We start from the raw sequence: 108,678 nt of genomic DNA on the forward strand, positions 1-108,678 counted from the left end.
TGACGGTGACCTCGGGCTTCACCAGCTTTGTGTCGCATGCCGGCGGGCCGCCGCTGAGCGCCTATGTGATCCCCATGCGCCTCTCCCCGGTGAAGTTCACCGCCACCATGGCGGCCTTCTTTTTTGTCATCAACCTCTCCAAGTGGATTCCTTACGCCTGGCTGGGCCTGCTGGACCTGCGCAATATGGCGACCTCGCTGGCCCTGCTGCCGCTGGCGCCCCTGGGCGTGTGGATGGGTGTGCGCATGGCGCGCAGCATCAGCCCGGTGCTGTTTTACCGTTTGCTCTATCTGGGCATGCTGCTCACGGGGTGCAAGCTGCTCTGGGACGGCTTCCACTGAGCACTCGCCCCTAGCGCGATTCGCCACTCGCGTCCAGAACGGCCCCTGGCCTGCGTGGGGTTTTGGGCGGGCACCCGGAGTTTTACCGGCCTGCGTTTCGCGAATTTCTGTGAGAATCACGGTGATGAGAACAATATGCTTACATTGCGTTTGACCTCCCCTACATGACCACTGTTGTTTTTGCCGATCTTGTGGGCAGCACCAGCATGTTTGAACGGCTGGGCGATGAGACCGCGTCGCGCTTCGTGACGCAGCTCATAGGCGTGCTCAGCCAGGTCTTCGAGCAGCACCAGGGCCGGGTCGTCAAGCTGCTGGGCGACGGCCTGTTCGTGGTCTTTCCCAACGAGGGCGACGCGCTCTCGGCCTGCATCAGCATCCAGAAGCGCCTGCAGGAAAAACCCATCAAGCCCGGCGGCAGCGGCGCGCCGGTGCAGATGCAGATGGGCATCGAATCGGGCGAAGTGGTCGAGATCGACGGCGACTGCTTCGGCGACACCGTGAATTCCGCCGCCCGCCTGGCCGACCTGGCCGGCGCCGCGCAAATCCTCACCACCGAAAACGTCTGGACCGCGCTGTTGCCGGTGCAAAGGTCGGCGCTGCGCAGCATGGGGCCCATGTACCTGCGCGGCCGGGCCGAAGCCAGCCACGTCTACCGCGTCGAATGGATGGCCGGGCGCGACGAGGACGCCACCATGGCGGGCCGCTCCATGTTCGCCTCGCCCAGCCAGGCTTTCCTCGAGCTGAGTTTTGCCGGGCAGACCCTGAGGCTGGACGCCAAAAGCAGCAAGCTGGCGCTGGGCCGGGGCGCCGATGCCGCGCTGAACCTGAACGACCCGCGGGTCTCGCGCATGCATGCCACGCTGGAGTGGCGCGGCGGGCAATTCGTGCTGACCGACGCTTCCAGCTACGGCACCTGGGTCTACCTGGGCAACCAGAGCGAAGCCGTGGTGCTGCGCCGCACCGAGTGCTACCTGGTGGGCAGCGGCCACATCGTGCCGGGCTGCGACCGCACGGACGACAACGCGCCGCTGGTCGCGTTTGCCATCCGTACCTGAGTTACCTGATGTGTGCGGGCCGCAACAGGCGCGGCGCATCGGGAAAAGTTACGCTTTCCAGAGGCTTGTCCGCCCGGCGTTGCAGGCTAGAATCGATTTTTGTTTCAAGACGTAGCCGGGCCGCTGGGTAGCCCGCAGGCCATCCCGCCTTTTTTGCCTCTTCAGCCCATCTCGCCCAATTCCACCTCCTCATGAGTCTCAAGAAGCTTGGCCGATACGATCTGATCAACGTCCTCGGCAAGGGTGCGATGGGGCTGGTGTACGAGGGGCGCGACCCCAACCTGGACCGGCGCGTCGCCATCAAGACCATCAAGGTGGAAAACCTCTCCGAGGAGGCCGCCGCCGAATACGAGGTGCGCTTTCGCACCGAGGCCCGCTCCGCCGCGCGCCTGCAGCACCCGCACATCGTGAGCGTCTACGACTCCGACCGCGACGGCGACATCGCCTTCCTGGTCATGGAATTCGTCGACGGCGACGACCTCAAGCACCACCTGGACAAGGGCAACCTCTACACGCTGGAGCAGACCCTGGGCATCATGGGCGACCTGCTGTCGGCGCTGGAGTACGCGCACCGGCAAAGCATCGTGCACCGAGACATCAAGCCGGCCAACCTGCTGATGGAGACCAGCGGGCGGGTCAAGCTGACCGACTTCGGCGTGGCGCGCATCCAGGATTCGGGCGAGGCCACGCGCACCCAGGGCTCCATGGTGGGCACGCTCAAATACATGTCGCCCGAGCAGGTGCAGGGCCGCCCGATTGACGCCCGCGCCGACCTGTTCGCCGCCGGCATCGTGCTGTACCAGCTGCTCACGGGCAAGCGGCCTTTTGACGGCGACACCGATTTCGCGACCATCCAGCAGATCGTGGGCCACACGCCTGCGCCGCCCAGCAGCTTTAACCCCAAGCTGCCCGCCGCGATCGACGCGGTGGTGGCCAAGGCCCTGGCCAAGTCGCGCGACCAGCGTTACGCCAGCGCGCAGGACTTCCTTTTGGCGCTGCAGGCCGCGGCCCGCGAAGCGGCCGACACCACGGTGCAGCCGCCGGCCATACCGGTGGGGCCGGGCAGCAACTCGACCTGGACCTCCACGCTGCTGGCCGGTGAAGCCCTGGTCGGCCTGCAGTCAGGCACCAGCGCCGACATCCCCATGGTGACGCAGGAGCTGGAGCTGGTTTACTGGAAAGAGATCAAGGAGTCCATGGACGTCGAGGACATCCAGGGCTTTCTCGCCAGGTTCCCGTCCGGCATCTATGCCGACCTGGCCCGCCGCCGCCTCAAGAAGATGGGTGTGCCGGGCGGGGAGGATTCCGACATCGGCAGGCGCCTGGGCACCGGCACCCTGATCGTTCCGCGCCCGGCCGGGCAAGACGCGGCCGCCGGTGCGACCCATCCGGGGGCGACCAACCCCGGCGTGACCAACCCCGGGATTACCAATCCAGGCGTGGCCAGTTCTGGGGTGACCAGTCCCGGGGCGACCAATCCTGGGGTGACCCATCCCGGCACGGCGACCGACCTGGCCTGGAAGGCGCTCGAGGAAGCCGCGGCGCAGGCGCCGGTGGTGCCTCCACCCTTGCCGGCCGTACCCGCAGCCGACGACCCGGATGCCACGCGCCTGGGTGCGCCAGTCATGGCCGTGCCATCGGCACCAGTACCAGCACCGGCCGCACCGCAGCCGCAGAGCGAGCCCTCTGAATGGCCGGAGACGGTGTTCAGCGATGCCGGCCCGGTGACGGTCCAGTTCGAGGCCGCCGAGGCAAAAGCCAAGGCCGAAGCCGCGCCTGCCGCCGCCGCAAGCGCCGCGGCCGTTGCGCCCGAGGCCAAGCCGGAGTCCTCCTCGCGCAAGCGCCGCAGCGCCGAGCCGGGCGCGCCCGCGAAGGCGTCCGCAGCCTCTCCTCCTCCTTACCTGGTGTGGGGCGGGATCGCCCTGGTGGCTTTGGTCGTCCTGGGCGTAGGTGTCAGGCAACTCTCGAAACCGAAGGCGCCGGCACTGGCGGCCGCCCAGCCGGCCGCCGTGGCGGCGGACAATGCCGGCCCGGCGCGGCCCGCGGCGCCGGCCGCTCCCCAGCCGGCGGTGCAAGCCGCCCAGGCCCAGCCCGCGGCGGCCGCGGCACCCGTGCCGGCTGCGGCGGCATCGACGGCGGCCGCGCCGCTGTCTCCAGCCTCCAAGGCCGCGGCGGCGCAGGCCATTGTGGCCAAAAAAGCCGCCCAGGAGAAAGAGCGTCTGGCCAAGCAGCAGGCGGCGCAAGCCAAATCGGGCGGCAGCACCAGCGCGCCCGCGGCCGCGGCTGCCGAGCATGCCCCGGCACCGGCGCCATCCGCGAATGCCGGCAATCCGCGCCAGGCCTGTGAGGACCGCGTGCTGATCGGCTTCCAGATCTGCATGAGTGAGCAGTGCGCCAAGCCGGCCTTCACCAACCACCCGGTCTGTGTGGAGCGCCGCGCGATGGAGCAGCGCCGGCGCGAGGCCGAGCAGCTCAGGCGCTGAGCCGCGGCGACGGCCCGCCAAGGGCAGGCGCGCTCCGGTTTACTGTTCGTCCGGCGACTGCTGCTGGCCGTACCAGCCGGCGGGCCGGCGCTGCGCCTGCTGCTGGCGTTCCTGGGCCAGTTGCTCCTCCAGCTGCAGCCGGCCCTGCGTGGCCACGGCGATGACCTTGGTGCGGTCCTTGCGGTGCGGGTACATGCGCTCGAACAGCTCGAGGTTGTGCCGGCGAAAACGCATGGCGGCCTGGCGCGCTTCGTGCGGCGGCTGGCCCAGCAGTTCCAGCACGCTGCGCGCGCTGCGCAGGCTGGACTCGAAGACCTCGCGTTCGACCAGCATCACGCCGCGGTCGCGCAGCGCGTTCCAGTGCGTGACGTCGCGCGCGCGGGCCACGATTTGCATCTGCGGGAAGTTCTCGCGCGCGATGTCGACGATCTTGAGCGACTGCTCCATGTCGTCCACCGACAGCACCAGGATCTTGGCGGTGGCCGCGCCGGCGGTGCGCAGCAGGTCCAGGCGCGTCGCGTCGCCGTAGAAGACGCGGTAACCGAAGGCGCGCACGGTTTCTATCATCTCGGCGTCGTGGTCCAGCACCGTGGCCTGCACGCCCTGAGCCAGCAGCATGCGGCCCACGATCTGGCCGTAGCGGCCGAAGCCGGCGATGATGATGGGCGCTTCCTGCTGCTCGGAGATTTCCTCGAGCTGCGGCAGGTTGCAGTTGGCGTAGCGCGGCACCCAGAGCTTGTCCACGGCCACCAGCAGCAGCGGGCTCAGCAGCATGGACAGCGCCACAGCGCCTATCAGCAGCGAGGCCGTTTCGGCGGAAAACACCTGGGCCCCGGCGGCCGCCTGGAACACCACAAAGGCGAATTCGCCGCCCTGCGCCAGCAGCACCGCGAACACCGGCCGCTCCTGGTAGGGCAGCTTCATGAGCTTGGCCAGGCCGTAGATCACGCCCAGCTTCAGGCCCAGAAAACCCACCAGGATGACGGCCATCAGGCCGGGCGAGCGCCACAGCACGCCGAAATCGATGCTCATGCCCACGGCGATGAAAAACAGGCCCAGCAGCAGGCCCTTGAAGGGCTCGATGTCGGTCTCCAGTTCGCGCCGGTATTCGCTTTCCGCCAGCAGCACGCCGGCGAGGAAGGCGCCCAGCGCCATGGACAGGCCCACAAACTGCATCAGCGCGGCGATGCTGACCACCAGCAGCAGCGAAGCCGCGGTGAAGATCTCGGGTGTGCCGCTGTTGGCGATCCAGCGCAGCAGCGGGCGCAGCAGCAGGCGGCCGCCCAGGATGATGGCGGCGATCGCGCCGACGATCTTGAGCGCTTCAAACGCCCGGCCGCTGTGGCTGGCGGCCTCGCTGTCGCCGGCCATGGCGCCCAACAGCGGCAGCAGCGCCAGGATGGGAATGGCCGCCACGTCCTGGAACAGCAGGATGGAAAAGCCCGCCTGCCCGCTCGACGTCGGCAGCAGGTGGCGCTCGCCCATGGCCTGCAGCGCGATCGCGGTGGACGACAGCGCCAGGCCCAGGCCGGCGACCAGCGCCGTCTGCCAGCCCACGCCGAAGGCCATGGCCACGCCGGTCAGCAGGGCGGCGCAGCCCAGCACCTGCGCGCTGCCCCAGCCGAAGATCGGCCGGCGCAGATTCCACAGGCGCTTGGGTTCGAGCTCCAGGCCGATCAGGAACAGCATCAGCACCACGCCGAACTCGGCGAAATGCAGGATGTCCTGCACATTGGTGACCAGGCCCAGGCCCCAGGGGCCTATGGCGATGCCGGCGGCCAGGTAGCCGATGATGGAACCCAGGCCGAGTTTTTTGGCCAGGGGCACCGAGATGACGGCAGCCGCTAAATAGATAAAGCTGTTGACCAGCCAGGTGGGTGCATGTTCCATCAGGCAGCTCCCCCGGCATTGGCCGCGGCTGCATGTTCGACCAGCCGGTCTCTCATGGGCACGACGCAGGCGGCGCATTGTTCCAGGTCTTCGAGCTCGGGCCAGTCAGGGTAGCTTTGCAGGCGCTGGCTGAAGGTGGCGACGTGCTCGGCCACGGCCTGCCGGCCTACGCTGTGGGCGCCGTGCAGCACCAGCGGCGGCAAAAAGCGCATGCCGCACAGGGCCGCGCTCTGTTCATAGGGCGGCAGGAAGGCATCGAAAAAATACCGGTTGTAGCCTTGCGGGTGGTAGGAGTCCTCGGGGCCGCCCGTGGTGGCGACCAGCCACAAGTCCTTGCCCTGCAGCGCCCGGCCCCGGCCGCCTTCATCGCCAGCCTCGCCTTCGCCGTAAGCCCAGCCGTAGCTGAACACCTCGTCAAGCCAGAGCTTTTGCAGCGGGGGCATGGAATACCACTGGATGGGGTGCAGCAGCACCACCAGTTGCGCGCGTTCCAGGGCTGCCTGCTCCTTGGGAACATCGATGGCGTAGTCGGGATAACTTGAGTAAAGGTCTTGCACCTGCACACGCGGCAGGGCCTGCGCGGCCTCCATCAAGGGGCGGTTGACCCGCGATTCGCGCCAGGCCGGATGGGCTGCAATGACATAAATGTCAGTGTTGGCCGCGCCGCCCGTGGGTTTGTCAGTGGTTGTGATAAGACTGTCCATGCCGTTACCATAGCGGAAAAGCAAGCTTCCATAACGAGGAGATTCGCATGCCCGTGGTTGTGATCGCCAATCCGAAGGGGGGCGTCGGCAAAACGACGCTGGCCACCAACGTTGCCGGATTTTTCGCCAGCCAGGGCCATACGGTCATGCTGGGGGACGCCGACCGGCAGCAGTCTTCACGGCTGTGGCTGGGCCTGCGCCCGCCGGCCGCCCGGCAGATCGCCACCTGGGACGTCAACGCCGACCTGATCGTCAAGCCGCCCAAGGGCACGACGCATGTGGTGCTGGACACCCCCGGCGGCTTGCACGGCTGGCGCTTCAACGACGTGCTCAAGCTGGCCGACAAGGTCATCGTGCCGCTGCAGCCCAGCGTCTTCGACATCTTCGCCACACGCACTTTCCTGGACCAGCTCGCCGAACACAAGCATGCCGGCAAGATGCAGGTGGGCATTGTCGGTATGCGCGTGGATGCGCGCACCATCGCCGCCGACAAGCTGCGCGGCTTCGTCGAAGGCCTGGGGCTGCCGGTGCTGGGCTATTTGCGCGACACGCAGAACTACATCCACCTGGCGGCCCGCGGCCTGACCCTGTTCGACGTGGCGCCCAGCCGGGTCGAAAAAGACATGGAGCAGTGGAAGGGCATCTGCGAGTGGCTGGAACGTTGACTTGTCGCTGAGCCGACAAGAGGCTTGCCGCCATGCCGCTACAGTGGCGGCATGAAAATCTTCGCAACACTGGCCGAGCTGGCCGCCTGCACCGGCCAGGAAGTCGCCGTCAGCGACTGGATCACCATCACCCAGCAGCAGGTCAACCTGTTTGCCGAAGCCACGGGCGACCACCAGTGGATACATGTCGATGTCGAAAAAGCCGCGGCCGGGCCCTTTGGCGGGCCGATCGCGCATGGCTTTTTGACCTTGTCGCTGCTGCCGCGCTTTTTTGAGTCCTCCTTTGACATCACCGGCTCGCGCATGGGCGTGAACTACGGCCTTAACAAGGTGCGCTTCACCGCACCGGTGCCGGTGGGCAGCCGCCTGCGGGCGCGCATGAAGCTGCTGGCGGCCGAGGCGATTGACAACGCCGGCATGCAGATGACCTGGGAAGTGACGGTGGAGCGTGAGGGCTCGGCCAAACCGGTGTGCGTGGCCGAGTCGCTGGTGCGGCGCTACCCTTAAGCCGCGGGAAACACGGGAAACGCTGCGGGGCTAGATGCGCAGCAGTTGGCCGGCCGGCAGCCAGCCTTCAAACACCTCGATCAGGCTGTTGATGCGTTCGGCCGCCTCGCTCTGGCTGTGCGTCTGGGCGATGCACTGGTGCAGGTCGCTGCGCAGCAGCCACAGATCGGCCGGCGTCTTGGCGACATTCACTTTGTAGATAAGCCGCTGGGTGCGCATGTCGCGGCAGTCGTGCAACAAGGCCAGCAGGCTTTCGCGGATCTGTTCCACCGGCACGCGGTTGACCGGCCGTCCCGAGTCGGAAAAAGCGGGCGCCGCAAAGCCCAGGATACGCTGGATAACCGTGTTCACTGAAGACTCCTGCCAGTCTTGTGAACTGGGCGATGGGGAAGGGGTAAGGCTGGGATGGCCGGGTATCGGCATCCGCTCGCTTAAGTTTGAGGGACGAATAATAGGGTTTTTACCTAGTCTCTGGCAAGGAATTTGGGCCGGTAGCGGACGGGCGGTCGCCGGACCGTCAGCCGGTCGTCAGCTTTGCGCCGCGCCGCCAAAACCGTTTTGCCGCCAGGCTTCGAACACCGTGACGGCCACGCTGTTGGACAGGTTCAGGCTGCGCTGGCCGGGCCGCATGGGCAGTTTCAGGCGCTGGGCAGGCGGGAAGGATTCCCGCAGTTCGGGCGCCAGGCCGCGGGTTTCCGCGCCAAACACCAGCCAGTCTCCGGGCTGGAAGCGTGTCTCATACAGGCTGGCCGAACCCCGGGTGGTCATGGCGAACAGGCGGTCTGCGGGTGGTTGCTCACTTTCGAGCAGCGCCTGCCAGCTGGCATGGCGCAGCAACTGCGCGTACTCGTGGTAGTCCAGCCCGGCGCGGCGCATGTGTTTGTCGTCCATCGAAAAGCCCAGCGGCTCCACCAGGTGCAGCCGGCAGCCGGTGTTGGCCGCCAGCCGGATCACATTGCCGGTGTTGGGCGGGATTTCGGGTTCGACCAAAACGATATTGAACATGCGGGAGAGCGGTAAGGCGGAGCCGGGATTCTAGGCGGGGGCCGTTCTGGCAAACACCGCGGCGGTGATATGCGCGGCGCCCGCATCGCGCAGAGCCTGCGCGGCGGTGTAGAGCGAGGCGCCGCTGGTCATCACGTCGTCGACCAGCAGCACGCGCCGGCCCCGCAGCTCCGCGGCGCGCAGCGGGTCGACCTGGAAGGCGCCACTGACGTTGGCCAGCCGCTGCTGGCGCTTGAGCTGACTTTGCGGGCGGGTGTGCCGCACGCGCAGCAGCAACCGGGCGTCGGGGTGGGCGGCGGTCCGCGTCTGCCGGGCCAGCGCCGCGCACAGCTCCCAGGCCTGGTTGAAACCGCGCTCCCGCAGGCGCTGGGCCGACAGCGGTATCGGCAGCAGCCAGTCCTCAGGCCCCAGTTCGGCCAACACCTGCGCCAGGCTGGGCGACTGCAGCAGCAGGCCCGCAAAAAAACCGGCCCAGCCGTGCCGCTCGCCGAATTTGTAGCCGGCGACCAGCGTGGACCAGGGGTAGGCGTAATCAACGCCGGCGAAGGCGCGGTCCAGCGGCGGCGGCTCGACGGCGCAGGCGCCGCACAAGGGCGGGCCTGTTCGCAAGCCCATGGAAAGGTCGGCCGGCAAGGCCAGCGCACAGCGGGTGCAGCGTGCCTTTGCTTGCGCGAAGCGGGCCACGCAGGGCTCGCACACCTGGCGCGCGGGCCAGCCGCGGCAGACCGCGCACTGGCCGGCGATTCCCGCCTTGATGCCGCAGGCAAAGCCGCTCCAGCGGGGCAGGAATGCGGAGGGCGCAAGCAGGCGTGTGAACACCGTGCCAATATACTCGCCTACCTTTTGAGCGAGACGCCTTGCCTTCTTCCATGACCCCCACCGAGCGCCCGCCCACGCTGGATCCGATCGCCGTCAGCCGCTGGGAGCGCAGCGCCCCCCTGGCCTCGCCCTGGCTGCACGAGGAAGTGGCGCGCCGCATGATGGACCGCCTGCAGTGGATCAAGCTGCAGCCCCAAAGCTGGGTGCACTGGGGCGCGCTGCGCGGCGGGCTGCAGGCCCATGCGCAGCTGGCCAAGACCTACCCGGGGGCCACGGCCTTTGTGTTGGAGAACCATCCGCATCGCGCGCGTGAGGCGATGAAAGGCATCGTGCAGCCGTGGTGGACGCCGCGGCGATGGACGGCCGCCCCGGTGCGTTTTGAAGCGCCACCGCCCGCCAGCGCCGACATGCTGTGGGCCAATATGGCGCTGCATGAATCGGCCGACCCGCAGGCCTTGCTGGCGCAATGGCGCGAGGCGCTCAAGGTCAACGGCTTCCTGATGTTTTCATGCCTGGGCCCGGACACCGCGAAGGAGCTGCGCGAGGTCTACGCGCAACTGGGCTGGCCGCCCGCGGGCCACGAACTGACCGACATGCACGACTGGGGCGACATGCTGGTGCAGACCGGTTTTGCCGAGCCGGTGATGGACATGGAGCGCATCACGCTGACCTATGCAACGCCCGCGCGGCTGCTGCAGGACCTGGCCGAGCTGGGCCGCAATTTCCACTCCGCGCGTTTTCCCGCGTTGCGCGGCCGGGCCTGGAAGGCCAGGCTGGAGGAGGCGCTGGGCCGACATCTCGTCAAGGGCGAGGATGGCCGCCTGTCGCTGACCTTCGAGGTCATTTACGGCCACGCATTGAAGGCGCCGCCCAAGGTCAAGGTCAGCGCGCTCAGCGCGGTGTCGGTGGCCGACATGCGCAGCATGCTGCAGGGCGGGCGGCCCGGCGCCTGAGCGTCGGCCTTGGGTGCCGGGGCTGTTGCGTGGGCGCCTATCCGGCCCGCCGCGAGCGCTGGTTTGGGGGCTTTTCCAGGGGAGCGGCGGGGCAAACCGGCTACAATTCAGTACAGATTTTGGGGATGTTCCCAAGCCTCGCGCGGCCCGTGCCCGGCATGGACCGCTGTTTTTTTGGGGGGTTGCCGCATGCTGCAGCCAACGCCAGCGTTTCGTTTTGCCACCTCACCCGCGCAGGGTACCCACAGCCACGATGCTGTGTTGTGGCTTCTCAAGCGTCACTGTTCACTCACCCCGGCCCAGCTCGGGTGGCTTTACGTGTCGCTGTGCGGCGTTTCGCTGGGGATTGCGGCATTCTTCTGGGCCCAGGGCGCCACCATGGTGATGCCTTTTGCCTGGGCTGAATTGCTGGCGGTGGGCGCGGCCTTTGTGGTGTATGCCCGCCATGCGGGGGACGGTGAAAAAATCGTCCTCGAAGGCGGGCAGCTGGTGGTGGAGCTTGAAACGGCGGGGCGCACCGAGCGCGCGGAGTTCAACCGTGAGTGGGTGCGTATCGAGCCCAAGGATGGGGATGGCTCGCTGATTGAAGTGTCCGGGCAGGGGCGGTCGGTGCAAGTGGGGCGGCATGTGCGGCCTGAGCTGCGCCCAGCGTTGGCCCGTGAGATTCGGATGGCGTTGCGGGGCGGTTGAAGAGGCGCTGAAAGTCTCGCGTCAGTTGAGGTGCGGCGGGGGGACCCGCCGCTAACTTTATAATCAGCCGGTTAATTTGGTCGGTAATTGAAGCAGAAAAAGTGATCACGATGAACGTAAGCAACACCATGAGCAAAATGACACGGCTTGGCATGCAGCATGCAGGCGCAATTCTGGTATCTGCGGCCGCCTGGGTCAGCACCGCCGCTTACGCCGTCAACGACCTGAAGGGCGGCCCCGCCGTCAACCAGCTGAACCTGCACCCGGCCGTGACCAAGATCGCCGAAGAACAGCAGTGGCTGCACTGGTTCATGATGGCCATCTGCCTCGTGATCTTCGTGGCGGTGTTCGGCGTGATGTTTTATTCCATCCTGAAGCACCGCAAGTCGGTGGGCCACAAATCGGCCAACTTCCACGAGTCCACCGCCGTGGAAATCGCCTGGACCGTCGTTCCATTCCTCATCGTGATCGCCATGGCGCTGCCCGCCACCAAGGTGCTGGTCGCCCAGAAAGACACCACCGGCGCCGACCTGACCATCAAGGCCACTGGCATCCAGTGGAAATGGGGCTATGACTACATCAAGGGCGAAGGCGAAGGCATAGGCTTTGTCTCCACGCTCGACAACACCCACCGCGAAATGTCCGACAACGGCGGCCCCAAGGCCGGCGAAGCGCCCGACAACTACCTGCTCAAGGTCGACAACCCGCTGGTTGTTCCCGTCAACAAGAAAATCCGCATCATCACCACCGCCAGCGACGTGATCCACGCCTTCGCGGTGCCGGCCTTCGGCATCAAGCAGGATGCGATTCCCGGTTTTGTGCGCGACACCTGGTTCCGCGCCGAACAAGTGGGCGACTTCTACGGCCAGTGCCAGGAACTCTGCGGCAAGGAACACGCCTACATGCCCATCCACGTGAAGGTCGTCTCCGCCGCCGACTACAGCGCCTGGGTCGCCGTCAAGGCCAAGGAAGCCGCCGCCAAGGCCGATGATCCTTCCAAGGTCTGGACCCTGGTCGACCTGAAAGCCCGCGGCGAAAAGGTTTACGCCGCCAACTGCGCAGCTTGCCACCAGCCCAACGGCAAGGGTGCCGGCCCGATCAAGCCGCTGGACGGCTCGGCCATCGTGCTCGACGCCGACCACAAGAAGCAGATTGCCACCGTGCTCAATGGCGCCGCCGGCGGCGCCATGCCATCGTGGAAGGCTTTGAGCGACACCGACCTCGCGGCTGTCGTCAGCTACACCAAGAACAATTGGTCCAACCAGACCGGCCAGATCGTCCAGCCCGCCGAAGTGCAGGCCGCCCGCAAGTAAGCCGATCCGCCCCACGACCAGAATTCGCCGGCGCCTTGCGCGCTGGCCGCCAAGATAAAGCTACAGGCCAAAGCCACCAAAGGAAGCCAAGATGAGTGCAGTTCTAGACCATCACGACCACGCGCACGACGACCACCACGACCATGCCCCGGCGGGCTGGCGCCGTTGGGTCTTCGCGACCAACCATAAAGACATCGGAACGCTCTACCTGCTGTTCAGTTTCTTCATGTTGATGTTCGGCGGCGTGCTGGCCTTGCTGATCCGCGCCGAGCTGTTCCAGCCCGGCCTGCAACTGGTCAACCCCGAATTGTTCAACCAGCTCACTACCATGCACGGCCTGATCATGGTGTTCGGCGCCATCATGCCGGCCTTCGTGGGCTTCGCGAACTGGATGATTCCGCTGCAGATCGGCGCGGCCGACATGGCTTTCGCCCGCATGAACAACTTCAGCTTCTGGCTGATGATCCCCGCCGGCATCATGCTGGCCGGCTCCTTCTTCATGCCCGGCGGCGCGCCCGCCGCGGGCTGGACGCTTTACGCGCCGCTCACGCTGCAGATGGGCCCGTCCATGGACGCCGGTATTTTCGCGATGCACATCCTGGGCGCCTCGTCCATCATGGGCTCGATCAACATCATCGTGACCATCCTGAACATGCGCGCTCCCGGCATGACGCTGATGAAGATGCCGATGTTCTGCTGGACCTGGCTGATCACCGCCTACCTGCTGATCGCCGTGATGCCCGTGCTGGCCGGCGCCATCACCATGACGCTGACCGACCGCCACTTCGGCACCAGCTTCTTCAACCCCGCCGGCGGCGGCGACCCGGTGATGTACCAGCACATCTTCTGGTTCTTCGGCCACCCCGAGGTCTACATCATGATCTTGCCGGCTTTCGGCATCATCAGCCAGATCATTCCGGCCTTCTCGCGCAAGCGCCTGTTCGGCTACGCCTCCATGGTGTACGCGACCGGCTCCATCGCCATCCTGAGCTTTGTCGTGTGGGCGCACCACATGTTCACCACCGGCATGCCAGTCACGGGCCAGCTGTTCTTCATGTACTCCACCATGCTGATCGCCGTGCCCACGGGCGTGAAGGTGTTCAACTGGATCGCCACCATGTGGCGCGGCTCCATGACCTTTGAAACCCCCATGCTGTTCGCGGTGGGCTTCATCTTCGTGTTCACCATCGGCGGCCTGACGGGCGTGATTCTGTCGGTCGCGCCGATCGACATCCAGCTGCAGGACACTTACTACGTGGTGGCCCACTTCCACTACGTGCTGGTGGCCGGCTCGCTCTACGCCCTGTTTGCCGGCTACTACTACTGGTCGCCCAAATGGACCGGCGTCATGTACAACGAAACCCGCGGCAAGATCCACTTCTGGTGGTCGCTGATTTCCTTCAACGTGACCTTCTTCCCGATGCACTTCCTGGGCCTGGCCGGCATGCCGCGCCGTTATGCCGACTACCCCATGCAGTTCGCCGACTTCAATGCCGTGGCCAGTGTGGGTGCCTTCTTCTTCGGTTTCGCGCAGCTTTATTTCTTCCTGTTCATCGTGGTGCCCACGATGCGCGGCAAGGGCGCACCGGCCAAGCAGAACCCCTGGGTCGACGAAGGCGGCAAGGGCGCTGAAGGCCTGGAATGGGAAGTCCCATCCCCCGCGCCTTTCCACACCTATGAAACCCCGCCCAAGCTGGATGCCTCGGCAACCCGCGTGATCGGCTGATTCAAACTCCATCGGTCAACCGCCATGACGACACCTGAACAAAAGAAAAGCAACCTGAGGCTGGCCCTGATACTGGCCTCGGTCGCGCTGGTCTTTTTTCTGGGCTTCATGGCCAAGATGATTTTCCTGGCGCACTGAACCGGTCCGTCCGGCCCCAGGCTCAAACCGATACCACTGTGATGCGGCTCAAGCGCGAAAACTTCAAGATGATGGGCAAGCTGGGCGTGATCGTGCTCGGCATGTTCGCCTTCGGTTATGCGCTGGTGCCGCTTTACAAGGCGATTTGCGAGATGACCGGCATCAACGTGCTGGCCCTGTCCGACCGGCAGATTCCCGGGGCGACCTCCAGCCTGCCGGCCAACACCCAGGTGGACTTCAGCCGCACCATCACCGTCGAGTTCGACGCGAATTCGCGCGGCCCCTGGCAGTTCAAGCCCGCGACAAACACGCTGCAGGTGCATCCGGGCGAGTTGACCACGGTGATGTACGAATTCCAGAACGTGCAGAACCGGACCATGTCGGCCCAGGCCATTCCCAGCTACGCGCCTGCGCAGGCCGGCGCGCACTTCAACAAGCTGGAATGTTTCTGCTTCAGCCAGTACACCCTGGCGCCCGGTGAGAAAAAGCAGTGGCCGGTGGCTTTTGTCATCGACCCGAAGCTGTCGAAAGACGTGAGCACCATCACGCTGTCCTATACCTTTTTTGAAGTCGGCGGCAAGACGCCGGCCGCACCGGCCACGCCCAAAGCGACGACGGCCGGTGTTGCTGCTGAAAAACAGGCAGGCGCATGAGCAGCATGGCCGCCGCACCCGCCAAAAAACCTTCCTTCTGGCGCACGGTCAAGGCCGTGGCCTGGTCCTTCGTGGGGCTGCGCGCGCGCGGCGATTACGAGGAAGACGTGAAAAATTTGAACCCCCTCCACATCATTGTGGTCGGGCTGATCGCCGTGGTGGTATTTGTCGCAGTCCTGGTGCTGCTGGCGAAGTGGATGGTCGCGCGCTGAGGCCGCATCCGCCAGCGCATCACGGTGTGAATTAAAAAGATTATTGGAAATTCGAGAGAAAAACAGGAGTCCAGCGATGTCATCAGCAACCCACGGGTCTACCCCCCACTATTTTGTTCCCAGCCCATCGAGCCATCCGGTGATGGCGTCTATCGGCCTGTTTTTTGTCATTCTCGGTGCCAGCCAATGGATCAACGGCCACGACTGGGGCAAATGGTCGCTGGCCTTCGGCATGATCTGGTGGCTGATGACGCTGTACCGCTGGTTCAGCCAGTCCATCGCCGAAAGCGAAGGCGGCATGTACGGCCGCAAGATCGACATGTCTTTCCGTTGGAGCATGAGCTGGTTCATCTTCTCGGAAGTGATGTTCTTCGGCGCCTTCTTCACCGCCCTATGGTGGGCCCGCTCGCACTCGTTGCCCGCGCTGGGCAGCCTGGACAACGCCCTGCTCTGGCCTGACTTCAAGGCCGTCTGGCCCAGCCTGGCCGCCGGCGTGACCGCTTCGCCCGCTGACATCATCGAGCCATTCACCGCCATGAAGCCGCTGGCCATTGGCGGCGGCGTTTGGGCCAGCATCATGGGCTCCCTGCCGACGGTCAACACCGCGCTGCTGCTGAGCTCCGGCGTCACCATCACCATCGCCCACCATGCGCTGATCGAAGGCAAACGCGCCCGCACCATCGCCTTCATGTGGGCCACGGTTCTGCTCGGCGTGGTCTTCCTCTTCGTGCAGGGCTATGAGTACTTCCATGCCTACCATGAGATGAACCTGAAGCTGTCGTCCGGCGTGTACGGCTCGACCTTCTTCATGCTCACGGGCTTCCACGGCTTTCACGTGTTCGTCGGCATGCTGATGCTGCTGTTCATCACGCTGCGCCTGCAAAAAGGCCATTTCACGCCTGAAAAGCACTTCGGCTTTGAAGGTGCCGCCTGGTACTGGCACTTTGTGGACGTCGTTTGGCTGGGCCTGTACATCCTGGTGTACTGGCTCTAAGAACCTGTTCTCAGGAACCATTGGCGGCTACGGCCGCTCAACCAAAGGCCGCTTGATGCGGCCTTTGTTCTTTATTTCGCCACCTGGCGTGACGTTTATTTGCCTGCGGGAATACCGGTGGGCTGTATGTAACCGAGCTTCCACGCAATCAGAATGCAGATGAACAGCAGCACAGAGAACCCGATACGGAAGGCCAGCGCGCGCGCCATATTATTGGCCTTGCGCTTGCCGTCCTTGCTGTCGCCGCTGCTGCCCCTGAGCATGAAAAAAAGCGCGGAAGCCAGGCTGGCCAGGATGGCGATAAATGCCAGTGCAACGAGGTAGTTCATGAACAGGATTATCGGCGCATGACACCGGCTTTGCATTCTCCGCGCTTCTGGCTGCTGACCGCGGCCGCCGTGCTGGTGGCCGGCACCACCTTCTCGCTGGGGCAGTGGCAGCTGCGCCGCGCCGCGCAGAAGGAAGCCCTGCAGGCCGCCGTCGAGTCCAAGGGCCGCCTGCCCGCGCTCGATGTGCGCGCGCTGCTCGCGAGCCCAGACATGGCGGGCGAAATACACCGGCCGGCCGTGCTCAAGGGCAGCTGGCGGCCGGAACACACGGTCTACCTCGACAACCGGCCCATGGCCGGCAAGACCGGTTTTGTGGTGCTCACACCGCTGGTGCTGGAAGGCGGCGCCCAGGCCATCGTGGTCCAGCGCGGCTGGGTGCCGCGCGATTTTGCCGACCGCACGCGCCTGCCGCAGGTGGCAACGCCCGCCGGCACCGTCACCGTCGAGGGCCGTATCGCTTCGCCACCTTCCAAACTTTATGAGTTCCAGGGCATAGAGACCGGCCGGATACGGCAAAATCTCAACTTGCCGGCCTACCGGGCGCAAACCGGCCTGCCGCTGCTGGAGGTTTCTTTGCTGCAGACCGGCGCGGCCAGCGAAGGCCTGCTGCGCGAATGGGCTGCCCCGAACCTCGGCGTCGACAAGCACTACGGTTATGCCTTCCAGTGGTTCGGCCTGTGCGCCCTGGTGGTCATTCTTTATGGCTGGTTTCAGCTGGTTCTTCCTTTCCGTGCCCGTATCCACTCACGCCGCCCAACAAGCCGCGATCAACTGCCGTGACCCCTACGCCTGACACTTCCCCCAACCCCGCCGCCGCGCCCGCCTCGCAGGACCTGCCCCTGGGCCTGACCGTGCACACCATGCCCGTGCTGGACCAGTCCAGCACGCGCGAGCCGAACACCGTCGCGGGCCGCTGGAAGATGCTGGCCGTGCTGCTGGTGTGCGCGGCCCCGGTGGTCGCCTCCTATTTCACCTACTACGTGGTCCGGCCCGAAGGCCGCCGCAACTTCGGCGAGCTGATAGAGCCGCAGCGCCCGCTGCCGCCGCTGGCCACGCGCACGCTCGACGGCCGCAGCGGCACGCTGACGGCGCTCAAGAACCAGTGGCTGCTGATCAGCGTGGCCGGTGGCGCCTGCGATGCGCGCTGCGAGCAGAACCTGTATTTCCAGCGCCAGCTGCGCGAATCGCTGGGCAAGGAAAAAGAGCGCGTGGACCGCGTCTGGCTGGTCGCCGACGACGCGCCCGTGCGCGATGCGCTGCTGCCGGCACTGGCCTCCTCGGCCGTGCTGCGCGTGGCACCGGCTGAACTTGCGCAGTGGCTGGAGCCCGCCGCCGGCAAGCGCCTGGAAGACCACCTCTACCTGGTCGACCCCATCGGCAATTTGATGATGCGTTTCCCGGCCGACATGGATACCGCCGCCGCGGCCAAGGCCAAGCGCGACCTGGAGCGCCTCCTGCGCGCTTCGAGCAGCTGGGACAAGGAAGGCCGTTGAATATGGCCCTCACGCTTTTCACTTCGTGTAATGCGCGAGGCCTTGCAGGCCGCGGCTCGCGAGACGCTTCGCCTCTGTCGCCCGTCCAAGCCTGCGCAGGCAGGCTTGGAGCCGCGGGCTCCAGCCCCTCGGGGGCCGCTGCGCCTGCGGTCCGGCAAAGCCGGTTCCGCGGCCCCTGCTTGCATGAATACCTTCAGGGCGTTGCGGGCCACCTTTCTTTTTAATCATGGCTGCGCAAAATCTTTACGACCTGAGCCCCGCCCTGCGCCTGATGATCATGGGCCTGGTGGTTGCGCTCGGGCCGCTGGCTTGGGTGTGGGCGCACAACAAGAACGCGCCGGTGGCGCAGCGCCTGCGGGTGTTGACGCTGGTCACGCTTTTCCTCACCTTTGACCTGGTGATCTTCGGCGCCTTCACCCGGCTCACCGACTCCGGCCTGGGTTGCCCCGACTGGCCCGGCTGCTACGGCAGCGCCAGCCCGGTGGGCGCACAAATGCACATCGAGGCCGCGCAAACCGCCATGCCGACCGGGCCGGTCACGCATTCCAAGGCCTGGATCGAGATGGTCCACCGGTATCTCGCAACGGGCGTCGGTGTGCTGATCCTGACGCTCACGGTGACCAGCTGGCTGGAGCGCAAGCGCATAGCCGTCTCGCCCTGGTGGCCCACCGTCACGTTGGTGTGGGTGTGTTTGCAAGGCGCTTTCGGCGCGCTCACGGTCACCATGAAGTTGTTCCCCGCCATCGTCACCCTGCATTTGCTGGGCGGCCTGGTGCTGCTGGCTTTGCTGCGCGCGCAATCGCTGCGTTATGCCGGGCTGCAGGCGCCGCCGGCCCCGGGTTTGGGGAAGGGCCTGCGGCTGGCCGCACTGGCCGCGTTTGCCTTGCTGTGGCTGCAGATCGCCCTGGGCGGCTGGGTCAGCACCAACTACGCGGTGCTGGCCTGCACCGACTTTCCGGGCTGCCAGAACTCGCTGTGGCCGGCCATGGACTTTCGCCAGGGTTTCACGCTGTGGCGCGAGCTGGGCGCGGGCCATGACGGCGCCAACATCAGCTTCCAGGCGCTCACGGCCATCCACTATGTGCACCGCCTCACCGCCTACCTGGTGTTTGCCGTGTTCCTCGCGCTGGCCTTCTTTCTGCACCGTGTGCCGGCGTTTCGCGCGCCTGCGCGCTGGCTGGCCGGACTCATCGTGCTGCAGGCCGTGACCGGTATCAGCAACGCCGTGCTGGGCTGGCCTTTGCTGGCTGCCGTCATGCACACCGGCGGAGCCGCCGCCCTGGTCATTGTGCTCGGCGGCGTGGTCTTTTCCGGCCGCGGCGGGCCCTCTGTGCCACATGCGTCAAAATTGAATGCCTAGCGACTCCCCATGAACCCCAGTACCCCGTCCGCCGCCCCGGCTTCCGCCGCGCCCCACGTCCCGTCGAAGTTCGCGCAGTTCTATGCGCTGACCAAGCCGCGCGTGGTGCAGCTCATCGTGTTCTGCGCGCTGATCGGCATGGTGCTGGCCGTTCCCGGCGTGCCCAGCTGGCCCGACGTCAGGCTCGCGCTGATCGCCTGCGCCGGTATCTGGCTGGTCGCCGGGGCCGCCGCGGCCTTCAACTGCCTGGTCGAGCAACAGATCGACGCGCGCATGCGCCGCACCGCCTGGCGCCCCACGGCCAAGGGCGAACTCAGCAACCCGCTCACGCTGGCGTTCTCGGCCGCGCTGTGCGCGCTGGGCTCCTGGATTCTGTATGTGTGGGTGAACCCGCTCACCATGTGGCTGACCTTTGCGACCTTCATCGGCTACGCGGTGGTCTACACCGTGATCCTCAAGCCCATGACGCCGCAGAACATCGTGATCGGCGGCGCCTCGGGCGCCATGCCGCCGGTGCTGGGCTGGGCCGCGATGACGGGCTCCGTCGGCCCCGAGGCGCTGATCCTCTTCCTGATCATCTTCCTCTGGACGCCGCCGCATTTCTGGGCGCTGGCCTTGTACCGCGTCGAGGACTACCGCAAGTCCGGCCTGCCCATGCTGCCCGTCACCCACGGCAACGCGTTCACGCGCCTGCAGGTGTTTTTGTACACGCTGGTGCTGTTTCCGGCCTGCCTGATGCCCTTCATCTTCAAGATGAGCGGCTGGCTTTACCTGGTGGCCGCCGTGGCGCTGAGCATAGGCTTTAGCTGGTACGGCTGGCGCCTGTGGCGCAACTATTCCGATGCGCTGGCGCGCAAGACCTTCCGCTTTTCGCTGATCCACCTTTCGGTCTTGTTCGCGGCCCTGTTGCTGGACCACTACCTTGTCTGACACCGCATGAAAACCCCCAACACCTTGCTGTCCACGCGCCGCGGCGCGATTCGAACCCTGGCCGGCGGCGCAGCACTCGCGGCCACGGCCGGCCTGCTGGCGGCCTGCGCGCCCGACAAGCCGCAGTTCAAAAGCATTGACCTGACCGGTGCCGACTATGCGCAGGGCTTCACGCTGGCCGACCACAACGGCCAGGTGCGCACGCTGAAGGATTTCCCCGGCAAGGTGGTCGTGGTCTTCTTCGGTTTCACGCAATGCCCCGATGTCTGCCCGACCTCCATGGCCGAGCTGGCCCAGGTCAAGAAGCTGCTGGGTGCCGACGGCGACAAGCTGCAGGCCATCTTCATCACCGTCGACCCCGAGCGCGACACGCCCGAGCTGCTCAAGGCCTATATGGGCAACTTCGACCCGGGCTTTCTGGCGCTGCGCCCCACCATGGCCCAGCTGCCGGAAGTCGCCAAGGACTTCAAGGTCTATTACAAAAAGGTCGACGGCAAGACCCCCGGCAGCTACACCATGGACCACTCCGCGGGCAGCTATGTCTTTGACGGCAAGGGCCACATACGCCTGTACAACCGCTACGGCGGCGGCGCGGAAGCGCTGGCGTCCGACATCCGCCTGCTGCTGAAGAACGCCTGAGCAGTTCGGCTAAAAGTTCACCGTCTTGATGGACTTGCGGGTGTCGGCCGGCATCTCGCGCAGCGACTTGAGCATATAGGCCACGTGCAGCGCCGCGTCCGGCTGCGCGCCGCACTGGGCGTCCGGCACCATGGCGATTGCGACGTGCAGCTTCAGGTGCGAGCCCACCGGCAGTAAATCGGACGGCTGCAGCGCGCGCGCCACCAGCTGGGTGGCTGCGGCCACGGCCTGCGCGGCAGTCACAGGCCCTTCTATCAACAAGGCAAACTCGCTGTCGCCGACACGCGCCGCGATGTCAATGTCGCGCGCCAGCTTGCGCAGGCAGGAGCCCGCCAGCACCAGCGCATAGTCGGCGATCTGCCGCCCGTGCTCCCTGGCGAACCAGCCGTGGTTGGAGAGTTCGATCATCAGCAGCGCGCTGCGATGCCGGTAGCGGCTGGAGCGCAGCAAGGCCTCCTGCAGCCGCGCCTCGAAGGTGTGCAGGTTGCTCAGGCCCGTGAGCGGCTCGGTCTGCGCCAGCGCCGCGGCGCGCGCCCGGGCTTCGCGGCGCTGCGCGCCCCGCCGCAGCAGGCCGTAAAACAGCAGCGGCGTTTCCAGCGCCGCGCCCAGGGTGAGGCCGTATTGGGTGAGGAAGCTGGTCGGGACCAGGCCCAGGTCGCGCAGTATGGGAAAGGGCACCGCGACCGCGACCGGCACAAAGCCCAGCGCGATCCAGCGCATGGTGGGCTCGCCGCCTCGCCAGGCGATGAACACCATCACGCAGATCAGCAGCAGGGCCGCGACGATGAGGGCCGTGACAGCGATAAAGCCGGCGCGTGTCGGCAGCGCCGTGTCCAGCAGCGTCAGCAGCGCCAGCACGGTGATCAGCCGGAGTGACAGCCAGTCCAGCACGGCCGAGAACTGGCGCGGGCGGGTCACCACACGGGCAAACCAGAGGCCGCTGCAGGTTGCCAGCACCGGCAGCAGAAAGGCCGACAGGTCGTTCCATGTCGGCCAGTCCGGCCAGAGATATTGCCCGCCTATGCCCAGCAGCGCGGCTTGCGCCGCCGCCAGCGCGGTGATGTAAACGGCATAGGCGGCGAAGCTCCTGTCCCTGAATGCCACGGCATTGGCAGCGGCCACCAGGGCCATCAGCAGCGCCAGGCCGAAGTAGGCGCCCAGCAGGAACTGCTCCTGCATGCGCTGCGCCAGCAGGGCAGGGTGCTTGTAGATATAGAGCGGCGCTGAAAACGGCCTGCGCGCCTGCTCTATGCGTATGAAATAGGTGACCGGCCGGCTCTGCTCGCTGTCCAGGTCGAAGACCGGAAAGCGGTCGGGGCGCGGCCACTGGTTCACCGGGATTTTGTCGCCCGCCTTTTGTTCGACCCAGTTTCCGGCGGCGTCGCGGTAATGCAAGCTCACGCGGTCCACGCCCGCGCTGCTCACTTCCAGCGCCCAGCGCTGCGACAGGTCGGGCTGCATGGCGTTAAAGCGCACCCACATCACCTGGCCTTCCAGCATGGTGGTGTGGCCGGCCGGGCGCATCGCAAACGGCAGGTCGTACTCCCAGGCTTCCACCTGTTCCAGCACGGCCTTGCTGGTCGCGTCGATCCAGAACTGGCTGTGTTCGGCCAGTTCGATCTGGCCGTCGGGCGCATTGAGCTGAAGCACCGGCAGCCGTGCGTCGGCGCCTGGCTGCGCCCATCCCGGCATGGCCGCACCCAGCAGGTACGCCGCCAACATCCCCCGGAAACAACCCACGGAGAAAACAGGGAAGAAGGCGCGCATGAACCGCTGAACACGCCTTGGCAGGCCTGAAAGCGCGTTAAGGATCAGCACAAATTCATTGTGCGACTATGCGTAACAAATTGCGTTTTAAATTTGCGTTGTGCGTGCGAGCAACTGCAATTTAGTGCAGCAAATCACGCTGCGGGCTGTATGGAGAGCGCCGAAAGTGTTTTTGGGCAACATGCGCCCACAAAAAAGCCCGCAGTTTTGACGCTGCGGGCTTTGCGAAGAACGCGGTGGGTGAAAGCGCTTCAGGCGTAAGCGGCTAGCACCTTCTTCATTTTCTTCATGGCCGCCACTTCGATCTGGCGGATGCGCTCGGCGCTCACCTTGTACTCGGCGGCCAGGTCGTGCAGCGTCATGCCGCCCGAACCGTCGTCGTTCACCTTGAGCCAGCGCTCTTCCACGATGCGCCGGGCGCGCGGATCGAGTTCTTCCAGCGCGGCCGTGATGCCGTCCGAGGCCAGGTTGTCGCGCTGGCGCGATTCCATCAGCGCGGTCGGCTCCTGCGTCGCGTCGGCCAGGTAGGCGATGGGGCCGAAAGCGTCCTCGCCGTCGTCACCGGGGCTGGGATCCAGCAGCACGTCGCCGCCCGACATGCGCTGCTCCATCTCGATGACTTCCTCGCGCTTGACGTTCAGCGTCTTGGCCATGGAGTCGATCTGGCCTTCGGTCAGCGTGTCGCGGTGCGTCGCCACGTCAGCGTCGTCCTTGAAACCCTGCTTCATGGAGCGCAGGTTGAAAAACAGCTTGCGCTGCGCCTTGGTCGTGGCGACCTTGACCATGCGCCAGTTCTTCAGGATGTACTCATGGATCTCGGCTTTGATCCAGTGCATGGCATAGCTCACCAGGCGCACGTTCTGGTCCGGGTCGAAGCGCTTGACGGCCTTCATCAGGCCGATATTGCCTTCCTGGATCAGGTCACCGTGCGGCAGGCCGTAACCCAGGTATTTGCGCGAAATCGACACCACCAGGCGCAAGTGAGAGAGCACCAACTTACCGGCCGAGTCCAGATCGTTGTTTTCCTTGAGGTTTTTGGCGTATTCCTGCTCCTGCTCCAGGGTGAGCATGGGCAGGCGGTTGACGGCGGAAATGTAGGCGTCCAGGTTGCCCAGTGGGGGAACCAGCGACCAAGGGTTGACGGCTGCGACGGCGCCCGATGGGGGCACGGCCACGGCAGCGGTCAGCGATTGGGGGGAAAGAGCATATGACACTGCAGAACTCCTTTTCTCTAGTGCTAAATATTAGCACTCTGTTAGAGAGAGTGCTAAGCAATAGGTTCAATGACTCGGATAGCGCAAGGCTAATAAGTAGTAACCCTAGATCCCAGTATGAGCGCGATGCGTGGGTTTGGTTCAGGCGCCGTTGGTTTCCAGGATGTAAATGCGGGTAATTCTTCCAATTACCAGAGGGAAAACCGCTCCTAGGGATGCCACGCGGCCGGGGCCCCTGCCGGCCCGGCCGCGGGTTTGCGGCTTCCCGCCAGCGCATAAGACAGCTGGTTGGCCGCCCGGATCACGGTTTGGGCCAGCTCCTTCAGGCGCAGCTCCGTCAGGCGCGATGTGGGCCCTGAAATGCAGACCGAGCCCAGCAGCCGCCACCCCATGCTGAACACCGGCGCTGACACACTGGACACCTCCGGCTCGCGTTCACCCAGCGACAGGTGGTAGCCGCGCTGGCGGATTGTTTCATAGGGCTCGCCGGGCTCACCTGAAAAGGCCAGGATCACCCGGCCCGGCGCGCCCAGGTCCAGCGGCAGCCCGATGCCGACACGCACGTGGTGGCGAATGGTGCGCGGCCCGTCAACCCGGGCCAGGCAGGTGCGCTGGTTGCCTTCGCGCACGTAAAACGAGGCGCTTTCGCCAGTTTCTATGGTGAGTTCCCGCAGCACGGGCTCCACCACTTCATGCACGTTGAAGGTCGCCTGGTAGCAGGCCCCTAGCCAGCCGGCAGCCCGGCCCAGCCGCCAGCTGCCGTCTTCCTTTTGCACCAGGTAATGGTCCGTCGCCAGCGTGCGGGCGATTCGCAGCGCCGTGGTCTTGTGCATGCCGGTGCGGCGGCTTAATTCCGCCAGGGTCAGCTGGGCATCGCTGGTGCCGAAGGCCTCCAGCAGCCGCAGCGCACGGGTAACGGCGCTGACACCCGTGGAGTCTTCGTCGGCCGCCGGCCTGGGGGTACTGGACGAGGGTGGGTTCATGCCGTGGAGTTCGTTGCGACAGGTGAAACTGTATTTTAACAAACGGAACGCTGCATGACAATTTGCGGGCGAGTTCATAACAACGGAGACATTTCATGATTTTTCTGCGCCGCGGCCTGCTGGCCACCTTGCTCGCCATGCTGGCGATTCCCGCTTTGGCCCAGCAGGCTTACCCCAACAAGCCGATCCGCCTGGTCGTGCCCTTCCCGGCGGGCGGGGGCACGGACATCATTGCGCGGGAAGTGGCCCAAAAGCTGTCCACCACGCTGGGCTGGACGTTTGTCATCGACAACAGGCCCGGCAGCGGCGGCAACCTGGGTGTGGACACCGCGGCCAAGGCGGCTCCCGACGGTTACACGCTGGCGCTGGGGCAGACCAGCAACCTGGCCATCAACCCCGCGCTTTACAGCAAGATGCCCTATGACCCGGTCAAGGACCTGGCGCCGGTCGGCCTGGTCGCCAGCGCGCCGCTGGTGCTGGTGGTGGCCGCCGATTCACCCTACAAGACGCTGGCCGACGTGGTCAATGCCGGCAAGGCCAAACCCGGGTCCCTCAATTTCGCGTCCCCCGGCAATGGCACCGTGGCCCACCTGGCCAGCGAGCTGCTGCAGAAGACGGCCGGGGTCAAATTCATCCACGTGCCCTACAAAGGCATGGCCCAGGCGGCGACCGACGTCATAGGCGGCCAGGTGCAGCTGTATATGTCATCGGTACCCACGCTGCTGGGCCATATCAAGAACGGCAAGATGCGCGCCATCGCCGTCACCTCCCTCAAGCGTGTGGACGACCTGCCGCAGGTGCCGACGGTGGCCGAGTCGGGCTACAAGGGTTTCGAGGCGGTGACCTGGTTCGGCGTGGTGGCGCCCGCGGCTGTGCCCAAAGACATCGTGCTGCGCCTGAACACCGAACTCAACAAGGCGTTGCAAACCGCCGACGTCAAGAAAAAACTCGGTGACCAGGGCGCCGCCGTGCTGGGTGGAACGCCCGAGCAGTTGGGTGCGCTGATCAAGTCCGAGATCACGCGCTGGGCACCGGTCGTCAAGGAATCCGGCGCCAAGCTGGACTGAGCACGCTGCACTCTTTTTTTCAACACTTCCTGATTGAACATATCCATGAACCAGCGCGACATCATTAAAAACTTCGACCGCGTACCCGCCGACATCGTCGCGCAGGCCGCGCAATACCAGCCCGCCATCCTGGCCGACGTGGCGGGCCGCCGCGGTGCGCTGCACGGCCGCATCAAGGCCCTCCGCTCCCGCATGAAGTTCGCCGGCACGGCTTTCACCGTCGAGGTCCGTCCGGGCGACAACCTCATGATCCACGCCGCCATGGCGCTAGCCCGGCCGGGCGACGTGCTGGTGATCGACGGCAAAGGGGACCAGACCAGTGCGCTCATGGGCACCATCATGATGACGGCATGCCGGCAACTGGGGCTGGCCGCTGTGGTGATCGACGGCGCGGTGCGCGACAGCCTGGAGATCGACGAGATGGACTATCCGGTGTTTTCGGTCGGCACCAACCCCAACGGCCCGACCAAACAGGCCGGCGGCCGCATCGGCCATCCGGTGTCGGTGGGCGGTGTGACGGTGAGTCCCGGCGACTTCATTTGCGGCGACGGCGACGGCGTGGTCGTGGTCGAGCGCGAAAAGATTGAATCGCTGCTGCCGCTGGCGGCGCACAAGGTGGTGGCCGAGGCCAAGCGTATTGCCCAGATCAAGGAAGGCAAAACCAGCGCGCCCTGGCTGAATGAGTCATTGGTGGCCGCCGGCGTGCTGCAGGCAGGGGAAAGCCTGTGAGCGCCAAGCCCGCCATCCTGGTCACCGCCGCCGACCTGGCTCCCCAGGCGCTGGTCTTGCTCGAGGACTTTGAGGTGGTCTACGCCGGCAAGACGCCGCAGGTGGACGACCTGGTGGCCCTGTGCCGGCGCCACAACCCGGTGGCCATCATCGTGCGCTACAGCAGCATCACGCCCGAGGTCATGGACGCCGCGCCGGCCCTGAAAGTCATCTCCAAGCATGGCAGCGGCACGGACACCATCGACAAGGCGGCGGCCGCCGCGCGCGGCATAGCGGTCACCGCCGCCGTGGGTGCCAACGCGGCCGCGGTGGCCGAGCAGGCGCTGGCCCTGCTGCTGGCCTGCGCCAAGTCGGTGGTCCAGCTCAACGCCCGCATGCACGCGGGCCACTGGGACAAGGCCACGCACAAGAGCGTGGAGCTGGGCGGGCGCAGCATAGGCCTGATCGGCCTGGGCGCCATAGGCCTGCGCTTCGCGAAGATGTGCGATGCCATGGGCATGCGCGTTCTGGGCTTCGATCCCTTTGCGAAGAATCTGCCCGCCTACATTCAGCCCGTCGACCTGGACACGCTCTGGCGCGAGTCCGATGCTATTTCCCCGCACTGCCCGCTGACGGCCGACAACAAGCACTTGTTGAACGCGAACACCTTGGCACAGTGCAAAAAAGGCGTGATCGTGGTGAACACCGCGCGCGGCGGGCTGGTTGACGAGCCCGCGCTGCTGGCGGCCGTGCAGTCGGGCCAGGTCGGCATGGCCGCGCTCGACAGTTTTGCGGTGGAGCCCATGGCGGCGCCGCACATCTTCCACAACCAGCCCGGTTTCATCCTGAGCCCGCACATAGGCGGCGTCACCAGCGATGCCTACGTCAACATGGGCGTCGCCGCCGCGAACAACACCCTGGCTGTGCTGCGGCAAAGCCGTTCGTCCGTCGCGGCCTGACGTTCGGCACCATGGCAAGCCAACGCTGGAAAAACGCGCCGCCCGGCAGCCATTGGGGCGAGTTCGGCCCCGACGACCAGCGCGGCCGCATGAATCTTGTGGATGCCGCCAAGGTGCTGCAGGGCGTTGCTGAAGTGCGCGAGGGCAAGACCTTTTGCCTGTCGCTGCCGCTCGATGTGCCCGGCGGCCAGCGCATGAATCCGCGCCGCCCGCCGCCGCGGCGCTACAGCGTGCTGCGCGACGGCCAGAGCGCCGGGCAGCAGGGCTTTTGCTGGTCCTACCAGTCGGAAGACCCCGAGCTCAGCGATGTGGTCAATGACGATGTCGTGCTCATGAGCCTGCAGTACTCCACGCAGTGGGACAGCTTCGCGCACGTGGGCAGCCATTTTGACGCCGACGGCGACGGCGTGGCCGAAGCGGTGTTTTACAACGGCTTTCGCGCCGGCGAGCATATCCGTCCCGGTGTGGAAGACCCGGACCCGGCCGAACCCTGGGCGCGTTATCCGGAGCCCAGTGCCGACGCCATGAGCATTGCCGTGCTGGCCGAACATGGCGCGCAGGGCCGGGGCGTGATGATAGACCTTGAGCACCATGTGGGCCGGCAGCGGCGGGCGATCGGTTATGACGCGCTGATGCGCGTCCTGGAGACCGACCGCGTGGAGGTGGAAGCGGGCGACATGGTGTGCCTGCACACCGGTTTTGCGGACACCTTGCTGGCCATGAACCGGCAGCCCGATGTGGCGCAGCTGCATGCCAGCGGCAGCGGCCTTGACGGCCACGATGCCAGGCTGCTGAACTGGATTACCGACACCCGCCTGGCCTGCCTGCTGGCCGACAACCCGGCGGTGGAACTGGTGCTGCCCAAGCTGGCCGGCGCGGCGCAAGCCGGCACGCCGCTGCGGCAAGCGCGCCTGCCGCTGCACGAGCATTGCCTGTTCAAGAACGGCATCCACCTGGGCGAGCTCTGGTACCTCACCGAACTCGCACGCTGGCTGCGTGCCCATGGGCGCAGCCGCTTCCTGCTGACGGCGCCGCCGCTGCGATTGCCGGGGGCGGTGGGGTCACCGGCCACCCCCATCGCGACGGTATAGGGCAGGCGCAGCAAACCAATAAATAAATAAACGGAGACAGACATGCCACAGAAATTTCAAGGACACCGCCGCCGCCTGGCCCTTGCCGCCGCCGCCCTGGCGGCCGGCAACTTGATCACCTTCAGCGCCCGGGCCCAGGCCGCCTGGCCCGACCGCCCCATCAAGCTGGTCGTGCCTTACCCCGCGGGCGGCGCGGCCGACCAGACGGCGCGCCTGGTCGCCATCGCGCTGGGCGAACGGCTCAAGACACAGGTCGTCGTTGACAACCGCCCCGGTGCGAATGGCGTCATAGGCGCGGCGACGGTCGCCAAGTCTGTCCCCGACGGCTACACCTTGCTGCTCGACGCCACTGGCTTTACCGTCAACCCCAGCCTGCAGGGGCGCATGCCGTTTGACCCGGCCAAGGACCTGGTGCCGGTGTCCCTGCTGATGCAGGTGCCCATGCTGCTGGTGGTGCCGGCCAATTCTCCCTACCAGACGCTGGCCGACCTGCTGAAAGCCGCCAGGGCCAACCCCGGCAAGCTGTCTTTCGCCTCGGCGGGAAACGGCAGCGCGCAGCACCTGGCCGGCGAGCTGTTCAAGCAGGGACACAAGCTCTTCATCACCCACATCCCCTATCGTGGTGGCGCCCCTGCCTTGACTGACCTGATGGCCGCACAGGTGGATCTGATGTTCTCGGCCATGCCCGCGTCCTACCCCCTGGTCAAAAGCGGCAAGCTGCGCGCGCTGGCGGTGACTTCGCCCAAAAGGGCGGAGCTGGCCAAGCAGCTGCCCACGGTGGCGGAATCCGGCTTGCCGGGGTTTGATGCGCAGGAATGGAACGGCCTGTGGGCACCGGCAGGCACGCCCAAAGTCGTGCTGGACCGGCTGGAGGCCGAACTGCATGCGGTCATGGCCTTGCCTGACATTCGCCAGCGGCTGGCTGCCAACGGCGCCGAGGCCATAGGCAGCAGCCGAAGCGAGTTCGCGCGGTTCACGGATGCCGAGACCAGCAAGTGGGCCCGTGTCATCCGTAGCGCCGGAATTACTTTGGACTGATTTTTGATTTCACAAAAAAGGAGACAAACATGTTTTTGACTTTCGCCTACCGGGCCGTCCTGGCCGGTTGCACGCTGGCTGGCCTGGCGCTTATGCCTGCTTTGGCGCAGGCCCAATCCGCCTGGCCCGCCAAGCCCGTCAAGATCGTCGTGCCTTACCCGCCCGGTGGCGCGGTGGACCAGGTGACGCGCAAGATCGCGCAAAAGCTCACCGAACAAACAGGGCAGTCCTTCTTCGTGGAGAACAAGGCCGGCGCCACCGGCACCATAGGCGCCTCGCAAGTCGTCCAGTCGCCGGCGGACGGCTACACCCTGCTGGCGAACGACACCACCTATTCGATGCTGCCGCATGTCTTCAAGAAGCTGCCGTGGGACTATGAGCGGGACCTGGTGCCGGTCGCCGGCTTCAACTTCGCGCCGGTGACGCTGGCCGTGGCGGCCGACTCGAAGTTCAAGACCCTGCAGGAACTGCTGGCGTTCGCCCGGGCCAATCCTTCCAAGCTGTACTACGGCACGGGCGGCGCCGGCTCCATGCCGCACTTCGCCACCGAGGCCTTGCGCAGCGCGGCCAGGATAGACATCACCCATGTTCCCTACAAGGGCGCCGGCGAGGCCACGCTGGCCCTGCTGTCGGGCACCATCGATTTCCAGATGGCTTCGACGCCCGGTGTCATGAACCAAGTCAAGGGCGGCAAGATGCGCCTGCTGGCCGTGAGCGGCGACAGGCGGCTGAAGGCCCTGCCCGATGTGCCCACCTTCAAGGAACTCGGATTGAAGCAATACGGCGTCATCAATTTCACAGGCCTGTGGGCGCCCAAAGGCACGCCACCGGCTGTCATGGCCCGCCTGCAGAAGGAAATCGAGGTGGCCATGGCGTCCGCGGATTTCCAGACCTTTGCCGACAACCTCGGCGCGGTTCCGATCAGCGTGGGAGGCCCGGTCTTCGCGAAGATGTTGCGCGACAGCACGCAGCAATGGGCCAAGGTGGCGGCTGCCGCGGATATCGAGAAGCAATAAATGCTGAGCAGATTCTTTTTTGCAGGCTGCCTGATGGCCTGGGTCTTTGGCGCGGCGCCAGCCCGGGCGCAAGCCCCCGGCTGGCCGGCCCAGCCGGTCAGGCTGGTGGTCGGCTTCGCCGCCGGCGGCCCCACCGACATCGTGGCGCGAAGTTTTGCCGAGCACGCGGCCAAGGGTTTGGGCCAGCCCGTGATTGTGGACAACAAGCCGGGCGCCAACACCATCATCGCGGCGGAAGCCGTGGCGAATGCGGCGGATGCGTACACGCTGCTGCTGGCGGCCACCAACCACACCATGATTCCGGCGTTCTACAGCGGCCGGGTCAAGTTCGACGCGCTCAAGTCCTTCAAGCCGGTGTGCATGCTGGCCTCCGCACCCACGGTGCTGGTGGTGGGGCCTTCGCTGGGCGCCAGGACGCTGGCGGAGTTTGTGCAGAAGGCCAAAGCCAGCCCGCTGGGCATCACCTATGCCTCGCCCGGCATAGGCAGCTCGGTGCACTTTGCCGGTGAAGTGTTCGCCCGCCAGGCGGGCGTGAAGCTGACGCACATTCCCTACAAGGGCGCCGCACCCGCGGTGGCCGACGTGATGGCCGGGCAGGTCGATGCCTCGTTCGCCACGCTGGGCTCGGTGCTGCCGCTCATCAAGTCCGGCAAGCTCACGGCGCTGGCCATTGCAAGCAACCAGCGCTCGGCGCAGTTGCCCGGCGTTCCCACCTTTGACGAAGCCGGCGTCAAGGGCTATGCCGCCGACGCCTGGTACGGCCTGCTGGCCCCGGCTGCCGCGCCCGAGGCCACGGTCAAGCTGCTGCAGCGCGAGGCGCTGGCTTATGCCGCTTCGGCCGCCGGCTCCGAGAAATTGCGCTCACTCGGCATGGTGCCCCAGCCGCTGTGCGGCGAGGCCTTTGCGAGCCAGATGGCGCGTGAGGTGGCAACTTACAGCCAGGTGGCGAAAGAACTGAATCTGAAGGCGGACTGAGTCCCCAACAACACGGATGATCCGCATGACCTCATTGCCGCTTTCCACATTGGAGGCAAGCCGCCGCCGGTTTGTCGCCAGCCTTGGCGCCGCCGTGTCCCTAGCCGGGCTGGGCGGCTGTGCCGCCACCGCGGCATCGCCCGCCGCGGAGCCGCCCAAACCCCAGCCCATGCCGGTGCCGCATTCCGCGGGATCGGCCGTTCCGCGTTTTGCCATGCCCGCCTTGGCCTGCGACTGCCACCACCACATTTACGACAGGCGCTACCCGGCCCATCCCTCGGCCGCGCTGCTGCCCGATGACGCCACCGTGGCCGGCTATCGTTTGCTGCAGCAGCGCCTGGGCCTGCAGCGCAACGTGGTCGTGCAGCCGTCCACCTATGGCGTGGACAACCGCTTGCTGGTCGACGCGCTCAAGGCGTTTGGCGGGGCTTCGCGCGGTGTCGCCGTGGTGGACACCAGCGTGACCGATGCGCAGCTGCAGGCCCTGCATGCGGCGGGGGTGCGCGGCATCCGTTTCAATCTGAGTTTTCTGGTCGGCATCACGGCGGACATGATGGAGCCGCTGGGCCAACGCATTGCGCCCTTGGGCTGGCACATGCAGGTCAACGGCACGGCGGACAAGCTGCTGGCGGCGGGTGACACGCTGGGGCGCCTGGCATGCCCCCTGGTGTTTGACCACATGGGCCAGTTGCCGCAGCCGCAGGGCCTCAAGCACCCGGCTTTTGCGCTGTATGCCGGCCTGCTGGACAGTGGCCGGGCCTGGTTCAAGCTGTCCGGCGCCTACATCACCAGCCAGAAACCGGATCTATCCGACAGCGGCACGGTTGCGCGGGCCTTGATGGGCCTGGCGCCCGAACGCATGGTCTGGGGCAGCGACTGGCCGCATCCAACCAAGAAGGCGGGCGATAAGCCCGACGATGCCGCCATGCTCAACCTGCTGGACGACTGGGCGCCCACGGCGGCCGTCCGCGACAGGATACTCGTCGACAATCCGGCCAGGCTCTACGGTTTTTGACCTTCTGTAACTCCTTGATGGGTGCGCCATGTTTCTTCTGAATCCACCCGAAGTTCGCTCCCTGGAGATCTTCTCCACGCTGCCGCAGCGCTACCGCCAGCCCCGGCGCACCGTGTGGGGCGATGCCAACCAGGGTGGCCGCGAGACCGACTCCTTTCTGGAGGGGCCCGTGTTCGATGATGCCGGCAACCTGTACGTGACCGACATCCCGTTTGGCCGCGTGTTCCGCGTGGACACCCAAGGCGAATGGGAGCTGCTTGCGCAATGGGAGGGCGAGCCCAACGGCATGAAGTTTTTGAGCACCACCGAACTGCTGGTGACCGACTACCTCAACGGCCTGATGGTGGTTGATGTCCGCAGCGGCACGGTGCGCCCTTACCTGGGCCGCCGCAACACCGAAAGCTTCAAGGGCCTGAACGACCTTACCTTCGACTCGCGGGGCAATCTTTATTTCACCGACCAGGGCCAGACCGGCCTGCATGACCCCACGGGCCGGGTGTACCGCTTGACGCCCGCGGGCAAGCTGGACTTGCTGCTGTCCAACGTGCCCAGCCCCAACGGCATCGTGTTGTCCCTCGATGAAAAATTCCTGTTTGTGGCCGTCACGCGCGGCAACTGTGTCTGGCGCATGCCGCTGCTGGCCGATGGGGGCGTCTCCAAGGCCGGGCAATTTTTTACCTCGTATGGCCCCAGCGGCCCCGACGGCCTGGCCATGGACGAGGCCGGCCGCCTTCTGGTGGCCAATCCGGGCTTGGGCTATGTGTGGGTGTTGAATCACAGGGCGGAGCCTGTGCAACTGCTGCGCGGCGCTTCAGCTGTCTCGCTGACCAACCTCGCTTTTGGCGGAGCAGATCGCAAGACCTTGTACTGCACGGAGTCGACCAGCGGAACCATCCTGCGCATCGGGATGGATGTGGCGGGAGCAAGGCTGCACGGGCCGGGCTGACGCCGCGCATGACATGCGGTGAAAAGCGTGGAGGTTCTACTCCAGCCGCTTGTCGTCGCGCACTTCGCGTACCTCGACATCCACCACGTCGCCGGCACGCGCTGGATTGCCGGCCTCACGGCCGGCGCCGCCCGGCCACATGCCCTGGGGCGAATAGCGCTGGAAGCGGCCAAACACCATGGCCGGCGCAGGCTTGCGGCCGGTGACCAGGGACTTCAGCAGGCTCAGCACCACAACGATCAGCGCGGCCGCCAGCAGGCTGAGGGCAAACACCGCCGCAAACAGGCCCAGCACCAGTTTGAGGAAAAAACGCAGAATTTTGCTGATCAAGCGAAACACCTGTGAAAAGGTTTAAACCTCACATATGGAGGCGAAAGGCGCTTTTTCAAGCTGGATGCATCACCAGCGTATGCCCAGCTTGCCGAACAGCTTGCTCAGCACAAACAAGGGGCCGACCCAGAGGTACTGGATGTCTTCGAAAAACGAGGGCTTTTTGCCTTCTATTTTGTGGCCTATGAATTGCAGAATCCAGGCGCTCACAAAAATGGCGATGCTGAGCGGCAACACCAGCGGCCCCATGGCGAACACCAAGCCCAGAAACAGCACCGACCAGACCGCCATGCTCACGAAGAACACCGCGGACAGGCGAGCGTAGTACACCATGCTGGCCGCGACGAATACATAGGCCACATAGGGATGCAAAGCGAACAGCATGCCGACCAGGCTCAGCATGATGAGGGGAATGGCGATGAAGTGGATCAGCTCGTTGCGCGGGTTCTGGTGGCTTTCGCCGTAGTGCGCGAGCAACTGGTCGACTTTGCGGGATTCGGCCGGTGCGCCGGCAGCGTCGGGGGTGTCGTGTGTGTGCGCCGTATTGTCCATGTCTGTCTCCTGTGGGAAAAAAAGGCGCAATCAGCGCCTTTTTTCTTCCACTTTAATACAGCCGCGGTGTTTTACAAAGCCGGGCACGGCGCCCGGGCGACATCAGGTCGGGGTGATTTTCGCGGTCTTGATAATCCGGCTCCAGCGGTCTATTTCGCTTTTCAGGAAGCGGCCGAACTCGTCTGAACCCTTTTGTGAGACACGAAAGCCCTGCTGCTTGGCGCGCTCTTCCACTTCGGCGCTGTACATGATCTTGATCATCTCGCGTGAGAATTTGTCCACGATGTCATCCGGTGTCTTTGCCGGGAGCATGGCGCCTGTCCAGTTTTCGACAAAGAGGCCAGGCATGCCAGCTTCCAGGGCGGTCGGAACATCGGGCACTCCCGGGTGCCGGCCCAGGCTGCAGATGGCGATCGCGCGCAGCTTGCCACCTTTGACATGGGCGATCGATTCCGGATAGTTGGAAAAGACCACGTCCAGCTGGCCACCGATCAGGTCGACCATCGATGGCGCGCCACCGCGGTAGGGGACATGGATCATCTTCGTTTTGTTCAGCTCGTTGAACAAAGCCATGGTCAGGTGTGCCGGTGTGCCGTTGCCGCTCGAGCCCGCGCTCAGCTGCTTGGTTTTGGACACCGCCATCAGGTCCTTGAAATCCTTGATCGGGCTGGCGGTGGGGACAACAACCAGCATCGGCGAATTGGCCAGCAGGGCGACGGGACGCAAATCCTTGGTCAAGCTGTAGGGCGCGTTGGGATAGAGAGAAACGTTAGCGGCATGCGTCAACGTAATGGCCAGCACCGTATTGCCGTCGGGCGCCGATTTGGCGACCTGTTCCGCGCCGATCTGCGCGTTTCCGCCGGCCTTGTTTTCGACAATCACGGAGGTCTTCCACGCTTCGGAGAGCTTTTGGGCAACCGTGCGGGCCATCATGTCGGTCAGCCCGCCGGGCGTGAACGGAACTACATATTTGATGGTGCTGCCCGGTTTGGGAAAGGTCTGTTGGGCCAGACCCAGGCCCGGAACGCCCGTCAGGGCTGCACCTGCTGATGCCAATACGATGTCACGACGCTTCATGCCAATCTCCTTGAGTTTTAACTAAACAACTGATCCCTCACTGACTAACTGATCCAATTGAAACTTGAGCGCATCGGGGATGGTAATCCCCGCCTGCTGTGCCTTGGCTTCCAGCGCGATGCGCCGCGCGCCGGCCAGGCGCACGCCGTCGTCTTGCAGCATTTCGGCGATCAGGGCTTCCATGCGCTCAAAGTAGCTGTCGGCGCCGGCCAAGGCGCCCGGGTCTATCAGGATAAAGGCCTGGCCTATGCGCGGCTGGTTGCCTTCGTCGACAAAAAAGGAGGATGCCTCAAAAGAAAAGCGCGCGCCTATCACGGCGGTGACAAGCAGCTCCACGACCAGCGCGAGCATGGAGCCCTTGGGGCTGCTCACCGCGCCCAGCGGCAGCATGGAGCCTTCGAGCGCCGCCTGAGCGTCGGTGGTCGGCCGGCCTTCGGTGTCCAGCGCCCAGCCCAGCGGAATCGGCTTGCCTTCCTTGGCGGCCAGCATGACCTTGCCACGCGCGACCTCGCTGAGCGAGAGGTCAATCATCAGCGGGTCGGCATCGCGGCGCGGAAAGATCGCGGCCAGGGGGTTGGTTCCGAACACCGGGTGTTTGCCGCCCGCCGCCGGCATGGCCGCCGGCGCGTTGGCGAAACCCAGGCCCACCAGGCCGGCATCGGCCGCGGCGCGCAGGTGGTCTATCAATACGCCGCAGTGGTGGCTGTTGGTGATGCCCACAAAACACACACCCATCTCGCGCGCCGTGGTGATGGCCGTGGCGATGGCCAGGTCGCAGGCCGGAAAGGCCAGGCCTTGCCCGGCATCGACCAGCACCGTCGCGCCTTTTTTGCGCGCCACCACGGGCACGGCCTGGCCGTCGGCGCGGCCGTTGCTCAGGTGGGTGGCGTACTGCGGCACGCGGCTCAGGCCATGCGAGGCCAGGCCTTGCGCGTCCGCGCGGACCAGCGCCTTCGCGGTGCTCAGCGCCATTTCTTCCGACGCGCCCGCGCAGCGCAGGGCCTGCGCGCCGAGGCGGGTGGCTTCTTCAAGGGACAAATGGGCCATCAGCTCAGACTCTCCAGAACTTTTTCTGCGACCATGAACGATACACGTTCATTCGATTGTGTGCTGACGCCCGAAATATGCGGAGTCAGCACCAAGTTGGGGCAATCCTGCAGCGACGCCGTCGCGGGCAGGGGTTCCACATCGAAGACATCGATGGCCGCGCCGCCCAGCCGGCCGTCCCTGAGGGCGGCGGCCACAGCTGCCAGGTCCACGATATGGCCGCGCGAGGTGTTGATGAGCACGGCGCCTTTTTTCATCCGGGCGATGCGATCGGCGTTGAACAGGCCGCGTGTGGAGTCCACCAGCGGCACATGCAGCGTGACAGCGTCCGCGCCGGCGATGAGCTCATCGAGCGCGGCGTGGCGCACGCCGGTCTGCGCGAAGACCGGCGCATCGGGCGCCAACATGGCGTCGTAAGCGATCACTTGCATGCCCAGGCCCCGCGCCAGGCGCGCCGTGGTCTGGCCTATGGAGCCGAAACCTATGATGCCCAGCGTCTGCCCGGCGGTCTCGCGCCCGTTGCCCAGCGCCGCGCGCGGCCACTGGCCGGCGGCCACCGCCGCGCTGGAGGCAAAGGCGCCGCGCAGCAGCAGCATGGTGCTGGCGATCACGTATTCGGCCACGCTGAGTGCATTGGCGCCGGTGGCCGGAATGACCTTGATGCCCCGGGCCTCGCAGGCCGGCACATCGATGTTGTCCAGGCCCACGCCCAGCCGGCCCACCACCTTGCAGCGCGTGAGCGCGGCCAGCAGTTCGCCGCGCACCTGCGTCAGGTTGCGCACGACCAGCACGTCGGCCCCCGCCGCCTCGGCCCGCAGGCGGGCGCCATCGCCCACCAGCTGCGGGTCGTAAAGCACCTCGTGCGCCGCCCCAAGCCGCGCCACGGCGCGCTCGTCCATGAACTCGCAGATGACAATGCGCGCCATGCGTCCTCCGCTCTAGGCTGATTCAAACAGGCGCGTCAGCACGAACTCGCGATGGCCCAGCGCTTCGGCCGCGGTCAGGCGGCCGTTGGCCGTGCGCAGCATGTTTTCCAGCAGCTTGTCGCCGGCCTGGTCCAGCGTGATCTCGCGCTGCAGCAGGCCCGAGGTGTCCACGTCGATGTGCTCGCTCATCAGGCGCACGGTGCGCGGGTTGGAGCAGATCTTGATCACCGGGACGATGGCGTTGCCGATCACATTGCCCTGGCCCGTGGGGAAGAAGTGCACGGCGTAACCCGAGGCCGCGCACAAGGTCACCATCTCGGCGGCGGCGCTGGACGAATCCATGAACCACAGGCCCGGATGCGTGGGCATCTCGGCCTTGTCGATGACGCCGTCCACCGTGCAGGCCTTGCCTATCTTCTGGATGTTGCCCAGGGCTTTTTCCTCGATGGTCGTCAGGCCCCCGGCGATATTGCCCTTGGTCGGCTGCGAGTCGGACAGGTCGCTGGTCTTGTGGCGGTTGATCATGTCTTGGTAGCGGTTGAACATGAACATGAACTTGTCGCGCACCGCGTCGTTGGCGCAGCGGTCGGCCACGATTTTTTCGCCGCCGGTGATTTCCGAGGTTTCGCCGAAGCACAGGTAGTTGCCCAGCGGGTGCAGCTTGTCAAAAGCGTTGCCCACCGTGGGGTTGGCGCCGCAACCCGAGGTGGTGTCGGACTCGCCGCATTTGGTGGAGACCCAGAGTTCGGAGATGCCGCAGACCTCGCGCTGCTTTTCGCTGGCCCACTGCACATATTCGCGCGCCGCCCTGGAGGCCTTCATGATGGTCTCGTGGTCGCCATGGCCCTCGATGCCGAAGCCGATCACCGGCTTGCCGGTGGTGGCGATACCGTCGACGACTTTTTTGGTCCAGCCGTCTTCAATGCCTATCACCACCACGGCCGAGACGTTGGGGTTGCAGCCCGCGCCTATCAGCGTGCGGAAGTGCAGCTCCAGGTCGGCGCCGAACTGCAGCCGGCCATAGGGGTGCGGAATCGCCATGCAGCCCTTGATGTTGTGGGCCACGGCCTCGGCCGCCGCGTTGGACAGGTCGTCCAGCGGCAGGATGATGACGTGGTTGCGCACGCCGACGCGGCCGTTCTCGCGGCGATAGCCCAGGAATGTGGTGTCTTTGTTAATCACTGACATAAAAAATCCTTTAAAAATATTTCACGGATTGATGGTGCGCCCGGCGTAGCGAGCGGACGGCAGGCAAGGCGCAAACCGGAACCGGGCTAATGCCCGGTGAGGATTTGCAACGCAGCATCCCGCCCGCGCAGTAGCCGGGAGCGCCATCAATCACCAGCGTTTGGTTTTGATGTTATGGACGTGTGCATGCTGGCCCGCCTTGATGTTGGCGACGACCTTGCCCATGTCGATGCCGTACTTGAGCACCGTATCGCCGACGGCCATGTCCTTGAGCGCCACCTTGTGGCCGATGGGGATGTCCTGCTGGGCCTGCACATTGATCATGCGGTCCTCGTCCATGATCCAGCCGGTCATGGCGGTTCCGGCCTTTACACCTTCCACCACCACGACGGCCACGGTGTCTTTGGCGTCATGCAATACAAAATGAATCATGGGTTCTCCATCAAGGGGCTGGGTTGAATCGAGCCGCCAGTTTTATGGAGGGTAGGCACCTTGTCAATTCACTCATATATATGACTTGTACGACCCGGCCATCGGTGTTTCAATGGCGGCCGTGAACGCGAAAAACAGACCCACATCCCTGCGCCCGCTGGCGGGCGGGGACTCGATGCCGCTGTACCGCCAGGTCAAGCGCGAGCTGCAAAAACTCATTGAAGCCGGCCACTACGGTCCGGGTAAACCCCTGCCCAGCGAGGCTGAAATTGCCACAGGCCTGCAGGTCAGCGTGGGCACCCTGCGCCATGCGGTGGACGAACTGGTGCACGAGCACGTGCTGCTGCGCCGCCAGGGCAAGGGCACGTTTGTGGCGCCGCATACCGATGCCCGTTTCATGTTCCAGTTTTTCCATGTGGAGCCGCGCTGGAATTTCGGCGACGACGATGAGGCGCGCGAGCGCGACTACCCTGAAATCGATTGCATCGCCTTCGCGCGTGAGCGGGCGAACGAGCTTGAGGCCGCCGCCTTGCGCATCAAGGCCGGCGAGCCCGTGTTCAGGGCCGAGAACCGGCTCGCGCTGCGCGGCCGCGTGGTGATGCATGACAGGCTGTCGATTTCGGCGGCGCTGTTTCGCAACCTCACCGAAAAGCGCTTTGTCGAAAGGCCCAGCACGATTTACGCGTTGTACCAGACCGACTTCGGCATCACCGTGCTGCGCGCGCAGGAGCGGGCGCGCGCGGCGGCGGCCGACAAAACCACGGCCCGCGTGCTGGGCGTGGCGGCCGGCGCGCCAGTGATGGAAGTGCACCGGCTGGCGCTGACCTTTGGCGACAAGCCGGTGGAATACCGCGTGTCGACCATCAACACCCAGGCGCACGACTACGTCAGTGTGCTGTCCAAGAGAGCCTGAGCATGGACCTTGTTTTTTTATTGGAGAAGGCCAGGCTGGCCGGCATGGAAGCGGCCGCCCGCATCCAGCAGGCCCAGGCCGGCCTGAAACCGGCCGACGTCAGCCAGAAAGCGCCTGGCGACTGGGTCACGCGCTTTGACCGCGAAGTGGAGGAGGACCTGCAGGAAGCCCTGCAGCATGCCCTGCCGCAGGGCCGCTTTGTCGGCGAAGAGGGCGGCGGGGAGCTGACGGACGAGCCCACCTGGCTGGTGGACCCGATAGACGGCACGGCCAACTTCGCGCGCGGCTACCCGCAGTACGCGGTGGCCATCGCGTTGTGCGTGGGCCGCGAACCGGTGCTGGGCGTGATCGTTGATCCTTCGCGCGATGAAGTCTTTACCGCCGCGACGGGGCTGGGCGCCCGGCTGAACGGGCGGGCCATCACCTGCGCCGGCCCGCGCCTGCCGGGCCAGTGCCTGGTCGCCACGGTGTTCCCAAAACCCGGTGCGCCCTTCATGGACGGCTACCTCGCCGAATTTGGCCGCGTGCTGAAAACCTTCGGCCAGGTGCGCCGCAGCGGCGCGATGGCGCTGGAGCTGGCTTATGTGGCGGCTGGCAGGGTAGACGCCTTCTGGGAGCGCGGCATGGGCGCCTGGGACGCGGCGGCCGGCGCAGTGTTGCTGCGCGAAGCCGGCGCCGTGATGCGGGCGATGGACGGCCTGCCACTGCTGCAGAGCCGGATGCTGGTGGCTGGCAGCCCGGCAGGCGCCGCCCTGCTCGAGGGCGTGCTCAAGCCCCATGACAAGCGCTCATGAGGCGGGCGCCTCACCCCACCACTTTTTTCTGACATTTTTATTGGATTCCGATGATTCACAGATGGCGCTTGCAGCTGGCTTCCTTGGGCACGTATTTCCCGGGTGTGCTGGTGTGCATGGTGATCGCACTGGCGGCCACCTTTGTGTCCGAGCATTACGGCGGGCCGCAGCTGCTGTACGCGTTGCTGATAGGCCTGGCCTTTCATTTTCTCAACAGCCATCCGCAGGCGGCCAAGGGCATAGGTTTTTGCGGCCGTGTGGTGCTGCGTGTCGGCGTGGCCCTGCTGGGCGCGCGCATCACTTTTTCGCAGGTGGCCCAGCTGGGCCTGGAGACCGCGGCGGTCATCGTGCTGGCGGTGCTGCTCACGATAGGGCTGGGCGTGCTGCTGGCGCGCTGGCTCAAGTGTTCACGCGATGAAGGCCTGCTTTCGGGCAGCGCTGTGGCCATTTGCGGGGCGTCGGCGGCGCTGGCGGTGTCTTCGGTGCTGCCGCAAACCAAAGAGAACGAGCGCTTCACGCTGCTGGCCGTCGTGGGCGTCACGGTGCTGTCGACGCTGGCCATGGTGGTCTATCCCTTCAGCCTGCAGGCCATAGGCCTGCTGCCGGGGCAGGCCGGCATCGTGCTGGGCGGCTCCATCCATGATGTGGCGCAGGTGGTGGCGGCCGGCATGATGCTGGGGCCGCAGGCCGGTGACACGGCGACGGTGGTCAAGCTGTTCCGCGTCATGATGCTGATGCCCGTGGTGCTGGCGGTGGCCGTGATGTACCGCAAGCATCCGGCGGTGAAGGTGCCGGAAACCGAGGTGCCGCTGGTGCCGGGCTTTTTGCTGGCCTTTGTCGTGCTGGTGATGCTGGCCAGCGCCGGCCTCATCAGCCCGCCGATGGTTCAACTGGCCGGCGATGCCTCGCGCTGGATGCTGGTCACCGCCATTGCCGCCGCGGGTGTCAAGACCAGCTTTGAGGACCTGCTCAAGCTGGGCTGGAAGCCGGTGGCCATGCTGGTCACCGAGACCGTGTTTATCGTGGCCTTTGTGGTGGCCGCGGTGCTGCTGTTGCGCCTGGGCGGCGGCTGAAGCCTCAAGGCAGCGCTTAGCCCAGCAGGGCCTGCGCGAATTCGCGCGCGTTAAAGGTTTCCAGGTCTTCGAGCTGCTCGCCCACGCCGATGAAATACACCGAGACGGGGCGCAGCGCCGGTGAGGCCAGCGCGCGTTCGCGGGCCCACAGCGCGATGGCCGCCAGCACGCCGCCCTTGGCCGTGCCGTCCAGCTTGGTCACGATAAGGCCGGTCAGCTGCAAGGTGTCGTCAAAGGCCTTGACCTGGGCCAGTGCATTCTGGCCGGTGTTGCCGTCAATCACCAGCAGCACTTCATGGGGTGCCGTGGCGTCGGCCTTTTGCACCACGCGCTTGATCTTGCGCAGCTCTTCCATGAGGTGCAACTGCGTGGGCAGGCGGCCGGCCGTGTCGACCAGCACCACGTCCTTGCCGCGTGCCTTGCCGGCGCTCACGGCGTCAAAGCTCACGGCGGCCGGATCGCCCCCTTCCTGGCTCACGATTTCGACGGTGTTGCGGTCGGCCCAGACGCTGAGCTGCTCGCGCGCCGCCGCGCGAAAGGTGTCGGCCGCCGCGAGCAGCACCGAGGCACCCTCGGTGGCCAGGTGGCGCGTGAGCTTGCCGATGGAGGTGGTCTTGCCGGCGCCGTTCACGCCGGTGACCATGATCACCGTGGGCTGGTACTGGCCTATCACCAGCGGCTGCTCCAGCGGCTTGAGCAGTTGTGCGATGGCGTCCACCAGCGCGTTCTTGACGGCGACGGGGTGCGTCATGCCGCCTTCGCGCACGCGGCGCTTGACGTCGGCCAGCAGGTGTTCGGTGGCTTTGGTCCCCGCGTCGGCCATCAGCAGCGCGGTTTCAAGGTCTTCGTACAGCGCGTCGTCGATGCGGCTGCCGGTGAATACCGTTGAGATGCTGGAGCCGGTTTTGCGCAGGCCGGCCTGCAGCTTGCCGAGCCAGCGCTCGCGTTCCGGCGGGACGGCGCCGGGGGCCGGCATGGCGATGGGGGTGACCAGCGCGCTGCCTATCAATCCACCCCCGGCGGGTACCGGCGCAGGAACGGCGTCTGCCGCCGGCGCGGGCGGCGCCGTGGAAGGCACGGCGGCGGGAGGGGGGGATTTTTTCTTGAAAAAACTGAACATTGGGTATGCTTGCGAGTCCTAGTGAGCTGTTGCACCGTTGCGGGGCAACGTGCGGCGCCACAGAGCTATTCTATGAAACACCCCAGGCAAGACCTTTTGACCTACCCAGTACCCCTTCCAAACCCCGTTTTTCGCCTTTCCCGAGCCCCCGCCGCCTTGCTGGCTCTGTGCCTGGCCGGCGCCGCGGTTGCGCAGGCGCCCGCCCCGGCGCCTGTGGTGGAGAAATTCACGCTGGCCAACGGCCTCACGGTGATTGTCAAACCCGACCACCGCGCGCCCACGGTGGCCCACATGCTGTGGGTGCGGGTAGGCTCCATGGACGAAGTGGACGGCACCTCGGGTGTGGCCCATGCGCTGGAGCACATGATGTTCAAGGGCACACCCACGGTGAAGCCCGGCGATTTTTCCAAACGGGTTGCCGCGCTGGGCGGACGCGACAACGCCTTCACCACGCGCGACTACACCGGCTATCACCAGCAGATTCCGGCCGGCAAGCTGGAGGAGGTGATGCGGCTGGAGGCCGACCGCTTTGCCCACATGCAGTGGCCCGACGAGGAATTCAAACGTGAGATCGAGGTGGTCAAGGAGGAGCGCCGCCTGCGCACCGAGGATTCGCCGCGTGCCATGCTCCACGAGCAGGGCACGGCCGTGACCTTCCTGGCCTCGCCTTACCGGCGCTCCGTCGTTGGCTGGATGAGCGACCTGGACGCCATGACGCCGGCCGACGTGCGCGATTTCTACCGGCGCTGGTATGTGCCGGCCAATGCGGCCGTGGTGGTGGCGGGCGACGTGGAGGTCGCCCAGGTCAGGAAACTGGTTGAGAAATACTACGGCGGCATCTCCGCGCGGCCTGTGCCCGAGCGCAAGCCCCGCACCGAGCCTGAACAGGACGGCCCGCGCCGCCTGGACTACAAGGCCCCGGCCAGCCAGGCTTACGTGAGCATGTCCTTCAAGGTGCCCAAGCTGGAGCCGGCCGATCTCGCGGACCCGGTCGCCGGCGCACCGGCTTCGCCGACGGCGGCGGGCAGCCGCGAGGCGCTGGCCTTGACCGTCCTGGCCGCGGTGCTCGACGGCTATGGCGGCGCGCGCCTTGAGCGCGCCTTGGGGCAGGGCGACAACCGGCTGTCCGACGGCGCCGGGGCCTCCAACGGCCTGATGGGGCGCGGGCCGCAGCTGTTTGTGCTGGACGGCGTTCCCGCGGACGGCAAGACCACGCAGCAGGTGGCCGAGGCCTTGCGCCGGGAAGTCGCCCTGGTGGCGCGCGAGGGCGTGAGCGAGGCGGAACTCAAGCGCGTCAAGACCCAATGGGTGGCCGGCGAGATTTACAAGCTCGATTCCGTGTTCAGCCAGGCGCGCGAGCTGGGCTCCAACTGGATACAGGGCTTGCCGTTGGACGGTAGCGAACGTGTGATTGCCGGCCTGCGCCGCGTCACGGCCGCCGAAGTGCAGGCGGTGGCCGCCAAATACTTCAGCGACGACCAGATGACGCTGGTCACCCTGCTGCCGCAGCCCGCGGACCCCAATCGCAAACCCCGCAAGCCGGCGCTCCCCATTCGCCATGGCGACGGCTCCTGAACCCGATAACCCGAATCCCCATGACCATCGCCACGACATACAGGGCCAAGCGCCCTCTCATCCTCTGGGCTGCCGGCTTTGTTTGCCTGTGCCTGCAGGCAACGGCCGGCGCGGCCATCCCCATCCAGCAATGGACGCAGCCCGGGGGCGCGCAGGTTTACCTGGTCGAAAGCCCGGCCATCGCCATGCTCGATGTGCAGGTCGATTTCGACGCCGGCACCCGGCGCGACCCGGCCGCCCAGGCGGGCCTGGCGAGCATGACCATGACCATGCTGGACAAAGGCCTGGAAGCCAAAAACGGCGAACCCGCCATGGACGAGAATGCGCTCAGCGAGGCCTGGGCCGACCTGGGCGCGCAGTTCGGCGTCAGCGCCACGGGTGAGCGCCTGGGTTTTTCGCTGCGCTCGCTGACCGATCCGGAACTGCTCGACAAGGCCGTTGCGCTCGCGGCTCGCCAGATCGCCGAGCCGTCCTTTCCCGGCGCCATCTGGCAACGCGAACGCGAGCGCATGGTGGCATCGCTCAAGGAGTCCTACACCCGTCCCGGCAGCATCATTGCCCGCGCCTATGCGAAGGCGGTGTACGGCACGCATCCCTACGGCTATGAGGTGACCGAAGCGACGCTGGCGCGCATCAGCATCGCCGACATGCGCGCTTTCTACAGCGCAGGCGTGGTGGCCTGCCGCGCGCGCGTCAGCATGGTGGGCGCGGTGACGCGCGCGCAGGCCGATGCGATCGCGGCGCGCCTGCTGTCGCGCCTGCCGCAGGTGCCGTGCGCCAGCCTGCCGCCCATGCCGCAGGTGCCCGAGGTGGCGCCGCTGGCCCAGGCCGAGGAAAAACGCATTCCCTTTGATTCAGCCCAGGCCCACGTGCTGATGGGCCAGCCCGGCTTCAAGCGCGACGACCCCGATTATTTCGCGCTGACCGTCGGAAACTACATCCTGGGCGGCGGTGGTTTTGTCTCGCGCCTGACGCGGGAAGTGCGTGAAAAGCGGGGGCTGACTTACGGCGTCTACAGCTATTTTTCGCCCGGCCTGCACGCCGGCAGCTTCACCGTGGGCCTGCAGACGCGGCCCGACCAGGCCGACCAGGCCGTGGCGTTGGTGCGCGAGGTGGTCAAGGACTTTGTCGCCAAAGGCCCCACCGAGGCTGAACTGAAGGACGCCAAGGACAACCTAGTAGGCGGTTTTGCGCTGCGCATCGACAGCAACCGCAAGCTGCTGGACAACATCGCCAGCATCGCCTGGAACGGCCTGCCGCTCGATTACCTGGACACCTGGACGCGGCAGGTGGACAAGGTGACGGTGGCCGACATCAAGGCGGCCTTCGCGCGCAAGCTGCAGCCCGAGAAAATGGTGACCTTGATTCTGGGCGCCGCGCCATGAAATACACCGCATCCACCCCCGCCAAAACCGCCGGGGCAAAACCCAAGGGCGGCAAGGTGGTGGGCCGCAAGACCGTGCCCCCCGGCGAAATCCGCATCATCGGCGGGCTCTACAAACGCAGCAAGCTGCCGGTGCCCAGCAAGCCAGGCCTGCGCCCCACGCCCGACCGCGTGCGCGAAACGTTGTTCAACTGGCTGGGCCAGGACCTGACGGGCTGGCGCTGCATGGACGTGTTCGCCGGTACCGGCGCGCTGGGCTTTGAGGCCGCTTCGCGTGGCGCGGCCGACGTGCTGCTGTGCGAACAGGACCCGGCCCTGGCGCTGCAGCTCAAGGCGGTGCAGGCCAGGCTCAAGGCCGATATGTGCCGCATCGAACGCGGGGACGGGCTGAGCGCCTTGAAGCGCACGGCCCCGGGCAGCCTGCAACTGGTGCTGCTGGATCCGCCCTTTGAATCCACGCTTTTCGAATCCGCGCTGCAGGCCGCCGCCCGGGCCATAGGCCCGACCGGACTGGTTTACCTGGAGGCGCCCAAAGCCTGGAGCGACGAGGAATTGCTGCCGCTGGGCTTGCGGGTGCACCGCAGCGGCAAGGCCGGCGCCGTGAATTTTCATTTGCTGGCCGGGGCGGCCTGAATCCCGCGGCCTTGCCTGCCTCGTGGTTACAGTGCTACCCACACGGGAGAAAAGGCGGGGGCGGGCATAATTCCCCCTATGGCTACCCCCCGCATCGCTGTCTATTCCGGCACGTTTGACCCCTTCACACTGGGCCATGACGACGTGGTGCGCCGCGCGGCGGGGCTGTTCGACCGGCTCATCATCGCCGTGGCCGTGGCCCACCACAAGAAGACCTTGTTCACGCTGGAGCAGCGCGTGGCACAGGTGAAGGCCGCGACTGAAGGCATTGCCGGCGTGAGCGTGCAGCCCTTTGACGGCCTGATGATGGATTTTTGCGCGGCGCAAAAGGCCTCGGCCGTGGTGCGAGGCATACGCAACCTGACGGACTTCGACTATGAAGCCCAGATGGCGGCCATGAACCGCAAGCTGCGCCCGCAGGTGGAAACCGTGTTCCTGCTGCCCGACGCGCCGCTGCAATGCATCAGCAGCACGCTGGTGCGCGAGATCAGCAAGCTGGGCGGCGACGTCGCCCAGATGGTGAGCCCGGCGGTGGCGGCTGCCCTTGCGGCCGCCCACCAGGCTGCCCACGCGGGTAAAGGAGGCTGATATGGCCTTGATGATCACCGACGAATGCATCAACTGCGACGTCTGCGAGCCCGAATGCCCCAACCAGGCGATCTACCTGGGCAAGGAGATCTACGAGATCGACCCGCACAAATGCACCGAATGCGTGGGTCATTTCGACGAACCGCAGTGCGTGCAGGTTTGCCCCGTGGCCTGCATTCCCATCAACCCGCAGCACATCGAAACGCGGGAAACCCTGTGGGAAAAATACCAGCGCCTGCAGGCCGTCATTCCCATCATCACGGCCCGCTAGGTCGATAGGGGCTTGGCCCCTCAGTCTTCGGAGGCGGGCTCGACGGGCTTGCGCGGCGGTTTGGGCCGCGGCGGCGTGCTGGTGTGGATCATCATTGTCGCCTTTTCCATCTCGCCCTTGAGCAGCTCCGGCACGGCCTTGAGGCAGCGCGCGATGCAGTCTTCAATGGCGATGCGGTGTTCGGCCGAGGGCTTTTTCAGCACCCAGTTGACCACTTCGGCCTTCACGCCCGGGTGGCCCACGCCTATGCGCAGGCGCCAGTAGTCGGGTGTGCCCAGCTGCGCATGGATGTCGCGCAGGCCGTTGTGGCCGGCGTGGCTGCCGCCGAACTTGAGCTTGACCTGGCCGGGCACGATGTCCATTTCATCGTGGGCCACCAGCACTTCTTCGGGCGCGACCTTGAAGAAGCGCGCCAGCGCCGCGACCGACTTGCCCGACACATTCATAAAGGTCAGCGGCTTGAGCAACCAGACGTTCTGGCCGTTCACCGTGGTGCGGGCGACCTGGCCGTGGTAGCTTTTGTCCAGGCTCAGCGGCGCCTTGAGCTCGCGCGAGAGGGCGTCTATCCACCAGAAGCCGGCGTTGTGGCGCGTGGCTTCGTATTCAGGGCCAGGGTTGCCCAGGCCAACAAATAATTTGATCATGCGGAAATTTCCATCGCCCAATTCTAGGGGGCGAGCCTGCGGCGCCTTGCCAGGGGAGGGCGGCCAAGAAAAACGGCCCTTGTCCCGCAAGGGAACAAGGGCCGTGGGCCTTTTCAGGCCTGCGCGCGAAGTGGATTACTTCTTGGCTGCAGGCTTGGCGGCGTCAGCCTTGGCGCCGGCTTTGGCTTCCTTGGCGGCAGCGGCCTTGGCAGCTTTCGGGTCCACCGGTGCGGCGGCGGCAGCGGCTGCTGCGGCATCGGCCTCGGCTTCTTCGGACACTGCGGACACCGACACCAGAACCGGGTTGTCCTGGCCCTTGGCGACAAACTTCACGCCCTTTGGCAGCGTGATGTCCTTGATGTGCAGCGACGAGCCCTTTTTCAGGCCGCTCAGGTCGACGGCGATGAATTCGGGGATATCGGCCGGGAAGCAGGAGATGGTCAGCTCGGTCAGCACGTGGTTGACCAGGCAGCCTTCGGCCTTGACGGCTGGGGACTCTTCTTCACCGCTGTAGTGCACAGGCACCTTGACGGTCATCTTGGTCTTGGCTTCAACGCGCTGGAAGTCGATGTGCAGGATCTGCTGCTTGTACGGGTGCATTTGCAGGTCGCGCAGCAGAACTTTTTGTTCTTTTCCGCCCAGTTCCATCTCGAGGATGGAAGCATGGAAGGCTTCTTTCTTGATGGCGTGGAACAAGGCGTTGTGATCGATTTCGATCAGCGTGGGTTCACCAGTGCCACCGTAAACAATACCGGGCGTGCGGCCGGTGATGCGGAGACGGCGGCTCGCACCCGTGCCCTGCTTTGCGCGCTCAAAAGCGACGAATTTCATAACTGACTCCAATAAAAGAACGGACCGCGACCAGTCTCGTTCTGGTTTAAGGCAATTGCCTTGAATGGCTGCTTTTGCCCCATGAACATCATGAGGCGAGGGCAGCTACTTTTTTGTTTCAGATCAGAACAGGTTGTCCTGGTCCGAAAACAAACTCATGACAGACTCTCCCTTGGCGATGCGCTGTATGGTTTCAGCGATCAGCGGCGCCACGGAAAGCTGGCGAATCTTTGTGCAACCAACGGCATTTGGGCTCAGCGGAATGGTGTTGGTGATCACCACTTCATCGAGCGCGTCGCCCTTGGCGATGCGGTCTATGGCCGGGCCCGAAAAAATCGGGTGCGTGCAATAGGCGTAAACCTTCTTGGCGCCGCGCTCCTTGAGCACCTCAGCCGCCTTGACCAGCGTGCCGGCCGTGTCGATCATGTCGTCCATGATCACGCAGTTGCGGCCTTCGATGTCGCCGATCACGTGCATCACTTCCGACACGTTCGCCTTGGGGCGGCGTTTGTCGATGATGGCCATGTCGCAGCCCAGCTGCTTGGCCAGCGCCCGGGCGCGCACCACGCCGCCCACGTCGGGCGAAACGACCATCAGGTCGGCGTAATTTTTCTGCCGCAAATCACCCAGCAGCACCGGCGACGCATAAATGTTGTCGACCGGAATGTCGAAAAAGCCCTGTATCTGGTCGGCATGCAGGTCCATCGTCAGGACACGCGACACGCCCACGGCCTGAAGCATGTTGGCCACAACTTTGGCCGTGATGGGCACACGCGCCGAACGCGGGCGGCGGTCCTGCCGCGCGTAGCCGAAATACGGGATTACCGCGGCGATGCGCTCGGCCGAAGCCCGTTTCAGCGCGTCGACCATGATCAGCAATTCCATCAGGTTGTCGTTGGTCGGCGCGCAGGTCGACTGCACCACGAACACATCGCGAGCCCGCACGTTCTGCTGGATCTCGACGGTGACTTCACCATCCGAAAAACGTCCCACGTGGGCCGCGCCCAGCGAAATACCCAGGTTCTGGGCAATCTCGGAGGCCATGCTCGGATTGGCATTGCCGGTAAAAACCATGAAATCGGGGTGGTGCGTTTGCATGTGGGGCCCAGCTGCTACAAGGACTTGAACGTGGCTGAAATTTCTGATCGAAGCAAAATACGCACGGGGGCAACACGTTGCAAGGGGGCTTGGCAGTGAGCGCCGCTTGCCTGGCGTGTTTCCAAAAACACACAGACCCGCCGATACACATCATGCGGGTCTGTCAGGAGTCATGCGGGCCCGCTCCGGGCGGGTCCGCAACACCGGGGCTGTGGCCCACAGTCTTAAATTTGGCAGGGGTGGAAGGATTCGAACCTGCGAATGCCGGAATCAAAATCCGGTGCCTTAACCAGCTTGGCGACACCCCTACACAGGACAGTTGTTGTTGCCAACAACAGACCTATAACTTATTCATTTATGGTCGCTTGGAAACACATTTCGAGAGCGGTTATTTTACCAACCGGCCAGGGGATGCGCTTCCAAATTACCGCATTTGCGGACTTTCCAGCCCTCGGGCAATCCTGAGGTATCCGGCAAATCTGCTTCGTGCGGCAGTTGCGCAAATACAGCACTTCCGGAGCCGGTCATGCGCCCTTGAAGATGTCTGCGTTTGAGCCAATCGAGCGATTGGCCTATCTGCGGGCACATCTCCTGCGCTACCGGCTGCAAGTCGTTGCGGCCGAATCCGAAATCAAAGGATTTCGACTGGCCTTCAGCATTTGCAGCAAAGCCTTGGATTGTAGCAGTTTCTGTGTCGCGTTTGAGCCCCGGGGCGCTGAAAATACCTTGGGTGGGCAACCCGGCGGCCGGTTTGAGCACCAGAAAATGGGCTGGCGGCAGGGCCAGCGCGGTGATTTTTTCGCCTATGCCCTCCACCCAGGCATGGCCGCCCGAGAGGAAAAACGGCACGTCGGCGCCCAGCGACAGGGCCAGGGCCTGCAGTTTCTGGGGCGGCAGGCGCACGCCCCACAGCCGCTGCAGCGCCAGCAGGCAGCTGGCGGCGTCCGAGGAACCGCCGCCCATGCCGGCTTGGGAGGGAATCCGCTTTTGCAGGCCGATGTGCACGCCCAGCGAGCTGCCGCAGGCGGCTTGCAGCGCCCTGGCGGCGCGCACCGCCAGGTCCTCCGCGGGCAGGGCCTCTGCCGCCTGGCCGTCGGTTTCCAGGTCTTCGCGGCTGATCCGGCCGTCGGTGCGCAGTTCAAAGTGCAGGGTGTCGCACCAGTCGATCAGCATGAAAACGGACTGCAGCAGATGGTAGCTGTCGGGCCTGCGGCCGGTGATGTGCAAAAAAAGGTTGAGCTTGGCGGGCGCCGGCACGTCATAGAGGGCCTTGAGCGGGGGCATGGAAGCGCTTGAAGTCATAAAAACACGAAAGCCGGTGCAAGGGCGCGGCGGCTACTGGTCGAGCACCACACGCAGGTCGGCCTGCGGCGCCGGCTGGGACCTTTTGGCTGAAATGCGGCCGTCCTGGTAACGCGAGAGGTCGGCCGACCAGCCGCTGGCGGCGGCATTGTCACCCCGCAGCCAGGCAAACAGCGCGCCCAGCGGCACGGCCGCGCCCGTGGCCTGGGCCATCAGCTCGTCAACGGAGGCAAAACGCTGGACCTTGCCATTGCCCGAATCCAGCAGCGCTTCGCCGGGCGCCCAGCGCAGCACGCCCAGCACATTGCCCAGCGGGCTGGTCAGCGAAAGCTCACCGCGTTCGGGCCCGCCCCTGAGTTCGAAACTGGCCGAGAAAGACTGAACAGGCTCGCTTTGCACCTGCAGGCTGATGCGGCCGGTCCAGAATTCATTCTTGAGCCCGTCCTGGGCCGTGGCCCGGGGCATTTGCGCGCAGCCGGCCAAAACAAGTGCCGTCAAAAAGCCCGCAAAAACAAGAACCAGCCGGGCCAGGCGCGTAGGGAGGGTGAGCGGCAAGGTCGGTGTTCCGGATTACAGCTTCACGCGCAGGCGCTTGAGCGTCTCGAGCAGTGTTTCGTTCTCGGGGTTGAGGAGCCGGCCTTCCTTCCAGATGGCGATGGCGCGGTCGCGCTGGCCCATGGCCCACAGCACTTCGCCGAAATGCGCCGCGATCTCGGCGTCGGGTTTGGCCTTGTAGGCCGCTTCGAAGATTTTCACGGCCTCGGCGTTGTTGCCCATGCGAAATTCCACCCAGCCCAGGCTGTCGCCGATGAACGGGTCGGAGGGAGCGAATTCCAGGGCCTTGCGGATCAATTCGCGCGCCTCGGGCAAGCGCACGCTGCGATCGGCGAGGGAGTAGCCCAGGGCGTTGTAGGCGTGGTGGTAGTCCGGCTTGAGCTGGATGACCTTGCGCAGCAGGCTTTCCATTTCGTCGAGCTTGCCCAGTTTTTCGGCCATCATGGCCTGGTCGTAGAGTAGCTCGGTTTCGTCCGGCGTCTTGGCCAGGGCCTGCGCCAGCACCTCATGGGCCAACTGGTACTGCTTGAATTCACGCAGCAGGGACACTTCGGCATTGAGCTTGACCCTGGCCTCGGCCGCATTGCGCTCGGGCAGCTTGCGGATCAGCTGGCGGCCCTCATCGAGCTTGCCCTGGCTGGCCAGGATGGACGCGCGCCGGGTCTGCGCCAGCGCCAGGTCGGAGGGGTTGTCGATCTTGGCGAGCCAGTTTTCCGCCGCAGCGTAATCCTTGCGTTTTTCCGCCAGTTGCGAGAGCGACAAATAAGCCTGGGCCAGACCGCGGTTGCGTTCACCCTCGGACGCCTGCTGCTGCGCCAGGCCGACATAGCGCTCCAGCGAGCTTTGCGCCTGCGCCAGCTGGTTGTCCTGCAGTTGCAGGGAACCGAGCACCAGCCAGCCTTCGGGCATGTCGGGTTTGTCGCGCGTCACGATTTGCAACTGGGCGGAGGCCTCGGCATAACGCTGGGCGTCCAGCAGGGCCCGGGCATAACCCATCCTGATTTCAGGCAGGGCCTTGGGATTGCCTTCGAAGTAGCCGCGCACCACGCCTTCGGCTTCGGGCATTTTGGGGTCCATCAACTCGAGCGCGACCAGGGCCGGGCCCTCGGCACGCGGCGCGGCGGCCTGGCCGCGCCTGGCGGCCGCCAGTGCCCCGTTGGTGTCGCCGGCGGCCAGGCGCATGCGGCCTACCGCCGTCCAGGCGGCGCCGGCGGTGGCGGGCGCGCCCAGGTAGTCGGCCAGCGCTTCTTCCACCACGGTGCTGGCCAGCTTTTTGTCCGCCACGCGGGCATATATGCGTGGCACCGCGCTCAGGACGGCGGGCCGTTCCACGTCAGGGGCCAGCTTGATTTCGGTTTGCAGCGGTTCCGCCGTGTCGGCGATCCGGTTGAGTGCCACCAGGATCTGCAGCACGTAGCGGTTGGCCTCGCGCGAGGTTGGCTGGTCCTGCTTCCAGGCGCGGGCCGATTGCAGGGCCGCGTCGCCCGAGCGCGACTGCAGGGCGATGTCGGTGGCGCGCTGGTAAAGCTGTGCATCGCCGGTTTTTCGGGCAGCGTCCAGCATGAGGGCGAAGCCCGCGGCGGGCTCGCCGTCCTGCAGGGTCATCTCGCCGACCAGCAACTGATAGAACAGCGCGCTGTCCAGAAGGGAGGACGGCGCGGCCTCCTGCACCGCCTTGGCTTCGCCCAGCGTGGCGGGGGCCGCGGACACGGGCTCTTCGGTCTGCGCCAGCGCCAGGGGGACGGCAAACCACAGGCCGCTGAGGGCAAGGCCGGCAAGGCCAGTTTTTTTCTTCATCGAACCATGATAATTGATGCTCCCTGGCCGCGCTCCCGCTTTACCCGGCCGTCATGAAAGCTTTTGTGCCGGCCCCGCGCTGCTTTCAATTACCTTGCGCCCGCGGACCGGCGCCCCCAGCCGCAAAACCTATGCCTGAACTGCCGGAAGTCGAAGTTACCCGCCTGAGTTTTGCGGACCGCATCGCGGGCGCGCGCATAGAGCGCATAGCGATGGGCAAACCCCTGCGCTGGCCGCTGGGCTGCCAGCCGCGCCAGCTTGTGGGCCGGCAGGTGCTGGCGGTTCGCCGGCGCGGCAAATACCTGCTGGTGGACCTGAGCGAGGGCCTGCTGCTGATTCACCTAGGCATGTCCGGCAGCGTGAGTTTTGGCACCGGCTTTCCCGCGCCGGGCAAGCACGACCACTTCGAGATGGTCACCAGTCTGGGAACCCTGAGGCTCAACGACCCGCGCCGTTTTGGTGCGGTGGTCTATGCCAGCGATGAAAATTCCCCGGCCGCCCAAAAGCTGCTGGGCCGCCTGGGCGTGGAGCCGCTCAGCGAGGCTTTCGACGCGGCCGGCTTTCACCAGGCGCTCAAACTGCGGCAGACACCCATCAAACAGGTGCTGCTGGGCGGGGAGGCGGTGGTGGGCGTCGGCAATATTTACGCTTCCGAGGCCTTGTTCCTGGCGGGCATACGCCCCACCACGCGGGCCAGCCGCATCAGCAAGCCGCGCGCGGCGCTGCTTCACGCGGCGATACGCCAGGTGCTGGCGCAGGCTGTTACAAAGGGCGGCAGCACCTTGCGGGACTTCTCGAATGCCTGGGGCGAATCGGGCTATTTTCAGCTGGAGGCCATGGTCTACGACCGGGCCGGCCAGCCCTGCCGGGTCTGCGCCGCGCCCGTCAAAAGCATACGGCAGGGCCAGCGTTCCACTTTTTATTGCGCGACCTGCCAGAAACCTTGAAGCCGGGTCCGTAGTCGCGCCAATAGGCCTTTCGGGGCTGCGATGCTATATTGACCGACCACACTTAACGGAAGACCGATGTCTTTTAACGAACAATTTGACCAGCATGGGCAGTGGCGGCGCGAATTTGCGCTTCGCCTGAAGCTGCTCGCTGAGTGGATGAAGGACCATGACCTGCTCGACGCGGCCGTCGAGGAGCGCCTGCAGCGGCTGGAGTCGCAGGTGCGTTCCGACAAGGTCATGGTGGCTTTTGTGGCGGAATTCTCGCGCGGCAAGTCCGAACTGATCAATGCGATCTTTTTCGCCGGCTACGGCCGCCGCATCATGCCGGCAAGCGCCGGCCGCACCACCATGTGCCCGACCGAACTCGGCTACGACGCGGACGTGCCGCCTTGCCTGCGCCTGCTGCCCATAGAGACGCGGCTGCAGAAACAGGCGCTGATGGAATGGCGCTCGGCGCCCGAGAAGTGGACACGCGTGGACCTGGACGTCAACGACCCCGCGCAGCTGGCCCAGGCCCTGGAAAAAGTCGCCGAAGTGCGGCACGTCACCAAGGACGAGGCGCGCGCGCTCGGCTTCTGGCACGACAACAGCCCTGACGACAACCCGCTGGCCGGCTCCGACGGCCTGATCGAAGTGCCCAAGTGGCGCCACGCGCTCATCAATATCGCGCACCCGCTGCTCAAGCAGGGCCTGGTGATCCTCGATACACCCGGCCTGAATGCCATAGGCGCTGAACCCGAGCTGACCGTGAGCCTGATTCCCCAGGCGCATGCCGTGGTGTTCATCCTGGCGGCTGACACCGGTGTCACCAAGTCCGACCTGTCGATCTGGCGCGAACACCTGATCACCGAGGGCGACGGTAGCGACGCCCGCCTGGTGGTGCTCAACAAGATAGATACGCTCTGGGACGCGCTGAGCACGCCCGAGCAGGTCAAGGCGCAGATCGACCGGCAACGCGCGACCTCGGCCGAAATCCTGGGCCTGCCCGAGACCCAGGTGATTCCCGTTTCCGCCCAGAAGGGCCTGGTGGCCAAGGTGACCCGCGACAAGGCTTTGCTGGAGGCCAGCCACCTGCCGGCGCTTGAATTGGCGCTGGGGCAGGGCGTGATGGGCCAGCGCCAGAAAATCCTTCGCTCGGCGGTGGCCGCCGGCATCGGCGAACTCAGGACGGAGGCCGGGCGCGCCATGCATATACGCCGGCGCGACCTGGCCGAGCAGATGATCGAGCTGCGCGGCCTGCGCGGCAAAAATGTTTCGGTGATCAAGCACATGCGCAGCCGCATCGAGCAGGAGCAGGCCGAGTTCGACACCAGCGGCTCCAAGATCCACGCGGTGCGCTCGGTGCACCTCAAGATGCTGCGCGACTTGTTCAACCTGCTCAGCACGCCTACCCTCAAAGCCGAACTGGCCGAGCTCACGAACGCGCTGAAGCAGCCGGGTATCAAGCTGGGCGTCAAAAAAGCCTATGGGCAGACCTTCTCCCGCCTGCGCGAGGGCCTGCAGAAATCCCAGGTCCTGAGCGGCGAAATCCAGTCCATGCTGACCGCGTCCTTTCGCCAGCTCAATTCCGAATTCAGTTTCTCGCTGCAGGCGCCCAAGGAGCCGGAGCTGATCCGCTACGAACATGATCTCGAGCAGATAGAGCGCAGCCACCTGCAATACCTCGGGCTCGGCAATGTGATCAAGCTGTCGCAGGCCGACTTTTCCGAGCGCCTGGTGCGCGCGCTGGCCACGCGCCTGCGCGTGGTCTATGAAACCGCGCTGGGCGAGGTCGAGCTCTGGAACAAATCGGCGGCTTCGCAGCTGGACGCCCAACTGCGCGAGCGGCGCCGCAATTTCGGGCGCAGGCTGGAGGCGATTGAGCGCATCCAGCAGGCGGCATCGGGCCTGGACGAGCGCATCGCCGAGATCGACGAGCAGGAAGGCGTGCTCAACGAGCTGGACACCAAGCTCACCGAGCTGACCGCGCACCTGATGGGTGGCCCCTCGGCGCACGACAAGGCGCAGGGCGCCGCCGCGGCCGCCAGGAATGCGGCCTTGCCCGAGGCAGCCTGAACCTTGCCTGCTGGTTTTTCCGCGGAAATTGTCCGCTGGCAAAGCACTCACGGGCGCAACAGCCTGCCTTGGCAGAACACGCGCGATCCCTATCGCGTGTGGCTGTCCGAAATCATGCTGCAGCAGACCCAGGTCACAACTGTGCTCGATTACTACGCGCGATTCCTGCAGCGTTTCCCCACGGTCGCCCAACTGGCCGCCGCGAGCGAAGACGAAGTGCTGGGCCTGTGGAGCGGGCTGGGCTACTACAGCCGCGCGCGCAACCTGCACCGCTGCGCAAAAGACGTGGTAGCCCTGCACGGCGGGCAATTTCCGGGCACGGCGGAGCAGCTCCAGACCCTGCCCGGCATAGGCCGCTCGACGGCGGCCGCGATTGCCTCCTTCTGTTTCGGCGAGCGCGTCGCGATCCTGGACGGCAACGTCAAACGGGTGCTCACGCGGGTGCTGGGTTTCTCCGCAGACCTGGCCCAAAGCGCCAACGAAAAAACATTGTGGAGCCTGGCAACGGAGCTGCTGCCAAAGCGGAGTCTCTCCGAAACCATGCCGCGCTACACCCAGGGGCTGATGGACCTGGGCGCGTCCATTTGCGCCGGGCGCCAGCCGCAGTGCCTGCTGTGCCCCGTCCAGAAGCTGTGCCGCGGCTTTGCCGAGGGCGAGCCCGGAAAATACCCCGTCAAGACCCGCAAGCTCAAGCGCAGCGCCCAGGGCCTGAGCCTGCTGTGGGCGCAGCGGCCCGACGGTTCCGTCTGGCTTGAAAGGCGCCCGGGCCGGGGTGTCTGGGGCGGGCTGTATTGCCTGCCTGTGTTCGACAGCGATGACGAACTCAAGGCGGTGCTACCGGCTTCGCTGCAATCCCGGCTCGACCCGCTGCCGCAGTTTGTCCATGTGCTGACCCACAAGGATTTGTATTTGTCGCCGTGGGTTGCGGGCTTTGGCGCCGGCCAGGCCCTGCCCAAGGCCATGGTGTCGGAAGAACGGCCGGGCGCCTGGTTCAGCCCCGATGCCTGGCCCGGCCTGGGCCTGCCCGCGCCCATACGCAAGCTGCTCACGCAGGACGCCTGAGGTCCTTAGCCCGCGTCCAGTTCGCGGTGCCGCTTCAGCGTGCGCCAGTGCGGGCTGAACGTGGCCGCCAGTTGCTCGACCAGGTAGACCGAACGGTGCTGGCCGCCGGTGCAGCCTATGGCGACCGTCACATAGCTGCGGTGGTCGCGCACCAGCGCGTTCAGCCAGTGCTTGAGGAACTGCTCGATGTGGCTGAACATTTCGCCGACCTCGGCATGTCCCTTGAGGTAGTCTGCCACCGGTTGGTCCCGCCCGGTCAGGTGGCGCAGGCCAGACTCATAGTGCGGGTTGGGCAGCATGCGCACGTCGAACACATAGTCGGCGTCCAGCGGCACGCCGCGCTTGAACGCGAAGGACTCGAACACCAGCGTGAGCTGCGTGATGGGCGCGGAAATCAGCGATTTCACATATCCCTGCAGCTGTGACGACCGGATCATGCTGGTGTCCAGCACGTGGGCCTGCTCGCGCATTTCACCGAGCAGCTCGCGCTCCAGTTCGATGGCGTCCACCAGCGCGCGGTGCTGGTCGGAGGCGTCTATGCGCGACAGCGGGTGCAGCCGGCGCGTTTCCGAAAAGCGGCGCACCAGGGTCTCGGTGTTGGCGTCCAGGAACAGCGACTGCACCACCACGCCGGATTCGCGCAGCTGTCGCAGCTGCTGGGGTACCAGCGGCAGCGAGGTGGCGCTGCGCACGTCCATGGCGATCGCCACCTTTTGCGCGCCGTGCTGCTGCTCCAGCGCAACGAAGGGCGTGAGCAGTTCCGGGGGCAGGTTGTCGACGCAGTAATAACCGGCGTCCTCGAGCGCATGCAGGGCCACGGATTTGCCCGAGCCCGACATCCCGGTGATGAGGACCATTTCCAGAGCCGCCATCACTGCCCCAGCATTTCCTTGGCATGGGCCAGCGTGGTGCCGGAGAGGCGCTCGCCGCCCAGCATGCGGGCGATTTCGGCCACGCGCTGCTCGCCGTTGACATGGTCCACGGCGCTCAGGGTGACGCCGTTTTCGGCGCGCTTGGCGACCACCAGGTGCTGGTCGGCGCAGGCCGCCACCTGGGGCAAATGGGTGACGGCCATAACCTGGCGATCCTTGCCCAGCTGCTTCATCAGGCGGCCCACGGTTTCGGCGACGGCGCCGCCCACGCCCGAGTCCACTTCGTCAAAAATCAGGGTTTCGGCCTGCCCGAGCTGGCTGGTGGTGACGGCAATGGCCAGCGCGATGCGCGACAGTTCGCCGCCGGAGGCCACCTTGCCGACCGGGCGCGGTGTGCTGCCGGCGTGGCCGGCCACCAGGAACTCGGCTTGTTCCAGCCCATGCTGGGCAGGCTGCTCGAGCTTGGCCAGCGCGACGTCGAACTTGCCGCCCTGCATGCCCAGGCCCTGCATGGCCTGAGTGATGGCCTTGGCCAGCTGGGGCGCGGCCTTGCCGCGCGCCTTGGACACCTTGCCGGCTTCTTCCAGGTAGGCCGCCTTGGCCAGGTTCTCGTTCTTTTCAAGCTGGGCCAGGTCGGCCGCGGCATTGAGTTTTTGCAGCTCGGCCTGCCAGGAGGCCAGCAGTTCCGGCAGTTCGGCCGGCGTGCGTTTGTAGCGGCGCGCCAGGCTGACCCACAGCGACAGCCGCTCGTCCAGTTCGGCCAGGCGCTGCGGTTCGAGTTCGGCATGGCGGGCATAGCCGTTGAGCGAATGCACGGTGTCTTCCATCTGCGCCAGCGCGCCGTTCAGGACTTCCACCATGGCCTTGAATTCGGGTTCTATGTGTTCCTGGTTCTGCAGTGCGGTGATCGCGCGGCCCAGCAGCGCGTTGGCGTTGTCGTCGGACTCCTGCAGCGCGTCGACGGCCGTCTGTACCGCGTCGCGCAGGGCCTGGGCATTCGACAGGCGCCCGTGCTGGGCGTTGAGTTCGTCCCACTCGTCGGCGCCGGGCGCGAGCTTGTCCACTTCGCCGATCTGCCAGGCCAGGCGCTCGCGCTCGCGCTGCAGGCTGTCCTGGGCATCGCGCGCCTCGGTCAGCGTTTTTTGCGCCAGGCGCCACTGCTGCCAGCGGCGCGAGAGTTCGTCCGTGGAGACGTCGGCATAAGAGTCCAGCAGGCCGCGCACGGCGTCGGGCCGGGTCAGGCTCTGCCAGGCATGCTGGCCGTGGATGTCGACCAGCTGGTCGGCGATCTCCTTGAGCTGGGTGGCGGTGGCCGCGCTGCCGTTGATCCAGGCGCGGCTTTTGCCTTGCGCGTCGACCGTGCGGCGCAGCAGCAGGGTGTCGCCGCCGTCGAAGCCGGCTTGCTCCAGCCAGGGCGCCAGGCTTTGGGGGCTGTCGAATTCGGCGCTGATCTCGCAGCGCGCCGCGCCTTCACGCACCACGCCGGCATCGGCGCGCGCGCCCAGCGCCAGTTGCAGCGCGTCGATCAGGATGGACTTGCCGGCGCCGGTTTCACCGGTAAGCACCGTGAACCCGCCGGACAGGTCCAGTTCGAGTTCGTGGACGATGACAAAATCGCGAAGCGAGATGCTTTTGAGGCTCATAAGGTGGATACGGGCCCTTCAGGCCCCGCCTTCATTCCAGTGGAGTTTTTTGCGCAGGGTGTCAAAGTAGCTCCAGCCCTTGGGATGGAGAAAACGCATCTGGTGCTCCGAACGCCTGACGGTGATGCGGTCGCCGTGCAGCAGGCTGGCCAGCGACTGCATGTCGAAGTTGGCGCTGGCGTCCCGGCCGGCGACGATTTCAATCGTGATCTCGCCCGAGTCGGACAGCACGATGGGCCGGTTCGACAGGGTGTGCGGCGCAATCGGCGCCAGCACCCAGCCGGCAATCGAGGGGTGCAGCAGCGGGCCGCCGGCCGACAGCGCATAGGCCGTGGAGCCGGTGGGCGAGGCGATGATCAGGCCGTCGGCACGCTGGTTGGCCACGAAGCGGCCGTCCACCTCGACGCGAAGCTCCACCATGCCGGCGGTCGCCCCGCGGTTGACCACCACGTCGTTCATGGCAGTGGCGCTGAAGACGCAGCGGCCGTCGCGCACCACCTTGGCCTGCATCATCCAGCGGCGGTCTTCCTCGTACTCGCCGCGCAGCATGGGAATCAGCGTGTTCTGGTAGCCCTCGAAGGCGATGTCCGTGATGAAACCGAGCCGGCCCTGGTTGATGCCCACCAGCGGGATGCCGAACTGCGCCAGCAGCCGCCCTATGCCCAGCATGGTGCCGTCGCCGCCGACCACCAGGGCCAGGTCGCACTGGGCGCCTATGCCGGCCGCGTCCAGCGTCGGGAATTGCGTCAGGCCCGTGTTGCTGGCGGTGTCCTGCTCTATCGCCACCTCGCAGCCCTGGGTGCCCAGGAAATGCGCGATGTCCTCGAGCGCCGACCGGGAACCTTGCGCGTGGTACTTGCCGATCAGGGCGACATGGCGGAATTGCGACTTCATCGGCAAATTACATCACAACATCCGGCCCAGGCTTCGTAGAATGTCGGCATGCTTGATGATCGTGCGCGGTTGCTTCTCAAGGCGCTGGTGGAGCGCTACATTGCCGACGGGCAACCGGTGGGTTCGCGCACGCTGTCCAAGGCCTCGGGCCTGGAGCTGTCCCCCGCCACCATACGCAATGTCATGAGCGACCTCGAGGAGCTCGGCCTGATCGTCAGCCCGCACACCTCGGCCGGCCGTATTCCCACGGCGCGCGGCTACCGCCTCTTTGTCGACACCATGCTGACCACGCAGCGCGACCCGTTCGCCGGCGCCGGCCAGATAGGCGCGCCACGGCTGGCGCCCGACCAGCCGCAAAAGGTGCTCAGCAACGCGGCGCACATGCTGTCCAGCCTGTCGCAGTTTGTCGGCGTGGTCATGGCACCGCGCCGGACCTCGGTGTTCCGCCATATCGAATTTTTGCGCCTGTCGGAAAAACGCTTTCTCGTGATCATCGTGTCGCCCGACGGCGACGTGCAGAACCGGGTCATCTTCACCGAGGCCGACTACACCCAGTCGCAGCTCGTGGAGGCCGCCAATTTCCTCAATTCACACTATGCCGGCATGGCCATCGAGGAAGTGCGCGAGCGTCTGAAAAACGAGGTCGAGGCGCTGCGCGGCGAGATCGCCACTTTGATGCAGGCCGCGGTCAAGGTCAGCTCCGAGGCCATCGAGTCGCGCGACGAGGTCGTGATCTCCGGCGAGCGCAACCTGCTGGCCGTCAGCGATTTCTCGGGCGACATGGGCAACCTGCGCAAGCTGTTCGACCTTTTTGAGCAAAAAGCGCAGCTGATGCGCCTGCTCGACGTGTCCAGCCGCGCCGAAGGCGTTCGCATCTACATAGGCGGTGAAAGCCAGGTCGTTCCCTACCAGGAACTGTCGGTGGTGACCGCGCCCTATGAGGTCGACGGCCAGGTCGTGGGCACGCTGGGTGTCATAGGCCCCATGCGCATGCCCTACGAAAAAATGATCCAGATTGTCGATATCACCTCCAAACTGGTCAGCACCGCCCTCAGCCACAGCAAGTAGGCCCGAGAACCGGCCTCAGACGCCCTTACAATCTCCCTCTTGTGTGGGGCGTTAGCTCAGTTGGTTAGAGCAGAGGACTCATAATCCTTTGGTCGAGTGTTCAAGTCACTCACGCCCTACCATTTAAATAAGCTATAATTTGAGGCTTAGCGGCTGTAGCTCAGTTGGATAGAGTACTTGGCTACGAACCAAGGGGTCGTGGGTTCAATTCCTGCCAGCCGCACCACTTTCATTAGTGATTTCAATAGCTTAGAGGCTCACCCCTCTAGGCTATTTTTCTTTCTGCCTGGGTTTTAGTGGTTTTCCTGGGGCCCCGCGACTCCGGATGGGCTGTACGGCCGGCGGGTGCTCCGTTATTCTGGATGCTCATTCCGGAGGAGAGACATGGAAGCACTGAAGGTCGAGGACCACGGCGAGTGGCTCAGTTTTGGGATTTCGCACGCGGGCCAGGCGATTCCCGTCAAAATTTCACGCGAGGTGATGCAGGAATTTTTCGGCGCCGCGCCGGGAGACTCCCTGAAAAAAGCCTATGAGCTGGATGCCGAAATGATCCACGCCCGGGCCGCCGACCTGGTCGTGGTGGGCACGAACTACACGCCTGACAATCCCCTGGTCCTGAGGATGGAAGATTTTTAGGGGCATTCGCGGCTGGCGGCCATGAATGCTAAGGTGGCCGGAGCATGAACAAAGCCTTTACCAAAGAAACCGACGAGTCCGAGGACGACGAGCCCGCGCTCGCGCCCCTGCCCGGCGGCGGCAAAAACTACATCACGCCCCAGGGCTATGAGCGTTTGCGCGGCGAGTTGCTGGACCTGATAGACAACGAGCGACCCAAGATGGTCGAGGTTGTCCACTGGGCCGCCAGCAACGGCGACCGCTCGGAGAACGGCGACTACCACTATGGCAAAAAGCGCCTGCGCGAAATCGACAGGCGCATCCGCTTCCTGACTAAAAGGCTGGAAATCGCGGAAGTCAGCAATCCCTCCATCCATCACGGCAGCGACCAGGCCTTCTTCGGTGCCACCGTGACCTATGCCGATGACGAGGGCGTCGAGCGCGTTGTGACCATACTCGGGATCGACGAGGCCAACAGCGCCCTGGGACAGATCAGCTGGATATCGCCCGTGGCCAGGGCGCTGCTCAAGTCGCGCGTGGGCGATGAGGTCAGCCTGGTAACGCCGCAAGGCGTGCAGACGCTGGAGGTGCTCAAGGTGGACTACCCGGCGCCCGATGAGCGCACGTCCGGCTAGCCTGCGAAGCTAGCCAGTTGACTTGGCCCGCTGCACCCGCAGCACCGAAGGCGTGCGCTTGACGCTGCGCAGGGCCGAGGCCAGGTGGACGCGGTCGCGCACCGCCACGCCAAAGCGCAGGTCGGTCGCGTCGTGTGAAGGTTCTTGCTCCATGTCGACATGGGTGATGTCGGCCTCGGCGCTGGCCAGCGCGGCCGCCACCCTGGCCAGCACGCCCTTGCCATTGGACACCGTGACCAGCAGGTTGGTCTCAAAGGTGCGCACCGGTTCGTCCGACCAGTCGACCGCGATGAAACGCTCGCTGTCGCGGTGCTGCAGGCGTTTGGCGACGGCGCAGTCGTCGGTGTGTATCACCAGGCCCTCGCCGCGGCCCAGGTAGCCGACGATGCCGTCGCCCGGGATGGGCCGGCAGCAGGGCGCGAACTGCACCGAGGCGCCTTCGCTGCCGTCTATCACCAGGCCGCCTTGCGACACCGACTCGTGGGCCGTGTAGCGCTCGCGGCTCATCAAGAGCGCATTGGGCTTTTCGCCGGTCTCGGCCAGCAGGGTCACGATGCGCTTGGCGACCATGCTGGCGATCCGTTTGCCCAGGCCGATGTCGGTCAGCAGGTCGGCGCGCGAGCGGTTGCCGGTAAAACGCAGGATTTTTTCCCAGGTGGCGTGGTGGGCCTCGTCGTCCTCGGGCAGGCGCTCGCGCTCTATGCCCTCGGCGCGCAGCGCCTGGGCCAGCATTTTTTCACCCAGGTCCTGCGATTCCGACAGCGCCATGGTCTTGAGGTGGTGGCGAATCTTGGAACGCGCCTTGCCTGTGCGCACAAAGCCCAGCCACCCCGGATTCGGGCTGGAGACGGAAGCCGTGATGATCTCGATCACGTCGCCGTTGTGCAGTTCGGAGCGCAGCGGCACCTGCTCGCCGTTGACCTTGGCGGCCACGGCGCGGTGGCCCACGTCGCTGTGGATGGCGTAGGCGAAGTCGACGATGGTCGCGCCGCGCGGCATGGCCATGATCTGGCTTTTCGGCGTGAACACATACACCGCCTCGGGGAACAGGTCGATCTTGACGTGGTCCCAGAACTCGGCGGCGTCACGCGTTTCCTGCTGTATGTCGAGCAGCGACTGCAGCCACTGCGTGCCCAGGCGCTGCGAGGCGTCGCTGTCCGGGTCGGTGGCCTTGTAGAGCCAGTGGGCCGCCACGCCGGACTCGGCCACCACATGCATGGCCTCGGTGCGCATCTGGAACTCGATGTTGGTGCCGAAGGGGCCGACCAGCGTGGTGTGCAGCGACTGGTAGCCGTTGATCTTGGGGATCGCGATGTAGTCCTTGAACTTGCCTGGCAGCGGCTTGTAGAGCTGGTGCAGCACCCCCATGGCCGTGTAGCAGGCGGTCAGGTCCTTCACGATCACCCGAAAGCCGTAGAGGTCGGTGACCTGGGCGAAGGACAGGTGTTTTTCATCCATCTTGCGGTAGATGGAGTACAGCGTCTTTTCGCGCCCCGAGATGACCACGGGCACCTGTGCACTGGAAAAAGCCGATTCGACCTCGCCCTGCACCCGCTTGATCACGTCGCGGCGGCGGCCGCGCGCCTTTTGCAGCGCCTTGGTCAGGGTGGCGTAGCGCCAGGGGTGCAGGTGCTGGAAGGAGAGGTCCTGCAGTTCGCGGTAGGTCGTGTTCAGGCCCAGGCGGTGGGCGATGGGTGCGTAGATGTCCAGGGTTTCGCGCGAGATGCGCGTCCATTTGGCGCGCGGCACGTCGCCCAGCGTGCGCATGTTGTGGGTGCGGTCTGCCAGCTTGATCAGGATGACCCGCACATCGCGCGCCATGGCCAGCAGCATCTTGCGAAAGGACTCGGCCTGGTTTTCCTCGCGGGTGTTGAACTCCAGCTTTTCGAGCTTGGTCAGCCCGTCCACCAGCTCGGCCACGGGGGCGCCGAAGCGGTCTATCAGTTCGGGTTTGGTGACGCCGCAGTCTTCAATCGCATCGTGCAGCAGGGCCGCCATCAGGGCCTGCGCATCGAGCTTCCATTCGGCGCACTGCTGCGCCACGGCAATCGGGTGGGTAATGTAAGGCTCGCCGCTGTTGCGCAACTGGCCCAGGTGGGCCTCGTCGGCAAAGCGGTAGGCGCGGCGGACATTGTCGATGTCGGCGGCGCTCATGTAGTCCAGCCTGGCCGTGAGCGCGGCAAAACTCGCGGCCGCGGCATTGGCGGCGGCCGGGGTCGATTTGCTGGCAACAACAGGCGAAAGCATGGCGCTCATGCCTTAAATGTATCGCGGCATGAAAAAAACATGAAAAAAATGGGCTCTAGCGAGCCAAAAATGAAAAAAGCACCGATATTCGGTGCTTTTTGCGAAGCTGAACGGTGTCTCAGGTGGGGACTTTTTTCAGCATTTCGAGGCCGATCTTGCCTTCGGCGATTTCGCGCAGGGCGGTCACGCCGGGCTTGTTCTTGCTTTCGATCTTGGGGGCATGGCCCTGGCTGAGCATGCGTGCGCGGTAGGTGGCGGCCAGCACCAGCTGGAAGCGGTTCGGGATTTTCTCGAGGCAATCTTCGACGGTAATGCGGGCCATGGTGATCTCCGGTGTGATCGATAAGGGAAAAAGCGCTGAAATCAGGGAATTTGAAGGGCCTGGAAGGTCTCGGCACGGGCTCGCCGCTGGGCCGAAAACTTGAGCCGCTGGGCATGCACAATGGTTTTCAGGTCGAAAACCGCCCGCTCAAACAACTCGTTGATTATAACGAAGTCGAATTCCCGGGCCTGGGCCATCTCCAGGGCAGCATTTTTGAGCCGCAACTCGATGACCTCGGGGCTGTCCTCGCCGCGCCGCTGCAGGCGGGAGCGCAATTCTTCCCAGCTGGGCGGCAGGATGAAGATCAGCACCGCATTGGAAAAAATCCGCTTGATGTTGATGGCGCCCTGGAAGTCGATTTCCAGGATCACGTCGGCGCCGTGAGCCACTCGCTCTTCAATGGTCTGGCGCGAGGTACCGTAGCGGTGGCCGTGCACATGGGCCCATTCCAGGAAGGCGTCGCGCGCCACCATGCCGTCGAATTCCTCGGGTGACAGGAAAAAGTACTCCCTGCCGTGTTTTTCCTGGCCGCGCGGGGGGCGGGTGGTGTGCGACACCGAGGGCTGGATGCCTGAATCCAGCTCCATCAAGGCCTTGACCAGGCTGGATTTGCCCGCCCCGCTGGGGGCGGCCACGACAAATAGGTTTCCGGGATAGTCCATGCGTTCGGGGCGGTGAGTGCTTATATATATGAGAGGGTGGCCGGGGGCTATTCGATGTTCTGGACCTGCTCGCGGATCTGCTCGATCAGCACCTTCATGTCCACCGAGATGCGGGTCAGCTCCAGCGACGCGGATTTGGAACCCAGTGTATTGGCTTCGCGGTGCAGTTCCTGGATCAGGAAGTCCAGGCGCTTGCCGAGTTCCCCGCCGCTGGCCAGCAGTCGGTCGATTTCGTCGAGGTGGGACGACAGCCGGGTGATTTCTTCGGCCACGTCTATGCGTATGGCGAAGGCCGTGGCCTCGGTCAGGGCCCGGTCCTGGGCGATTTCCGGCAGCGTGCTGCCGTCGGACAGGGCCATGGCCTCTTTCCAGCGCTCCAGGAAGCGAGTTTTCTGCTGCTCCACCAGCTTGGGAACCATGGGCACCGCCAGCGCGGCCAGCGCGCGCAGCTGCGCCGTGCGGTCCAGCAGCATCTCGGCCAGGCGGGCGCCCTCGCGTTCACGGGCGGCCATCAGCTCTTTCAGGGCCTTTTTGGCCAGCTTGAGCAGCTCCTCGCTGTAGTCGTGTGGTTTTTTGTCTTCATTCGTCGCAATTCTGAGAATATCTGCGACGCTCAGCGCCCCGGCCTGCGGCAGCCAGGACTTGATGCTGTCCTCCAGCGAGCTCAGGCGCTGCAAGGTGGCCGAGGAGGGCGCGCGCAGGCTGCCCGATGAGGCGCTTTCCAGCGAAACCCGCATTTCGACCTTGCCGCGCTTGAGTTTGCCGGTCAGCAGTTCGCGCAGCGCCGGTTCGGCCTGCCGCAGCTCGTCGGGAAGGCGAAAGGCCAGGTCCAGGAAGCGGCTGTTGACGGAGCGTATTTCGACGCCCAGGCGGGAGCTGGCGTCCGGGCCCGATTCAGTTTCCGGGGCGGATTGCGGCATGCTTGATTGCACGGTCGCATAACCCGTCATGCTGTAAACTGACATTTTTAGATACGCTTTACTAGACTAGAGAGAGAAACAAGACCCAGCTTGACATTGTCACGCCTGGGCAACCCCAAATTATGTCAAAGGTCAAGCCTGCACCATTGCCGCCCGACACCGTGATTGGTGGCTATCGTGTTGTGCGAAAGCTTTCGGCCGGAGGCTTCGGGGTAGTTTACTTGGCCGTCGACAACGAGGGCCAGCAGGTCGCCATCAAGGAATACCTGCCGTCCTCCCTCGCCAGCCGCTCGCCGGGCGAGTTGCTTCCGCAGGTCCAGCCCGAAAAACTCTCGCTGTACCGCCTTGGCCTCAAGAGCTTTTTTGAAGAAGGCCGCTCCCTCGCCCAGATTTCGCACGGCTCCGTGGTCAGCGTGCTGAACTTCTTCCGCGAGAACGAAACCGTCTACATGGTGATGAACTACCTGGAGGGCGGTACCCTGCAGGACTTCATCATCACGGCCCGCGAGCTCAAAAAGCAGAAGGTCTTCCGCGAATCGACCATACGCTCGCTGTTCGACGAAATCCTGCGCGGCCTGCGCATCGTGCACCAGCACAAGATGCTGCACCTGGACATCAAGCCCGCCAACATCTTCATCACCGACGACAACCGCGCCGTCATGATCGATTTCGGCGCCGCCCGCGAGGTGCTGAGCAAGGAAGGCAACTTCATCCGCCCCATGTACACACCCGGTTTCGCCGCGCCCGAGATGTACCGCCGCGACTCCTCCATGGGCCCCTGGACCGATATTTACGCGATTGGCGCCTGCATTTACGCCACCATGCAGGGCTACCCGCCCAACGACGCGCCCCAGCGCCTTGAAAAAGACCGTCTGTCGCTTGCCCTGTCGCGGCTGCGCGGCGTCTATTCCGATAACCTCATTGAGGTTGTAGAGTGGTGCATGTCCCTTGATCCTCTGTCACGGCCCCAGTCGGTCTTCGCCCTGCAAAAAGAGCTGAGCCGGGAAGGCGAGCGCCGCTACACCAAGCTCACCGTCAGCGAAAAGGTTCGCCTGCAGTTTGACAACATGGTGTCCGACACCAAAAAATCCGCGCGCAAAGCCACCGGCTACGCGACCAAATTCAAATGAAATTCTCAGTCTTTCAGGTCAGCCGCAAAGGCGGGCGCGAAAAGAACGAAGACCGCATGGGCTATTGCTACACGCGCGAATCGGGCCTCTTCGTGCTGGCCGACGGCATGGGCGGCCATCCTGAAGGCGAAGTGGCGGCCCAGCTCGCCCTGCAGACCATCTCGGCGCTCTACCAGAAGGAAGCGCGCCCCGTCATTGAGGACACCACCGAATTCCTCTCCACCGCCCTGATGGCGGCGCACCACCAGATCATCCGCTACGCCAGCGAAAAAGGCATGCTGGACACCCCGCGCACCACGCTGGTGGCCGCCATCCTGCAGGGCACGGGCGCCACCTGGGTGCACTGCGGCGATTCGCGCCTTTACGTCGTGCGCGACGGCGAATTGCTTACGCGCACCCGCGACCATTCCTACCTTGAGCAGCAAAGCGCCGGCGTCATCAAGCTCGAGCGCATCAACCGCAACATCCTGTTCACCTGCCTGGGCTCGCCGACGAAACCCGTCTTCGACGTCGCCGGCCCCGTCACCTTGCAGCAGGGCGACAAGCTGCTGCTGTGCTCCGACGGCCTCTGGGGCAGCCTCAGCGACGCCGAGATCGTGCGCCAGCTGGCCAGCAAGGGCGTGTCCGACGCGGTGCCCGACCTGGTCGAGAACGCCCTGCGCACCGGCGGCGAGCACAGCGACAACGTCACCGTGCTGGCCATGGAGTGGGAAACGCCCGACGCCTTTGAATCCACCCGCGGCGTTTCCACCGACAGCATCATGGACGGCGTGTTCGCCTCCACCATCCAGGCTGGCGTGCTCGACTCGGTGGTCGACGACCTCGACGAGGCCACCATAGAGCGCTCGATCGCCGAGATCAACGAAGCCATACGCCGCTCGGCCGCCAGAAAAGCCTGATACCGGCGGCCTTTTTGCAGGTGCCGGCCGGCCATCCCGCTTTTCCCTCTTTTTTCACTTCGCTGATCCCCCGGCGTTTTTGCCAGAAAGCCACTCCCATGAGCCAGTTTGAACGAAGCGGCGCGCGCGCCGCCGATGCCCTGCGCAGCGTGCGCATCACCCGCCACTACACCGCTTACGCCGAAGGCTCGGTGCTGATCGAGTTCGGCGGCACCAAGGTGCTGTGCACCGCCTCCGTTGAAGAAAAAGTCCCCGGCCACAAAAAAGGCAGCGGCGAAGGCTGGGTCACCGCCGAATACGGCATGCTGCCCCGCGCCACCCACACCCGCAGCGACCGCGAGGCCGCCCGCGGCAAACAAAGCGGCCGCACGCAGGAGATCCAGCGCCTCATAGGCCGCTCCATGCGTTCGGTGTTTGACTTGAAGAAACTCGGCGAGCGCACCATACACCTGGACTGCGACGTCATCCAGGCCGACGGCGGCACCCGCACCGCCAGCATCACCGGCGCCTTTGTCGCCGCGCAGGACGCGGTCAACACCCTCATTGCCGGCGGCAAGCTCACGCAAAGCCCCATCATCGACCATGTTGCCGCCATCTCGGTCGGCATCGTGCAGGGCACGCCGCTGCTGGACCTCGAATACACCGAAGACTCCGCCTGCGACACCGACATGAACGTCGTCATGACCGGCGCCGGTAACTACGTCGAAGTGCAGGGGACGGCCGAAGGCGCGGCGTTTTCGCGCAAGGAAATGGACGCGCTGCTGGTGCTCGCTGAAAAAGGCATCAGCGAGCTGGTGGGCCTGCAAAAGCAGGCGCTGGCTGGTTGATCGCCCGCCGCCCATGAAAAAAATCGTACTGGCCTCCAACAACCCCGGCAAGCTCGCCGAGCTCAAGGCCATGTTCGCGCCCCTGGGGCTGGAGCTCGTAAGCCAGGCCGAGCTGGGCCTGCCCGAGGCCGAAGAGCCTTTTCGCACCTTTGTCGAGAATGCCCTCGCCAAGGCCCGCCAGGCTTCCCGCTTGAGCGGCCTGCCCGCGCTGGCCGACGACGCGGGCCTATGCGTCGACGCCTTCGGCGGCCTGCCCGGCGTCGACACCGCTTTTTACGCCACACGCTTCGGTTACACCAAGGGCGACGACAACAACGTCAAGGCCTTGCTCGAGCAGATGGCCCACCTGGCGCAGCCCGCCCAGCGCCGCGCCGCGCTGGTCAGCACGCTGGTGGCCGTTCGCTCCGACAAAGACCCCGAGCCGCTGATCGCCTCCGGCCGCGTCGCCGGGCAGATCGCGCCGGCACCGGTGGGCGACAACGGCTTCGGCTTCGACCCCGTGATGTTCATCCCCGAGTTCGGTAAAACCTTTGCGCAGCTCCCGGTCGAAGTCAAAAACGCCAACAGCCATAGAGGCAAGGCCGCGCGCCGCATGATCGAGCTCATGCGCGAGCAGTGGTTACCCACATCCTGAGGCCCGCCATGGCGCAGCAAGACATCCAGCACTACATGCGCGGCGGCACGCTGCAGCTGGCCGCGCTGCCGCCGCTGTCGCTCTATGTGCACCTGCCCTGGTGCATACGCAAGTGCCCCTATTGCGACTTCAATTCGCACGAGGCCGTCGGCGAAATGCCCGAGCAGCGCTACATAGACGCGGTGATTGCCGACCTCGAGGCCGCGCTGCCCCTGGTCTGGGGCCGCACCGTGCACAGCATCTTCATAGGCGGCGGAACGCCCAGCCTGTTTTCGCCGCAAGCCATAGACCGCCTGCTCGGCGACATACGCGCGCGCTTGAGGCTCGAGGCCGATTGCGAGATCACGCTCGAAGCCAATCCCGGCACCTTTGAAAAAGACCGCTTCAAGGCCTTTCGCGCGGCGGGTGTCACGCGCCTCTCCGTCGGGGTGCAAAGCTTTGACGACCAGCACCTCAAGGCCCTGGGCCGCGTGCATGACCGGGCCCAGGCCATCGCCGCGGTCGAGGAAGCCGCGCAGGCCTTTGATACCTTCAATCTCGACATCATGTACGCGCTGCCCGGCCAGACCATGGAAAGCCTGGAGCGCGACATGCGCCAGGCCCTGGCCCTGCAGCCGCCCCACATCTCCATCTACCACCTGACGATAGAGCCCAATACCTACTTCGCGAAATTTCCGCCCGTGGTACCCGAGGAAGACACGGCCTACGCCATGCTCGACAAAATCACCGAGCTGACCGAGGCCGCCGGCCTGCGGCGCTATGAAGTCTCGGCCTATGCCAAAGCCGGCCACCAGTGCTTCCACAACCTCAACTACTGGCAGTTCGGCGACTACTTGGGGCTTGGCGCGGGCGCTCACAGCAAGCTCAGTTTTGCGCATCGCGTGGTGCGCCAGGTGCGTTACCGTGAACCCAAGCTCTACATGGAAAAAGCCTTGGCCGGCGAAGCCGTCACGCAGGAGACCGAAGTCAGCCGCGCCGACCTGCCGTTTGAATTCATGCTCAACGCCCTGCGCCTGCGCGAGGGCTTCAAGCTGCAGGACTTCACGGAAAAAACCGGCCTGCCCATCACCGCCATCCAGCAGGGCCTCGAAGAAGCCGAACGCAAAGGTTTGATCGAGCGCGACTTTGCGCGCGTCAAGCCCACCGAGCGCGGCTTTGATTTTTTGAACGACTTGCAGTCACTGTTCCTGGCCGGCTGAGCAGCGCGGCCCTTTACGCATGGAAACTCCCGCCCTTATCTTTCTGGTTGTCAGCTGCGCCATCAGTTTCGGCCTCGGCCGGCTCTTTGTTCACTTCCGCGACAAGAAACGCAAGAAGGTGGCCGAAGAGCGCGAGGCCCAGGCGTTGCGCAACCGCCCGCCTGAGCCCGAATCCCTCAACAAGGCCAAGCGCAAACGGCAGCTTCAGCAAGCCGCCAAAGGCAAGCGCTGATTCAGCGCATGGGTCGCGCAGAACTCATCAACCGCAGCTGACCCGCGTCACACGGCCCGCGTCATCGACCGTGAGGTTGAGCCGCTCGGCGTTGAACTCCATGGTCACGACCTGGTTGGGCCTGAGCACCCGCACCGCCTTCGCGCCTGCGCGTGTGCGCGCCTCATTTTCCAGCGCGGCATCCGCATTGCGGCCCACGGCGAATTGGGCCGGAGCGGCGTTGCAGCGGCTTGACACGGGGGCGGGATCGGCGGCCTGCCCTGTGGCGGGGCTGCTGCCGCAAGCGGAGACAAGCAGGGCAGCGGTGGTGGCAAAGCTTGTGAGGATTGGCAAACGCATGGTGGGTCCTTTTTTTGAAAGATGGCGATCGCGTGCATTGCCGCACGGAGATTCGCGATTCAGGCGCAGATCGTGCAGAGCTTAGCGCTTGCCGAGCGCACGGTGAACAAGATGCCCTCCGGTTTTTTTGTAGGCGCGAGCCCTTTTTGTGTATGGCCTGTCTCCCCGGCATACGCTTGGGCCGTCACCGCAAACGATGCGGTTAAACTACCCGACTCGGAAGCGTGGCAGAGCGGTTGAATGCAGCAGTCTTGAAAACTGCCGAGGATGCAAGTCCTCCGTGAGTTCGAATCTCACCGCTTCCGCCAGCTATTGGCGGCTTCTTTCAAACGTGGTAGCAACACGTTTTCTTTCTCGGTTTCGATTGCTGCAATCGCAATCCAGTGAATTGGGTCCGCTCCCAATTCAATAGCAAGAGTCCCAGCAAGAGAGGGGCTTAGACGCCCTCTCTTCTTCGCCTGAGACATCGCCGAAGGGTCGAGATTCAGTTCCGTGCACCACTGCGCTGCTCGCTTCACAGCGAGCGCTTTATCGAGCAATTCGAGTGTTTTTTGCATGGCCAATTACCCCTTCTGCTATTAAGTTTATGACAAATCGTCAAGAAAACTATTGACGATTCGTCATTGTCTCGCGTTCAATCGACTCAGTGACAAATCGTCACTTTTGTCTAAAGGTCGATGCAAATGCGAGAAATCAAGTCGAATCAATCAGCCCGCATATCAGGTAATCCCGTTTTAGTTGCCCAATCTGGCACCAGCTCTTGCGATCCCCGGCTCGATGAGCGTCTGAGTGCTTCAACCAAGCCTGACTCCTTGATTCCCTCGCGGATGGCTGTGTTGAATTCCGCTGAAGTCTGACCCGAGTTTTCCATCGAATATTGACCCACACTCTTTGTGAGCAGAAGGTGCTCACGATGTGGATAAGTTCTTGGTTCTCTCCTTTTTGGGCTGAGTCTTTGCAGAGCTGTTTTTGAACCGATAGCTGTCGTTTCCAGTCTCAAGGATATGACATCTGTGGGTGAGTCGATCCAGAAGAGCGGTCGTCATTTTTGCATCACCAAAGACACTCGCCTGTGTGGATCTGCCTCAAAGTGCGCCGCTGTTTCCGCGATTTTGTTGCCTCGATCTCCAGCCAGGTGGCCAGCTTCTCGGCGTAGGGATCGAGCTTGCTTGAGCTGACCCGCCTTGGGTATTTGGGCTCGCTCTCTTCCGACCGCAGGTGCTTCTTTATTGTGTTGCGAGCCAGGCCTGTACGCCTTGAAATCTCGCGGATGGACATCTGATCCCGCAATGCCCAACGTCTGATGACATTCAATGTCGCCACGTCTATCACTCCTAATTTCCCTCTGCATTTAAAACAAGCAGAGTAGTGCCTACGTGGGTCAGTTTTGGATGGAAATTACTGCGATAAGTGGATCAGATTTCGACGGAATTCAACACTTTAGGATCTAGATCGCCCTGCAACTGCTGAGCCACAATAGCCCAGTTCGCAACCTGGAGTCCGGCTTCGCCGCCGGCCAAGTCTGTGATGGTGTCAGTGAAAAGCCTGCGCCATTCTTCGCGCTCTTTGGTCAGCATGCTTATTCCTCAAAGGTGTGGCTGTACACATTTGCATGGTACTACTTAAGTACTGTATTCTTATACAGTGTTTGCGATAACATTACGGCATGACCGTAAACCGGCCCGCCGAATTCTCGCCCCCGCTGCATGGCATAAGGGGTCTGGCCGTTTTGCTCGTGGTTTTCTCCCATCTCGGGAATGCTGGTTTTTCACTTCCTCTTTTGCGTCACAACAGCATCGGCAAGACTGGTGTCTGGATGTTCTTTGTTCTGAGCGCGTATCTGTTGACAAGCCGTCTTTACGAGGCAGTCCAACGGTACGGCCCTTCCGTCGATTTGATACTGGCTTATTTCGTTCAACGGGTCTCCAGAATCTATCCGCTGCTGGCTTTTGTGCTCACCCTGCACGTGTTTTTCAGCGGCTTCGGTCAAGCCACCGTCATTGAGCACTTGTTGCTGATCGACGGCCGCGCTGAACTCTGGGCCATCCCTGTCGAATTCAAGTATTACCTGATCATCCCAATCATCGTTCTGTCCACACACGTCGCCAGACTCCGTGTGGTCATTGGGTTGCTCCTTTTAGCCGTCGCAGCGGCCACGGCTTACAGTGTTTTCACACCGTTCGATATCTCGAATCTGCTTTCGCTGGTACCAAGGGCGACACCGTTTTTGGTTGGCAGCATGGCCGGCTTGTTGTTTGGCAGAGGCATCCGGATCACGTGGGAACATCCACCACGGTTCTCCTGGTGGCAATTTTCCCCTCTGGTGCTCCTGCTGGCATGCGCCACTTTTTTCAGGTTTGCATCACTAGAGTGGCGCTCGCCAATCGGTGCGCTGCTGTCTCCTTGGGTTGATCTTCTCATGAGTCTCACGGTGGTGGCGGCCATTTACAGCACGTTCCGCTGGCAGACCATGCGTGTCATCTTTGGATCGAAACTGCTGGTGTTCCTTGGAAAAATCAGCTTTAGCGTTTATCTGTTGCACATGTTCGTCATCAACTTCATGTTACGCCAGCATGTACCGATTGGCCCAGCACTGATGCCGTGGATCATCCTGCTGGTCTCAATTGCACTCGCCACAGTGACCTATTTGACAATTGAACTCCCTGGTATTCGCGTTGGTAAAAAGGTCAGCACTGCGCTTAGCAAGTCCTCATACTATCGACGACAAGAAAAAATCCCGCACGCCGTGAAACCTGCGGGGTAGACCCTATGTGCCCACGGCGCGAATGAGTGGGGCCGCCCACAGCATGAATTCTTCGGTGGGTTCGCTGGTGGTTTAGCGCTTCCGCAGTAGCTGCGTTCTGACAAGCTTAGTGATTACCGCGGCTTTCGTGAGGTTCTTGAACTTCATGTATTCCTCGATACCGGCGACGATCTCGGCCGGCACGTCGACGGACAGCGTCACCAGCTCATGCCTGGCGCGGTAGGCTGCAACACGCTCGGCGTCGCTTGCGTACTTGCGTGGTCTTGGCATACGTTACCCGTTACGATTCGTCGTCATCGATTTCGCGGACCATGCGGCCATGTCCTTTTCTTGGGCAGATCGGCGTGCCCGCTTCATCCAGCCATTTGCGGGTAGTGCGTACGGTGTAGCCGCACTCTTCGCATTCGCACTTGAGCATGCGTGCGCCCTGCTTCTTCTTCTCCCCGACCTGCACCAAAGCGTTTAAACGCTTGTGTGGGTACGGGCCCATGGTGCTGATGAGTGGGGCCGCCCACAGCATGAATTCCTCGGTGGGTTCGCTGGTCGTGAATGGTTTCGTGTGTCCAATCTTTGTGGCCGCCACTTGGAATGGGCGCTTGTGGCCTGCAAGCGGGAGAGCCGCGTGAATCAGTTCGTGGGCCAGGATCGCCGCTATCTTGTCGGCGTCGTCCTCCACAGGCGATATGAATATCTCGGCGTGCTGGTCGTCGCTGGCGCTGGCACTCCAGCACTGGCCGCGTACTCTGGTCTTCTTGCCCAACTCTCCCCCTTGCTTGGAAAGCCGCACGCGACTCGGTAGGCCGGAATTTCGATGCTTGCTTTCGCGTCGATGATTGGTTTCATCTTGGTGGCTAGCGCGTGTAGCCATTGCTCCCGCAATGCGGTGGTGCTTGGTTCGCTGATCTGTCGTTTCGCCATGTCGTCGCTCCTTTAAAAGTTACCGGGTCCCTAGATTTCTCGCCCTCCCCGAATTGGGGTTCTGGTCTTTCCACCAGAGAGCGAACATCTGTCACCCTTTCCCTGAGTTCCTGCGCCCGGAGGATGACGGCACCAGGAATGGCGCGGATGTACGGGGAAGGTTTGTAAAGCGACTAGCGCGAAGCGCCACCTGAAAGCTTTATGAAGACCCCGCGCAGCCGTGACAGGCCTGGGGCAGGCTTCCGGAGGAATGGCGCGGGAACTCAGGGAAATGGTGCGCGCGGCGGGGGAAAGACCCGGCTGTTGCGTTAGGGATGGTTACCCGAAGGGCTGAGACTTCAGGCTCAGTGGCGAAGCCATACAGCCCGCCCCGAAGGGAACGCCCGAAGTTCGAAAGTCTCTGCGGCTCTCAATTTGCGAATTTCGATGCAAAAACTGCTTGAAATTACGCGGCGAAAAGAAAAAGCCCGGGAGTTCCGGGCCTTTGTGTGTTGTACGTAAGCCACCGCTTCCGCCACTTTCAAGCAAGTGGCATCGGCTTTAACGCCATCTCCATCGCATATGCCGGTTCAGCCTTTCATGGCTGCAATCGCGCTCCCAGCGCGCAGACATTCCCTGATTCGATAACAAGGCTCACGGCCCACACGGCGACTGTCTTTGCCTGGGCCTGGTGGCTTGTGGGGCCATTTCGGGCGCTTTCGCCCTCATTTGCGTGGTTTTTTTGCAGGACTGCGTCCGATGGACGATTTGCAACCAAAAAGCCTCACCAAATCGCGCTTTGGCCGGGCAAAGTACGCCTTAGGTTTCCAATGCAACAAACAGACCCGAAAAAACGGAATTATTTCCTGGAACTATTCCCGCCCAATTCTGAAAACCTTTTTCAGGGCAGTGACGAGAAGCGTGGGCAAGGCCATCATAGAAACATTCCGTTACAGCGTAGAAGGACGCCTTAAATCCTATGACAGTTCCTGCTTTCCACCCCGAAGTCGCCGAGAAGGTGGCTACCGCTTTTGTCAAGGCAACCGGAGCCCGCTGGTCTTTCCCGCGGGTCGATATGCAGGACAAGGGCACTTTCATGTTGATCAGCGTCGATGCGGTATCGCCGGAAGTCCGGGAGGTGGCGCTCCCGGTCAAGGAGTCGATCACGCTGGCGCTCAACGAGGTCATTCCCTCTCATCCGTCGCAAAAATTCGGCAACTGGATGGTGGTGTTTTTCCACGAGGGCAAGATGTACGAAACCGTGCATCCCAGCGAGTTCCACACCTGAATTCGCTGGAGCGACCCTTCAAGCCGCCCGGCAGCACCGCGGCGGCCGCCCCCGCTTCAAGCGGCTTCGGCCTGGTTTTGCGGCAACATTCCCCGGGTTTCAATAAAGCTGATCACCTCGGCCAGGCCGGCCTGGGTTTTGAGGTTTGTCATTACAAATGGTTTCAAACCCTTGGCCGTGGTGCGCATGCGGATGGTGTCTTTTTTCATGACCTCCAAATCGGCACCCACGTAAGGCGCCAGGTCGGTCTTGTTGATCACAAACAAGTCGCTTTTTGTGATACCGGGGCCGCCCTTGCGCGGAATCTTCTCGCCGGCCGCCACGTCGATCACATAAATCGTCAAATCGCTCAATTCGGGGCTGAAGGTGGCGGCCAGGTTGTCGCCGCCGGATTCAACGAACACGACGTCGGCATCGGGGAAATCCACCAGCATGCGGTCTATGGCCTCCAGGTTGATAGAGGCGTCCTCGCGGATCGCGGTATGCGGGCAGCCGCCGGTTTCCACGCCCATGATGCGTTCGGCCGCCAGCGCGCCGCTCACGGTCAGCAGGCGCTGGTCTTCCTTGGTGTAAATATCATTGGTGATCGCCACCAGGTCGTACTTGGCCTTCATGGCCTTGCACAGCATTTCCAGCAGCGTGGTCTTGCCGGAGCCTACCGGGCCGCCTATGCCCACGCGCAGGGGCGGAAGTTTTTTGCTGCGGTTGGCGATGTGGTGCAAGCTCATGGGAATACCTTGAAAAAGAAGATGGGCGGTGTCAATCGGCTCAGGAGCGGAACAGCCGCGAATACTGGGTCTCGTGGCGGGCCGACAAAATCGCCAGCATGGGGGAAAAAGCCTGGCGCTCGCCGTCCGGCAGGCGCAGCGCCGCTTCCACGGCGGGCGGTATCTCCCGGCTCAGCCGGGCCAGTATGCGCTGGCCGGCGCTCTGGCCCAGGGGCACGGACTTGATCGCGGCCTGCATCATGTTCTCGGCCCAGCCAAAGGCATAGGCCAGCAGGCAGTCGCGTACGCCGGCGGCGGTCTGTGAGGCCGCCAGCGCAAAGGCCACGGGGTAGGTGGGCTGTAGCGCGGCGCAGGCGTCGATGTGCGTGGCGCTGGCGCCTTCATGGTTGCGCAGCCATTCGAGCAGCGAGCGGCCCATCTGTTCGGTTTGGGCGCGCAGCTCGCTGGTCTCGCGGGTTTGCAGCAGCCAGGCATTCAGTTCGGCAATGCGCTCCAGCCTGCCTTCGCGCCAGGCTGGAATCGCCTGGGCGATCACCGCGAGGTCGCCACGGGCCAGGGCCAAATGGAGCTGGTCGCTGAGCCAGCTTGCGGCTTGGCTTTCCGTGATGACCTCGCCGCATTCGACAGCAGCTTCCAGGCCTTCCGAATACGAGAAGCCGCCCACCGGCAAGGCGGGCGAGGCCAGCCAGATCAGCTGCAGCAGGCTGGGCGCCGCAAGCTGTTCCGTAGGGGCTGCGGGCGTTGTGGGCGCGTCCACGGCAAGCCTAGTGGCTGTGGGGTTTGTGCTTGTGAACCTGGACGGCCACGGGCTTGGCCCCATGCGCGTGGTCATGGTCGTGGTCATCATGGCCATGGTTGCAGCCTGGCCCATGCACATGCGGTGCCGGCGCGGCAGCCGCGGCAGCAGCTTCATGGCTGTGCCCTTGTTGACCGTGGTCATGGCCGTGGTCGTGCCCGTGCCCGTGCCCGTGGCCGCCCGAGCTGTAGGCGCCGCCCTCGGGTTCAAAGGCTTCTTCGGCCTCATTCACGATCAGGTGCATGGCGCGCAGCATGTCGGCCAGCACATGGTCGGGCTCTATCTTGAGGTGGTCGGGCTTGAGCTCTATGGGCACATGGCGGTTGCCCAGGTGGTAGGCCGCGCGCGTCAGGTCAAAAGGCGAGCCGTGCGCGCTGCAGGCCGTGATGCGCAGCACCGCCTGCGGCGCGGCGATCACCCTGACCATGGAGCCGTCTTCGGCCAGTAGCACGTCGCCGCCGCGCACCAGCGTGCCGCGCGGCAGGAACACGCCGAGCCGGCGGCCCTGCGAGTCGGTCGCGTCAAAGCGGCTTTTCTGGCGCACGTCCCAGTCGAGCTCGACGGTGGCGGCGCGCTTGACGAGCACGGGGGCCAGGCCCGCGCCCTGCGAAATCACTTTGGAAACCTGGATCACAGCTAACTTTCAAAAAAACCAGTATGCCAGCGTGACCACCGCGGCGAAAAACAGGATCTGCACCCACCAGGGCAGGCCATCGGGCGCTTCGCGGCGCAGGCCGTGGGTGTAGGTCAGCGCGACCAGTTCGCCCAGGACGGCCGCGATTGAGGTCTTGAACAACAGGCCCAGCACGGCGAACAGCGCTGAGCATGCGGCAATGACCTCGACCCAGTTAAAGACCAGGTAGTCGTTGTTGTTCAGCAGCGGCCGGACCAGCGACAGCGCCATGGCCAGCATCAAACCCAGCAGGGCGCCCCAGATGGCGCCCATCACGGTGCAGACAAAACGTTCTTCGAGGTCCACTGTTGTCGTGAGGGGTGAAGGTTCAGGGGCTTAAAAAAGGAAATACCGCTGCGTCATCGGCAGGCTGGTGGCCGGCTCGCAGCCCAGCAGCTGGCCGTCGGCCCGCACCAGGTAGGTCTGGGCATCGACTTCCATCCTGGGCAGGTAGGCATTGTGGACCATGTGCTGTTTGCGCACGCCGCGCACGTTTTTCACCGCGCTCAGGGTCTTGGCCAGGCCGAAGCGCTCCTTGACACCGGCGTTCAGGCCGGCTTGCGAGACAAAGGTCAGCGAACCCCTGGCGATGGCGCCGCCGAAGCTGCCGAACTGCGGGCGGTAGTGCACCGGCTGCGGCGTGGGGATGGAGGCGTTCGGGTCGCCCATGGCTGCCATCGCGATAAAGCCGCCCTTGAGGATGACCGAGGGCTTGATGCCGAAAAAGGCCGGCTTCCAGACCACCAGGTCGGCCCACTTGCCAAGCTCGACCGAGCCGACCTCGTGCGAGATACCGTGGGCGATCGCCGGGTTGATGGTGTATTTGCTGATGTAGCGCTTGGCGCGGAAGTTGTCGTGGCGCTCGCTGTCGCCGGGCAGCTTGCCGCGCTGCAGCTTCATCTTGTGCGCGGTCTGCCAGGTGCGGATGATGACTTCGCCGACGCGGCCCATGGCCTGGCTGTCGGAGCTGAACATGCTGATCGCCCCCAGGTCGTGCAGCACGTCCTCGGCGGCGATGGTCTCCTTGCGGATGCGGCTTTCCGCAAAAGCCAGGTCTTCGGCGATGCCGGCGTCCAGGTGGTGGCACACCATCAGCATGTCGACGTGTTCGTCGAGTGTGTTGACGGTGTAGGGCATGGTCGGGTTGGTGGAGGAGGGCAGGAAGTTCTCCTCGCCCACCACGCGCAGGATGTCGGGCGCATGGCCGCCGCCCGCGCCCTCGGTGTGGAAGGCGCAAAGGCTTCGGCCCTTGGTCGCGGCAATCGTGTTCTCGACAAAGCCCGACTCGTTGAGCGTGTCGCTGTGGATGGCGACCTGGGTGTCGGTGGCTTCGGCCACGTCCAGGCAGTTGCTGATGGCCGCCGGCGTGGTGCCCCAGTCCTCGTGCAGCTTCAGGCCTATGACGCCGGCGTTGATTTGTTCATGCAGCGCGGCGGGCAGGCTGGCATTGCCCTTGCCGAGGAAACCCAGGTTCATGGGGAAGGCGTCGGCCGCCTGCAGCATGCGTTCGATGTTCCAGGGGCCGGGCGTGCAGGTGGTGGCGAAGGTGCCGGTGGCCGGGCCCGTGCCGCCGCCCAGCATGGTGGTGATGCCGGAGGTCAGCGCTTCCTCGATCTGCTGCGGGCAGATGAAATGGATGTGCGAATCGATGCCGCCGGCGGTGACGATCATGCCTTCGCAGCTGATGATCTCGGTGCCCGGGCCAATGATCATGTCGACGCCGGGCTGGGTGTCGGGGTTGCCGGCCTTGCCGATGGCCGCGATGCGCCCGCCCTTGAGGCCTATGTCGGCCTTGACGATACCCCAGTGGTCGATGATGAGCGCATTCGTCATCACGCAATCCATGGCGCCTTCGGCCCGCGTCTTTTGCGACTGGGCCATGCCGTCGCGTATCGTCTTGCCACCACCGAACTTGACTTCCTCGCCGTAGCTGCCGGCGCGCAAGGTGTAGTCGGCCTCGACTTCGACCAGCAGCTCGGTGTCGGCCAGGCGCAGGCGGTCACCGACCGTGGGGCCGAACATTTCCGCGTAGGCGCGGCGTCCTATGGTTGCCATTACAGTTTTCCTTGGATCAGGCCGCGAAAGCCATAGACGTTTCGTTCACCCGCGAAGTCCACGAGTTCCACCGTGCGCTGCTGGCCCGGCTCAAAACGCACGGCCGTGCCCGAGGCGATGTTGAGCCGCATGCCGCGCGCCGCGTCGCGGTCAAAACCGAGGGCGCCGTTGGTTTCGGCAAAGTGGTAATGCGAGCCCACTTGAATAGGGCGGTCTGCCGTGTTTTGCACAACGACAGTCAGCGTGCGCCGGCCCGCGTTGAGCACGTGGTCAGGGCCGTCGGTGATGAGTTCTCCGGGAATCATGGCGCGCTTTCAGGCCAGCCGGGCCAGCAGGGTCACGCCGAAAATGGCGACGACTGCGCCGGCCGCGCGCGGCAGCCAGGCGTTGGCACTGCGCAGCGCCCAGCCGGCGCCCAGGCCGGCCAGGTGCAGCAGCACGGTGGCGGCCAGCATGCCCGACAGGGTGGCCCAGGCGCTGGGCGCCGCGGCCAGTTCATAGCCGTGGGCCAGGCCGTGGAAGACGGCGAACACACCGACGATGAGCGCGGCCGCAATGCCGGCTACATGCCAGCGCGCCACGACCAGCAGGCCCGTGACCAGCAGCGAAGCCGCGATCATGGGCTCAACGGCGGGAAGCTGCACACCCTGCAGGCCCAGCAACGCGCCCAGCAGCAGCATGCCGGCAAAGCCCATCGGGCCCCACAGCAGCTCAGGGCCGGCGCGGCGCGCGGCCAGCGCGCTCCACAGGCCCACGGCCACCATGGCCGCCAGGTGGTCCATGCCGGTCAGCGGGTGCACAAAGCCGCTGAAAAAATCCAGGTGCGTGTGGCCGTCCACACCGGTGTGCGCGAAGGCTGCCGCGGGCAGCGCGGCCGCCAGGGCTAGCAGGGCGCGCAATGCGCGGGGCGAGGGCAGGGCGAAAAAACTCACGGCAATCTCCTGTGGGATGGATGTTGTTGGCGGCGTTCAGACAATGGGCTGGTGCACGGTGACCAGCTTGGTGCCGTCGGGAAAGGTCGCCTCGACCTGGATGTCGGGGATCAGCTCGGGAATGCCGTCCATCACGTCGGCGCGCGTCAGCACGGTGCGGCCCTCGCTCATGAGCTGGGCGACGGACTTGCCGTCGCGCGCGCCTTCCATGACGGCGGCGCTGATCAGCGCCACGGACTCGGGGTAGTTGAGCTTCAGGCCGCGGGCGCGGCGCCTTTCGGCCAGCAGGGCAGCCGTAAAAATAAGCAGCTTGTCTTTTTCTCGGGGTGTCAATTCCATGGGGCTCTCTCAGGGCAGGCTGCCGGCTTGGGGATGCTGCCGGGGTGCAAGAATGGTGCCATAAGACGCCGCCTACGGTCCAGCCTGGGGCGGGCTGCCCGGGCGCATGGCACAGAACATGCACCTGAAGACGCTCAATCACTACGCGCCCGGCGCATCTGCCCCTCCCATGGACGCCCCGCTCACGCCCCTGCAGCCGCCCCTGCCGCCCGAAGCGGTAGCGGCCGCGCCCATGGCGGCCGAAGCGCCGCCGCTGCAGCGCATCATCAAGGTCAGGCGCGACTACAACAGCTGGGTGGCCAGCGAAACCATGGAAGACTACGCGCTGCGCTTTACGCCGCAGCGTTTTCGCAAGTGGTCGGAATGGCGGGTCGCCAACACCGCCTTTGGCGCGGCCTCTTTTTTGATCCTGGAAGCGGTGGGCGCCACCTTGCTGGTCAAGTACGGCTTCACCAATGCCTTCTGGGCCATCGTCGCCACCGGCCTCATCATCTTCCTGGCCGGCTTGCCCATCAGCATTTACGCGGCTCGCTACGGCGTGGACATGGACTTGCTGACGCGCGGCGCCGGCTTCGGCTACATAGGCTCCACGCTGACCTCGCTGATCTACGCCTCTTTCACCTTCATCTTTTTTGCGCTGGAGGCGGCCGTCATGGCCTATGCGCTGGACCTGGCCCTGGGCATCCCGCCCAGCTGGGGCTATCTGGTCTGCGCGCTGGTGGTGATTCCGCTGGTCACCCACGGCGTGTCCGTGATCTCGCGCCTGCAGGTCTGGACCCAGCCCTTATGGCTGGTCATGCTGGTCGTGCCCTTTGTGTTTGTGCTGCTGCGCGATCCTGGTGCTTTTTCGGGCGTGCTGCACTATGGCGGTGAGAAGGGGGTGGGTGGCGAGTTTGATTTGCACCTGTTTGGTGCTGCCTTGACCGTGGGCATTGCGCTGATCACCCAGATGGGCGAGCAGGCCGACTATTTGCGCTTCATGCCGGTGCAGACGCCGGCCAGGCGCTGGCGCTGGTGGGGCGGCGTGCTGGCCGGCGGGCCGGGCTGGGTCTTCCTGGGCGTGGTGAAGATGCTGGGCGGCGCCTTCCTGGCCTACCTGGCGATCAGCAACATGGTGCCGCTGGACCGTGCGGTGGACCCCAACCAGATGTACCTCGCGGCCTATGAATACGTGTTCCCGCACTACGGCATGGCCGTGGCCGCCACCGCGCTCTTCGTGGTGGTGTCGCAGCTCAAGATCAATGTGACCAACGCCTATGCCGGCTCGCTGGCCTGGTCGAACTTTTTCTCGCGCATCACGCACAGCCACCCGGGCCGCGTGGTCTGGGTGGTGTTCAACACGCTGATCGCCTTCATGCTGATGGAGATGAACGTCTTCCAGGCGCTGGGCGACGTGCTGGGCCTGTACTCCAACATTGCCATCGCCTGGGTCATGGCCGTGGTGGCCGACCTGGTCATCAACAAGCCGCTGGGCCTGAGCCCGCCGGGCATAGAGTTCAAGCGCGCCCACCTCTATGACATCAACCCGGTCGGCGTGGGCGCCATGGCCCTGGCCTCGGCGCTGTCCATCACGGCGCACCTGGGGATGTATGGCGAAATGGCGCAGGCTTTTTCGGCGGTGATCGCCATGGGAACGGCCTTTGTGGCGGCGCCGCTGATCGCCTGGGCCACCAAGGGCCGTTACTACATTGCGCGTGGCCCGGCCGTGGCGCCCGGCGAAGGCGCTTACAAGCCTTATGCCTTGCAGCAATGCGTGATCTGCGAGCGCGCCTACGAAGGCCCGGACATGGCCCACTGCCCGGCCTACCAGGGGCCTATCTGCTCGCTGTGCTGCACGCTGGATGCGCGCTGCGGCGACCTGTGCAAGCCACACGCGAGCCTCTCGGCGCAATGGTCGGGCGCGCTGCGCTGGCTGCTGCCGCGCCGCGCCTGGCCTTACCTGGACACCGGCCTGGGCCACTTCCTGCTGCTGATGCTGATCATCGTGCCGCTGCTGGCCAGCGTGTTCGGCCTGCTGTACCACCAGGAAATCAGCGCGCTGTCGGACTTCACCCCCTCGGAGCCGGCCCTGAAGTCGGGCTTTCTGAAGGCCTATATGGCGCTGCTGGTGATCGCCGGCCTGGTCGCCTGGTGGCTGGTGCTGGCGCACAAGAGCCGGCAGGTGGCGCAGGAGGAATCGAACCGCCAGACGCATTTGCTGATGCGCGAGATCGAGTCGCACCGCCAGACCGACGAGGCGCTGCAGCAGGCCAAGCGCGTGGCCGAAGAGGCACGCCACCATGCCGACCAGGCCAACCAGGCCAAGAGCCGCTACATCAGCGCCATCAGCCACGAGCTGCGCACGCCGCTCAACAGCATCCTGGGTTATGCGCAACTCATGGGCGAGGACAGCGCAATACCGCCGCACCGCAAGCAGGCCGTCAGCGTCATCAAGCGCGGCGGCGAACACCTGCTGTCGCTGATCGAGGGCACGCTGGACATCGCCCGCATCGAGGCGGGCAAGCTCACGCTCAACGTCAAGCCCATGCATTTCGCCGATTGTGTGCACGAGATGGCCGGCATGTTCGAGCTGCAGGCAGCGGCCAAGGGCCTGGCCTTTCACTTCGAGGCCAGCGGCAACCTGCCCGAGCTGGTGCGCGCCGACGAAAAACGCGTGCGCCAGATCCTCATCAACCTGCTGGGCAATGCCATCAAGTTCACGGTGCAGGGGCAGGTGACTTTCCGGCTGCGCCATGCGCGCGAGATGGCCTACATCGACATCGAGGACACCGGCCCCGGCATGCGCGAGGCGGAACTCGCGCGCATCTTCGAGCCCTTCGCGCGCGGCGCTGCGGCCGGCCAGAGCGCCGAAGGCACGCCGGGCGCCGGCCTGGGCCTGACGATTGCCAAGATGCTGACCGACCTGATGGGCGGCGAGATGACGGTGGTCAGCACACCGGGCCAGGGCTCCATCTTCCGCATACGGCTGTTCCTGCCCGAGGTGCACTTGCCGGCGGGTGCCGCGAAAGAAGCCGCCGCCGCGCCGGTGCGGCGCCGGCCGAGCGGCTACGAGGGCGCGCGCCGCAACCTGCTGGTGGTCGACAACGAAGAGCCCGACCGCGAACTGCTGGTGCAGCTGCTGCAGCCCATGGGCTTTGAGCTGCGCACCGCCGCCAGCGGCCACGACTGCCTGGACCTGCTGGCCGCCGGCTACCAGCCCGACGTGATCTTCATGGACCTGGCCATGCCGGGCATAGACGGCTGGGAGACGCTGCGCCGCATTCGCGGCTCCGGCCATGAGGGCATACACCTGGCCATCGTCTCGGCCAATGCCTTTGACAAAGGCATGGAAAACGACGCCGGCATTCTTCCCGAGGACTTCATCCTCAAACCCGTGCGCCACACCGAACTGATCGCCTGGCTGGAGCGGCGCCTGTCGCTCGCCTGGCGTTATGACGATGCGGCGCAGGAAGAGGCCTTGCCCGCGGCCGCGCCCGAGCGGCGCGTGCTGCCCCACGCCCCGCAGCTGGCCGCGCTGCAGGAGGTGGTCAGCCTCGGTTTTTACCGCGGCATCATGAACATGCTGGCGGAGATAGAGCGGCAGCAGCCCGCCACCGCCGCATTCGTCGAAGACATGCGCGTGCTGGCGCGGCAGTTCCAGTTCGAGGCCATGGGCCGCCAGCTCGCCAACCAGGAGGCCAGCCATGAGCAGCGTGCTTGAAGATTCCCTCACCACACTGAACCCGCCGAGCCGCAGCCTGGACCGCACGCTGGACCGGGCCAACAGCGACGTTGTACTCATCGTGGACGACGTGCCCGACAACCTCTCGGTGCTGCACGACGCCCTCGATGAATCGGGCTACACCGTGCTGGTGGCCACCAGCGGCGAGGCTGCGCTGCAGCGCGCGCTGCAGGCCAGGCCCGATATCGTGCTGCTGGACGCGATGATGCCGGGCATGGACGGTTTTGAAGTCGCCAAGCGCCTGAAGGCCGCGGCCGAGACCGCCCACATTCCCATCATCTTCATGACGGGCCTGACCGAAACCGAGCACCTGGTGGCCGCGCTGGAGGCCGGCGGCGTCGACTACGTGACCAAGCCCATCAAACCCAAGGAAGTGATGGCGCGCATGGGCGTGCACCTGCAGGGCGCGCGCCGTGCCCGCCAGGAGGCGCGCCAGGCCGGCCAGGCGCGCAACGCGCTGGACGCCTTCGGGTATGCCAGCATCACGGTGCGCATGGGCGGCGCGGCCGACGGCCGGCTGATCTGGCAGACGCCGCTGGCGCGTGAGCTCCTGATGCGCTACTACGGTACCTCGGCGCCGCAAACGCCCGAGCCGGTGCTGGCCTGGCTGCGCAGCCACATCGCGGACGCCGAACGCCATGTCGAGCCGCCGCGCCTGGCGGTGGAAATGGGCCCGCGCCGGCTGACCTTCCGGCTGCACCAGCAGACCGGCGACGGCGGCGAAAGCGGCGACGCCTCCGGCCGGGGCGACTGGCTGATCGTGATGCGCGAGATTTCCGACGATGCGGTGGTGGAGGCCATGAGCCTGAGCTTCAAGCTCACGGCCCGCGAGGCCGAGGTGCTGTACTGGGTGGTCAAGGGCAAGACCAACCGCGACATCGGCGACATCCTGGGCTCCAGCCCGGCCACCGTGAAGAAGCACCTGGAACGGGTTTACGCCAAGCTGGGCGTGGAAACCCGCACCGCCGCCGCGGGCATGGCCATGAACCGGATCCGCCAGCTGCACCCGCAGTTTGAGGGCTGAGGAAGCCGGTCCAGCAGGGCAAAAGGCGCGATTTGCGCCGGGCGGTTACAATAGCAGCTTCGGTAAAGCATCAGCTTTTTACATCGAAACCTTTTCCCGACAGGTTTCCTTCTCAATAGCGGCGCTTCCCAGAGCCCGAATCCACAGTGTTTTCAGTGCCCATACAGCTCTGAACCCTCTCAGCACTGTTCCGTTTTTCCGGCGAGCACTCTTCCCGACAGTGCCCACGCATGGCTCAACCAGCCCAGCCCCTGACAAGGGCCAGGCGGGTGGACACCGAACACCCGCCGGCTTGCTCGCAAGCCGATTCTCCTTATTTATCAAGCCGGGACACATAACCCGGCACGGACTTTTTTATGAACGTAGATCACACCAAAATCGCGGTGGGCAAGTACCTTGTCTCACCACTGGCCAAGCAGCAAGGCGAAGGCTACGCTGCATCGGTCTCCATCCGCTCCGGCCGCGGCAGCGCCACGCACGACCGCGTGCTGCGCTTCAGCGGCCTCTTCGACAGCGCGGCCTCGGCCGTGCAATACGCGACGGAACACGCCCTGCGCTGGATCCACGAGCGCTCAACGCCGGCCTGCGCATAAGCCTTGCCAGCCCTGACAACAGACATCACGGACAACTTTTTCAATTCCCTAGGAGTTACATCATGGCCAAAGAAGAACTGATTGAAATGCATGGGCTGGTCGACGAAGTGTTGCCGGATTCGCGCTTTCGCGTCACGCTCGAGAACGGCCACAAGCTTGTGGCTTACACCTCGGGCAAGATGCGCAAAAACCATATCCGTATCCTGGCCGGCGACCAGGTGTCGCTGGAGCTCTCGCCCTACGACCTGAGCAAGGGCCGGATCACCTTCCGCCACATCGCGGGCCGCGGCCCCGGCCCGGCGCCGCGCCAGGCCCGCTAAACCGGCCTTCGCCGGCGAAAAAACACAAAGCCCGGCAGGTGGAGAGGAATCTCCGCCTGCCGGGCTTTGTCATTGGCGGTGTGTTTTCAGTGGCGGCCGGTTGCCATGTGCTCGGTCTTCCTGTTGATCAGCACCTCGGGCTCCTGGGCCTCGACCCAGCTCTCGTTGTTGAGCCCGGCCTTGAGCCGGTCGGTGTCCAGGTCATTTGTCCATTTGGCGACCACGATGGTGGCTACGCCGTTGCCTATCAGGTTGGTCAGCGCACGCGCCTCCGACATGAAGCGGTCTATGCCCAGGATCAGCGCCAGCCCCGCCACGGGCACGGTGCCCACGGCCGACAGCGTGGCGGCCAGCACGATGAAGCCGCTGCCCGTGATGCCGGCCGCGCCCTTGGAGGTCAGCAGCAGCACCGCCAGCAGCGTGAGCTCCTGCGTGAGCGTCATCGGCGTGTTGGTGGCCTGCGCGATGAACACCGCCGCCATCGTGAGGTAGATGGAGGTGCCGTCCAGGTTGAAGGAGTAGCCGGTCGGGATCACCAGGCCCACGGTGGTCTTTTTCGCGCCCAGGTTCTCCATCTTTTCCATCATGCGCGGCAGCACCGATTCGGATGACGAGGTGCCCAGCACGATCAGCAGCTCTTCCTTGATGTATTTGATGAACTTCCAGATGCTGAAGCCGTGCACGCGCGCGATGGCGCCCAGCACCACAAAGATGAAGATCAGGCAGGTGGCGTAGAAGGCGGCCATCAGCTTGCCCAGCGACACCAGGCTGTCCACGCCGTAAGCGCCTATGGTGAAGGCCATGGCGCCGAACGCGCCTACGGGCGCCACCTTCATGATGAAGCCGACGATGGTGAACAGCACGTGCGAGGTTTTTTCGACGAAGTCAAACACCAGCGTGCCGCGCCCGCCGAAGCGGTGCAGCGCGAAACCGAACATCACCGCGATCAGCAGCACCTGCAGGATCTCGCCCTTGGCGAAGGCGTCCACCACGGTGGTCGGGATGATGTTCATGATGAAGTCGGTGGTGCCGACCATCTTGCCGGGGCCGGTGTAGGCCGCGATGGCCTTGGTGTCCAGCGTGGATACATCGACATTCATGCCCTGGCCCGGCTTGAACACATTGACCAGCACCAGGCCTATGATCAGCGCGAAGGTGCTAACCACCTCAAAGTAAAGCAGCGCCAGGCCGCCGGTCTTGCCGACCTTCTTCATGTCCTCCATGCCGGCGATGCCGATCACGACGGTGCAGAAGATGATGGGCGCGATCATCATCTTGATGAGTTTGATGAAACCGTCGCCCAGCGGCTTCATGAGCTTGCCGGCATCGGGGTAGAAATGCCCCAGCAGCACGCCAGCGATGACCGCGCAGATGACCTGGAAATAGAGCGATTTGTAGAGGGGCGGCTTGCGCTTGCTTGTCTCTGTTGTCGTTGTTGTCATGGCCGGGACGCGCCAGGCTGCGCGCAGTGGTGATCGGGTCATCAAATATAGCCCCGCCACACGATTTGTCCATGTGGGAAACCACAGATCACAAACCTTTACGCGGCCGCCGCGCGCGGCCTGAAGAAAACTCAGCCGGCCGGCGTGCCGCTGCCGCCGCCCGTGGCTGGCGGGCGCGCCATCCAGGCGATCAGCGAGGATCGCATGGCTTCCTCCACCGACATGTCTATGGGCTGCACCCAGTCGGCCGGCACGAACACCGTGTAGCCGCCTATCATGTAACCCATGGGCAGATAGACCGCCACGCGATCACCGGGCAGGAAGCCGGGCCCCAGGTCGGTGAAGCTGCGGCGCGTGATCAGGCCGACGATTTCCATCGCGTGGCCGGGCATGCGCAGTATCACCACGCTTTGTTCGCCCTGCTTGCCCGAAGGCGAAAAGTAGTCGGCGAAGCTTTTGAGCGAGGAGTAGATGCTTTTGACGACCGGCAGGTTGGTGAAGGGCATCTCCGCGAAAGACAGCAGCGTGCGCACGCTGCGCTTGGACACCAGGTAGCCGATCACCAGGATGCTGAGCACGCCGAACACCAGGCCCAGGCCCGGGATGTAAAAGCTGCCGATCAGCGGCCGCAGAATCCACAGCGCCGCGGTCTCCATCCAGGCCAGGAAGATGTAGAGCAGGTAGACCGTCAGGGCCACCGGAAGGATGGTGATGAGGCCGCGAAAGAAATATTTGTAAAGGCTTTTCATGGGCTTTTCTATTCGTGCCTCCGCGCACGATGCGGGCCTGGCGATGCCTGCAATATAACCATTTCAGTTGACGCTCCACGCCGCGCGGCACCTGTCGGCTTTTTCCTACGTTTTTCGGGTACTAATCACCGCAGCTTGTCATATTTCCATGCTTAAACTGGCGGCATTGCGAACACCTGATATGAAAGCCCACGCAGCTGCAGAGACGACACCGGCCACGGGCCGGCGCACCTTTGCCCTTGTGCTTGAGCCATGCCTGCCGCCCCGGCCGTTTCAGCAGCCTTCGGCCCCTGCGCTGAAAGTTACGTTTGCACCCCTTGATATTTTTTTGCGGCGCTCCAAGCTGCGTCTGCAAGGCCACGTCCGGCCTGTCCGGATATTTTTGAGGATTCCTGTTTCATGAGCCACTCCACATTGGTCAACGCACAACTCAAAGTCCCCCTCCGTTCTTTGGCCCTCACCGTCGAGGAGCCCGCCCCCGGCGAATTCTGCTGGCGCATTCTTGAAAGCCGCGAAGACCCGCGGGTGTTTGAATCGATCTCCTGCTCCGACATCACCTTCGCGGCCTACGACACGGCCCTGGCCACCGGCTACGGCGAGCTGCAGCGACTGGTCGGCCCCGACCTTCAATACGGGCCGCGCAGCGAAGAAGACTTGCAGGCCGAGCTCTTCGTCGCGCCCGCAGCCAAGGCCGCCGAAGGCGGCAGCGACAAGCGCGGCTCCGTCAATGGCTTCAAGCCCGGCCCGGTGCCGGCATGAAGCGCGACCTGGAGGCCGACTATGCGGACCTGCGCGCCCGGCTGCAGGCCTTGCAGGCGGCCCCGGTCAAGGATTTCGCGAAGATAGACCAGCTCATCGACGAGCTTGAAAAACTCCAGCTCGCGATCAAGGCCGAACACGGCCTGCAGGGCAACAACCCCATCGAATAGCGGCGACCGCTCCAGGGGTAAGCAGCTGTTCCCGCATGTGCCATCCTGCATGCGCCTGTGAGGCGCGTAGCATTTTGTGACCTCGCTTGTCCTACACGGCGCGCTGTACCAGACCGACGAAACAGGCTCTGCTCCCTACCGTAAATTGAACCCAGTCGGCAATACGGCCGGCGATTTACCAACCCGATTGCCTGTGATGGGCATGACCTTAGGAGTACACCATGAGAGCATCGAAAACCCTGGCTTCCGCCGTCGCCGCAGCCGCCGTGGTTGGCGCCATTGGCCTGGCTTATGCCCAGGACACCAGCACCACCACGCCCGCCACGCCGGCAGACCAGACCATGCAGAACCAGGGCAGCACCAGCCCCAGCACCTCGCCTTCGACCAGCACGGACACCGCTGTCACGCCGACCGAGCGTCCCGCACAAGCTGACCGCAACTAAGCCAGGCCATTCATGCACCTGCGCATGAAATCGCTCCGGATCGCCTTGGCGGCCCGGAGCGTTTTATGTGGGATGCGACATTTTTTGATTTCTGTCCATGGCTGCCTCCCCGCCTGATGTTCAGCAGCGGCCCGCTGCTGAAGGACCGGCCCCGGCGCCGGTGGACACGCGGCATTCCGATATTCTTGACGGCATCAAGCAGGGCGTTCTCTGGGGCGCCGCGATCGCGGTGCTGGTCCTGCCGCTCTTCAGGCCTCACCCCGTGGCCCCGCCGGCGGCCGTCGGCCTTCAAGCCACGGCGCCCCCGCCCATGACGCCGCGCACGGCGGATTTCGGCGGCGAGCCGGCTTCAAACGAAGCCCGCGAAGTCGCCAACTGGGTCGTCAGCTCCGGCGACAACCGCAAACTCTTTTTTGTCATCCTCGACAAGATCAACACCAAGGTGTTTGTCTTCGAGCCCTCCGGCAAGCTGCGCAGCGCCACGCCGGTGTTGATAGGCGCGGCGCGCGGCGACGATTCGGTGGACGGCATAGGCGGGCGGCCCATCGCCCAGGTGCAGCCGCAGGAGCGCACCACGCCCGCGGGCCGTTTCGTCGCCGAACCCGGGCGCAACGCCACGGGCGAGGACGTGGTCTGGGTCGACTACGACGCGGCCGTGTCCATGCACCGCGTGCGCACGCTGGAGCCCAAGGAGCGCCGGCTCGAGCGCCTCGCCTCGCCGACCACCGAGGACAACCGCATCTCCTACGGCTGCATCAACATGCCGGTGGAGTTCTATGAAAACGTGCTCAAGCCCGCTTTCAACGCGAGTTACGGCGTGGTCTATGTGCTGCCCGAAGTCAAGCCGCTGGCCGAGGTGTTTCCGGCCGCGCATGAACTCGCCGTGAAGCAGGGCACGGTGCCCGCGGGCTGAGATTTCCCTTCGGCCATTCCCCCTCTCCTGATTTGTAACTTGTAACGGGCGCCAGCACGGCGTCCCGCTCGGTGTTGCGCGCAGGCATCTGCCGCGCCAAAAAATGCCGCCTCCGGCGACTGTTACATGCCCCCGCAAGTCCTTCCGTTAGGCTGCTAAAGCTGCTTCTTTCGGGCATTTTAAAAGGGTTCATTGCTATACAAGTCATAGCAAGTATCCGAGACGGTTCAGGGTTTCTCCGTTGAGCACAATTGCTTGCATCGCTAACATGGTGCAACCGTGCCGGGGCGCACTCAACAGACAGCGATCCCGGTTTTTTGGATGTGCGTTCGCGCACTTTTCAGCGCCACGCACAGGACCCCGGATGTTGTTCGCAGGCAGGAAACACGCAGCAAAAATCGCCTTCGCGACGGCCTTTGCCGTCCTTGCCGCGAGCCCCTTGTTTTCCTTCGCCGCGCCGCTGGCGCCCTACACCGACAGTGCCGCCGCGCCGGCCGCAAGTCCCGGCACCGGCATGGTGCTGGTCTCCGCCTCTCCCGATGCACGCCAGGCTTTGCGCTGGGTGGTGGATGCGCGCGACAACGGAGGCCTGCCCTTTGTGATCGTCGATAAAAAAGGCGGTCGCATCTTTGTGTTCGAGGCGGGCGGCCAGCTGCGCGGCACATCGCCCGCTTTGACGGGCCTGGCGCCCGGCGACCATGGCGTGCCCGGCATGGCGCAGCGCAGCGTGGCCAGCCTACGCGAGGATGAACGCACCACGCCCGCGGGCCGCTTTGTCTCCGAGCCCGGCCACAACCTGCAGGGTGAGGCCATTGTCTGGATCGACTATGCGGCCAAGCTCGCCATACACCGCCTGCGCCCGGCGCCGCCGGCCGAGCGCCGCGCGGAGCGCCTGGCCTCGGAAACACCCGACGACAACCGCATCTCCATGGGTTGTGTGGTGGTGCCGGTCCGCTTTTACGAAACCGTGGTCGGCCCTGTCCTGGGCAAAAGCCGCGGCATTGTCTACGTGCTGCCCGACACCCAGCCGCTGGCCAGCATGCTGGGTGCGCTGCAGCTCAGCCAGCGCTAGCCCTTCCCGGGCCGCAGCTCCCTGGCTGCTTTTGTAAGGTCCCTGCCTGCAAGCGGCTGCTTGCACAACTACACGCGCGTCAGCCATGCCCTACTTGCAGCGGGCCTGCAGGCTGGCATGGGCGGCACAGCGCGCTGCCTACATTGGACTTGTCTTCAATACTCTTTAGGAGAAACAGCATGCCCCTCATTGCCTGGCTACTAGGTGTCCCCCTCAGCGTGATCCTGATCCTGATGCTGCTGGGCGTGTTTTAGGCCCCGCAAGGTTGACGGCCTCGCGGCCGTTCAAACAAAAAGCCCGCATTCGCGGGCTTTTTGTTTACAGCGCGTCGGCGGCTTCCCTGCGCCGCGCGCGCACGCGCGTCACCTTCCACCAGCCCGGCAGCAGGCTTTGTATTTCGGGCCGGGTAAAGCGGTCGTCTATCAGGTAGACCACGCCGCGGTCGGAGGTCGTGCGTATCACCCGGCCGGCCGCCTGCACCACTTTCTGCAAGCCGGGGTAGAGGTAGGTGTAGTCATAGCTCTGCGCCGCGCCGAAGTTGGCGCCCATGCGCTCGCGGATCTGCTCGTTCACCGCATTGACCTGGGGCAGGCCCAGGGTCGCGATGAAAGCGCCTATCAGTCGCTCGCCCGGCAGGTCTATGCCTTCGGCAAACGAGCCGCCCAGCACGGCAAAGCCTATGCCTTGCGAGGCCGGCGTGAAGCGCGCGAGGAAGGCGTCACGCGCGGCTTCTTCCATGCCGCGCGTCTGCTCCCACACCGGAATCTGCGGGTAGCGCTGGCGGAACAGCGTGACCAGCTTTTGCAGGTAGTCGTAGCTGCTGAAAAACGCCAGGTAGTTGCCGGGCCGGCCCTCATATTGCCGTGCCATCAGGTCGACGATGGGCGAGAGCGAATCGTCCCGGTGCTGAAAACGGGTGGAAACATCGCTGACCACCGAGACCCGCAGCTGCTCGGCCAGGAAGGGTGACTCGACTTCGGTCCACACCGTGCCGGCCGGCAGGCCCAGCGTGTCGGCGTAATAGTTCTGCGGGCTCAGCGTGGCCGAAAACAGCGCCGCCGACTGCGCGGCCGCAAAGCGCGGCGCCAGAAAGGGCGCGGGCACCACGTTGCGGATGTTGAGCAGCGCCAGCGGCTGGCCCAGTGCCTGGCCGAATGCGCCCGGCCCGCTATCGGTTTGCAGCGTCACGTCGAACAGCGAATGCTCGCCAAAGGCCTCGGCCATGCGCGAGAAGTGCAGGGCCTCGAAATAAAAGTCCTGCAGCTCGCCGTCCATGCGCGTCGGATTGGCCAGCAGGAAATCGGTGACCTGGGTCAGGGCCTGGCCCAGGGTCTTGAGGAAGGGTGCGGGCAGCTCGGCATGCACCTCGTAGGGCTCGCTCTGCGCCTGCTGCAGCTCCTGCAGGCCGCGGTTGAGCCGCTCCAGCGCGCCGCGCACGGCGCGCGGCGCGCCGGCATGCACCTGCTGCAGCTGCGCCTGGCTCAGCGTGGCCGAGTACATTTTTCGTGCGCGTTCCACCAGGTTGTGCGCCTCGTCCACCAGCACGCCCACGCGCCACTGGTTGCCCTGGGCCTGGCCGTGCAGCAGCGCGCTGGTGTCGAAGTAATAGTTGTAGTCGCCCACCACCACGTCCGACCAGGTCACCAGTTCCTGGCTCAGGTAGTAAGGGCAGACGTGGTGGTCCAGCGCCAGTTCGCGCAGCGCGGCCTTGTCCAGCGGGCCGTGCGCGGCGGCGTGCTTCACGGCGGCACTGCGCGCCTGCGGCAGTCGGTCATAAAAGCCCTTCGCCAGCGGGCAGGCGTCGCCGTGGCAGGCCTTGCCCGGGTGTTCGCAGGCCTTGTCGCGCGCCACCAGTTCCAGCACGCGCAGCGGCAAGGACTGGCTGCTGCCCTTGATGCGGTCCAGCGCGTCCAGCGCCAGCCGGCGCCCCGGGGTTTTGGCAGCCAGGAAGAACAGCTTGTCGAGCTGCTTTTTCGGCACCGCTTTGAGCAGCGGAAACACCGTGCCTATGGTCTTGCCTATGCCCGTGGGCGCCTGCGCCATCAGGCAGCTGCCGGCCTGCGCGGTTTTGTAGACGGCCTCGGCCAATTCGCGCTGGCCGGGCCGGAAGGAGGGGTGGGGAAACGCCAGCGCCGTGAGCGCCGCATCGCGCGCCTGGCGGTGCGCCAGTTCCTGCTCGGCCCAGGCCAGGAAACGTTCGCACTGCGCCTCAAAATAGTCCTTGAGCGCAGCGGCCGTGAAGTGCTCGGTCAGCGGCGTTTCCTGCGCGCTGGCCACGTCGAAATAGACCAGCGTCAGGTTGATGTCTTGAAGCTTCCTGTCCTGGCACAGCAGCCAGCCGTAAATCTTGAGCTGCGCCCAGTGCAGGTGGCGGCGGTTGTCGGCCATGGCGTGCAGGTCGCCCCTGTAGGTCTTGACCTCTTCGAGCTGGTTTTGCTCGGGGTCGTAGCCGTCGGCGCGGCCGCGCACCGTGAGCGCCTTGTAGTCGCCCTCCAGGCTGACTTCGGCCTGGTAGGACTCCCCACGGCGCGACGCGACCAGCGCATGGCCGGCCATGCCTTCCTGGGCCGAAGGCGAGGGTGTAAAGCGCAGGTCCAGGTCGCCATGCTTGGCAGTGAACTCGCACAGGGCCCTGACGGCCACAAGGTATTTCAATCGGGGTGTGCTCTCTGGATGGAGGGGGAAGCGGGCGGGGCAGGGCTTCATGGTAGCGCAGCCGCCCGCCGCGGAGATTGTTCCCTCTGCGGAAACAGAACATTACCGCGCCCGCCATTTACCGATGCACCGCCGCCGTCTACATTGACGCCCATGGACCAAATTGTTGTGTGGCTGGAGCAGTACGGCCTGGCCGCTGTTTTCCTTAACATCGTGCTGGAGCAGCTCGGCCTGCCGGTTCCGGCCTATCCGGTGCTGATACTCACTGGCGCCCTGAGCTATAGCGGCCGGTATTCGGCTGGCGGCCTGCTCGCGACGGCCGTGCTGGCCTGCCTGATCGCCGACAGCCTCTGGTACTGGGCCGGCCGTCGCTACGGCAGCCGCGTGCTCAAGACCTTGTGCCGGATTTCGCTGTCCCCCGACTCCTGCGTGCGGCAGACCGAGTCCATCTTCACGCGCTGGGGCGCCAGGTCGCTGGTGCTGGCCAAGTTCATCCCGGGTTTCGCCTCGCTGGCCACCGCGCTGGCGGGGCGCACCGGCGTGCCTTTCGGCCGCTTCCTGTTCTTTGATGCCATAGGCGCGGCGCTGTATGCCGGCGTGGGGCTGGCCATAGGCATGCTGTTCCATGACGCGGTGGCCGACGTGCTGGCCGTCTTCGAACAGATGGGCCGCATAGGCCTGATGGTGCTGCTGGCCGCCTTCGCGCTGTTCCTGGCGCACAAATGGTGGCAGCGCCAGCGCTTTTACCGCCAGCTGCGCATGGCGCGCATCACGCCGCAGGAGCTGCTGCAGCTCACGCGCGGCGAGCAAGCGGCCGTGATCCTCGACGTGCGCACCGAACTGAGCCGCGGCACGGGCGGCATCATCCCGGGCGCCTTGCTGTGGTCGGACCCGGACCGCAAGATGGCCACGCTGGACCTGCCGCACGACGTGCCCGTGGTGGTGTATTGCGCCTGTCCCAACGACGCCTCGGCCGCCCAGGTGGCCAGGCGCCTGATGGCGGCGGGCTTCAAGAACGTGCGGCCGCTGCATGGCGGCATAGATGCCTGGCAGGCAGCCGGGCTGTCGCTGGAATACCCGCATGCCGTGTGAATGGATGGGAAAGGGTAAAAGTACCTTTGCCTTGCGCGGGAGGGCGGCGCTAAGCTCTTGTGCCCAGGTCGTTTCAATTAGCCCGCCGAAAAAGAGGTCTTAAGTTTTCAAATCTGGCATGTGCCGATGGCTGCCGCACCCAAAAGAAGACAGGGTGTTGTCCTATGGCGGATTTTCCAGCGGCGCAGCACACTCGGTTTCGCAAACGCCGTGCAAAATGCATGAAGGCATCTCGCCTTTGCCAAGAAAGTAAACAGCAGCGCATGAAGCCCTCTTCGCCAGGCGAATTGACCGCAGCCCACCGCCCGCCTGGCGCGACGGGAGGGACCGGCGACGTGTTGGCGGGCCTGTTCAGCGGGGTCGGACTGTGAAGCGCGACGAAACCCTGGCCCAGGCCAACGAACGCCTGCAGGCCGAGGCACTGGCGCTGGCCGAGGCCAACAAGGCCCTGGCGCAGGAGCTCGCCGAGCAGCGCCGCGCCGCCGAGCTGCTCCGGGACGACGTGGACAGCCTGCGCAGCCTGGCGTCGATCTCAGCCGACTGGTACTGGGAGCAGGACGCCGATTGCCGTTTCACCGCCTTTGCCGCCGAGCGCGGCGTGGGCAGCGCGAGCAGCAGTAGCAGCGCGGACCCGGACCTCAGCAGCGCCATCGGCAAGCAGCGCTGGGAGCTCGACGGCGCCTACCCCCTGAGCATGTCCTGGGACCACCACCGCGCGGTGCTGGAGGCGCGCCAGGCCTTCCGCGATTTCGAGTACATCCGCGTGCTGGACGACGGCGTGGCCCACTATTTTTCCGCCAGCGGCGTTCCCGTGTTCAACAAGCAGCAGGAGTTCGCCGGCTACCGCGGCATCACGCGAGACACCACGGTGGCCAGGCGCATCGAGGAAAAAGAGCGAAAGGCCGCGCGCTTCCTCGACGACGTCGTCGACAACATGCCGGTCGCCGTGCACCTGAAGTCGGTGCAGGACGGCCTGCGTATCGTGGCCTGGAACAAGGCGGCCGAAAGCCTCTACGGCATACGGCGCGAGGACGCCATGGGCCGCACCGTGCACGACCTCTGGCCGCAGGACCACGCGGACCGTATCAATGTCTCCGACGTGGAAGTGGCCAACACCGGCATCATGCAGGACTTCCCCGACCGGGTCATCATGACGCGGGACCGCGGCAGGATACGCGTGCACATGCGCAAGCTGCCGCTCAAGGACGGCGGCGGCAGGGTTACCCACATCCTGATCACGGCCGAGGACATCACCGAGCGCCTGGCCGCCGAGGACCGCCTGCGCAGTAGCCAGGCGCGGTTCAGAAGCCTCACCCAGCTCTCGTCCGACTGGTACTGGGAACAGGACAAAAACTTCCGCAACGTCTTTGTCTCCAACGATCCGCAGCGCTTTGCCCTGGGAACCCAGGTCATCGGGGAAGGGCTGTGCCGATGGGACCTGCCCAACTCCGCGCCGCTTGTCGGCACGTGGGAGGAGCACAAGGCCGCCTTGCAGGCGCATTTACCGTTCCGTAATTTTGAGTACCAGCTGACCAAGGCGGATGGCGGTGTCATTTACCGCAGCGTCAGCGGAGAGCCGGTGTTTGGTGACAACGGAGCCTTTGAAGGTTACCGCGGCGTGGGAAGTGACATCACCGAGCGCAAGCAGACCGAAACCGCGCTGCGCACGAGTAACGCGCGTTTCCGGGCGGTGGTCGGGGCGCTTGCCGAAGGCGTGATGCTGCGTGACGCCGAAGGCAAAATCATCGACTGCAACCCCAGCGCGGAGCGCATTTTCGGCAAGACCATGGCGCAGATGAAGGGCCAGACCTCGGCGGCGCCGGATTGGGAGCGCTTGCGCGAGGACGGCACCCACATGCCCGAAGTTGAATGGGCCAGCGTGCGCGCCGTCACCAGCGGCCAGGCGCAGAACAACGTCGTGCAGCGTTACCGCAGGCCCGACGGCAGTACCTTCTGGGGCCTCATTAACGTGCAGCCTCTCTTTGACGGCAAGAGCGACAAGCCCATCGGCTTTGTCACTTCCATCTCCGACATCACCAAACGCAAGCAGGCGGAGGTGGAAATCGTGCGGCTCAACGTCGACCTGGAAAACCGCGTGCTGCGCAGGACGGCGCAGCTCGAGGCCGCCAACAAGGAAATGGAGGCCTTCTCCTATTCCGTGGCGCACGACTTGCGCACGCCGCTGAGCACCATAGACGGCTTTTGCGCGCTGATGGAAAAACACATGCCGCCGGCCGCCGGCGAGCGCGCCCTGCATTTTCTCGAACGCATACGCAGCAGCGTGCGGCGCATGGGCGAGCTCACCGACGGGCTGCTGGCCCTCACGCGCCTGTCGCGCACCAGCATGGTCTGGGACACGGTGGACCTCAGCGCCGAGGCGCTGCGCGTGGCCAAGCGGCTCAAGGACGCCGAGGCCGGGCGCGAGGCGCGCATCGCGATCGAGCCCGGCATGGCGGCGCGCGGCGACCAGGCCATGCTGGGCCAGGTGCTGGAGCAGCTGATCGCCAACGCCTGGAAGTTCAGCGCCAAGAAGGAGCGCGTCGAGATCGAGATCGGGCGCCAGCGCGGCAAGGACGCGCAGCCGGTGTTCTTCGTGAAGGACAAGGGCGCCGGCTTTGACATGGCTTACGTCGACAAGCTGTTCGGCAACTTCGAGCGCCTGCACTCGCCCGAGGAATTCGCCGGCAGCGGCATAGGCCTGGCCACGGCCAAGCGCATCATCGACCGGCACGGCGGCAAGATCTGGGCGCAGTCGGTGGTCGGCGAAGGCAGCACCTTTTATTTCTCGCTGGGCGGCGACCAGACCGGCCTCGGGCAGGACGGGCGTGGGACTCAGGGCGCCCAGGCCGCCGAAACAGAGCACGAATCGGGCTTCTCGACGCTGGAGGTGCCCAGCAGCGCGCCCCTGAGCAGCGACAACGACGCCTTCATGCTCAACGACCAGCAGTTCAGCAACGCCTTCGAGCACGCCGCGATCGGCATGACGCTGATAGGCATAGACTCGCGCCGCCTCAAGGTCAACACCGCCTTCTGCCAGATGCTCGGTTATTCCGAGGCCGAGATGCTGGCGCGCACCATCCACGACCTGACCCATCCCGACGACATCGAATGGGACTTGAAGCAGCGCCAGCGCGCGCTGGCCGGCGAGATCGAATCCTTCCATACGGAAAAGCGCTACATCCACAAGGACGGCCACATCGTATGGGGCTATATGAGCTGCTCCCTGGTGCGCGACGAGGACCGCAAGCCGCTGCGCTTCATCGCGCAGATCCAGGACATCACCGAGCGCAAGCAGACCGAGCAGGTGCTGCGCGAAAGCGAGGAGCGCTTCCGCGCGCTCACCGAGCTGTCCTCCGACTGGTTCTGGGAGCAGGACGAGAACTTCCGCTTTGTCGAGGTGTCGGGCGAGGCGCCCAACGCTTCGGGCGTCCAGAAATCAGCCTATGGCAAGACCCCCTGGGAGCTCGACTACATCCAGATGAGCGACGAGGGCTGGGCCCATTACAAGGCCGTGGTGCAGCGGCACGAGGTTTTTCGCGATCTTGAAACCACGCGGCGCGACTCCAAGGGCCGGACCCGCTACTTCAGCATCAGCGGTGTGCCGAAGTTCGATGTCAACGGAAAATTCACCGGCTACCGCGGCACCGGTCGCGACACCACCGAGATGCGCCGCGTCACCGAGGCGCTGCGCACCAGCGAAGCGCAACTGCGTGAAATCACCGACACCATACCGGCCTGGATCACCTACGCCGACGCCGACCAGTACCTGCGTTTTCACAACCGTGCCTACGAGGAAGTCTTCGGCATGACGAGCGCGCAGCTCGAAGGCAAGACCATACGGGACATTGTGGGCGAGGAGATGTACGCGCTGATCAGGCCCCGGGTTGAGGAGGTGTTGCAGGGTTACCCAGTGGTCTACGAGCGCGCGCAGAAAACCGCGCGCGGCGGCACGCGCGACTACGTGGTCAACTACTTCCCGCGCTACGGCGAAGGCAGGGACGAGGGCAAGGTGATCGGCTTCTACACCCTGGCCAACGACATCACCGAGCTCAAGCGCATAGACCGCATGAAGAGCGAATTCGTTTCCACGGTCAGCCACGAGCTGCGCACGCCGCTCACCTCGATACGCGGCTCGCTGGGCCTGATCTCCGGCGGCGTCGCCGGCCAGCTGCCCGAGGCCGTCAAGACCCTGGTCGGCATCGCCAAGAGCAACTGCGAACGCCTGATCAGGCTCATCAACGACATCCTGGACATCGAGAAGATAGAGTCCGGCAAGATGACCCTGGACCTGCAGGTGATAGAACTCAAGCCCCTGCTGGAGCAGGCGCTGGCCGCCAACGAGGGCTACGGCGCCGCCAAGAACGTGAGCCTGAGCCTGCAGTTCCCAGACGAGGAACTCATGGTCAGGGCCGACGGCGACCGCCTGACGCAGGTCGTCACCAACCTGTTGTCCAATGCGATGAAGTTTTCCCCGTCCGATGGCGTGGTGGAAATCCATGCGGGGCGCAGCGCGAGCGGCGGCGTGCGCGTCGAGGTGCGCGACCACGGGCCAGGTATTCCCGAGGAGTTTCGCAAGCGCATCTTCCAGAAGTTTTCCCAGGCCGATTCCTCCGACACGCGCCAGAAGGGCGGCACCGGGCTGGGCCTGAACATTTCACGCGCCATCATCGAGCGCCTGGGCGGCAGCATAGGCTTTGAAACCCGTAACGGCGAAGGCACCACCTTCTACTTCGAACTGCCGGAATGGGTGGAGCCGCCGCCCACGCGCCCGGTGGAGATGACCGGCGACAGGCCCTGCGTGCTGATCTGCGAGGACGACCACGATATCTCCCGCCTGATCGGCATGATGCTGGACAAGGGCGGCTTCGATTCCGACCCTGTCTACAGCGCCGAGGAGGCCCTGGCCCAGCTGGGGCAGCGGCACTACGACGCCATCACGATAGACCTCAAGCTGCCCGGCCAGGACGGCATCTCGCTGATACGCCAGCTGCGCGGGCGGCTGCTCACGCGCGACGTGCCCGTGGTCGTCATCTCGGCCTGGGCCGGTGAGGGCAAGGTGCAGTTCAACGACCAGGCCTTGACCGTGTCGGACTGGCTGGAAAAACCCATAGACGAAAACCTGCTGGTGCTGGGCGTGCGCCGCGCCATCGAAGGCGCGGCCGAAAACAAGCCCGTCATCCTGCACGTCGAGGACGACCCCGACATCCAGCGCATCGCGGCCACCATCGCGCAGGACTTCGCGACCTTCGTCTTTGCGGCGACCCTGCAGGAAGCCCGCGCGCGGCTGGAGAGCCAGCCCTTCGACCTGGTCCTGCTCGACATCAACCTCAAGGAAGGCTCGGGCTGGGACCTGCTGACCGACATCGAGGCGCTGGAGTCGCCGCCGCCCGTGGTGGTGTTCTCCGCGATGGAAGCCACCCGGGCCCAGGCCGCCCGCGCCACCGCCGTGCTGGTCAAGGCCAAGACCTCCAACGAGGAACTGCTGGCCACTTTGAGGCGGGTGCTGGGCCTGGCGCGGCCGCCTGAAATAGAGCTCGAGTAGGCCCTAGGCCCCGGACGACTCCAGCAGCGCGGTGTAGCGGCGCTGCATTTCCTCAGGCGTGAGCGTCTCAATGCTGTGGCCCACGCTCCAGCGGTGGCCAAAGGGGTCGCGAAAGCTGCCCGAGCGCTCCCCGTAAAACTGGTCTTGCGCGGCCATCTCCAGCGTGGCGCCGGCTTGCAGCGCCCGTGCGATCACCGCGTCGCAGTCGTCGACATGCAGGTGCAGGGTCACGCTCACCGGTGTGCCCTTCGCGGGCGCGCCCGTGCCGCATTCCGGGAACTCGTCCGACAGCATCAGCGTGGTGCCGCCGAATTCCAGCTCGGCGTGGCCTATGCGCCCGCTGGGCTCGGTCAGGCGGAATTTTTCCGTCACGCCAAACACCGAGGTGTAAAACGCCAGGGCTTTTTCAGCATCCTTGACGTGGATATACGCAAACAGTTCGTGGATCGCCATGTGAGGGAACTCCTGAAAGGGAATGCGGCCAGTCTAGAGGCCGGCCGCCCCGCGGTCTTGAACAAAATTGACATGCGGCCGTGAAGGGGATGAAGGGGGCGCGCAAGACCGAGGCACCAGCACATGGTTGGCCGACGCGGGCCGCGCCAGCCGGTACTGCTCGGGCGTGAGTCCGGCGAATTCGCGGAACTCGCGGCTCAAATGCGGCTGGTCGCTGTAGCCCGCTTCCATGGCCACGGCGGCCAGGCCCAGCGGGCCCTGCAGCAGCGGCAGTGTTTTCTGGAAACGCTGCAGCCGGCAATACAGCTTGGGGCCCAGGCCCACGGCCTGCGAGAACAGGCGTATGAACTGGCGGTGGCTGTAGCCGCTGCGGGCCACCGCGTCCTCCACGCCCATGCCCGCCTCGAACTGCCGCAAGGCCTGCATGACCACCGGGTGCGCCGGCTGCGCCGGGCCGGCGCGCAGCCGCTGCAGCAGCAGGGCCTCCAGGCGGCGCAGGGCCTGCTGCGGCGTGGCGGCGGCCAGCAGCTGCTCGCGCGCCAGCTCCGCATGGTTTCCCCAGAGGTCTTCCAGGCTCACATGCCGACCGGCCAGCTCATCGGCCGGCAGGCCCAGCAGCGCCTGCGCCGCGCCGGGCAGCAGTTGCACACCCACCGAATGCGAGGGCGCACCGACATCCTTGGCATAAAAGCCCGCACGCGGCCCACCCACCAGGGCCTGGCCCAATTGCCGGCCCGTGCCGTCCGCGGCATGGTCAAAGATGCGCACGCCCGGCCCCGAGAGGCGGAACACCAGGTGCATCAGGCCGGTCGGCAGCACGTGCTCGCGCGCCGGCTTCACATCACCTGCGGCGGGCAGGCTGACCCACGCGGTCTTGACGAAGCGGGCAAGCAGGGGATGGGGTGCGCGTTGCATGGTGGTGAAAGCGTATCGCTTGACCTTCAGTCTAGGGCTTGCCAAGCCCCCTTGTCATGCGTTCGGCCATGCAGCGGCCCAGCCAGCAGGCTTTCCTGGCCGTGAATCCGATCCCTCCCGTAAATAGAAATTTAATTTCAAATAAATGCACATACACCCGGGTATTTACTTACATAAACTCACATTTAGCCAAATATCCTACGAATTATGAAAATTACTTTCACTTAGGAGTGCTTTATGGTTAACCATCGCCTACATACGCGCCGGCTGCTGCCGGCCCTGGTTTTTGGCCTGATGGCCGCCTTGCAGGGCGCCGCACCCGCGCTGGCGCAGGCGCCGGCCTCCGCGGCCAACCTCGCCATGGTCGGTGAACCGCCCTCGCTGGACCCCATGCAGGCGACCACCGACCTGGTCGGCACCATCATGCAGCACGTGTATGAGCCGCTCTACACCTTTGACGCCAAATGGAATGTCGTGCCCATGCTGGCCGAAGGCATGCCGCGTTTCTCGGCCGACGGCAAGGTCGTCACCATCACGCTGCGCAAGGGCGTGAAGCTGCACTCGGGCCGCGCGCTCGACGCCGAGGACGTGGTTGTCAGCCTCAAGCGCTGGATCAAGGAGGCACCGCGCGGCAAGGCCGTGGGCAAGGAAATCGTCGACTTGAAGACCGCAGGCCCGCTCACCGTGGAGCTGACGCTCAGGGCGCCTTACGCGCCGCTGCTCGCGCAGCTGGCCCTTCCCAGCGGCATGGCCGCCATCATGGCCAAGGAGGCCGTGCAGATTCCGCTGCGTGACTTCATAGGCACGGGCCCCTACAAGTTCAAGGAACGCCGCACCGACCAGTTCGTGGTGCTCACGCGCTTTGACGGCTACACCTCGCGCAAGGAGCCGGCCAACGGCTACGGCGGCAAGCGCGAGGCCTTTATCGAGGAGCTGCGCTTCATCCCCGTGCCCACGCCCGGCACGCGCGTTGAAGGCGCTCTGTCCGGCCAGTTCCACTTCGCCGACCTGCTGCCCATAGACGCGCTGGCCCGCCTCGAAAAATCCGGCGGCCGCGCCGCGCCCGTGATCACGCCGGCCTTCGGTTTCCCGTACCTGGTGTTCAACACCCGCGAGGGCATCAACGCCAACAAGGGCATGCGCCAGGCGATACAGACCGCCATAGGCCCCGGCGAAATGATGGCCGCCGGTTTCGGCGACACGCGCTTCTTCACGGCCGAGGCCAACCACTTCCCGCAGGGCTCGCCGTATTACTCAGCCGCCGGCGCCGAGAGCTACAACCAGCGCGACCCTGCCAAGGCCAAGGGCCTGGCCGAAGCCGCCGGCTACAAGGGCGAGACCGTGCGCATCCTCACCAGCCGCCAGTACGACTTTCACTACAACATGGCTGTGGTCATGGCCGAGCAGCTCAAGCGCGCCGGCATCAAGGCCGAGCTCACCGTGGTCGACTGGTCCACGCTGGTGCAGCGCCGCAACGACTCCTCCGCCTGGGACATCTACGTCACGCATTCGGGCCTCTTGCCCGAACCCATGCTCTCGCCGCCGCAACTCGGCGACGGCGCGCCCGGCTGGTGGAACACCCCGGGCAAACAGGCCGCGCTGCTCGAGTTCAACCACACCCCGGTTCCCGCCAAGCGCGCGCCGCTGTGGGGCAAGGTGCAGCAGCTGGTGTACGACGAAGTGCCTTATATCGACATCGGCAAGTTCAACAGCCTGTCGGCCAAGTCCACCAAGCTGGAAAACTACCAGCCCGCGCTGTGGCCTTTCTTCTGGAACGTGAAGCTTAAAAACTGAACGCCCTCAAGGCGCAAAAGCAAAAAAGCCGTGCGGCTGCAAACCGCACGGCTTTTTTCATGGGCGAGGGGTTTCCTCAGGGTTGCCGGCTCTGGTTCATCGCGTTGTCGAATTCCTCGCGCGAGAGAAAGTTGTCCTTGTTGAGGTCGGCCTCGTCAAAATGTTTCGAGACGCCGCGAAAGTTCGAAGCCTCGTCGCGGCTGACCTTGCCGTCGCCGTTCTTGTCCATGAACTTGAAGGCGCGCTCCAGGTCCTTGGGGTCGTACTTGGCGACAGCGGGTGCGGCAACGGCGGGCGCGGAGGCCGCTGCCGCCGGCTCCGCCGTCTGGGCCTGCGCCTGCGCGGCCAGCAGGGCGGCCGCGGCGGCCAGGGCCAGCAAAGACCCCAGCATCACCATGCGGGGGCGGGCCGGGCTGGAAGGCGCGCGGATGGGGAGGGTCTTTGTCGTGGGCTGCTTCATGGGCTTCCTGCGTGAGTAGGTCATAGGCATCATTGGATGCTACCCCCGCCCCCAATACCAGTGTTCTTGCAGGGTGTTGCGCCGCTTTACCTGCGCGTGCGCCGGGGACACATTTCTTTGCGGGCCGGCGGCGGCGCGATCACACAAAAAAACATCTTTGTTCCGGGCCCGGGTTGACAGGCGGCGGCCACTGGCTCAATACTAAGCCAAATGGTTAAGTATCAAGACAATGCCGATGGTGCCCTGAATGCCGTGTTCGCCGCGCTGGCGGACCCGACACGCCGCAAGGTGCTGCAAGACCTGGAACGCGGCCATCTCTCCGTCGGCGAGCTGGCCCAGCCGCACGGCATGTCCTTGCCCGGCTTCATGAAGCACCTGCGCGTGCTCGAGGACGCCGGCCTGGTGACACGCGCCAAGGACGGGCGTGTCGTCAACCTGGCCCTGTCGCCCGAGCCCATGCAGGAGGCCGCCATGTGGCTGTCCCGTTACGAGAAGTTCTGGTCCGAGCGCCTCGACGCCCTGGGCCGCTACCTGTACCACCAAGAGGAGCTGAACCCGCCATGGAAAAAAGCGCAACGCAAGGCAAGCCGGCCTCCGTCCACTTCACCCGGCACTACCCCGCCAGCTGCGAAAAAGTCTGGCGCGCGTGGACCGACCCGCAAGCGCTAGCGCAGTGGTTCGGCCCCGACCCGGCCGGTGTGGTGACCCTGGCCGAGATGGACGTGCGCGTGGGCGGCCGTTACCACATCCGCTTCGGCGTGCCGGGCCAGGAGACCCACAACGTGGCCGGCACCTACCTGGAAGTGGAGCCGCCCCACAAGCTGGTGTTCGACTGGGGCTGGCAGAGCACGCCCGAACGCGTGTCGCGGGTCACCGTCACGCTGCGGCCCTCGGGCGGCGGCACCGAACTCGTGTTCGTGCATGAAAAATTCTTCGACCAGGCCGCGCGCGACAGCCACAACCAGGGCTGGGCCGGCGCCTTCCTTAAACTCGACAAGCTTTTCCCCGCTGCATCGGCTGCCACGGCTGCATAGTCCGCACCGTCCGCCGCTTGAAGCGCATCACCCTGAAAGGAG

Annotated in this window: 112 protein-coding genes, 4 tRNA genes and 2 pseudogenes (1 of these 118 cut by a window edge); 66 read left to right on the forward strand and 52 right to left on the reverse strand. The window is 64.8% G+C overall.

Annotation, left to right across the window (positions count from 1 at the left end; all coding sequences use genetic code 11):
- The 3 genes from BLQ85_RS10285 to BLQ85_RS10295 form a co-directional block, all read left to right on the forward strand.
- Positions 1-341 carry the final stretch of a sulfite exporter TauE/SafE family protein gene (locus tag BLQ85_RS10285; protein ID WP_074576511.1) on the forward strand. Its footprint begins 415 nt before the window's first position, so only the last 341 of its 756 coding nucleotides appear in the window; its start codon lies beyond the left edge, outside the window; the stop codon is at positions 339-341.
- A 164-nt stretch (positions 342-505) separates the two neighbouring features.
- A complete protein-coding gene (locus tag BLQ85_RS10290; protein WP_074576514.1) occupies positions 506-1,396 on the forward strand; it encodes an adenylate/guanylate cyclase domain-containing protein in 891 nt (296 codons plus the stop codon).
- A 191-nt stretch (positions 1,397-1,587) separates the two neighbouring features.
- Entirely contained in the window at positions 1,588-3,879 is a 2,292-nt protein-coding gene (locus BLQ85_RS10295; protein ID WP_074576517.1) for a serine/threonine-protein kinase, read from the forward strand.
- A 39-nt stretch (positions 3,880-3,918) separates the two neighbouring features.
- On the opposite strand, the gene kefC is transcribed toward BLQ85_RS10295, so the two are convergent.
- Positions 3,919-5,769 (reverse strand): glutathione-regulated potassium-efflux system protein KefC, encoded by a 1,851-nt coding sequence (gene kefC / locus BLQ85_RS10300; RefSeq protein ID WP_074576519.1) that lies wholly within the window; start codon positions 5,767-5,769, stop codon positions 3,919-3,921.
- Positions 5,769-6,473, reverse strand: a complete 705-nt coding sequence (locus BLQ85_RS10305) for a glutathione-regulated potassium-efflux system oxidoreductase KefF (protein ID WP_074576522.1) — start codon at positions 6,471-6,473, stop codon at positions 5,769-5,771. Before BLQ85_RS10305 ends, kefC begins: the two co-directional genes overlap by 1 nt.
- Positions 6,474-6,520: 47 nt before the next feature.
- On the opposite strand from BLQ85_RS10305, the gene BLQ85_RS10310 reads away from it, so the two are divergent.
- Positions 6,521-7,138: a ParA family protein gene (locus BLQ85_RS10310; protein ID WP_074576524.1), complete on the forward strand. Its 618-nt coding sequence runs from the start codon at positions 6,521-6,523 to the stop codon at positions 7,136-7,138.
- 51 nt (positions 7,139-7,189) lie between these two features.
- The gene (locus tag BLQ85_RS10315) at positions 7,190-7,645 is read left to right on the forward strand and encodes a MaoC family dehydratase (RefSeq protein WP_074576526.1); all 456 of its coding nucleotides are present in this window, start codon (positions 7,190-7,192) and stop codon (positions 7,643-7,645) included.
- Between the two features lie 30 nt (positions 7,646-7,675).
- Here the strand turns inward: BLQ85_RS10315 and BLQ85_RS10320 are convergent, their stop codons facing one another.
- The 3 genes from BLQ85_RS10320 to BLQ85_RS10330 form a co-directional block, all read right to left on the reverse strand.
- Entirely contained in the window at positions 7,676-7,996 is a 321-nt protein-coding gene (locus BLQ85_RS10320; protein ID WP_074576528.1) for a hypothetical protein, read from the reverse strand.
- Between the two features lie 177 nt (positions 7,997-8,173).
- Positions 8,174-8,650, reverse strand: a complete 477-nt coding sequence (gene trmL / locus BLQ85_RS10325) for a tRNA (uridine(34)/cytosine(34)/5-carboxymethylaminomethyluridine(34)-2'-O)-methyltransferase TrmL (protein ID WP_074576530.1) — start codon at positions 8,648-8,650, stop codon at positions 8,174-8,176.
- 30 nt (positions 8,651-8,680) lie between these two features.
- Positions 8,681-9,469, reverse strand: a complete 789-nt coding sequence (locus tag BLQ85_RS10330) for a ComF family protein (protein ID WP_254806402.1) — start codon at positions 9,467-9,469, stop codon at positions 8,681-8,683.
- Positions 9,470-9,519: 50 nt separating this feature from the next.
- On the opposite strand from BLQ85_RS10330, the gene BLQ85_RS10335 reads away from it, so the two are divergent.
- The 8 genes from BLQ85_RS10335 (at position 9,520) to BLQ85_RS10365 (ending at position 16,148) form a co-directional block, all read left to right on the forward strand.
- Complete coding sequence (locus tag BLQ85_RS10335; protein ID WP_074576532.1) at positions 9,520-10,422, forward strand: methyltransferase domain-containing protein; 903 nt, start codon at positions 9,520-9,522, stop codon at positions 10,420-10,422.
- A gap of 189 nt (positions 10,423-10,611) precedes the next feature.
- Positions 10,612-11,112 (forward strand): DUF2244 domain-containing protein, encoded by a 501-nt coding sequence (locus BLQ85_RS10340; RefSeq protein ID WP_083336811.1) that lies wholly within the window; start codon positions 10,612-10,614, stop codon positions 11,110-11,112.
- A 137-nt stretch (positions 11,113-11,249) separates the two neighbouring features.
- Complete coding sequence (gene coxB, locus BLQ85_RS10345; protein WP_074576841.1) at positions 11,250-12,425, forward strand: cytochrome c oxidase subunit II; 1,176 nt, start codon at positions 11,250-11,252, stop codon at positions 12,423-12,425.
- 91 nt (positions 12,426-12,516) lie between these two features.
- Positions 12,517-14,151 carry a cytochrome c oxidase subunit I gene (gene ctaD, locus BLQ85_RS10350; protein WP_074576535.1) on the forward strand — a complete coding sequence of 545 codons (1,635 nt, stop codon included), beginning with the start codon at positions 12,517-12,519 and terminating at the stop codon, positions 14,149-14,151.
- 24 nt (positions 14,152-14,175) lie between these two features.
- Entirely contained in the window at positions 14,176-14,289 is a 114-nt protein-coding gene (locus BLQ85_RS24690) for a cytochrome oxidase small assembly protein (RefSeq protein ID WP_217631815.1), read from the forward strand.
- A gap of 41 nt (positions 14,290-14,330) precedes the next feature.
- Entirely contained in the window at positions 14,331-14,942 is a 612-nt protein-coding gene (locus tag BLQ85_RS10355) for a cytochrome c oxidase assembly protein (protein WP_074576537.1), read from the forward strand.
- On the forward strand, positions 14,939-15,154 hold the full coding sequence (locus BLQ85_RS10360) for a DUF2970 domain-containing protein (RefSeq protein ID WP_074576540.1): 216 nt from the start codon (positions 14,939-14,941) through the stop codon (positions 15,152-15,154). The genes BLQ85_RS10355 and BLQ85_RS10360 overlap by 4 nt, the downstream gene beginning before the upstream one ends.
- A gap of 76 nt (positions 15,155-15,230) precedes the next feature.
- Positions 15,231-16,148: a cytochrome c oxidase subunit 3 gene (locus tag BLQ85_RS10365; RefSeq protein WP_074576542.1), complete on the forward strand. Its 918-nt coding sequence runs from the start codon at positions 15,231-15,233 to the stop codon at positions 16,146-16,148.
- Between the two features lie 95 nt (positions 16,149-16,243).
- Here BLQ85_RS10365 and BLQ85_RS10370 read toward each other — a convergent pair whose 3' ends face one another.
- Positions 16,244-16,477: a twin transmembrane helix small protein gene (locus BLQ85_RS10370; RefSeq protein ID WP_074576544.1), complete on the reverse strand. Its 234-nt coding sequence runs from the start codon at positions 16,475-16,477 to the stop codon at positions 16,244-16,246.
- An 18-nt stretch (positions 16,478-16,495) separates the two neighbouring features.
- Between BLQ85_RS10370 and BLQ85_RS10375 the strand changes: the two genes are divergently transcribed.
- The 5 genes from BLQ85_RS10375 (at position 16,496) to BLQ85_RS10395 (ending at position 20,899) form a co-directional block, all read left to right on the forward strand.
- Complete coding sequence (locus BLQ85_RS10375; RefSeq protein WP_074576546.1) at positions 16,496-17,257, forward strand: SURF1 family protein; 762 nt, start codon at positions 16,496-16,498, stop codon at positions 17,255-17,257.
- Between the two features lie 80 nt (positions 17,258-17,337).
- Positions 17,338-17,970 (forward strand): hypothetical protein, encoded by a 633-nt coding sequence (locus tag BLQ85_RS10380; protein WP_083336826.1) that lies wholly within the window; start codon positions 17,338-17,340, stop codon positions 17,968-17,970.
- A 226-nt stretch (positions 17,971-18,196) separates the two neighbouring features.
- The gene (locus BLQ85_RS10385; protein WP_074576550.1) at positions 18,197-19,330 is read left to right on the forward strand and encodes a COX15/CtaA family protein; all 1,134 of its coding nucleotides are present in this window, start codon (positions 18,197-18,199) and stop codon (positions 19,328-19,330) included.
- Between the two features lie 9 nt (positions 19,331-19,339).
- Positions 19,340-20,260, forward strand: coding sequence for a heme o synthase (gene cyoE / locus BLQ85_RS10390; protein WP_074576552.1), 921 nt, complete (start codon positions 19,340-19,342; stop codon positions 20,258-20,260).
- Positions 20,261-20,266: 6 nt separating this feature from the next.
- Positions 20,267-20,899 carry an SCO family protein gene (locus BLQ85_RS10395; RefSeq protein ID WP_175456086.1) on the forward strand — a complete coding sequence of 211 codons (633 nt, stop codon included), beginning with the start codon at positions 20,267-20,269 and terminating at the stop codon, positions 20,897-20,899.
- A gap of 9 nt (positions 20,900-20,908) precedes the next feature.
- On the opposite strand, the gene BLQ85_RS10400 is transcribed toward BLQ85_RS10395, so the two are convergent.
- The 3 genes from BLQ85_RS10400 to BLQ85_RS10410 form a co-directional block, all read right to left on the reverse strand.
- Entirely contained in the window at positions 20,909-22,591 is a 1,683-nt protein-coding gene (locus tag BLQ85_RS10400; protein ID WP_175456087.1) for a 7TM diverse intracellular signaling domain-containing protein, read from the reverse strand.
- 326 nt (positions 22,592-22,917) lie between these two features.
- Entirely contained in the window at positions 22,918-23,880 is a 963-nt protein-coding gene (gene rpoH, locus BLQ85_RS10405; RefSeq protein ID WP_074576556.1) for an RNA polymerase sigma factor RpoH, read from the reverse strand.
- Positions 23,881-24,089: 209 nt separating this feature from the next.
- Positions 24,090-24,863, reverse strand: coding sequence for an IclR family transcriptional regulator (locus BLQ85_RS10410; RefSeq protein ID WP_074576558.1), 774 nt, complete (start codon positions 24,861-24,863; stop codon positions 24,090-24,092).
- A gap of 95 nt (positions 24,864-24,958) precedes the next feature.
- On the opposite strand from BLQ85_RS10410, the gene BLQ85_RS10415 reads away from it, so the two are divergent.
- Genes BLQ85_RS10415 through BLQ85_RS10455 form a run of 9 tightly spaced genes read left to right on the forward strand, consistent with a single transcriptional unit; the run spans position 24,959 to position 33,678 of the window.
- Positions 24,959-25,930, forward strand: coding sequence for a Bug family tripartite tricarboxylate transporter substrate binding protein (locus tag BLQ85_RS10415; protein ID WP_074576560.1), 972 nt, complete (start codon positions 24,959-24,961; stop codon positions 25,928-25,930).
- A gap of 45 nt (positions 25,931-25,975) precedes the next feature.
- Positions 25,976-26,659 (forward strand): RraA family protein, encoded by a 684-nt coding sequence (locus tag BLQ85_RS10420; RefSeq protein WP_175456088.1) that lies wholly within the window; start codon positions 25,976-25,978, stop codon positions 26,657-26,659.
- Positions 26,656-27,597, forward strand: a complete 942-nt coding sequence (locus BLQ85_RS10425; protein ID WP_074576562.1) for an NAD(P)-dependent oxidoreductase — start codon at positions 26,656-26,658, stop codon at positions 27,595-27,597. Before BLQ85_RS10420 ends, BLQ85_RS10425 begins: the two co-directional genes overlap by 4 nt.
- Positions 27,598-27,608: 11 nt before the next feature.
- The gene (locus BLQ85_RS10430) at positions 27,609-28,688 is read left to right on the forward strand and encodes a cyclase family protein (RefSeq protein ID WP_074576564.1); all 1,080 of its coding nucleotides are present in this window, start codon (positions 27,609-27,611) and stop codon (positions 28,686-28,688) included.
- 42 nt (positions 28,689-28,730) lie between these two features.
- Positions 28,731-29,726, forward strand: coding sequence for a Bug family tripartite tricarboxylate transporter substrate binding protein (locus BLQ85_RS10435; protein WP_074576566.1), 996 nt, complete (start codon positions 28,731-28,733; stop codon positions 29,724-29,726).
- A gap of 29 nt (positions 29,727-29,755) precedes the next feature.
- A complete protein-coding gene (locus BLQ85_RS10440) occupies positions 29,756-30,742 on the forward strand; it encodes a Bug family tripartite tricarboxylate transporter substrate binding protein (protein WP_175456089.1) in 987 nt (328 codons plus the stop codon).
- Positions 30,743-31,717 carry a Bug family tripartite tricarboxylate transporter substrate binding protein gene (locus BLQ85_RS10445; RefSeq protein WP_074576568.1) on the forward strand — a complete coding sequence of 325 codons (975 nt, stop codon included), beginning with the start codon at positions 30,743-30,745 and terminating at the stop codon, positions 31,715-31,717.
- Between the two features lie 25 nt (positions 31,718-31,742).
- Positions 31,743-32,732 (forward strand): amidohydrolase family protein, encoded by a 990-nt coding sequence (locus BLQ85_RS10450; RefSeq protein ID WP_074576848.1) that lies wholly within the window; start codon positions 31,743-31,745, stop codon positions 32,730-32,732.
- A gap of 28 nt (positions 32,733-32,760) precedes the next feature.
- On the forward strand, positions 32,761-33,678 hold the full coding sequence (locus BLQ85_RS10455; protein ID WP_074576570.1) for an SMP-30/gluconolactonase/LRE family protein: 918 nt from the start codon (positions 32,761-32,763) through the stop codon (positions 33,676-33,678).
- A 36-nt stretch (positions 33,679-33,714) separates the two neighbouring features.
- Here the strand turns inward: BLQ85_RS10455 and BLQ85_RS10460 are convergent, their stop codons facing one another.
- The 7 genes from BLQ85_RS10460 to BLQ85_RS10490 form a co-directional block, all read right to left on the reverse strand.
- Positions 33,715-34,008 carry a hypothetical protein gene (locus tag BLQ85_RS10460; RefSeq protein ID WP_074576850.1) on the reverse strand — a complete coding sequence of 98 codons (294 nt, stop codon included), beginning with the start codon at positions 34,006-34,008 and terminating at the stop codon, positions 33,715-33,717.
- A gap of 69 nt (positions 34,009-34,077) precedes the next feature.
- A complete protein-coding gene (locus BLQ85_RS10465) occupies positions 34,078-34,560 on the reverse strand; it encodes an Mpo1 family 2-hydroxy fatty acid dioxygenase (protein WP_074576573.1) in 483 nt (160 codons plus the stop codon).
- Positions 34,561-34,662: 102 nt separating this feature from the next.
- Entirely contained in the window at positions 34,663-35,637 is a 975-nt protein-coding gene (locus BLQ85_RS10470) for a Bug family tripartite tricarboxylate transporter substrate binding protein (protein WP_074576576.1), read from the reverse strand.
- Between the two features lie 21 nt (positions 35,638-35,658).
- Positions 35,659-36,684 (reverse strand): Ldh family oxidoreductase, encoded by a 1,026-nt coding sequence (locus BLQ85_RS10475; RefSeq protein WP_074576578.1) that lies wholly within the window; start codon positions 36,682-36,684, stop codon positions 35,659-35,661.
- Positions 36,684-37,610: a hydroxyacid dehydrogenase gene (locus tag BLQ85_RS10480; protein WP_074576581.1), complete on the reverse strand. Its 927-nt coding sequence runs from the start codon at positions 37,608-37,610 to the stop codon at positions 36,684-36,686. The genes BLQ85_RS10475 and BLQ85_RS10480 overlap by 1 nt, the downstream gene beginning before the upstream one ends.
- A 12-nt stretch (positions 37,611-37,622) precedes the next feature.
- A complete protein-coding gene (locus tag BLQ85_RS10485; protein WP_074576584.1) occupies positions 37,623-38,798 on the reverse strand; it encodes a UxaA family hydrolase in 1,176 nt (391 codons plus the stop codon).
- Between the two features lie 150 nt (positions 38,799-38,948).
- Positions 38,949-39,230 (reverse strand): UxaA family hydrolase, encoded by a 282-nt coding sequence (locus tag BLQ85_RS10490; RefSeq protein ID WP_007862870.1) that lies wholly within the window; start codon positions 39,228-39,230, stop codon positions 38,949-38,951.
- Positions 39,231-39,342: 112 nt separating this feature from the next.
- Between BLQ85_RS10490 and BLQ85_RS10495 the strand changes: the two genes are divergently transcribed.
- From BLQ85_RS10495 to BLQ85_RS10505, 3 genes are read left to right on the forward strand one after another with little or no spacing between them, the layout of a single operon-like run.
- A complete protein-coding gene (locus BLQ85_RS10495) occupies positions 39,343-40,143 on the forward strand; it encodes a GntR family transcriptional regulator (protein WP_175456090.1) in 801 nt (266 codons plus the stop codon).
- 2 nt (positions 40,144-40,145) lie between these two features.
- Positions 40,146-40,937, forward strand: a complete 792-nt coding sequence (locus tag BLQ85_RS10500; protein ID WP_074576586.1) for an inositol monophosphatase family protein — start codon at positions 40,146-40,148, stop codon at positions 40,935-40,937.
- Between the two features lie 50 nt (positions 40,938-40,987).
- Positions 40,988-42,010: a YeiH family protein gene (locus tag BLQ85_RS10505; protein ID WP_074576588.1), complete on the forward strand. Its 1,023-nt coding sequence runs from the start codon at positions 40,988-40,990 to the stop codon at positions 42,008-42,010.
- Between the two features lie 16 nt (positions 42,011-42,026).
- Here BLQ85_RS10505 and ftsY read toward each other — a convergent pair whose 3' ends face one another.
- Positions 42,027-43,130, reverse strand: a complete 1,104-nt coding sequence (gene ftsY, locus BLQ85_RS10510; RefSeq protein WP_074576590.1) for a signal recognition particle-docking protein FtsY — start codon at positions 43,128-43,130, stop codon at positions 42,027-42,029.
- 72 nt (positions 43,131-43,202) lie between these two features.
- Between ftsY and BLQ85_RS10515 the strand changes: the two genes are divergently transcribed.
- The 5 genes from BLQ85_RS10515 to BLQ85_RS10535 all read left to right on the forward strand — a co-directional run bounded on the left by BLQ85_RS10515 (position 43,203) and on the right by BLQ85_RS10535 (position 47,581).
- A complete protein-coding gene (locus BLQ85_RS10515; protein ID WP_083336813.1) occupies positions 43,203-44,705 on the forward strand; it encodes a M16 family metallopeptidase in 1,503 nt (500 codons plus the stop codon).
- Positions 44,706-44,725: 20 nt separating this feature from the next.
- Positions 44,726-46,090, forward strand: coding sequence for a M16 family metallopeptidase (locus tag BLQ85_RS10520; protein WP_074576592.1), 1,365 nt, complete (start codon positions 44,726-44,728; stop codon positions 46,088-46,090).
- Positions 46,087-46,722 (forward strand): 16S rRNA (guanine(966)-N(2))-methyltransferase RsmD, encoded by a 636-nt coding sequence (rsmD, locus tag BLQ85_RS10525; protein WP_175456091.1) that lies wholly within the window; start codon positions 46,087-46,089, stop codon positions 46,720-46,722. The genes BLQ85_RS10520 and rsmD overlap by 4 nt, the downstream gene beginning before the upstream one ends.
- A 78-nt stretch (positions 46,723-46,800) precedes the next feature.
- The gene (gene coaD / locus BLQ85_RS10530; protein ID WP_074576594.1) at positions 46,801-47,310 is read left to right on the forward strand and encodes a pantetheine-phosphate adenylyltransferase; all 510 of its coding nucleotides are present in this window, start codon (positions 46,801-46,803) and stop codon (positions 47,308-47,310) included.
- A 1-nt stretch (position 47,311) separates the two neighbouring features.
- A complete protein-coding gene (locus BLQ85_RS10535; RefSeq protein WP_074576597.1) occupies positions 47,312-47,581 on the forward strand; it encodes a YfhL family 4Fe-4S dicluster ferredoxin in 270 nt (89 codons plus the stop codon).
- Between the two features lie 20 nt (positions 47,582-47,601).
- On the opposite strand, the gene pth is transcribed toward BLQ85_RS10535, so the two are convergent.
- From pth to BLQ85_RS10570, 7 genes are all read right to left on the reverse strand, one after another.
- The gene (gene pth / locus BLQ85_RS10540) at positions 47,602-48,225 is read right to left on the reverse strand and encodes an aminoacyl-tRNA hydrolase (protein WP_074576599.1); all 624 of its coding nucleotides are present in this window, start codon (positions 48,223-48,225) and stop codon (positions 47,602-47,604) included.
- A 135-nt stretch (positions 48,226-48,360) separates the two neighbouring features.
- The gene (locus BLQ85_RS10545) at positions 48,361-49,056 is read right to left on the reverse strand and encodes a 50S ribosomal protein L25/general stress protein Ctc (RefSeq protein ID WP_074576602.1); all 696 of its coding nucleotides are present in this window, start codon (positions 49,054-49,056) and stop codon (positions 48,361-48,363) included.
- Between the two features lie 123 nt (positions 49,057-49,179).
- The gene (locus BLQ85_RS10550; RefSeq protein ID WP_074576604.1) at positions 49,180-50,154 is read right to left on the reverse strand and encodes a ribose-phosphate pyrophosphokinase; all 975 of its coding nucleotides are present in this window, start codon (positions 50,152-50,154) and stop codon (positions 49,180-49,182) included.
- Between the two features lie 231 nt (positions 50,155-50,385).
- Positions 50,386-50,462 (reverse strand) — tRNA-Gln (locus BLQ85_RS10555).
- Between the two features lie 85 nt (positions 50,463-50,547).
- Positions 50,548-51,456, reverse strand: coding sequence for a 4-(cytidine 5'-diphospho)-2-C-methyl-D-erythritol kinase (gene ispE, locus BLQ85_RS10560; protein WP_074576606.1), 909 nt, complete (start codon positions 51,454-51,456; stop codon positions 50,548-50,550).
- A 33-nt stretch (positions 51,457-51,489) separates the two neighbouring features.
- Positions 51,490-52,011, reverse strand: coding sequence for an outer membrane lipoprotein LolB (locus BLQ85_RS10565; protein ID WP_074576610.1), 522 nt, complete (start codon positions 52,009-52,011; stop codon positions 51,490-51,492).
- Between the two features lie 15 nt (positions 52,012-52,026).
- Positions 52,027-53,808, reverse strand: a complete 1,782-nt coding sequence (locus tag BLQ85_RS10570; protein WP_074576612.1) for a tetratricopeptide repeat protein — start codon at positions 53,806-53,808, stop codon at positions 52,027-52,029.
- 131 nt (positions 53,809-53,939) lie between these two features.
- Between BLQ85_RS10570 and mutM the strand changes: the two genes are divergently transcribed.
- The 3 genes from mutM (at position 53,940) to mutY (ending at position 57,875) form a co-directional block, all read left to right on the forward strand.
- The gene (gene mutM / locus BLQ85_RS10575; protein ID WP_074576615.1) at positions 53,940-54,755 is read left to right on the forward strand and encodes a bifunctional DNA-formamidopyrimidine glycosylase/DNA-(apurinic or apyrimidinic site) lyase; all 816 of its coding nucleotides are present in this window, start codon (positions 53,940-53,942) and stop codon (positions 54,753-54,755) included.
- Between the two features lie 78 nt (positions 54,756-54,833).
- Positions 54,834-56,813, forward strand: a complete 1,980-nt coding sequence (locus tag BLQ85_RS10580; protein WP_074576617.1) for a dynamin family protein — start codon at positions 54,834-54,836, stop codon at positions 56,811-56,813.
- A gap of 3 nt (positions 56,814-56,816) precedes the next feature.
- Positions 56,817-57,875, forward strand: coding sequence for an A/G-specific adenine glycosylase (gene mutY / locus BLQ85_RS10585; RefSeq protein WP_074576619.1), 1,059 nt, complete (start codon positions 56,817-56,819; stop codon positions 57,873-57,875).
- A 5-nt stretch (positions 57,876-57,880) separates the two neighbouring features.
- Here the strand turns inward: mutY and rapZ are convergent, their stop codons facing one another.
- From rapZ to BLQ85_RS10600, 3 genes are read right to left on the reverse strand one after another with little or no spacing between them, the layout of a single operon-like run.
- Complete coding sequence (gene rapZ / locus BLQ85_RS10590; protein ID WP_074576621.1) at positions 57,881-58,747, reverse strand: RNase adapter RapZ; 867 nt, start codon at positions 58,745-58,747, stop codon at positions 57,881-57,883.
- Positions 58,747-60,390 carry a DNA repair protein RecN gene (gene recN / locus BLQ85_RS10595; protein ID WP_074576624.1) on the reverse strand — a complete coding sequence of 548 codons (1,644 nt, stop codon included), beginning with the start codon at positions 60,388-60,390 and terminating at the stop codon, positions 58,747-58,749. Before recN ends, rapZ begins: the two co-directional genes overlap by 1 nt.
- An 18-nt stretch (positions 60,391-60,408) precedes the next feature.
- Complete coding sequence (locus BLQ85_RS10600) at positions 60,409-61,284, reverse strand: NAD kinase (protein WP_007862829.1); 876 nt, start codon at positions 61,282-61,284, stop codon at positions 60,409-60,411.
- Positions 61,285-61,332: 48 nt separating this feature from the next.
- Between BLQ85_RS10600 and hrcA the strand changes: the two genes are divergently transcribed.
- The 5 genes from hrcA to greB all read left to right on the forward strand — a co-directional run bounded on the left by hrcA (position 61,333) and on the right by greB (position 63,602).
- Positions 61,333-62,352 carry a heat-inducible transcriptional repressor HrcA gene (gene hrcA / locus BLQ85_RS10605; protein WP_074576627.1) on the forward strand — a complete coding sequence of 340 codons (1,020 nt, stop codon included), beginning with the start codon at positions 61,333-61,335 and terminating at the stop codon, positions 62,350-62,352.
- Positions 62,353-62,397: 45 nt separating this feature from the next.
- Positions 62,398-62,474: transfer RNA gene (locus BLQ85_RS10610), tRNA-Ile, on the forward strand.
- 27 nt (positions 62,475-62,501) lie between these two features.
- A tRNA-Arg gene (locus BLQ85_RS10615) sits at positions 62,502-62,578 on the forward strand.
- A gap of 158 nt (positions 62,579-62,736) precedes the next feature.
- Complete coding sequence (locus BLQ85_RS10620) at positions 62,737-62,988, forward strand: hypothetical protein (RefSeq protein WP_074576629.1); 252 nt, start codon at positions 62,737-62,739, stop codon at positions 62,986-62,988.
- 44 nt (positions 62,989-63,032) lie between these two features.
- Positions 63,033-63,602 (forward strand): transcription elongation factor GreB, encoded by a 570-nt coding sequence (gene greB, locus BLQ85_RS10625; protein ID WP_074576632.1) that lies wholly within the window; start codon positions 63,033-63,035, stop codon positions 63,600-63,602.
- A 9-nt stretch (positions 63,603-63,611) separates the two neighbouring features.
- Here the strand turns inward: greB and BLQ85_RS10630 are convergent, their stop codons facing one another.
- The 4 genes from BLQ85_RS10630 to BLQ85_RS10645 all read right to left on the reverse strand — a co-directional run bounded on the left by BLQ85_RS10630 (position 63,612) and on the right by BLQ85_RS10645 (position 67,798).
- On the reverse strand, positions 63,612-65,858 hold the full coding sequence (locus BLQ85_RS10630) for a RelA/SpoT family protein (RefSeq protein ID WP_074576635.1): 2,247 nt from the start codon (positions 65,856-65,858) through the stop codon (positions 63,612-63,614).
- 109 nt (positions 65,859-65,967) lie between these two features.
- Entirely contained in the window at positions 65,968-66,171 is a 204-nt protein-coding gene (rpoZ, locus tag BLQ85_RS10635) for a DNA-directed RNA polymerase subunit omega (RefSeq protein WP_007874743.1), read from the reverse strand.
- Between the two features lie 41 nt (positions 66,172-66,212).
- Entirely contained in the window at positions 66,213-66,833 is a 621-nt protein-coding gene (gmk, locus tag BLQ85_RS10640; protein ID WP_074576638.1) for a guanylate kinase, read from the reverse strand.
- Positions 66,834-66,880: 47 nt separating this feature from the next.
- Entirely contained in the window at positions 66,881-67,798 is a 918-nt protein-coding gene (locus BLQ85_RS10645; RefSeq protein ID WP_074576640.1) for a YicC/YloC family endoribonuclease, read from the reverse strand.
- A gap of 77 nt (positions 67,799-67,875) precedes the next feature.
- Between BLQ85_RS10645 and BLQ85_RS10650 the strand changes: the two genes are divergently transcribed.
- From BLQ85_RS10650 to BLQ85_RS10675, 6 genes are all read left to right on the forward strand, one after another.
- Complete coding sequence (locus tag BLQ85_RS10650; RefSeq protein ID WP_007874747.1) at positions 67,876-68,883, forward strand: serine/threonine protein kinase; 1,008 nt, start codon at positions 67,876-67,878, stop codon at positions 68,881-68,883.
- Complete coding sequence (locus BLQ85_RS10655) at positions 68,880-69,782, forward strand: PP2C family protein-serine/threonine phosphatase (protein WP_007874749.1); 903 nt, start codon at positions 68,880-68,882, stop codon at positions 69,780-69,782. The genes BLQ85_RS10650 and BLQ85_RS10655 overlap by 4 nt, the downstream gene beginning before the upstream one ends.
- 98 nt (positions 69,783-69,880) lie before the next feature.
- Positions 69,881-70,609 (forward strand): ribonuclease PH, encoded by a 729-nt coding sequence (gene rph / locus BLQ85_RS10660; protein ID WP_074576858.1) that lies wholly within the window; start codon positions 69,881-69,883, stop codon positions 70,607-70,609.
- 13 nt (positions 70,610-70,622) lie between these two features.
- Positions 70,623-71,243, forward strand: a complete 621-nt coding sequence (rdgB, locus tag BLQ85_RS10665) for an RdgB/HAM1 family non-canonical purine NTP pyrophosphatase (protein ID WP_074576648.1) — start codon at positions 70,623-70,625, stop codon at positions 71,241-71,243.
- Positions 71,244-71,251: 8 nt separating this feature from the next.
- Positions 71,252-72,442, forward strand: coding sequence for a radical SAM family heme chaperone HemW (gene hemW / locus BLQ85_RS10670; protein ID WP_074576652.1), 1,191 nt, complete (start codon positions 71,252-71,254; stop codon positions 72,440-72,442).
- A 19-nt stretch (positions 72,443-72,461) separates the two neighbouring features.
- Positions 72,462-72,674: a hypothetical protein gene (locus BLQ85_RS10675; RefSeq protein ID WP_074576654.1), complete on the forward strand. Its 213-nt coding sequence runs from the start codon at positions 72,462-72,464 to the stop codon at positions 72,672-72,674.
- Between the two features lie 27 nt (positions 72,675-72,701).
- Here the strand turns inward: BLQ85_RS10675 and BLQ85_RS10680 are convergent, their stop codons facing one another.
- Positions 72,702-73,013, reverse strand: a complete 312-nt coding sequence (locus tag BLQ85_RS10680) for an I78 family peptidase inhibitor (RefSeq protein ID WP_074576656.1) — start codon at positions 73,011-73,013, stop codon at positions 72,702-72,704.
- 218 nt (positions 73,014-73,231) lie between these two features.
- Between BLQ85_RS10680 and BLQ85_RS10690 the strand changes: the two genes are divergently transcribed.
- Positions 73,232-73,321: transfer RNA gene (locus BLQ85_RS10690), tRNA-Ser, on the forward strand.
- On the opposite strand, the gene BLQ85_RS24230 is transcribed toward BLQ85_RS10690, so the two are convergent.
- From BLQ85_RS24230 to BLQ85_RS24575, 4 genes and pseudogenes are all read right to left on the reverse strand, one after another.
- Positions 73,307-73,570 carry a hypothetical protein gene (locus BLQ85_RS24230; RefSeq protein ID WP_074576661.1) on the reverse strand — a complete coding sequence of 88 codons (264 nt, stop codon included), beginning with the start codon at positions 73,568-73,570 and terminating at the stop codon, positions 73,307-73,309. The genes BLQ85_RS10690 and BLQ85_RS24230 overlap by 15 nt on opposite strands.
- 351 nt (positions 73,571-73,921) lie before the next feature.
- A pseudogene (locus BLQ85_RS10700) lies at positions 73,922-74,092 on the reverse strand (ATP-binding protein); the annotation flags it as partial.
- Positions 74,088-74,345, reverse strand: a pseudogene (locus BLQ85_RS10705) (IS21 family transposase); the annotation flags it as partial. The pseudogenes BLQ85_RS10700 and BLQ85_RS10705, both read right to left, overlap by 5 nt.
- Positions 74,346-74,428: 83 nt before the next feature.
- Positions 74,429-74,590 (reverse strand): hypothetical protein, encoded by a 162-nt coding sequence (locus BLQ85_RS24575; RefSeq protein WP_175456092.1) that lies wholly within the window; start codon positions 74,588-74,590, stop codon positions 74,429-74,431.
- An 89-nt stretch (positions 74,591-74,679) separates the two neighbouring features.
- Here BLQ85_RS24575 and BLQ85_RS10710 point away from each other — a divergent pair, with 89 nt between their 5' ends.
- On the forward strand, positions 74,680-75,777 hold the full coding sequence (locus BLQ85_RS10710) for an acyltransferase family protein (protein ID WP_074576663.1): 1,098 nt from the start codon (positions 74,680-74,682) through the stop codon (positions 75,775-75,777).
- Between the two features lie 72 nt (positions 75,778-75,849).
- Here BLQ85_RS10710 and BLQ85_RS10715 read toward each other — a convergent pair whose 3' ends face one another.
- Both BLQ85_RS10715 and BLQ85_RS10720 read right to left on the reverse strand, forming a co-directional pair.
- A complete protein-coding gene (locus BLQ85_RS10715; protein WP_074576666.1) occupies positions 75,850-76,047 on the reverse strand; it encodes a hypothetical protein in 198 nt (65 codons plus the stop codon).
- A gap of 10 nt (positions 76,048-76,057) precedes the next feature.
- Positions 76,058-76,537 carry a SprT-like domain-containing protein gene (locus BLQ85_RS10720; RefSeq protein WP_175456093.1) on the reverse strand — a complete coding sequence of 160 codons (480 nt, stop codon included), beginning with the start codon at positions 76,535-76,537 and terminating at the stop codon, positions 76,058-76,060.
- A 1,116-nt stretch (positions 76,538-77,653) separates the two neighbouring features.
- Between BLQ85_RS10720 and BLQ85_RS10725 the strand changes: the two genes are divergently transcribed.
- A complete protein-coding gene (locus tag BLQ85_RS10725) occupies positions 77,654-77,962 on the forward strand; it encodes a hypothetical protein (RefSeq protein ID WP_007874756.1) in 309 nt (102 codons plus the stop codon).
- A gap of 56 nt (positions 77,963-78,018) precedes the next feature.
- Here BLQ85_RS10725 and ureG read toward each other — a convergent pair whose 3' ends face one another.
- Genes ureG through BLQ85_RS10765 form a run of 8 tightly spaced genes read right to left on the reverse strand, consistent with a single transcriptional unit; the run spans position 78,019 to position 83,485 of the window.
- Complete coding sequence (ureG, locus tag BLQ85_RS10730; RefSeq protein ID WP_074576668.1) at positions 78,019-78,690, reverse strand: urease accessory protein UreG; 672 nt, start codon at positions 78,688-78,690, stop codon at positions 78,019-78,021.
- A gap of 40 nt (positions 78,691-78,730) precedes the next feature.
- Positions 78,731-79,447 carry an urease accessory protein UreF gene (locus tag BLQ85_RS10735; protein WP_074576671.1) on the reverse strand — a complete coding sequence of 239 codons (717 nt, stop codon included), beginning with the start codon at positions 79,445-79,447 and terminating at the stop codon, positions 78,731-78,733.
- Positions 79,448-79,454: 7 nt separating this feature from the next.
- A complete protein-coding gene (ureE, locus tag BLQ85_RS10740) occupies positions 79,455-80,120 on the reverse strand; it encodes an urease accessory protein UreE (RefSeq protein ID WP_074576673.1) in 666 nt (221 codons plus the stop codon).
- A gap of 9 nt (positions 80,121-80,129) precedes the next feature.
- Positions 80,130-80,465 carry a hypothetical protein gene (locus BLQ85_RS10745; RefSeq protein WP_074576676.1) on the reverse strand — a complete coding sequence of 112 codons (336 nt, stop codon included), beginning with the start codon at positions 80,463-80,465 and terminating at the stop codon, positions 80,130-80,132.
- A 30-nt stretch (positions 80,466-80,495) separates the two neighbouring features.
- Positions 80,496-82,214, reverse strand: a complete 1,719-nt coding sequence (ureC, locus tag BLQ85_RS10750; RefSeq protein ID WP_074576678.1) for an urease subunit alpha — start codon at positions 82,212-82,214, stop codon at positions 80,496-80,498.
- On the reverse strand, positions 82,214-82,519 hold the full coding sequence (locus BLQ85_RS10755; RefSeq protein ID WP_074576680.1) for an urease subunit beta: 306 nt from the start codon (positions 82,517-82,519) through the stop codon (positions 82,214-82,216). Before BLQ85_RS10755 ends, ureC begins: the two co-directional genes overlap by 1 nt.
- Positions 82,520-82,528: 9 nt before the next feature.
- Complete coding sequence (locus BLQ85_RS10760) at positions 82,529-83,146, reverse strand: HupE/UreJ family protein (protein WP_175456094.1); 618 nt, start codon at positions 83,144-83,146, stop codon at positions 82,529-82,531.
- Positions 83,147-83,182: 36 nt separating this feature from the next.
- The gene (locus BLQ85_RS10765) at positions 83,183-83,485 is read right to left on the reverse strand and encodes an urease subunit gamma (RefSeq protein WP_007874763.1); all 303 of its coding nucleotides are present in this window, start codon (positions 83,483-83,485) and stop codon (positions 83,183-83,185) included.
- 169 nt (positions 83,486-83,654) lie between these two features.
- Here BLQ85_RS10765 and BLQ85_RS10770 point away from each other — a divergent pair, with 169 nt between their 5' ends.
- From BLQ85_RS10770 to infA, 4 genes are all read left to right on the forward strand, one after another.
- The gene (locus BLQ85_RS10770) at positions 83,655-87,185 is read left to right on the forward strand and encodes a hybrid sensor histidine kinase/response regulator (protein WP_074576683.1); all 3,531 of its coding nucleotides are present in this window, start codon (positions 83,655-83,657) and stop codon (positions 87,183-87,185) included.
- On the forward strand, positions 87,169-88,230 hold the full coding sequence (locus tag BLQ85_RS10775; protein WP_074576685.1) for a response regulator transcription factor: 1,062 nt from the start codon (positions 87,169-87,171) through the stop codon (positions 88,228-88,230). The genes BLQ85_RS10770 and BLQ85_RS10775 overlap by 17 nt, the downstream gene beginning before the upstream one ends.
- Positions 88,231-88,586: 356 nt before the next feature.
- On the forward strand, positions 88,587-88,823 hold the full coding sequence (locus BLQ85_RS10780; protein WP_074576687.1) for a hypothetical protein: 237 nt from the start codon (positions 88,587-88,589) through the stop codon (positions 88,821-88,823).
- A 62-nt stretch (positions 88,824-88,885) separates the two neighbouring features.
- On the forward strand, positions 88,886-89,143 hold the full coding sequence (infA, locus tag BLQ85_RS10785) for a translation initiation factor IF-1 (protein WP_007874777.1): 258 nt from the start codon (positions 88,886-88,888) through the stop codon (positions 89,141-89,143).
- Between the two features lie 86 nt (positions 89,144-89,229).
- On the opposite strand, the gene BLQ85_RS10790 is transcribed toward infA, so the two are convergent.
- Positions 89,230-90,585 carry a dicarboxylate/amino acid:cation symporter gene (locus tag BLQ85_RS10790; RefSeq protein WP_074576863.1) on the reverse strand — a complete coding sequence of 452 codons (1,356 nt, stop codon included), beginning with the start codon at positions 90,583-90,585 and terminating at the stop codon, positions 89,230-89,232.
- A 131-nt stretch (positions 90,586-90,716) separates the two neighbouring features.
- Positions 90,717-91,334 carry a DUF502 domain-containing protein gene (locus BLQ85_RS10795; protein WP_074576689.1) on the reverse strand — a complete coding sequence of 206 codons (618 nt, stop codon included), beginning with the start codon at positions 91,332-91,334 and terminating at the stop codon, positions 90,717-90,719.
- A gap of 399 nt (positions 91,335-91,733) precedes the next feature.
- Here BLQ85_RS10795 and BLQ85_RS10800 point away from each other — a divergent pair, with 399 nt between their 5' ends.
- From BLQ85_RS10800 to BLQ85_RS10810, 5 genes are all read left to right on the forward strand, one after another.
- Positions 91,734-92,093: a hypothetical protein gene (locus tag BLQ85_RS10800; RefSeq protein WP_074576691.1), complete on the forward strand. Its 360-nt coding sequence runs from the start codon at positions 91,734-91,736 to the stop codon at positions 92,091-92,093.
- A complete protein-coding gene (locus tag BLQ85_RS24580; protein ID WP_175456095.1) occupies positions 92,090-92,263 on the forward strand; it encodes a hypothetical protein in 174 nt (57 codons plus the stop codon). Before BLQ85_RS10800 ends, BLQ85_RS24580 begins: the two co-directional genes overlap by 4 nt.
- Positions 92,264-92,484: 221 nt before the next feature.
- Entirely contained in the window at positions 92,485-92,706 is a 222-nt protein-coding gene (locus tag BLQ85_RS24235; RefSeq protein WP_139200939.1) for a hypothetical protein, read from the forward strand.
- 97 nt (positions 92,707-92,803) lie between these two features.
- Positions 92,804-93,619, forward strand: coding sequence for a hypothetical protein (locus tag BLQ85_RS10805; protein WP_074576693.1), 816 nt, complete (start codon positions 92,804-92,806; stop codon positions 93,617-93,619).
- Positions 93,620-93,983: 364 nt separating this feature from the next.
- The gene (locus BLQ85_RS10810) at positions 93,984-94,691 is read left to right on the forward strand and encodes a hypothetical protein (RefSeq protein ID WP_083336815.1); all 708 of its coding nucleotides are present in this window, start codon (positions 93,984-93,986) and stop codon (positions 94,689-94,691) included.
- 318 nt (positions 94,692-95,009) lie between these two features.
- Here the strand turns inward: BLQ85_RS10810 and BLQ85_RS10815 are convergent, their stop codons facing one another.
- Positions 95,010-97,346 carry an ATP-dependent DNA helicase gene (locus BLQ85_RS10815; RefSeq protein WP_074576695.1) on the reverse strand — a complete coding sequence of 779 codons (2,337 nt, stop codon included), beginning with the start codon at positions 97,344-97,346 and terminating at the stop codon, positions 95,010-95,012.
- 153 nt (positions 97,347-97,499) lie between these two features.
- Here BLQ85_RS10815 and BLQ85_RS10820 point away from each other — a divergent pair, with 153 nt between their 5' ends.
- Positions 97,500-98,438, forward strand: coding sequence for a DedA family protein/thiosulfate sulfurtransferase GlpE (locus BLQ85_RS10820; RefSeq protein ID WP_074576697.1), 939 nt, complete (start codon positions 97,500-97,502; stop codon positions 98,436-98,438).
- Positions 98,439-98,805: 367 nt separating this feature from the next.
- The gene (locus tag BLQ85_RS10825) at positions 98,806-103,980 is read left to right on the forward strand and encodes a PAS domain S-box protein (protein WP_074576699.1); all 5,175 of its coding nucleotides are present in this window, start codon (positions 98,806-98,808) and stop codon (positions 103,978-103,980) included.
- Positions 103,981-103,983: 3 nt separating this feature from the next.
- On the opposite strand, the gene BLQ85_RS10830 is transcribed toward BLQ85_RS10825, so the two are convergent.
- Both BLQ85_RS10830 and BLQ85_RS10835 read right to left on the reverse strand, forming a co-directional pair.
- Positions 103,984-104,433, reverse strand: a complete 450-nt coding sequence (locus BLQ85_RS10830) for a VOC family protein (RefSeq protein ID WP_074576701.1) — start codon at positions 104,431-104,433, stop codon at positions 103,984-103,986.
- Positions 104,434-104,466: 33 nt separating this feature from the next.
- A complete protein-coding gene (locus BLQ85_RS10835) occupies positions 104,467-105,348 on the reverse strand; it encodes a helix-turn-helix domain-containing protein (protein WP_074576703.1) in 882 nt (293 codons plus the stop codon).
- Positions 105,349-105,585: 237 nt separating this feature from the next.
- On the opposite strand from BLQ85_RS10835, the gene BLQ85_RS10840 reads away from it, so the two are divergent.
- Positions 105,586-107,142: an ABC transporter substrate-binding protein gene (locus BLQ85_RS10840; protein WP_139200940.1), complete on the forward strand. Its 1,557-nt coding sequence runs from the start codon at positions 105,586-105,588 to the stop codon at positions 107,140-107,142.
- A gap of 76 nt (positions 107,143-107,218) precedes the next feature.
- Here the strand turns inward: BLQ85_RS10840 and BLQ85_RS10845 are convergent, their stop codons facing one another.
- Complete coding sequence (locus BLQ85_RS10845) at positions 107,219-107,626, reverse strand: EF-hand domain-containing protein (RefSeq protein ID WP_175456096.1); 408 nt, start codon at positions 107,624-107,626, stop codon at positions 107,219-107,221.
- A 186-nt stretch (positions 107,627-107,812) separates the two neighbouring features.
- Between BLQ85_RS10845 and BLQ85_RS10850 the strand changes: the two genes are divergently transcribed.
- Both BLQ85_RS10850 and BLQ85_RS10855 read left to right on the forward strand, forming a co-directional pair.
- Entirely contained in the window at positions 107,813-108,271 is a 459-nt protein-coding gene (locus BLQ85_RS10850; protein WP_074576708.1) for an ArsR/SmtB family transcription factor, read from the forward strand.
- Positions 108,163-108,636, forward strand: coding sequence for an SRPBCC family protein (locus BLQ85_RS10855; RefSeq protein WP_074576711.1), 474 nt, complete (start codon positions 108,163-108,165; stop codon positions 108,634-108,636). Before BLQ85_RS10850 ends, BLQ85_RS10855 begins: the two co-directional genes overlap by 109 nt.
- Positions 108,637-108,678: the final 42 nt, after the last annotated feature.

The sequence above is a fragment of the Polaromonas sp. JS666 genome, assembly GCF_900103405.1.
GTDB lineage: Bacteria > Pseudomonadota > Gammaproteobacteria > Burkholderiales > Burkholderiaceae_C > Polaromonas.

Bases quoted from the DNA above. Each gene is read 5' to 3' on its own strand.
- BLQ85_RS10830 (WP_074576701.1), bottom strand. From the start codon at position 104,433: ATGGCGATCCACGAACTGTTTGCGTATATCCACGTCAAGGATGCTGAA.
- BLQ85_RS10855 (WP_074576711.1), top strand. From the start codon at position 108,163: ATGGAAAAAAGCGCAACGCAAGGCAAGCCGGCCTCCGTCCACTTCACC.
- BLQ85_RS10480 (WP_074576581.1), bottom strand. From the start codon at position 37,610: ATGGCGCGCATTGTCATCTGCGAGTTCATGGACGAGCGCGCCGTGGCG.
- BLQ85_RS10775 (WP_074576685.1), top strand. From the start codon at position 87,169: ATGAGCAGCGTGCTTGAAGATTCCCTCACCACACTGAACCCGCCGAGC.
- BLQ85_RS10490 (WP_007862870.1), bottom strand. From the start codon at position 39,230: ATGATTCATTTTGTATTGCATGACGCCAAAGACACCGTGGCCGTCGTG.
- BLQ85_RS10505 (WP_074576588.1), top strand. From the start codon at position 40,988: ATGATTCACAGATGGCGCTTGCAGCTGGCTTCCTTGGGCACGTATTTC.
- greB (WP_074576632.1), top strand. From the start codon at position 63,033: ATGAACAAAGCCTTTACCAAAGAAACCGACGAGTCCGAGGACGACGAG.
- cyoE (WP_074576552.1), top strand. From the start codon at position 19,340: ATGAACCCCAGTACCCCGTCCGCCGCCCCGGCTTCCGCCGCGCCCCAC.
- rdgB (WP_074576648.1), top strand. From the start codon at position 70,623: ATGAAAAAAATCGTACTGGCCTCCAACAACCCCGGCAAGCTCGCCGAG.
- BLQ85_RS10450 (WP_074576848.1), top strand. From the start codon at position 31,743: ATGACCTCATTGCCGCTTTCCACATTGGAGGCAAGCCGCCGCCGGTTT.
- kefC (WP_074576519.1), bottom strand. From the start codon at position 5,769: ATGGAACATGCACCCACCTGGCTGGTCAACAGCTTTATCTATTTAGCG.
- BLQ85_RS10430 (WP_074576564.1), top strand. From the start codon at position 27,609: ATGGCAAGCCAACGCTGGAAAAACGCGCCGCCCGGCAGCCATTGGGGC.
- hrcA (WP_074576627.1), top strand. From the start codon at position 61,333: ATGCTTGATGATCGTGCGCGGTTGCTTCTCAAGGCGCTGGTGGAGCGC.
- BLQ85_RS10515 (WP_083336813.1), top strand. From the start codon at position 43,203: ATGAAACACCCCAGGCAAGACCTTTTGACCTACCCAGTACCCCTTCCA.
- BLQ85_RS10375 (WP_074576546.1), top strand. From the start codon at position 16,496: ATGACACCGGCTTTGCATTCTCCGCGCTTCTGGCTGCTGACCGCGGCC.
- BLQ85_RS10655 (WP_007874749.1), top strand. From the start codon at position 68,880: ATGAAATTCTCAGTCTTTCAGGTCAGCCGCAAAGGCGGGCGCGAAAAG.
- BLQ85_RS10710 (WP_074576663.1), top strand. From the start codon at position 74,680: ATGACCGTAAACCGGCCCGCCGAATTCTCGCCCCCGCTGCATGGCATA.
- rapZ (WP_074576621.1), bottom strand. From the start codon at position 58,747: ATGGCGGCTCTGGAAATGGTCCTCATCACCGGGATGTCGGGCTCGGGC.
- BLQ85_RS10445 (WP_074576568.1), top strand. From the start codon at position 30,743: ATGCTGAGCAGATTCTTTTTTGCAGGCTGCCTGATGGCCTGGGTCTTT.
- BLQ85_RS10580 (WP_074576617.1), top strand. From the start codon at position 54,834: ATGTCTTTTAACGAACAATTTGACCAGCATGGGCAGTGGCGGCGCGAA.
- BLQ85_RS10355 (WP_074576537.1), top strand. From the start codon at position 14,331: ATGCGGCTCAAGCGCGAAAACTTCAAGATGATGGGCAAGCTGGGCGTG.
- BLQ85_RS10415 (WP_074576560.1), top strand. From the start codon at position 24,959: ATGATTTTTCTGCGCCGCGGCCTGCTGGCCACCTTGCTCGCCATGCTG.
- coxB (WP_074576841.1), top strand. From the start codon at position 11,250: ATGACACGGCTTGGCATGCAGCATGCAGGCGCAATTCTGGTATCTGCG.
- trmL (WP_074576530.1), bottom strand. From the start codon at position 8,650: ATGTTCAATATCGTTTTGGTCGAACCCGAAATCCCGCCCAACACCGGC.
- BLQ85_RS10820 (WP_074576697.1), top strand. From the start codon at position 97,500: ATGGACCAAATTGTTGTGTGGCTGGAGCAGTACGGCCTGGCCGCTGTT.
- BLQ85_RS10420 (WP_175456088.1), top strand. From the start codon at position 25,976: ATGAACCAGCGCGACATCATTAAAAACTTCGACCGCGTACCCGCCGAC.
- BLQ85_RS24690 (WP_217631815.1), top strand. From the start codon at position 14,176: ATGACGACACCTGAACAAAAGAAAAGCAACCTGAGGCTGGCCCTGATA.
- BLQ85_RS10370 (WP_074576544.1), bottom strand. From the start codon at position 16,477: ATGAACTACCTCGTTGCACTGGCATTTATCGCCATCCTGGCCAGCCTG.
- BLQ85_RS10475 (WP_074576578.1), bottom strand. From the start codon at position 36,684: ATGGCCCATTTGTCCCTTGAAGAAGCCACCCGCCTCGGCGCGCAGGCC.
- BLQ85_RS10365 (WP_074576542.1), top strand. From the start codon at position 15,231: ATGTCATCAGCAACCCACGGGTCTACCCCCCACTATTTTGTTCCCAGC.
- BLQ85_RS10385 (WP_074576550.1), top strand. From the start codon at position 18,197: ATGGCTGCGCAAAATCTTTACGACCTGAGCCCCGCCCTGCGCCTGATG.
- BLQ85_RS24580 (WP_175456095.1), top strand. From the start codon at position 92,090: ATGAAGCGCGACCTGGAGGCCGACTATGCGGACCTGCGCGCCCGGCTG.
- rsmD (WP_175456091.1), top strand. From the start codon at position 46,087: ATGAAATACACCGCATCCACCCCCGCCAAAACCGCCGGGGCAAAACCC.
- BLQ85_RS10550 (WP_074576604.1), bottom strand. From the start codon at position 50,154: ATGCAAACGCACCACCCCGATTTCATGGTTTTTACCGGCAATGCCAAT.
- BLQ85_RS24575 (WP_175456092.1), bottom strand. From the start codon at position 74,590: ATGCTGACCAAAGAGCGCGAAGAATGGCGCAGGCTTTTCACTGACACC.
- BLQ85_RS10305 (WP_074576522.1), bottom strand. From the start codon at position 6,473: ATGGACAGTCTTATCACAACCACTGACAAACCCACGGGCGGCGCGGCC.
- BLQ85_RS10395 (WP_175456086.1), top strand. From the start codon at position 20,267: ATGAAAACCCCCAACACCTTGCTGTCCACGCGCCGCGGCGCGATTCGA.
- BLQ85_RS10290 (WP_074576514.1), top strand. From the start codon at position 506: ATGACCACTGTTGTTTTTGCCGATCTTGTGGGCAGCACCAGCATGTTT.
- BLQ85_RS10600 (WP_007862829.1), bottom strand. From the start codon at position 61,284: ATGAAGTCGCAATTCCGCCATGTCGCCCTGATCGGCAAGTACCACGCG.
- infA (WP_007874777.1), top strand. From the start codon at position 88,886: ATGGCCAAAGAAGAACTGATTGAAATGCATGGGCTGGTCGACGAAGTG.
- BLQ85_RS10780 (WP_074576687.1), top strand. From the start codon at position 88,587: ATGAACGTAGATCACACCAAAATCGCGGTGGGCAAGTACCTTGTCTCA.
- BLQ85_RS10410 (WP_074576558.1), bottom strand. From the start codon at position 24,863: ATGAACCCACCCTCGTCCAGTACCCCCAGGCCGGCGGCCGACGAAGAC.
- BLQ85_RS10295 (WP_074576517.1), top strand. From the start codon at position 1,588: ATGAGTCTCAAGAAGCTTGGCCGATACGATCTGATCAACGTCCTCGGC.
- BLQ85_RS10335 (WP_074576532.1), top strand. From the start codon at position 9,520: ATGACCCCCACCGAGCGCCCGCCCACGCTGGATCCGATCGCCGTCAGC.
- BLQ85_RS10435 (WP_074576566.1), top strand. From the start codon at position 28,731: ATGCCACAGAAATTTCAAGGACACCGCCGCCGCCTGGCCCTTGCCGCC.
- BLQ85_RS10360 (WP_074576540.1), top strand. From the start codon at position 14,939: ATGAGCAGCATGGCCGCCGCACCCGCCAAAAAACCTTCCTTCTGGCGC.
- BLQ85_RS10315 (WP_074576526.1), top strand. From the start codon at position 7,190: ATGAAAATCTTCGCAACACTGGCCGAGCTGGCCGCCTGCACCGGCCAG.
- BLQ85_RS10805 (WP_074576693.1), top strand. From the start codon at position 92,804: ATGGCTGCCTCCCCGCCTGATGTTCAGCAGCGGCCCGCTGCTGAAGGA.
- BLQ85_RS10790 (WP_074576863.1), bottom strand. From the start codon at position 90,585: ATGACAACAACGACAACAGAGACAAGCAAGCGCAAGCCGCCCCTCTAC.
- rpoZ (WP_007874743.1), bottom strand. From the start codon at position 66,171: ATGGCCCGCATTACCGTCGAAGATTGCCTCGAGAAAATCCCGAACCGC.
- BLQ85_RS10380 (WP_083336826.1), top strand. From the start codon at position 17,338: ATGCCCGTGCTGGACCAGTCCAGCACGCGCGAGCCGAACACCGTCGCG.
- BLQ85_RS10310 (WP_074576524.1), top strand. From the start codon at position 6,521: ATGCCCGTGGTTGTGATCGCCAATCCGAAGGGGGGCGTCGGCAAAACG.
- BLQ85_RS10455 (WP_074576570.1), top strand. From the start codon at position 32,761: ATGTTTCTTCTGAATCCACCCGAAGTTCGCTCCCTGGAGATCTTCTCC.
- BLQ85_RS10400 (WP_175456087.1), bottom strand. From the start codon at position 22,591: ATGCCGGGATGGGCGCAGCCAGGCGCCGACGCACGGCTGCCGGTGCTT.
- ftsY (WP_074576590.1), bottom strand. From the start codon at position 43,130: ATGTTCAGTTTTTTCAAGAAAAAATCCCCCCCTCCCGCCGCCGTGCCT.
- BLQ85_RS10520 (WP_074576592.1), top strand. From the start codon at position 44,726: ATGACCATCGCCACGACATACAGGGCCAAGCGCCCTCTCATCCTCTGG.
- BLQ85_RS10630 (WP_074576635.1), bottom strand. From the start codon at position 65,858: ATGAGCGCCATGCTTTCGCCTGTTGTTGCCAGCAAATCGACCCCGGCC.
- BLQ85_RS10765 (WP_007874763.1), bottom strand. From the start codon at position 83,485: ATGGAATTGACACCCCGAGAAAAAGACAAGCTGCTTATTTTTACGGCT.
- BLQ85_RS10675 (WP_074576654.1), top strand. From the start codon at position 72,462: ATGGAAACTCCCGCCCTTATCTTTCTGGTTGTCAGCTGCGCCATCAGT.
- recN (WP_074576624.1), bottom strand. From the start codon at position 60,390: ATGAGCCTCAAAAGCATCTCGCTTCGCGATTTTGTCATCGTCCACGAA.
- BLQ85_RS10485 (WP_074576584.1), bottom strand. From the start codon at position 38,798: ATGTCAGTGATTAACAAAGACACCACATTCCTGGGCTATCGCCGCGAG.
- ctaD (WP_074576535.1), top strand. From the start codon at position 12,517: ATGAGTGCAGTTCTAGACCATCACGACCACGCGCACGACGACCACCAC.
- BLQ85_RS10810 (WP_083336815.1), top strand. From the start codon at position 93,984: ATGTTGTTCGCAGGCAGGAAACACGCAGCAAAAATCGCCTTCGCGACG.
- BLQ85_RS10840 (WP_139200940.1), top strand. From the start codon at position 105,586: ATGGTTAACCATCGCCTACATACGCGCCGGCTGCTGCCGGCCCTGGTT.
- ureC (WP_074576678.1), bottom strand. From the start codon at position 82,214: ATGGCAACCATAGGACGCCGCGCCTACGCGGAAATGTTCGGCCCCACG.
- BLQ85_RS10835 (WP_074576703.1), bottom strand. From the start codon at position 105,348: ATGCAACGCGCACCCCATCCCCTGCTTGCCCGCTTCGTCAAGACCGCG.
- BLQ85_RS10465 (WP_074576573.1), bottom strand. From the start codon at position 34,560: ATGGACAATACGGCGCACACACACGACACCCCCGACGCTGCCGGCGCA.
- BLQ85_RS10500 (WP_074576586.1), top strand. From the start codon at position 40,146: ATGGACCTTGTTTTTTTATTGGAGAAGGCCAGGCTGGCCGGCATGGAA.
- BLQ85_RS10800 (WP_074576691.1), top strand. From the start codon at position 91,734: ATGAGCCACTCCACATTGGTCAACGCACAACTCAAAGTCCCCCTCCGT.
- BLQ85_RS24230 (WP_074576661.1), bottom strand. From the start codon at position 73,570: ATGCAAAAAACACTCGAATTGCTCGATAAAGCGCTCGCTGTGAAGCGA.
- BLQ85_RS10770 (WP_074576683.1), top strand. From the start codon at position 83,655: ATGGACGCCCCGCTCACGCCCCTGCAGCCGCCCCTGCCGCCCGAAGCG.
- hemW (WP_074576652.1), top strand. From the start codon at position 71,252: ATGGCGCAGCAAGACATCCAGCACTACATGCGCGGCGGCACGCTGCAG.
- BLQ85_RS10535 (WP_074576597.1), top strand. From the start codon at position 47,312: ATGGCCTTGATGATCACCGACGAATGCATCAACTGCGACGTCTGCGAG.
- coaD (WP_074576594.1), top strand. From the start codon at position 46,801: ATGGCTACCCCCCGCATCGCTGTCTATTCCGGCACGTTTGACCCCTTC.
- BLQ85_RS10620 (WP_074576629.1), top strand. From the start codon at position 62,737: ATGGAAGCACTGAAGGTCGAGGACCACGGCGAGTGGCTCAGTTTTGGG.
- pth (WP_074576599.1), bottom strand. From the start codon at position 48,225: ATGATCAAATTATTTGTTGGCCTGGGCAACCCTGGCCCTGAATACGAA.
- BLQ85_RS10845 (WP_175456096.1), bottom strand. From the start codon at position 107,626: ATGACCTACTCACGCAGGAAGCCCATGAAGCAGCCCACGACAAAGACC.
- BLQ85_RS10795 (WP_074576689.1), bottom strand. From the start codon at position 91,334: ATGAAAAGCCTTTACAAATATTTCTTTCGCGGCCTCATCACCATCCTT.
- BLQ85_RS10650 (WP_007874747.1), top strand. From the start codon at position 67,876: ATGTCAAAGGTCAAGCCTGCACCATTGCCGCCCGACACCGTGATTGGT.
- ispE (WP_074576606.1), bottom strand. From the start codon at position 51,456: ATGACTTCAAGCGCTTCCATGCCCCCGCTCAAGGCCCTCTATGACGTG.
- rph (WP_074576858.1), top strand. From the start codon at position 69,881: ATGAGCCAGTTTGAACGAAGCGGCGCGCGCGCCGCCGATGCCCTGCGC.
- BLQ85_RS10340 (WP_083336811.1), top strand. From the start codon at position 10,612: ATGCTGCAGCCAACGCCAGCGTTTCGTTTTGCCACCTCACCCGCGCAG.
- BLQ85_RS10715 (WP_074576666.1), bottom strand. From the start codon at position 76,047: ATGCCAAGACCACGCAAGTACGCAAGCGACGCCGAGCGTGTTGCAGCC.
- BLQ85_RS10570 (WP_074576612.1), bottom strand. From the start codon at position 53,808: ATGAAGAAAAAAACTGGCCTTGCCGGCCTTGCCCTCAGCGGCCTGTGG.
- mutM (WP_074576615.1), top strand. From the start codon at position 53,940: ATGCCTGAACTGCCGGAAGTCGAAGTTACCCGCCTGAGTTTTGCGGAC.
- BLQ85_RS24235 (WP_139200939.1), top strand. From the start codon at position 92,485: ATGAGAGCATCGAAAACCCTGGCTTCCGCCGTCGCCGCAGCCGCCGTG.
- BLQ85_RS10850 (WP_074576708.1), top strand. From the start codon at position 107,813: ATGGTTAAGTATCAAGACAATGCCGATGGTGCCCTGAATGCCGTGTTC.
- BLQ85_RS10680 (WP_074576656.1), bottom strand. From the start codon at position 73,013: ATGCGTTTGCCAATCCTCACAAGCTTTGCCACCACCGCTGCCCTGCTT.
- BLQ85_RS10470 (WP_074576576.1), bottom strand. From the start codon at position 35,637: ATGAAGCGTCGTGACATCGTATTGGCATCAGCAGGTGCAGCCCTGACG.
- BLQ85_RS10495 (WP_175456090.1), top strand. From the start codon at position 39,343: ATGGCGGCCGTGAACGCGAAAAACAGACCCACATCCCTGCGCCCGCTG.
- BLQ85_RS10545 (WP_074576602.1), bottom strand. From the start codon at position 49,056: ATGAAATTCGTCGCTTTTGAGCGCGCAAAGCAGGGCACGGGTGCGAGC.
- gmk (WP_074576638.1), bottom strand. From the start codon at position 66,833: ATGGACTATCCCGGAAACCTATTTGTCGTGGCCGCCCCCAGCGGGGCG.
- BLQ85_RS10725 (WP_007874756.1), top strand. From the start codon at position 77,654: ATGACAGTTCCTGCTTTCCACCCCGAAGTCGCCGAGAAGGTGGCTACC.
- ureG (WP_074576668.1), bottom strand. From the start codon at position 78,690: ATGAGCTTGCACCACATCGCCAACCGCAGCAAAAAACTTCCGCCCCTG.
- BLQ85_RS10645 (WP_074576640.1), bottom strand. From the start codon at position 67,798: ATGTCAGTTTACAGCATGACGGGTTATGCGACCGTGCAATCAAGCATG.
- BLQ85_RS10440 (WP_175456089.1), top strand. From the start codon at position 29,756: ATGTTTTTGACTTTCGCCTACCGGGCCGTCCTGGCCGGTTGCACGCTG.
- BLQ85_RS10755 (WP_074576680.1), bottom strand. From the start codon at position 82,519: ATGATTCCCGGAGAACTCATCACCGACGGCCCTGACCACGTGCTCAAC.